At 59.9% G+C, this 115343-nt stretch carries 93 protein-coding genes and 6 tRNA genes (1 of these 99 running past the window's edge); 52 read left to right on the forward strand and 47 right to left on the reverse strand.

Annotated features, from left to right (window positions below):
• Positions 1-136: 136 nt before the first annotated feature.
• Entirely contained in the window at positions 137-1822 is a 1686-nt protein-coding gene (locus LNV06_RS18445; protein ID WP_263539773.1) for an electron transfer flavoprotein-ubiquinone oxidoreductase, read from the reverse strand.
• Between the two features lie 263 nt (positions 1823-2085).
• Between LNV06_RS18445 and LNV06_RS18450 the strand changes: the two genes are divergently transcribed.
• Entirely contained in the window at positions 2086-2868 is a 783-nt protein-coding gene (locus LNV06_RS18450) for an SDR family oxidoreductase (RefSeq protein WP_263539774.1), read from the forward strand.
• Positions 2869-2880: 12 nt separating this feature from the next.
• A complete protein-coding gene (locus LNV06_RS18455) occupies positions 2881-3522 on the forward strand; it encodes a YceH family protein (protein ID WP_263540241.1) in 642 nt (213 codons plus the stop codon).
• 13 nt (positions 3523-3535) lie between these two features.
• On the opposite strand, the gene LNV06_RS18460 is transcribed toward LNV06_RS18455, so the two are convergent.
• Positions 3536-4714, reverse strand: coding sequence for a serine hydrolase domain-containing protein (locus LNV06_RS18460; protein ID WP_263539775.1), 1179 nt, complete (start codon positions 4712-4714; stop codon positions 3536-3538).
• Positions 4647-7418, reverse strand: coding sequence for a TonB-dependent receptor (locus LNV06_RS18465; protein WP_263539776.1), 2772 nt, complete (start codon positions 7416-7418; stop codon positions 4647-4649). Before LNV06_RS18465 ends, LNV06_RS18460 begins: the two co-directional genes overlap by 68 nt.
• 313 nt (positions 7419-7731) lie before the next feature.
• On the opposite strand from LNV06_RS18465, the gene LNV06_RS18470 reads away from it, so the two are divergent.
• Positions 7732-9177: a cyanophycinase gene (locus tag LNV06_RS18470; protein WP_263539777.1), complete on the forward strand. Its 1446-nt coding sequence runs from the start codon at positions 7732-7734 to the stop codon at positions 9175-9177.
• A 99-nt stretch (positions 9178-9276) separates the two neighbouring features.
• Here the strand turns inward: LNV06_RS18470 and LNV06_RS18475 are convergent, their stop codons facing one another.
• Positions 9277-12039 carry a TonB-dependent receptor gene (locus LNV06_RS18475; protein ID WP_263539778.1) on the reverse strand — a complete coding sequence of 921 codons (2763 nt, stop codon included), beginning with the start codon at positions 12037-12039 and terminating at the stop codon, positions 9277-9279.
• Positions 12040-12548: 509 nt separating this feature from the next.
• On the opposite strand from LNV06_RS18475, the gene LNV06_RS18480 reads away from it, so the two are divergent.
• The 6 genes from LNV06_RS18480 to LNV06_RS18505 all read left to right on the forward strand — a co-directional run bounded on the left by LNV06_RS18480 (position 12549) and on the right by LNV06_RS18505 (position 19564).
• On the forward strand, positions 12549-13862 hold the full coding sequence (locus LNV06_RS18480) for a cyanophycinase (protein ID WP_263539779.1): 1314 nt from the start codon (positions 12549-12551) through the stop codon (positions 13860-13862).
• A 118-nt stretch (positions 13863-13980) separates the two neighbouring features.
• The gene (locus tag LNV06_RS18485; RefSeq protein ID WP_263539780.1) at positions 13981-15120 is read left to right on the forward strand and encodes a succinylglutamate desuccinylase/aspartoacylase family protein; all 1140 of its coding nucleotides are present in this window, start codon (positions 13981-13983) and stop codon (positions 15118-15120) included.
• Positions 15121-15169: 49 nt separating this feature from the next.
• Complete coding sequence (locus LNV06_RS18490) at positions 15170-16561, forward strand: YfcC family protein (protein ID WP_263539781.1); 1392 nt, start codon at positions 15170-15172, stop codon at positions 16559-16561.
• Between the two features lie 2 nt (positions 16562-16563).
• The gene (locus LNV06_RS18495) at positions 16564-17673 is read left to right on the forward strand and encodes a GlxA family transcriptional regulator (RefSeq protein ID WP_263539782.1); all 1110 of its coding nucleotides are present in this window, start codon (positions 16564-16566) and stop codon (positions 17671-17673) included.
• Positions 17670-18770 carry an arginine N-succinyltransferase gene (gene astA, locus LNV06_RS18500; RefSeq protein ID WP_263539783.1) on the forward strand — a complete coding sequence of 367 codons (1101 nt, stop codon included), beginning with the start codon at positions 17670-17672 and terminating at the stop codon, positions 18768-18770. Before LNV06_RS18495 ends, astA begins: the two co-directional genes overlap by 4 nt.
• Positions 18767-19564 carry an arginine N-succinyltransferase gene (locus LNV06_RS18505; protein WP_263539784.1) on the forward strand — a complete coding sequence of 266 codons (798 nt, stop codon included), beginning with the start codon at positions 18767-18769 and terminating at the stop codon, positions 19562-19564. The genes astA and LNV06_RS18505 overlap by 4 nt, the downstream gene beginning before the upstream one ends.
• A 54-nt stretch (positions 19565-19618) precedes the next feature.
• On the opposite strand, the gene LNV06_RS18510 is transcribed toward LNV06_RS18505, so the two are convergent.
• Positions 19619-21664, reverse strand: coding sequence for a M13 family metallopeptidase (locus tag LNV06_RS18510; RefSeq protein WP_263539785.1), 2046 nt, complete (start codon positions 21662-21664; stop codon positions 19619-19621).
• 117 nt (positions 21665-21781) lie between these two features.
• Positions 21782-23845, reverse strand: coding sequence for a M13 family metallopeptidase (locus tag LNV06_RS18515; protein WP_263539786.1), 2064 nt, complete (start codon positions 23843-23845; stop codon positions 21782-21784).
• A gap of 213 nt (positions 23846-24058) precedes the next feature.
• On the opposite strand from LNV06_RS18515, the gene LNV06_RS18520 reads away from it, so the two are divergent.
• From LNV06_RS18520 to LNV06_RS18535, 4 genes are read left to right on the forward strand one after another with little or no spacing between them, the layout of a single operon-like run.
• Positions 24059-25213, forward strand: coding sequence for an MlaE family ABC transporter permease (locus tag LNV06_RS18520; RefSeq protein ID WP_411970142.1), 1155 nt, complete (start codon positions 24059-24061; stop codon positions 25211-25213).
• Between the two features lie 12 nt (positions 25214-25225).
• Positions 25226-26086, forward strand: coding sequence for an ABC transporter ATP-binding protein (locus LNV06_RS18525; protein ID WP_411970143.1), 861 nt, complete (start codon positions 25226-25228; stop codon positions 26084-26086).
• 5 nt (positions 26087-26091) lie between these two features.
• Positions 26092-27072 carry an MlaD family protein gene (locus tag LNV06_RS18530; protein WP_263539789.1) on the forward strand — a complete coding sequence of 327 codons (981 nt, stop codon included), beginning with the start codon at positions 26092-26094 and terminating at the stop codon, positions 27070-27072.
• Positions 27069-27686: an ABC-type transport auxiliary lipoprotein family protein gene (locus LNV06_RS18535; protein WP_263539790.1), complete on the forward strand. Its 618-nt coding sequence runs from the start codon at positions 27069-27071 to the stop codon at positions 27684-27686. Before LNV06_RS18530 ends, LNV06_RS18535 begins: the two co-directional genes overlap by 4 nt.
• Here LNV06_RS18535 and LNV06_RS18540 read toward each other — a convergent pair.
• The gene (locus LNV06_RS18540; RefSeq protein ID WP_263539791.1) at positions 27683-28537 is read right to left on the reverse strand and encodes a J domain-containing protein; all 855 of its coding nucleotides are present in this window, start codon (positions 28535-28537) and stop codon (positions 27683-27685) included. The genes LNV06_RS18535 and LNV06_RS18540 overlap by 4 nt on opposite strands.
• 135 nt (positions 28538-28672) lie before the next feature.
• A complete protein-coding gene (locus tag LNV06_RS18545) occupies positions 28673-30823 on the reverse strand; it encodes a sodium-translocating pyrophosphatase (RefSeq protein WP_263539792.1) in 2151 nt (716 codons plus the stop codon).
• Positions 30824-31112: 289 nt separating this feature from the next.
• Here LNV06_RS18545 and ppa point away from each other — a divergent pair, with 289 nt between their 5' ends.
• Positions 31113-31652, forward strand: a complete 540-nt coding sequence (gene ppa, locus LNV06_RS18550) for an inorganic diphosphatase (protein ID WP_263539793.1) — start codon at positions 31113-31115, stop codon at positions 31650-31652.
• Between the two features lie 60 nt (positions 31653-31712).
• Here ppa and LNV06_RS18555 read toward each other — a convergent pair whose 3' ends face one another.
• Positions 31713-32894 carry a GNAT family N-acetyltransferase gene (locus LNV06_RS18555; protein WP_263539794.1) on the reverse strand — a complete coding sequence of 394 codons (1182 nt, stop codon included), beginning with the start codon at positions 32892-32894 and terminating at the stop codon, positions 31713-31715.
• Positions 32895-32917: 23 nt separating this feature from the next.
• On the opposite strand from LNV06_RS18555, the gene LNV06_RS18560 reads away from it, so the two are divergent.
• Both LNV06_RS18560 and LNV06_RS18565 read left to right on the forward strand, forming a co-directional pair.
• Positions 32918-34615, forward strand: a complete 1698-nt coding sequence (locus LNV06_RS18560) for an NAD+ synthase (protein WP_263539795.1) — start codon at positions 32918-32920, stop codon at positions 34613-34615.
• 38 nt (positions 34616-34653) lie between these two features.
• Complete coding sequence (locus tag LNV06_RS18565) at positions 34654-34992, forward strand: P-II family nitrogen regulator (protein ID WP_263539796.1); 339 nt, start codon at positions 34654-34656, stop codon at positions 34990-34992.
• A 19-nt stretch (positions 34993-35011) separates the two neighbouring features.
• Here the strand turns inward: LNV06_RS18565 and LNV06_RS18570 are convergent, their stop codons facing one another.
• The 5 genes from LNV06_RS18570 to LNV06_RS18590 are packed head-to-tail and all read right to left on the reverse strand — an operon-like array spanning position 35012 to position 37865.
• Positions 35012-35395: a diacylglycerol kinase gene (locus LNV06_RS18570; protein ID WP_263539797.1), complete on the reverse strand. Its 384-nt coding sequence runs from the start codon at positions 35393-35395 to the stop codon at positions 35012-35014.
• The gene (locus LNV06_RS18575) at positions 35392-35937 is read right to left on the reverse strand and encodes an RDD family protein (protein ID WP_263539798.1); all 546 of its coding nucleotides are present in this window, start codon (positions 35935-35937) and stop codon (positions 35392-35394) included. The genes LNV06_RS18570 and LNV06_RS18575 overlap by 4 nt, the downstream gene beginning before the upstream one ends.
• A complete protein-coding gene (locus LNV06_RS18580) occupies positions 35937-36854 on the reverse strand; it encodes a DUF3106 domain-containing protein (protein WP_263539799.1) in 918 nt (305 codons plus the stop codon). The genes LNV06_RS18575 and LNV06_RS18580 overlap by 1 nt, the downstream gene beginning before the upstream one ends.
• The gene (locus tag LNV06_RS18585) at positions 36841-37302 is read right to left on the reverse strand and encodes a DUF3619 family protein (RefSeq protein ID WP_263539800.1); all 462 of its coding nucleotides are present in this window, start codon (positions 37300-37302) and stop codon (positions 36841-36843) included. The genes LNV06_RS18580 and LNV06_RS18585 overlap by 14 nt, the downstream gene beginning before the upstream one ends.
• Positions 37299-37865 (reverse strand): RNA polymerase sigma factor, encoded by a 567-nt coding sequence (locus LNV06_RS18590; RefSeq protein WP_263539801.1) that lies wholly within the window; start codon positions 37863-37865, stop codon positions 37299-37301. Before LNV06_RS18590 ends, LNV06_RS18585 begins: the two co-directional genes overlap by 4 nt.
• 255 nt (positions 37866-38120) lie before the next feature.
• Between LNV06_RS18590 and LNV06_RS18595 the strand changes: the two genes are divergently transcribed.
• The 6 genes from LNV06_RS18595 (at position 38121) to pbpG (ending at position 45643) form a co-directional block, all read left to right on the forward strand.
• Positions 38121-39911 carry an acetolactate synthase 3 catalytic subunit gene (locus tag LNV06_RS18595; protein WP_263539802.1) on the forward strand — a complete coding sequence of 597 codons (1791 nt, stop codon included), beginning with the start codon at positions 38121-38123 and terminating at the stop codon, positions 39909-39911.
• Positions 39912-40081: 170 nt separating this feature from the next.
• A complete protein-coding gene (ilvN, locus tag LNV06_RS18600; RefSeq protein WP_263539803.1) occupies positions 40082-40573 on the forward strand; it encodes an acetolactate synthase small subunit in 492 nt (163 codons plus the stop codon).
• Positions 40574-40728: 155 nt separating this feature from the next.
• Positions 40729-41745 carry a ketol-acid reductoisomerase gene (gene ilvC, locus LNV06_RS18605; RefSeq protein WP_263539804.1) on the forward strand — a complete coding sequence of 339 codons (1017 nt, stop codon included), beginning with the start codon at positions 40729-40731 and terminating at the stop codon, positions 41743-41745.
• An 81-nt stretch (positions 41746-41826) separates the two neighbouring features.
• Positions 41827-42675 (forward strand): CDP-diacylglycerol--serine O-phosphatidyltransferase, encoded by an 849-nt coding sequence (pssA, locus tag LNV06_RS18610; RefSeq protein ID WP_263539805.1) that lies wholly within the window; start codon positions 41827-41829, stop codon positions 42673-42675.
• A gap of 185 nt (positions 42676-42860) precedes the next feature.
• A complete protein-coding gene (locus LNV06_RS18615; protein WP_263539806.1) occupies positions 42861-44402 on the forward strand; it encodes a 2-isopropylmalate synthase in 1542 nt (513 codons plus the stop codon).
• Positions 44403-44605: 203 nt separating this feature from the next.
• The gene (gene pbpG / locus LNV06_RS18620) at positions 44606-45643 is read left to right on the forward strand and encodes a D-alanyl-D-alanine endopeptidase (protein ID WP_411970135.1); all 1038 of its coding nucleotides are present in this window, start codon (positions 44606-44608) and stop codon (positions 45641-45643) included.
• An 86-nt stretch (positions 45644-45729) separates the two neighbouring features.
• On the opposite strand, the gene LNV06_RS18625 is transcribed toward pbpG, so the two are convergent.
• Positions 45730-46497, reverse strand: a complete 768-nt coding sequence (locus LNV06_RS18625) for an IclR family transcriptional regulator (RefSeq protein ID WP_263539807.1) — start codon at positions 46495-46497, stop codon at positions 45730-45732.
• Positions 46498-46794: 297 nt separating this feature from the next.
• On the opposite strand from LNV06_RS18625, the gene LNV06_RS18630 reads away from it, so the two are divergent.
• A complete protein-coding gene (locus LNV06_RS18630; protein ID WP_263539808.1) occupies positions 46795-47805 on the forward strand; it encodes a TIGR03790 family protein in 1011 nt (336 codons plus the stop codon).
• On the opposite strand, the gene hpnE is transcribed toward LNV06_RS18630, so the two are convergent.
• From hpnE to hpnC, 3 genes are read right to left on the reverse strand one after another with little or no spacing between them, the layout of a single operon-like run.
• Positions 47802-49112, reverse strand: a complete 1311-nt coding sequence (gene hpnE / locus LNV06_RS18635; RefSeq protein ID WP_263539809.1) for a hydroxysqualene dehydroxylase HpnE — start codon at positions 49110-49112, stop codon at positions 47802-47804. The two genes, LNV06_RS18630 and hpnE, sit on opposite strands and share 4 nt — an antisense overlap.
• Entirely contained in the window at positions 49109-49957 is an 849-nt protein-coding gene (hpnD, locus tag LNV06_RS18640; protein WP_263539810.1) for a presqualene diphosphate synthase HpnD, read from the reverse strand. The genes hpnE and hpnD overlap by 4 nt, the downstream gene beginning before the upstream one ends.
• Positions 49954-50823 carry a squalene synthase HpnC gene (hpnC, locus tag LNV06_RS18645; protein ID WP_263539811.1) on the reverse strand — a complete coding sequence of 290 codons (870 nt, stop codon included), beginning with the start codon at positions 50821-50823 and terminating at the stop codon, positions 49954-49956. Before hpnC ends, hpnD begins: the two co-directional genes overlap by 4 nt.
• A 276-nt stretch (positions 50824-51099) precedes the next feature.
• Between hpnC and LNV06_RS18650 the strand changes: the two genes are divergently transcribed.
• The 16 genes from LNV06_RS18650 (at position 51100) to LNV06_RS18725 (ending at position 68396) form a co-directional block, all read left to right on the forward strand.
• Complete coding sequence (locus LNV06_RS18650; protein ID WP_263539812.1) at positions 51100-52227, forward strand: efflux RND transporter periplasmic adaptor subunit; 1128 nt, start codon at positions 51100-51102, stop codon at positions 52225-52227.
• A 13-nt stretch (positions 52228-52240) separates the two neighbouring features.
• Positions 52241-55381: an efflux RND transporter permease subunit gene (locus LNV06_RS18655; protein ID WP_263539813.1), complete on the forward strand. Its 3141-nt coding sequence runs from the start codon at positions 52241-52243 to the stop codon at positions 55379-55381.
• Between the two features lie 192 nt (positions 55382-55573).
• Positions 55574-55660, forward strand: a tRNA-Leu gene (locus tag LNV06_RS18660).
• A 23-nt stretch (positions 55661-55683) separates the two neighbouring features.
• The gene (gene tig / locus LNV06_RS18665) at positions 55684-56997 is read left to right on the forward strand and encodes a trigger factor (protein ID WP_263539814.1); all 1314 of its coding nucleotides are present in this window, start codon (positions 55684-55686) and stop codon (positions 56995-56997) included.
• Positions 56998-57203: 206 nt separating this feature from the next.
• Positions 57204-57812 (forward strand): ATP-dependent Clp endopeptidase proteolytic subunit ClpP, encoded by a 609-nt coding sequence (clpP, locus tag LNV06_RS18670; protein ID WP_318013534.1) that lies wholly within the window; start codon positions 57204-57206, stop codon positions 57810-57812.
• A 141-nt stretch (positions 57813-57953) separates the two neighbouring features.
• Entirely contained in the window at positions 57954-59222 is a 1269-nt protein-coding gene (gene clpX / locus LNV06_RS18675; protein WP_263539815.1) for an ATP-dependent Clp protease ATP-binding subunit ClpX, read from the forward strand.
• A gap of 100 nt (positions 59223-59322) precedes the next feature.
• Positions 59323-61731 carry an endopeptidase La gene (gene lon / locus LNV06_RS18680; RefSeq protein WP_263539816.1) on the forward strand — a complete coding sequence of 803 codons (2409 nt, stop codon included), beginning with the start codon at positions 59323-59325 and terminating at the stop codon, positions 61729-61731.
• A gap of 134 nt (positions 61732-61865) precedes the next feature.
• Positions 61866-61941: transfer RNA gene (locus LNV06_RS18685), tRNA-Gly, on the forward strand.
• Positions 61942-62021: 80 nt separating this feature from the next.
• Positions 62022-62095 (forward strand) — tRNA-Cys (locus LNV06_RS18690).
• A 10-nt stretch (positions 62096-62105) separates the two neighbouring features.
• A tRNA-Gly gene (locus LNV06_RS18695) sits at positions 62106-62181 on the forward strand.
• Positions 62182-62240: 59 nt separating this feature from the next.
• Positions 62241-62316: transfer RNA gene (locus LNV06_RS18700), tRNA-Gly, on the forward strand.
• A gap of 233 nt (positions 62317-62549) precedes the next feature.
• Positions 62550-62636, forward strand: a tRNA-Leu gene (locus tag LNV06_RS18705).
• 16 nt (positions 62637-62652) lie between these two features.
• A complete protein-coding gene (locus LNV06_RS18710; protein WP_263539817.1) occupies positions 62653-64080 on the forward strand; it encodes a site-specific integrase in 1428 nt (475 codons plus the stop codon).
• 147 nt (positions 64081-64227) lie between these two features.
• Complete coding sequence (locus LNV06_RS18715) at positions 64228-66066, forward strand: hypothetical protein (protein WP_263539818.1); 1839 nt, start codon at positions 64228-64230, stop codon at positions 66064-66066.
• A 447-nt stretch (positions 66067-66513) separates the two neighbouring features.
• Positions 66514-68022 carry a hypothetical protein gene (locus tag LNV06_RS18720; RefSeq protein WP_263539819.1) on the forward strand — a complete coding sequence of 503 codons (1509 nt, stop codon included), beginning with the start codon at positions 66514-66516 and terminating at the stop codon, positions 68020-68022.
• Complete coding sequence (locus tag LNV06_RS18725; RefSeq protein WP_263539820.1) at positions 68019-68396, forward strand: hypothetical protein; 378 nt, start codon at positions 68019-68021, stop codon at positions 68394-68396. Before LNV06_RS18720 ends, LNV06_RS18725 begins: the two co-directional genes overlap by 4 nt.
• Positions 68397-68636: 240 nt before the next feature.
• On the opposite strand, the gene LNV06_RS18730 is transcribed toward LNV06_RS18725, so the two are convergent.
• Positions 68637-69524, reverse strand: coding sequence for a hypothetical protein (locus LNV06_RS18730; protein WP_263539821.1), 888 nt, complete (start codon positions 69522-69524; stop codon positions 68637-68639).
• 20 nt (positions 69525-69544) lie between these two features.
• Between LNV06_RS18730 and LNV06_RS18735 the strand changes: the two genes are divergently transcribed.
• The gene (locus tag LNV06_RS18735; RefSeq protein ID WP_263539822.1) at positions 69545-69778 is read left to right on the forward strand and encodes a helix-turn-helix domain-containing protein; all 234 of its coding nucleotides are present in this window, start codon (positions 69545-69547) and stop codon (positions 69776-69778) included.
• A 604-nt stretch (positions 69779-70382) separates the two neighbouring features.
• A complete protein-coding gene (locus LNV06_RS18740; protein ID WP_263539823.1) occupies positions 70383-72131 on the forward strand; it encodes a bifunctional diguanylate cyclase/phosphodiesterase in 1749 nt (582 codons plus the stop codon).
• Between the two features lie 313 nt (positions 72132-72444).
• Here LNV06_RS18740 and LNV06_RS18745 read toward each other — a convergent pair whose 3' ends face one another.
• Positions 72445-73116: a laminin B domain-containing protein gene (locus LNV06_RS18745; RefSeq protein WP_263539824.1), complete on the reverse strand. Its 672-nt coding sequence runs from the start codon at positions 73114-73116 to the stop codon at positions 72445-72447.
• Between the two features lie 350 nt (positions 73117-73466).
• Between LNV06_RS18745 and LNV06_RS18750 the strand changes: the two genes are divergently transcribed.
• Positions 73467-74090, forward strand: a complete 624-nt coding sequence (locus LNV06_RS18750) for a tyrosine-type recombinase/integrase (RefSeq protein WP_263539825.1) — start codon at positions 73467-73469, stop codon at positions 74088-74090.
• A 293-nt stretch (positions 74091-74383) separates the two neighbouring features.
• Here LNV06_RS18750 and LNV06_RS18755 read toward each other — a convergent pair whose 3' ends face one another.
• From LNV06_RS18755 to LNV06_RS18765, 3 genes are all read right to left on the reverse strand, one after another.
• Positions 74384-75316: a sensor domain-containing diguanylate cyclase gene (locus tag LNV06_RS18755; RefSeq protein WP_263539826.1), complete on the reverse strand. Its 933-nt coding sequence runs from the start codon at positions 75314-75316 to the stop codon at positions 74384-74386.
• A 552-nt stretch (positions 75317-75868) separates the two neighbouring features.
• Entirely contained in the window at positions 75869-76558 is a 690-nt protein-coding gene (locus tag LNV06_RS18760; protein ID WP_263539827.1) for a DUF642 domain-containing protein, read from the reverse strand.
• Between the two features lie 271 nt (positions 76559-76829).
• Positions 76830-77498, reverse strand: a complete 669-nt coding sequence (locus tag LNV06_RS18765) for a hypothetical protein (protein ID WP_263539828.1) — start codon at positions 77496-77498, stop codon at positions 76830-76832.
• Positions 77499-78223: 725 nt separating this feature from the next.
• On the opposite strand from LNV06_RS18765, the gene LNV06_RS18770 reads away from it, so the two are divergent.
• Both LNV06_RS18770 and LNV06_RS18775 read left to right on the forward strand, forming a co-directional pair.
• Positions 78224-80011 (forward strand): LuxR family transcriptional regulator, encoded by a 1788-nt coding sequence (locus LNV06_RS18770; RefSeq protein WP_263539829.1) that lies wholly within the window; start codon positions 78224-78226, stop codon positions 80009-80011.
• Between the two features lie 711 nt (positions 80012-80722).
• A complete protein-coding gene (locus LNV06_RS18775; protein ID WP_318013535.1) occupies positions 80723-82267 on the forward strand; it encodes a methyl-accepting chemotaxis protein in 1545 nt (514 codons plus the stop codon).
• Between the two features lie 684 nt (positions 82268-82951).
• On the opposite strand, the gene LNV06_RS18780 is transcribed toward LNV06_RS18775, so the two are convergent.
• Together LNV06_RS18780 and LNV06_RS18785 are read right to left on the reverse strand one after the other, a co-directional pair.
• A complete protein-coding gene (locus LNV06_RS18780; RefSeq protein WP_263539830.1) occupies positions 82952-83275 on the reverse strand; it encodes a DMT family transporter in 324 nt (107 codons plus the stop codon).
• 2 nt (positions 83276-83277) lie between these two features.
• On the reverse strand, positions 83278-83604 hold the full coding sequence (locus LNV06_RS18785; protein ID WP_263539831.1) for an SMR family transporter: 327 nt from the start codon (positions 83602-83604) through the stop codon (positions 83278-83280).
• A 530-nt stretch (positions 83605-84134) separates the two neighbouring features.
• Here LNV06_RS18785 and LNV06_RS18790 point away from each other — a divergent pair.
• Both LNV06_RS18790 and LNV06_RS18795 read left to right on the forward strand, forming a co-directional pair.
• Positions 84135-85943, forward strand: a complete 1809-nt coding sequence (locus LNV06_RS18790; RefSeq protein ID WP_263539832.1) for an amidohydrolase — start codon at positions 84135-84137, stop codon at positions 85941-85943.
• Between the two features lie 137 nt (positions 85944-86080).
• Positions 86081-86332: a hypothetical protein gene (locus LNV06_RS18795; RefSeq protein ID WP_263539833.1), complete on the forward strand. Its 252-nt coding sequence runs from the start codon at positions 86081-86083 to the stop codon at positions 86330-86332.
• 206 nt (positions 86333-86538) lie between these two features.
• On the opposite strand, the gene LNV06_RS18800 is transcribed toward LNV06_RS18795, so the two are convergent.
• Entirely contained in the window at positions 86539-86961 is a 423-nt protein-coding gene (locus LNV06_RS18800) for a hypothetical protein (RefSeq protein ID WP_263539834.1), read from the reverse strand.
• Between the two features lie 284 nt (positions 86962-87245).
• Between LNV06_RS18800 and LNV06_RS18805 the strand changes: the two genes are divergently transcribed.
• Positions 87246-88154: a GGDEF domain-containing protein gene (locus LNV06_RS18805; protein ID WP_263539835.1), complete on the forward strand. Its 909-nt coding sequence runs from the start codon at positions 87246-87248 to the stop codon at positions 88152-88154.
• A gap of 3 nt (positions 88155-88157) precedes the next feature.
• On the opposite strand, the gene LNV06_RS18810 is transcribed toward LNV06_RS18805, so the two are convergent.
• Complete coding sequence (locus LNV06_RS18810; protein ID WP_263539836.1) at positions 88158-89288, reverse strand: sensor histidine kinase; 1131 nt, start codon at positions 89286-89288, stop codon at positions 88158-88160.
• Between the two features lie 409 nt (positions 89289-89697).
• Positions 89698-90873: an extracellular catalytic domain type 1 short-chain-length polyhydroxyalkanoate depolymerase gene (locus LNV06_RS18815; RefSeq protein WP_263539837.1), complete on the reverse strand. Its 1176-nt coding sequence runs from the start codon at positions 90871-90873 to the stop codon at positions 89698-89700.
• Between the two features lie 372 nt (positions 90874-91245).
• Here LNV06_RS18815 and LNV06_RS18820 point away from each other — a divergent pair, with 372 nt between their 5' ends.
• From LNV06_RS18820 to LNV06_RS18835, 4 genes are all read left to right on the forward strand, one after another.
• The gene (locus tag LNV06_RS18820; RefSeq protein WP_318013536.1) at positions 91246-91626 is read left to right on the forward strand and encodes a YhjD/YihY/BrkB family envelope integrity protein; all 381 of its coding nucleotides are present in this window, start codon (positions 91246-91248) and stop codon (positions 91624-91626) included.
• Between the two features lie 110 nt (positions 91627-91736).
• Complete coding sequence (locus tag LNV06_RS18825) at positions 91737-94157, forward strand: catalase (RefSeq protein ID WP_263539838.1); 2421 nt, start codon at positions 91737-91739, stop codon at positions 94155-94157.
• 419 nt (positions 94158-94576) lie between these two features.
• Positions 94577-95356 (forward strand): hypothetical protein, encoded by a 780-nt coding sequence (locus LNV06_RS18830; RefSeq protein ID WP_263539839.1) that lies wholly within the window; start codon positions 94577-94579, stop codon positions 95354-95356.
• Positions 95357-95507: 151 nt separating this feature from the next.
• The gene (locus tag LNV06_RS18835; RefSeq protein ID WP_263539840.1) at positions 95508-96023 is read left to right on the forward strand and encodes a hemerythrin domain-containing protein; all 516 of its coding nucleotides are present in this window, start codon (positions 95508-95510) and stop codon (positions 96021-96023) included.
• A 71-nt stretch (positions 96024-96094) separates the two neighbouring features.
• Here LNV06_RS18835 and LNV06_RS18840 read toward each other — a convergent pair whose 3' ends face one another.
• From LNV06_RS18840 to fliF, 15 genes are all read right to left on the reverse strand, one after another.
• The gene (locus tag LNV06_RS18840) at positions 96095-98521 is read right to left on the reverse strand and encodes a two-component system response regulator (RefSeq protein WP_263539841.1); all 2427 of its coding nucleotides are present in this window, start codon (positions 98519-98521) and stop codon (positions 96095-96097) included.
• Positions 98518-99957 (reverse strand): sensor histidine kinase, encoded by a 1440-nt coding sequence (locus LNV06_RS18845; protein WP_263539842.1) that lies wholly within the window; start codon positions 99955-99957, stop codon positions 98518-98520. The genes LNV06_RS18840 and LNV06_RS18845 overlap by 4 nt, the downstream gene beginning before the upstream one ends.
• 1102 nt (positions 99958-101059) lie before the next feature.
• A complete protein-coding gene (fliR, locus tag LNV06_RS18850; RefSeq protein ID WP_263539843.1) occupies positions 101060-101824 on the reverse strand; it encodes a flagellar biosynthetic protein FliR in 765 nt (254 codons plus the stop codon).
• Complete coding sequence (gene fliQ, locus LNV06_RS18855) at positions 101824-102093, reverse strand: flagellar biosynthesis protein FliQ (protein ID WP_263539844.1); 270 nt, start codon at positions 102091-102093, stop codon at positions 101824-101826. The genes fliR and fliQ overlap by 1 nt, the downstream gene beginning before the upstream one ends.
• Before the next feature lie 28 nt (positions 102094-102121).
• Complete coding sequence (gene fliP / locus LNV06_RS18860; protein ID WP_263539845.1) at positions 102122-102907, reverse strand: flagellar type III secretion system pore protein FliP; 786 nt, start codon at positions 102905-102907, stop codon at positions 102122-102124.
• Between the two features lie 31 nt (positions 102908-102938).
• Positions 102939-103319, reverse strand: a complete 381-nt coding sequence (locus tag LNV06_RS18865) for a FliO/MopB family protein (protein ID WP_263539846.1) — start codon at positions 103317-103319, stop codon at positions 102939-102941.
• Positions 103320-103380: 61 nt separating this feature from the next.
• On the reverse strand, positions 103381-103818 hold the full coding sequence (gene fliN / locus LNV06_RS18870; RefSeq protein ID WP_263539847.1) for a flagellar motor switch protein FliN: 438 nt from the start codon (positions 103816-103818) through the stop codon (positions 103381-103383).
• Complete coding sequence (fliM, locus tag LNV06_RS18875) at positions 103808-104812, reverse strand: flagellar motor switch protein FliM (RefSeq protein ID WP_263539848.1); 1005 nt, start codon at positions 104810-104812, stop codon at positions 103808-103810. The genes fliN and fliM overlap by 11 nt, the downstream gene beginning before the upstream one ends.
• A gap of 31 nt (positions 104813-104843) precedes the next feature.
• Positions 104844-105449, reverse strand: coding sequence for a flagellar basal body-associated FliL family protein (locus LNV06_RS18880; protein WP_263539849.1), 606 nt, complete (start codon positions 105447-105449; stop codon positions 104844-104846).
• A gap of 221 nt (positions 105450-105670) precedes the next feature.
• Positions 105671-107137: a flagellar hook-length control protein FliK gene (locus LNV06_RS18885; RefSeq protein WP_263539850.1), complete on the reverse strand. Its 1467-nt coding sequence runs from the start codon at positions 107135-107137 to the stop codon at positions 105671-105673.
• 60 nt (positions 107138-107197) lie between these two features.
• Positions 107198-107668: a flagellar export protein FliJ gene (gene fliJ, locus LNV06_RS18890; protein ID WP_263539851.1), complete on the reverse strand. Its 471-nt coding sequence runs from the start codon at positions 107666-107668 to the stop codon at positions 107198-107200.
• A 65-nt stretch (positions 107669-107733) separates the two neighbouring features.
• Positions 107734-109182 carry a flagellar protein export ATPase FliI gene (fliI, locus tag LNV06_RS18895; RefSeq protein WP_263540244.1) on the reverse strand — a complete coding sequence of 483 codons (1449 nt, stop codon included), beginning with the start codon at positions 109180-109182 and terminating at the stop codon, positions 107734-107736.
• Positions 109183-109214: 32 nt separating this feature from the next.
• Complete coding sequence (locus LNV06_RS18900; RefSeq protein ID WP_263539852.1) at positions 109215-110021, reverse strand: FliH/SctL family protein; 807 nt, start codon at positions 110019-110021, stop codon at positions 109215-109217.
• 18 nt (positions 110022-110039) lie between these two features.
• Positions 110040-111035, reverse strand: a complete 996-nt coding sequence (gene fliG, locus LNV06_RS18905; RefSeq protein WP_263539853.1) for a flagellar motor switch protein FliG — start codon at positions 111033-111035, stop codon at positions 110040-110042.
• A gap of 36 nt (positions 111036-111071) precedes the next feature.
• Positions 111072-112757 (reverse strand): flagellar basal-body MS-ring/collar protein FliF, encoded by a 1686-nt coding sequence (gene fliF, locus LNV06_RS18910; RefSeq protein WP_263539854.1) that lies wholly within the window; start codon positions 112755-112757, stop codon positions 111072-111074.
• 241 nt (positions 112758-112998) lie between these two features.
• Here fliF and fliE point away from each other — a divergent pair, with 241 nt between their 5' ends.
• Positions 112999-113322 carry a flagellar hook-basal body complex protein FliE gene (gene fliE / locus LNV06_RS18915; RefSeq protein WP_263539855.1) on the forward strand — a complete coding sequence of 108 codons (324 nt, stop codon included), beginning with the start codon at positions 112999-113001 and terminating at the stop codon, positions 113320-113322.
• Between the two features lie 73 nt (positions 113323-113395).
• Here the strand turns inward: fliE and LNV06_RS18920 are convergent, their stop codons facing one another.
• The 4 genes from LNV06_RS18920 to fliD form a co-directional block, all read right to left on the reverse strand.
• On the reverse strand, positions 113396-114199 hold the full coding sequence (locus LNV06_RS18920; protein ID WP_263539856.1) for a flagellar brake protein: 804 nt from the start codon (positions 114197-114199) through the stop codon (positions 113396-113398).
• Positions 114200-114248: 49 nt separating this feature from the next.
• Positions 114249-114548: a flagellar protein FliT gene (locus tag LNV06_RS18925; protein ID WP_263539857.1), complete on the reverse strand. Its 300-nt coding sequence runs from the start codon at positions 114546-114548 to the stop codon at positions 114249-114251.
• A gap of 62 nt (positions 114549-114610) precedes the next feature.
• The gene (gene fliS / locus LNV06_RS18930) at positions 114611-115042 is read right to left on the reverse strand and encodes a flagellar export chaperone FliS (protein WP_263539858.1); all 432 of its coding nucleotides are present in this window, start codon (positions 115040-115042) and stop codon (positions 114611-114613) included.
• A 298-nt stretch (positions 115043-115340) separates the two neighbouring features.
• Positions 115341-115343: the end of a flagellar filament capping protein FliD gene (fliD, locus tag LNV06_RS18935; protein WP_263539859.1), read on the reverse strand. 1455 nt of this gene lie beyond the right edge of the window; 3 of the gene's 1458 nt are visible here — the last part of the coding sequence; its start codon lies beyond the right edge, outside the window — the gene reads right to left on this strand; it ends in the stop codon at positions 115341-115343.

The following is a 115343-nucleotide window of genomic DNA, read 5'->3' on the forward strand; positions in this document are numbered from 1 at the left end:
AGAATCAGGGGCGTTTTTGTTTGTCTTGATGACTTTGGGGTTTGGCTGCCTTTTAAGTTGGAAGATTTAGCGTGCTTCGGTTCAGCTTGAAAACTCCAAAAAAAGGCGGCCCAAAGGGCCGCCTTTTCGTGGCAATTTACATCCCCGCGTAATTCGGGCCACCACCGCCTTCCGGCGTCACCCACACAATGTTTTGCGTGGGATCTTTGATGTCGCAAGTTTTGCAATGGACGCAGTTCTGAGCGTTGATTTGCAATTTGTCTGCACCGCTGTCGGTCTTGATGAATTCATAGACGCCGGCAGGGCAGTAGCGGCTCTCTGGTCCGGCGAACTTTGCCAAATTGATGCTCACAGGCACATCTGCATTTTTCAACGTCAGGTGAGCCGGTTGATTCTCTTCGTGGTTGGTGTTGGAGACAAACACGGAGGACAAGCGGTCAAAGGTGAGTTTGCCGTCGGGCTTGGGATAGTCAATCTTGGCGCACTCTGCTGCAGGCTTCAGATAAAGATGGTCCGGCAGAGGGCGATGGACGGTCCAAGGCGGGCTCTTGATTCCCAACTTGGGCAGCAGCCACTGTTCGATGCCGGTCATCAGGGTCCCGACGGTATTGCCTTTCTTGAACCACTGCTTGAAGTTGCGGGATTGATTCAATTCGGCGTGCAGCCAACTTTGTTCAAACGCTGCAGGGTAGGCGAGCAGTTCGTCATGTTGACGTCCTTCACTGACGGCCTGGAAGGCTGCTTCTGCTGCCAACATGCCAGTCTTGATCGCCGCATGGCTACCTTTGATGCGCGCAGCGTTCAAGTAGCCTGCATCACATCCCACCAAGGCTCCGCCTGGGAATACGGTCTTGGGCAGTGACAAGAGTCCGCCAGCCGTGATGGCCCGAGCGCCATAACTCAATCGCTTGCCGCCCTCGAGATGCTGGCGAATGCTGGGGTGAGTTTTCCAGCGCTGCATCTCTTCAAAAGGGCTTAGCCATGGGTTCTTGTAGTCCAGACCGACGACGTAGCCCAGCGTGACCTTGTTGCCTTCAAGGTGGTAGAGGAAGCCGCCGCCGTAGGTGTCTGCGTCCATGGGCCAACCGGCTGTGTGGACCACGAGTCCAGGCTTTGCTTTGTCGGCTGGGATTTCCCAGAGTTCCTTGATGCCGATGGCATAGCTTTGAGGGTCGCGGCCCTCGTCAAGTTGGAACTTGCTGATCAATTGCTTACCCAGGTGACCGCGTGCGCCTTCTGCGAACACGGTGTACTTGCCGAGCAACTCCATACCCAACTGGAAGCCATCGTGAGGCTGGCCATCTTTGCCGACGCCGAGGTTGCCGGTCGCGACGCCGCGCACCGAACCGTCTTCGCCATAAACAATTTCTGCCGCAGTGAAGCCAGGGAAGATCTCAACACCCAGAGCTTCGGCTTGTTCGCCCAACCATTTCGTGACGGCGCCAAGCGAGATCACATAGTTGCCGTGGTTGTGAAAGCAATCGGGGATCAGCCACTGCGGTGTGCTGTGGGCGCCGCTTTCATTCAGGAACAGAACTTCGTCGGCGGTCACCGCCTGGTTCAGCGGAGCGCCAAGTTCGCGCCAATTCGGCAACAGCTCGGTCAAGGCGCGTGGGTCCATGACAGCGCCCGAGAGGATGTGTGCGCCGGGCTCTGAGCCTTTTTCCAGTACGACGACTGAAAGCTCTTGGCCCTTCTCATTGGCCAACTGTTTGAGGCGGATCGCCGTGGCCAAGCCGCCAGGGCCAGCGCCCACCACGACCACGTCGTATTCCATGCTTTCGCGTGGGCCGTATTGAGCAATCAGTTCAGCGCTGGTCATGGGCATCCTTTGGTTTGTTTTTGGTGGGCGCAGTTGTGCCCGTAGATGATGAGTTGGGGCGCATTCTACTGGCCTGTTTTAAAAATCGAACGATCGTGCTTTTCTGCTTGGGGAGCTCAGTCTAGGACCATGCCTCCCCGCATGGCCGATGAGCGCGGACGCCGACCATTGGCCGGGCCAAAGCCATGGAAGTTTGCTCTGCTGTGTACGGTCACCCTGAGTCCGCGTGCTAATCTTCCGCCGACTTTCAGAAGGACGAGATCATGAGTTACAGCATTGATTTGTCGGGGCGTGTGGCCTTGGTGACCGGGGCCTCCAGTGGCCTGGGGGCTCAATTTGCCCGCACTCTGGCGAAAGCAGGCGCTTGCGTTGTTTTGGCAGGGCGCCGTATCGAGCGACTCAAGACGCTGCGTAGCGAGATCGAAGGCAATGGGGGCGATGCGCATGTGGTTGCCCTGGATGTCACCGATCTCGACAGCATCAAGTCGGCCGTAGCCCACGCTGAGACCGAGGTCGGCACGATTGACATCCTGATCAATAACTCCGGAGTCAGCCGGACTCAAAAGCTCACCGAAGTCGGAGCCGATGACTACGACTTCGTCATGGACACGAATGTGCGCGGTGCATTTTTCGTGGCGCAAGAGGTGGGCAAGCGCATGTTGGGCCGTGCCAGCGGGTCAGCGCCCGGCACCTTTATTGGCGGGCGCATCGTCAATATCGCGTCGATGGCGGGCTTGCGCGTTCTGGGCCAGATTGGCGTTTACTCGATGAGCAAGGCGGCCGTCATTCATATGACGCGCGCTATGGCGCTTGAATGGGGCAAGCATGGCATCAACGTCAATGCGATTTGCCCCGGCTATATCGATACCGAGATCAATCACCACCACTGGTCCACCGAGCAGGGCCGCAAGTTGGTGGATTTGCTGCCGCGCAAGCGCATTGGTCAACCACAGGACCTGGACACCGCGCTGCTGATGCTGTGCGCAAATGAAAGCCATTTCATCAATGGTGCGGTCATTCAGGCCGACGACGGCTTTGGGGTTTAACGGGCAATGAGTATGCGAACCTTGACGGCGCTTGAAGCCCGTGTGTTGGCGGTGTTGGTGGAGAAAGAGTCCACGGTGCCAGACAGTTATCCCCTTTCTCTCAATGCCTTGACTTTGGGTTGCAATCAAAAGACCGCGCGTGACCCGGTCATGAATGCGAGTGAGTCTGATGTTCTCTTGGCTTTGGATGAGCTCAAGCTGTTGAACTTGGTCAATACCGTCAGCGGCAGCCGTGTGGTTCGTTTTGAGCACAATGCGGCGCGAGGTTTGGGCGTGCCAGGTGCGGCCTTGGCGATATTGACCCTGCTGATGCTGCGCGGCCCGCAGACCACGGCCGAGTTGCGGATGAATACCGAACGCTTGCATCGATTCGCGGATGCGTCTTCCGTCGAGGGCTTTTTGGATGAATTGGCGCAGGCCAATGACAGGCGACCCGCATTCGTCACCAAGCTAGCGCGAGCACCGGGCGCGCGCGAGCCCCGTTGGGCGCATCTTCTTTGCGGAGAGGTGAGCCAGGAGGCTGGGCCCAATGCGGTGCCACGCGACGATGAGTTAGTTTTTTTGCGCGCTGAGCAACAACGCATGAATGCGGAACTCGAGGCGCTGAAGGCCTTGGTTCAACGCATGGCTCATGAGTTGGGCATCAGTAGCTGAGTCTTATCGGCCTTTACAAGTCGCCCAACAAGTCCATCAGGCGACGCCAGAGCAGGTGGCCGTTCAGGCCATTGCTCATCAACACGAAGCCGCTGCGCCGGCTCGGCGAAAACTGGCTGTAGCAGCGAAAGCCAGTGCTGTTGGTGCCGGTGTGATACGCGATATCTCCCTGGACCGTGGTGTTGATCGCCCAGCCCAAACCCCAGTACACCCCAAGGCCCTGTGCGGCGCCGGGGCGAGCAATGGGTTCGCGATCGGTGGCGGGTGTAGCGTGGGCCAACATGGCTTTCAGAGCAGGGCTTTTCAAGCCGTGTGGCGTGCTTGGCTCAAGGCTCATCATCGCAGCCAGAAACTTGGCGTAGTCTCCGGCCGTGGTGTAAAACGTGTAGGCGGCGTTGGCCGAGGTGTAGGCCTGCAACGGCAAGACTTGGCCCTGATCATCGTGGCCTCGCGCCCGCAAGGCATCCAATTCGGGCGTTAGCACGAAGCTGCTGTGTCGCATGCCCAGTGGCTTGAAAAGCTGAGACTCGGCCAGGGTCTGTAAAGGCTGTGCGCAGATCTGCTCCAACACCCGTTGCAGATAGAAGTAGCCCTCGCCGGAATAATTGAAGTGCTGGCCCGGTTCGCTGCCAATGCGCAGGGACTGACTGGTCTCATCCGCCGCACTGCGCCAATTGGGCAGGCCCGAGCGGTGCGTCAGCAAATGACGCGCGGTGATCAGGCTTTGCCATGCTTGCGGCGGTTTGAAGGCCTCTTGGGGCAGGTACTGCTGCACCGGCCGATCCAGGTCGAGCAAGCCGGCTTGAACGGTCTGCATGACCAAATAGGCGAACAGCGGCTTGCTCATCGACGCCGCCTCGAACACCGTGTTGGCTTGGACGGTCTCTGGCGCCCCCGCTTCACACACGCCGAATTCGCCAGACCATGCGATTTGGCCTTGCTGCAGCAAAGCCAAAGACATGCCCGGCACTTTCAACTCATTCAGCAGCGCCGGGCTGATGGCCTTGATTTGCTCGATTCTCCGCGAGAGTCCATCGAGGATCGCGACCTGAGCCTGGGCAGTGAGGCTCGGGCCAAATAGCGAGCCACAAAGCCAGGCCAGGCTGCGCCGGCGTGCTGGCTCATTAGCGGAACTGGTACTGCGCGCTGAGGTAGACAAAGCGTCCGCGCGGGTCGGTGTAGCTGGGGTCATAGCCGGAGAGGAAGAACCACGCCTGTTGAGAGAAGGGTGGGGCTGTATTGAAGAGATTCTTCACACCGGCTCGGAGAGTCAATGAAGAGATCGGCGTCCAAGCACCCGTCAAATCCCACAAGGAGTAAGCCGCGACTTTGCGATCGGGCTTGCCGACGATGCTTTGGTCGGTGTAGCTCGAAAGATAGCTATTGCTCAAGCTCATGGCGAAGGCGCCAAGCTCCCAGTCGGTGCTGACTGTGTGGCGCCAGCGTTGCACCACGCCATCATTCACAAAGTGGCCTAGATTGCTATAGAACGGATCATCGTTCCCGGTTTGCTGTTCTGAGTTCAGGGTCAGCGTGCCGTTCATGCGCAGACCGAAAGTGCCGAAGCCGCTCTTCAAGCCTGAAAGGTTCAAGCCCAGATCAAGCCCTGAGATTTTTTGCTTGCCGCGGTTTTCTTTGACCAGATCGATGAAGTCGATGGTGTTTTTGGAAGTGCGGTGCACCAGACTGCCGTACTTGTCCAAATTAGCCAAGATCGAGTCCACGCCCAGCGTGCTGATCAGGTCGCGTTTCTCGATGTTCCAGTAGTCCAAACTGACCGTCATGCCTGGGCGAGCTTCCAAGACAGCGCCCAATGAGAACTGGGTGGAGCGCTCCGGCTTGAGCTTGGCATTGCTGTAATTCATGGTGACCCAGATGTCCGAGCAATCGGTGACCGTGTTGCTCGGGTCTTCCGCCATACACACGGGGTCCACCAAGGTGGCCGAGCTGCCCTGGGTGAGTGGGCGGTACAAATCTGACAAGCTTGGGGCCCGGAAGCCCGAGCCTGCGGAGGCGCGCAGCAGCAATTCTTTCATCGGCACATATTTGAGGCCGAGTTTCGGGCTGGTGGCCCCGCCGGTGTTTTGGTAGTGCTCATAGCGCAACGCGGCTTGCAACTCCAGCTCTTTGGTGACTGGTGCGCTGACCTCTGTAAAGGTCGCCGCGACTTTGCGTGAGCGCCCAAAGTCGGCATCGGGTCCTTGAGATGTTTCACCCAAGATCAGATCCTTGGCCAATGCTTCTGATTGATGGTAATTCTGCTTTTCGCGTCGGTACTCGCCCCCAAAGGCCAGGGCCATATCACCTCCGGGCAAGGCCCACAAGGCTCTTGTTGCCTTGAAGTCCAGGCTGTCCATGGTGCCTTCGGCACGCCGGACCTCACCGCGTATCTGTGATTTGTCATACAGGGCTTGGCCGGCGGCGGAAGAGCTGCCGAACGGATTCAAGGTGCCGCTGGCAAACCCGGCACGAATCATATTTTCATTCAGGTAGCCCTGATGATCGCGATCAGAGACCGAGCTCAAACTGTGGTTGTAAGCCAGCTCATAGTCCCATTGCGCCCAGGTTCCGCTGACACCCGCGACATAGCGCTGGCTGTCCGAAATCAACTCGCTGGTGCGCAGGCCGGCTTCGCCCAGGCGAGTCCGTACCGTGATGATGCGGTCTTCGGCGTCAGAGTCGAGTTTGGCCAGACTGGTGCCAGCCAGGCTTGGGACCTTGGACACATCAATGTCTGCATCGATGCGATTCGGGGTGCCCGAGAACAGCGAGCGTGAGCGGCTCAGTGATGCCTCGGCAAATAGCTGGTGCCCTCCGCCCAGGTTGAGCACGCCGCGTCCAAAGAAACTGGTTTTGTCTGACTTGGGGTAGAGCTCAATGTCGCGCATGTAGTCGTAAGTGCAACCATCGGCGCCGCCGATACCGTCAGGCAAATAGAGTGATGCGGGTGGGTTGCAGCCCTTGGCTGCAGCCGGATTGACGGTCTTGCTGTCGATCACGGTCTTGCCGTTGCTGGAGAAACCATCGGCAATCAAGGCATCTCTTTGGCTGCTGCTGAGCCTCATATTGCCGGGGAAGGCTGCACTGGAGAGCAGATCTGGCAAGCGGCCAGGGATATCCAAATCGGTAATGAACTTGCGTTGGCTGGCGTTCAGGCTATCGGTTTTTTGAATGTCCAAGACCCCAAAGATATTGAAACCGTGCCGGTCAAAGTCGCCAAAACCGCCGGCAATTGAGGCGGTGCGTTTGCCGCCGCCGCCCTCGCTGGTGTTTCCGTAGCTGGCATTGAGCTCAATGCCGGTGTAGTCCTTGCGGGTGATGAAGTTGATCACGCCGCCGATGGCATCGCTGCCGTAAATGGCGGAGGCGCCGTCCAGCAGCACTTCAACGCGTTGAATTGCGGCCGCCGGTATACCGTTCAGGTCAACCCCGGAGGAGTCACCCGGCGAAGCAAAATTGGCCATGCGTCGGCCATTCAGCAGGACCAGCGTGGAAGAGACACCGATGCCGCGCAGATTGGCGCCATTCATGCCCATCTGGTCGCGAAAGCCGCCGTAGGCAATACTGCCGCCGTCCGTCATATTGTTGGTGGCAGCGCTGATGCGGGCAACGATTTCGGCCGCCGTCGTCAGACCTTGTTTGACGATTTCGGCCCGCGTGATCACTTGCACGGGGAGGGCCGTCTCATTCTCCAGTCGCTTGATCGCCGACCCCGTGATCTCCACGCGCTCCAGCTTCTTCGCCGGCGCATCCGCCTCCTGCGCCAGCGCTGGCAGTCCGGCCAGGGCCAGCACCAAGATTTGTGCGGCTTGTGCTGATTGGCGCAAGACCTGGCCCCGGTTGTTTGCGACCTTGGCGGCGCGGTTCTGAAGTGATCGTGGCGGCATTGATTTCATGGGGTTCTCCAAGGTGTGGCGTGGGCGCCGATCAAGCCAGATGACAGTTCATGCGGCGCTGACGCAGGGCTTTGCGTCCAATCGGATCAGTCTAGGAAGTCAACGCGGCTCGTCCAGCGGGGGTTTACGCGCAAAGTCGCATCCGCGCAACTTGGCGTTAGGTGGTTTGACGGGCTTGTCATAGAGGGCGAGGCGGCAGGGCCGCCAACTCACACTTGCGGGGGAGGTATTGCTGCGCAGCCCTGGGCTACCATCAATTCAGCCGGGCTGCAGCAGCAAGCAGTCGAACCGAGATGAATTGACGCCTGAAATCATGCCCTCATTGCCCCACATCATTGAAAAGACCCGGTCACAGATCACAAGCATGCTGGCCTTTGCCGCCATGCTGACCTTGTCGAGCACCTGCTTTGCCGAGGCCCTGGCCTTGTCTACTCGGGTGCCGACGCCGCAGCCAGCCGCTCAAGCACCCGTCCAGTCGCCTCCGCAACAGGCGACGAAGGCCAGCCCAGCACCCGCGCAAGTCGCGCTCAAGCAAGACGCCGTGGTGCGTGGTTATGCCGTCCCCATCGGCGGGGCCTTGAAAGCCGATAACGAGGAGGTCTGGGGGCGAATCGTCGCGCTGGCAGGCGGCAAGGGCGCGCGCTTTGTGGTGTTCGGCACGGCCTCCGAGGACCCGGAGGCCAGCGCCAAGCAAGCCATTGAGATGCTGCATCGGCGCGGCGCAGTCGCCGAAGCCTTGCCGGTAGCACCCAAATTCGGCTGGGTTGATTTGAACAAGGTGGTGCGTGATCCGGCCCTGATCAACAAAGTGAAGAACGCACGCGGCGTGTTCTTCACGGGCGGCTCGCAAGAGCGCATCGTCGACGTCTTGATGCCGGGAGGCCATGCCACGCCGATGCTCGAGGCCATTTGGGAGGTTTACCGCAAGGGCGGCGTGGTGGCAGGTACTTCTGCCGGTGCCGCCATCATGAGTACGGTGATGTTTCGCGATGCCCCCAGCGTCATCAACATCATGAAAGGCAAGTGGGTCGAAGGCAAGCAAATCGACCGAGGCCTGGGCTTTGTCGGGCCGGACTTGTTTGTGGACCAGCATTTTCTGAAGCGGGGCCGCTTTGGCCGCATGATCCCCTTGATGATGGCCAAGGGCTACAAGTTAGGTTTGGGGGTCGATGAAAATTCGGCTGCCATCATTCATGGCGATGAAGTGGAAATCATCGGTGGCAAGGGCGCCATGTTGGTGGACTTGAACGATGTGAAGACCGACCCAACGCTGGGCGCTTTTAACCTGACCCAGGCGCGCCTCAATTACCTCGACCACGGGGATCGCTATAACTTGAAGACTCGGCTGACCATGCCCTCGGCCGTCAAACTGCGCGGTGACAAGTTGGACCCCAGCTCACCGGACTACAAGCCTTACTACACCGAGCCCTTGTTCCATCTGGACATGCTGGGGGATTCCACCATCTCCAACTCGATGAACTACCTGATCGACAGCCCGCTTTCGGAAGTGCGCGGCTTGAGCTTCGATGTCGCGCCCAAGCCGGGCGATCCCGTCGCTGAGCTGGGCTTCTTGTTCCGTATCTACAAAGGCCGCGGTACTTTTGGTTGGAGCACCGATGAGAATGGGCCTGAGGACTACACCGTCATCAATGTCTACCTGGACATCACGCCGGTACGCATGCCCAATCCGATTTACAGCGCTTGGCCGGGTCCTGGGCGTATCAGCCCGCCGGCCGCCGAGCGAGACGGCGCGCAGTAAAGCTTCACGCAAAAAACAAAAGCCAAGCCGGTCAAGGCTTGGCTTTTTTCATGGCCGCACTGAGTTCGAGTGCGCCCTTGGCTCAGCGCCTGCCTTCGCTCACCGGAAGGAGTAGCTCAGGCTGGCATAGAAGGTCCGGCCCCGTGGGTCGGTATAGGTGGGGTCATAGGTGGCCAAGAAGTAGTAACCCTGGTTGGAGAACGGCGGCTGCGTGTTCAAGAGGTTTTGCACGCCTGCGCGCAGCTTCATGGCCGAGCTGACTTTCCACGAGCCCGACAAGTCCCACAGCGAATAGGCGCTGACGTTGCGGGCTGGCAGCAGCTGATCGGTGTTCGGATTGAAGGCGGTGTTGTGATCGCGGTAGCCCGAGTAGTAGGTGTTGCCCAGGGTCAGGCCGATCGGGCCCAGGTCCCAATCCACCGACAGACGATGACGCCACTTCTGGATCACTTGGTCGCTGAGGAACTGACTGGCGTTGTTCAAGAAGGGCTCACCGGCGCCGAACTGCCGTTCGTACTTCAGCACATAGGTGCCGTTCATATTGGCAGTAATGCGTCCGAGATCGCCTGCGCTCACGCGGTAGCTGAAGTCCACATCCAGGCCCGACGTGCGCAGCTCACCCTGGTTCTCCTTTTTCAGCAAGATGGTGTCGATGAGCTCGCCGAACTCATCGCGCTTGACGTAGTCCTTTTCATACTTGGCCAGGTTGCCCAGGATCACTTGTTCCGACAGATCGCTGATCACATCGGTCTTGTTGATCATCCAGTAGTCAACGCTTGCAGTCAGCTCGCGGGTCGGCTCCAGCACCAGGCCGAAGGAGAACTGCTTGGACTTCTCAGGCTTCAGGTTCGGATTGCTGCGGCGTTCCACGCGCCATTGGTCGGTGCAATCCGCCACGGCAAAGCCTTGTGCCACGCAGCCAGGGTCGGTCAGGAAGGCCGAACTGGAGCCGAACGAAGTGGGGCGGGTCAACTCATTGATGGACGGTGCGCGGAAGCCCGTGCCGGCCGAGCCGCGCAACATCACCGTTTTGCTCGGCTGCCAACGCACGCCCAGCTTGGGGTTGAAGGTGCTGCCCACGCCGCTGTAGTTGTCATAGCGGGCGGCTAACTGCACTTCGAGTTCTTTGCTGAAGGGAGCGTTCAATTCGCCGTACACGGCCGCGACATTGCGGCTGTTTTTGCTGGCCGGAGGCGAGTCGCCACGCGAGCTGCGGTCGCCTTGGATATTGTTGGTCAGCAGCAGGGCCGAGGGCGTGAACTGGGTTTCTTCGCGGCGGAACTCAGCGCCGAAGGCCGCGCCCAGCGCGCCGCCGTCCAGTTGCATCAGCTCGCCGCTGAACTTTGCATCCACCGATGTGGTGGTGCCTTTGGAGCTGCGCGCATCGTCTTGCACGCCGATGCTGGCGAGCAGGTCTTTGCCCGCTTGCGGCGAGCTGCCAAAGGGGTTGATCTTGCCGCTGCGCACACCCTCCACGAACTTGTCATAAAGGAAGTAGCCGTCCTTCAGGGAGTCGGTGCTGCGGTTGACGGCGCGATTCACGGCCAAGTCGTAGTCCCAGCTGCCGAGTGCGCCGCTGATGCCGGCCACGATGCGTTCGGCGTCGCTGCTGACCTCGTTGGTGCGGTTGCCGCCTTCGGTGACGCGCTGGCGCACATCCACTGTGCCGCCAAAAGGCAGAGGCTTGGGCAAGAAGGGATTGATCGCGGCCGTGGGCACCGCGGTCACTTCAATCGGGTTGGGGCTGGCTACATAGCGGGTCTGCGTTTTGCTCTTCAGCACTTCGGCAAACAGCTGGGTGGTGTTGTTGAGTTGGAAGACACCGCGGCCCAAGAAGGCCAGCTTGTCGGACTCGGGGTAGAGCTCGGTGTCCTGCATATAGTCAAAGCTGCAGGCCTGGCTCAAATTGTCGGGCGCGTAGACCGTGGCCGGCGGATTGCAGGCGGGCGCATACAGATTGATGGTGCGCTGGTTGAAGGGCTTGCCGTCGATGCTGAAGCCGGCGGCGTTCAGTGCATCCAGCTGCACCTTGCGGGCGGCTGATTTACTGGCCAAGCGGATATTGCCGGGGAAGGTCCGGCTGGACATATAAAAAGGCAGGTTGGTCGCCAGGGGGCGGTCCTGCAAAAACTCTCGTTCGGTGGAACGCAGTCCGCCAAGCTTTTGCGCGTCCAGCACGCCGAAGACATTGAAACGGTCTTGGCTCAAATCGCCAAATCCACCGCCCACCGATGCGGCGGTCTTTTCTGCGCCACCTTCTTGGGTGCGGGCGGCATAAACATTGATGTCTGCGCCGCGGTAGTCTTTGCGGGTGATGAAGTTGACCACGCCGCCGATGGCGTCGGTGCCGTAGATGGCCGAGGCGCCGTCCTTGAGAATTTCCACCCGCTCAATCGCCCCGGCGGGGATGTTGTTCAGGTCGACGCCAGCGTTGTCGCCGGGCGATGCGAAATTGGCCATGCGTCGGCCATTCAGCAGCACCAAGGTGCTGGAGACCCCAATCCCGCGCAAATTGACCGCATTCATGCCGCGTTGGCCGCCGCTGCTGTCGGTGATGCTGGCGCCGTCGGTCAAGGCCGCGGCATTGCCACTGATGGTCTTCATGATTTCGGCGGCCGTGGTGGCACCGGTCTTGTCGATGTCGCCGCGCTTGATCGTTTGCACTGGCAGGGCGGCTTCGCCTTCCAGACGCTTGATGCTGGTGCCGGTCACTTCAATCCGCTCAAGCTTGGCCTCTTGCGCTTGCGCTTGCAGCGCCTGAACGCTGATGAGCACAAGCGCGGCTTGGGCCAGGCCTTGCAGTTTGAAGCTTGCTGCCGGGCGAGGGGCGCGCTGCGTGAATCGCTTGTTGTTGAAAGTCATCGATGGGCCTCGGTGGACAAAAGGGGTAAGAGGAGAAGAGCGAAGGGCGTGTTGTTTGTTTGCCTTGGCAATCCAGCACTTGCAATTGCTTGGGGACTTGAAACTTGAACCAGGGTCAAAGGAAAGAGGTCGGGCTGGCTTGCGAGTCCTGGTGTGGGCTGCGTGTCCTGCATCTCAACCGTGTGGCAACTCTAGGAGTGGCTTGCAAGACTTGCCTATGGGGTTTTGGTGGCTCGGTCCGTTTTGCGTAATTCCGTGTCGCTTGATCGCAAACCCCCGATGAACAGGCGCAACAGCGCTTGCATGCTTGCGACATGCACTTGCGCTCAGCGGTCAAAACCGGGTGCTTTGGGGCCTAACCCGCTGGTCAGAGGCGGGCGGCTTTGCCAGACTCGCCGCATTGCCCTTTTCCCCTTTCCGTCTTCCAATGCCGAGATGTCCTTTGTCAGCGGCCTTGCCCATTCAACGTGATCAGAGAAGCGAAGTCCATGCAGTGGCTAATTAAAAATATGAGCGGATACAGCGTGTTTGCTCGTTCCATTTATTCAAACCTGGCCGGTGGTCTGTCTGCCAAGCGGAGCGCTGTTGGCCTGAGTCTGTTGGTGGGTCTTGCATTCAGCTGCGCCCCTGCTGTGGCTGCAACGCCGGGCCAAGGCGCGGTGTTCGTCATTGGTGGCGCCTTGAAGTACGACAACCAAGAGGTCTGGAAACGTATCGTCGATGAGGCGGGTGGCCCCGGTGCGCGCTTTGCTGTCTTCGCGACAGCGGCAGCCAACCCTGATCGCAGCGCGGTTCAGATCATTGCCGCCTTGAATGCGCAAGGCGCCAAGGCCGAGGCCATCCCGGTGGCACCACGCTTGAAGGGCGTGGACTTGCAAGCCAATCTGAAAGACCCGGACTTGCTCGCCAAGGTGGCATCGGCGCAAGGGGTCTTCTTCTCTGGCGGCGCGCAGGAGTTGATTGTCGACACCCTGCAGCCAGGCGGAGAGAAGACCGAGATGCTCAAAGCCATTTGGGCGGTCTATCAACGCGGCGGCGTGCTGGCCGGCACCAGCGCCGGTGCGGCCATCATGAGCAGCACCATGTTTCGTGACGCCCAAGACACGCTGCAGGTGATGAAGGGTCAGATGCGACGCGGCAAAGAGGTGGACCGCGGCCTGGGCTTCGTCGGCACGCGTTTGTTTGTCGACCAACACTTTCTGAAGCGCGGCCGCATTGGGCGCCTGCTGCCGTTGATGCAGGCCGAGGGCTATCAGCTGGGTCTGGGCGTAGAAGAGAACAGCGCCGCTTTGCTGCGTGGCGATGACTTGCAGGTGCTGGGGGCGAAGGGTGTTCTCTTGGTGGATCTGAGTCAAGCCAGCAGCGATGCCAGGCTGGGTGCCTTCAATATCCGCAATGCTCAGCTCAGCTATTTGGATCGCGGCGATAGTCATAACTTGAAAACCGCGGTGACTCTGCCTTCGGAGAGCAAACGTGCGGGGCATGTGATCGACCCTGCCGCCAAGGATTTCAAACCCTACCACCACAAGCAAGCGTTCTATCTGGACATGCTCGGCGACACCACCATCGTCAATGCCATGGGCCAGTTGCTTGACAGCCCTTATCCCGAGGCTCTGGGTGTGGCCTTCAATGGCCTGCATGCGGCCGATGATGCGCAGCCCGATCTGGGCTTTGAGTTCCGGCTCTACAAGGGCGAAGGAAGCCGGGGTTGGTACAGCGGCGCGATGGGCGGCGAGGACTACACCGTCTTGCGCCTGCGTCTGGATGTGCAGCCGATTCTGATCAATCGCCCTTTCTACAAGCCGCTAGCGGCAAAGCCCTGAATCTGCGGGCCTGTGCGGCAAGCGTCGCCGGCCTTCGCTAACTTGCTGACCTGACGGTCTCTTGAGTGCCTGCCTGGCATCAAGCCGAGCAGGTGGCCACCTCTTGACTGGAACTCCCATGCGTACTGTGCTTCATGCACTCCAGCCTGCCAGCGCTGGCACTCAGCGGCAACTGCGCAGCCTTCATTTTGGCGCGGCGCAAAACGGTCGCAAGGCCTATGTCCAAGCTTCTTTGCATGCCGACGAGGTGCCGCCGATGTTGGTGGCCCAGCATCTGCGGGTGGCCTTGGCAGAAATTGAGCAGGCTGGCCTGATTGATGGGGAGATCGTGCTGGTGCCCATGGCCAACCCGATCGGCTTGTCGCAAGAGCTGCAGGGCGCTCCCTGCGGGCGCTTTGATTTGCGCACCGGCATCAACTTCAATCGCAACTACCAGCATTTGACGGCGACCTTGATTCCTCAGTTGGAGCCCTTGCTGGGCAGCGATGCGGTGCAGAACACCTTGCACATTCGCCGCGCGGCGCTGGCGCTGTTGGCTGCCCAGGCTGCTTTGACTGAAACCGATCAGCTCAAGCTGCGGCTGCAGACGCTCGCCACAGATGCTGATCTGGTCTTGGATCTGCATTGCGACACCCAAGCGGTGATGCATGTCTACACCGGCACGCCGCTGGCCGAGGCGGCCCGGCCCTTGGGCGCTTTGCTGGGTGCACAAGCTTTGTTGGTGTCAGAGGAGTCCGGCGACGACCCCTTTGATGAGACCGTCTCACGCATTTGGTGGGAGCTGGCCGCCCATTTCGGCCCGGACCGGCCGGTGCCCCTGGCCTGCTTTGCGGCCACGGTGGAACTGCGGGGCGAGCTGCAAGTGGATGAGCGCCTGGCCCATCAAGACGCCACGGCTTTGCTGCAGTTTTTGCGCTTGCGCGGCCATATTGCCGAAGGCCCCGCGCTGAACTTGCCGGCCTTGACGCTGCCCTCGGCAGGCATGTGCGAAGCCACACCCTTGGAAGGGGTGGAGCCCATCGTGGCGCCGCACAACGGGGTGCTGATCTTCTTCAAGGCGCCGGGTGACGAGGTGGCTGAGGGAGAAAAGGTGGCCGAGGTGCTGGACCCTTTGAGCGACTTGCGAACCCCGCTGATCGCCAGCCGAGGCGGCCGCATGTTTGCCCGCGTCAGCCGCCGCTATGCCACCGCCGGCATGCGGGTCTGCAAGGTGGCGGGCGCCCAAGCCTTCCGCAGCGGCAAGTTGTTGTCTTTGTGATGGCGCCAAGGTCTCTCGTCCTCTCTCGAATGCAAGCGAATTGACACCCATGTCGAAATTGAAATTCCCCAATACCTTTGTGCTGCTGTTTGCGCTCTTGGCCTTGATCGCCTTGGCGACCTGGCTGGTGCCCGGCGGCCAATATGAGACGCAGATGGTCGATGGCAAGAAGGTCATCGTCGCGGGTTCATTCCATCAGGTCGCCAGCCAGCCGCAGGGCATTGCGGCGCTCTTGATGGCGCCCATCAAGGGCTTTGTCGAAGCGGCCTTGATCATTGGTTTTGTGCTGATCGTCGGCGGTGCTTTCTCGGTGCTGCAGCGCACCGAGGCGATTGACTCGATGATCAAGTCGGTGGCGCGGGCGCACACCCGCTCGGCCTTGGTGCGTGTGGCCCTGATTCCGGTCTTCATCACCTTGTTCTCGCTGGGTGGCGCCACCTTCGGCATGGCGGAAGAGGCGATTCCTTTTGTGCTGATCTTCATTCCGCTGGCCCTGGCACTCAAGTACGACACCATCGTCGGCGTGTCGATTCCCTTTGTGGGCTCGCAGATCGGTTTCGCCACCGCCTTCTTGAACCCCTTCAATGTGGGTGTGGCCCAGAGCATTGCCGGCGTGCCGATGTTCTCGGGCATTGGCTACCGCCTGCTGTGCTGGGCCATTGCCACCACGCTGACGATCGCGTTCTTGATGTGGTACGCCGCACGTATCAAACGCCAGCCCGAGTTGAGCCCTTGTTTTGAAATGGACCAGCTCAAACGCCAGCAACTTGATTTGAGCGCATTCGAGCGCTTCACCGGCATGACCCTGCGTCACAAGCTGGTCTTGTCGGTCTTCGTATTGACCTTGGCCGTGATGATCGCTGGCGTGGTCAAGTTCGGCTGGTACATCGAAGAGATCGCCGCACTGTTCCTGCTGATGGCCATCGTCGTCGGGGTGATTGGGCGTTTGGATGCCGAAGATTGGGTCGCCAGCTTCATGGCAGGCGCCAAAGACTTGGTGAGCACCGCCTTGGTGATCGCCTTGGCCAAAGGCACGGTGGTGCTGATGCGTGACGGCCACATCATCGACACCCTGCTGAACGCGCTGGTGCCTTTTGTGGAGTCCAGCAGCCCGATCTTCTCGGCGCAGAAGATGTTCTTGATCCAGACGGTGATCAACTTCTTCATCCACTCAGGCACCGGTCAGGCAGCGCTCACCATGCCCATCATGGCGCCGCTGGCCGATTTGGTCGGCGTGAGCCGGCAGACCGCCATCCTGGCCTTCCAGTTCGGCGAGCTCACCACGCCGGTGATCCCGACCTCGGGCATCACCGTGGGTGTGCTGGCCCTGGCGGGAATTCCGTGGACGAAATGGGTGCGTTGGATGCTGCCGCTGCAAATGATTTATTTGGTGATGGCTTTGGTCTTGCTGGCCGTTCCCTCTCTCATCCATTGGCAGTGAGCGTGCATGCACGCGTTTGCATGGAGGCCGAAGCGGCGGGCCTGAATTACAGTGCAGCGGTGAATCGCAGCCCCAAGCTCCCCAGCCTGAACGAGTCCCTGATCGCGGCGTCACAGCCGGACCCGGCTTCCGCCGTGCTTGCGCGCCGCTGCGGCTTCTTGCTGCTGGACGGTGCGCGCTTGCTGCCCCTGGCCGGGGTCTTGGAGGCCTTGCAACTCGCCAATACCTTGCAAGCCGAGGCTTGCTATGAGGCCACGCTGCTCAGCGCGGATGGAGCGGGCGTGCACTGCGGCTCGCTCCGCTTGGCGACCGAGGCGGCGCTGGCCTCCAGCGGCTGGCAAATGATCTTTGTCGTGGCCGGTGAGGGCAGCGAAGCCCCGGCTGACTTGCTGCATTGGTTGGGCGCTCAGGCCAATGCCGGTGTTGCTTTGGCGGGTATTGATGGCGGCAGCGCTGTTCTGGCCGAGGCGGGCTTGCTGGACGGCGAACGCGCCACGGTTGATGGCCATTTGCTGGAGGCCTTGCAAGAAGACTTCCCCGCCGTGGTTTGGAGCGGCAATGTCTGGGAGATGAATGCCAAGGCCAGCCGTCTCAGCTGTGCGGGCGGCAGCGCTAGCCTGGATTTGACCCTGGCCTGGTTGGGGGGCTTGCATGGCGAGCGCTTGGCGCAAGACCTGACCCTCGGCCTTGGTCTGGAGCGCCTGCGCGGCCGCGATGAGCGCCAGCGCCGGCCCTCGGCCGAGCAGGGCGGCGGCAGCCCCAAGCTGGCCGAGGCCCTGAGCCTGATGGAAGCCAACTTGGCCGAGCCCTTGCCCACCGAAGAGGTGGCGCGTTTGGTGGGCGTGTCGCGGCGCCAGCTGGAACGCTTGTTCAAACAGCATCTCGACGCTTTGCCTTCGCGCTACTACCTGGAGCTGCGTCTGAACCGGGCACGCCGGCTCTTGCAGCAGAGCAGCCAGTCGATTTTGCAGATCGGTCTGTCCTGCGGTTTCTCTTCAGGCCCGCATTTTTCCAACGCCTACAAGGCGCATTTTGAGAAGACACCGCGCGATGAGCGCAGCCAGCGCGCCGCCGCATGGCGCCGTCCCGCAGGAGAGCACAGCGCATCATGACTCGAGACCAAGCCCTTGTTTTACGCCCGGTGGCGCTTGCTGATTTACCGGCGCTGGAGCGCATTGCCGCCGCCACCGCTGATGGCATCAGCTCCTTGCCCAGTGACAGCCAAAAGCTGCGGGTGCGCATCGAGCGCTCGCTGCAGGCCTTTGGCAGCCTGGACGATGCCAGCGGCGAAGAAACCTATCTTTTTGTGCTGGAGGATAGGGCTCGCGGTGAGGTGGTGGGCTGCAGCGGCATTGCGGCCAGCGCGGGATTTCACGACCGCTTCTACAGCTACCGCAATGAGTTCGTGGTGCATGCCAGCGCGGCTTTGGGCGTCAGCCAGCGCATGCACACCTTGCATCTGTGCCACGACCTGACCGGCTACACCTTGCTCACTTCGTTTTTCATCTCACCCGACTATGCGCAAAGCCTGGCGCCGCAGCTCCTGTCGCGCGCCCGCTTGCTCTTCATCATGCAGTACGCCGAGCGCTTCAATGAGCGCATCGCCGCTGAGAACCCTGGCCTGGCCGACGAGGCGGGCCAGAGTCCGTTCTGGGATGCGGTGGGTCGGCGCTTTTTTGATATGGACTACCCGCAGGCCGAGCAAGTGACCGGTGGTCGAAGCAAGGCCTTTATTGCCGACCTGATGCCGCATTCGCCGATCTATGTGCCCTTGCTGCCGGAGGCGGCGCAGTTTGCGATTGGCCAGCTGCACCCGGTCGGCGAGCTGCCGTTTTCGATGCTGCAAGACGAGGGTTTTGATGCCGACACCTATATCGACATCTTTGACGGCGGCCCCACGGTGGAGGCCAGCTTGGGCCTGCTGCGCAGCGTGCGCCAAGCTCGCCGGCTGAGTCTGCACGATGAACCGCTGGACCATGCGCAGGCGCGTGCTCAAGCGCTGGCCCAGGGCCCGCTGGCCTGGCATATCGCCGTCAACGCAGATCGAGCGGGCTTTCGTGCCGTCTTGGCTGAGTTGCCGGTGAATGCCATGAGTCTGTCGCGCGGCCATGAGGTGTTGGCGCGGCTGGGCCTCAACTCAACAACAGGTTCAGCGAACCTACTGGTGAGTGTGCTCGGCGATGAATTGAACGAGGGAGCCCAGGCATGAGCACGCTGCGACCCCAGTCCGGCCAAGACCTGCTTGTGCGCGGCTGGCTTGAAGAGGACCGCGCCCAGCTGCAAGGCTGGCGCAATCAAAGCGGCACGCCGCTGAGCTTGCCGCCGGCCAAGCCGGAGGAGGGCTCGTTCCAAGCGGAGGGCGAATGGCTGGTGCTGGCCGATGCGGCCAGTGCTTTGCCGCAGGCCTGCTTGCGCTTGGTGCCGAGGCTGGGCCTGCAGATGCCGCGCTACAGCTTCCACCTCGGACGCGTGGTCCATGCAGCCGCGGAGTTAGGCCTGTTCCGCGCCCAGTCCACCCTGATGCTGGGCAATGACCACACAGGTGAGAGCGAGTTGGCCGATCTGGCCTGCGCACCGGGGCTGGATGCCGCAGCGCAAGAGGCCTTGTTGAGCAAACTGATCCAGGCGGCTTTGCTCAGAATCGCTGAGTCCAATGAAACGTGGGGCGAACGCCTGATCGTGGAGCTGGCGGGGCCGCGCGATCCGCTCAGCGGGGTCTCGCCCTTCTGGCAGGGCCTGGGCGCGCATTTCTATGTGGGTGATCCGCTGACGGCCCAGAGCCGCCTCGGGGCCGCCTGGCGCAGCCATTTGGCCGCGCTCTTGCCGCGCCAGACGGTTTACTTGTCCTTTTTGAGCGAGGCCGCTCAAGCGGCGGCCGGCCAGGTGGGCTTGGCCGGATTGTCAGCTGCTCGCGCCCTGGCTGCGCAGGGCTTCGGGCCCTCGCAACACATCGCCATCGATGATGGCGGGCCGGTCTGGGAATTGCGTTTGACCAAGCCCTGAGCTGAAGCAGGTTCAGGCCCAGGGCTTGGTTCAATGGCTTGGCTCAGGTGGTGATTACCAGATCTTGATGCGCTCGGCGGCCGGCTTGTGCATCTTGTCGCCGGGCTTGGTCTCGAAGGCTTGGTGGAAGCCGTCGTGATTGATGGCCGTGCCATTGGCGCGGAACTCGCCGGGTGAGTGGGGATCGGTGGTCAGCATTTGCAAAGCGCGCTCTTCGCGGGCCTTCTCGCGCCAGACTTGCGAGAAGCCCAGGAAGAAGCGTTGCTCGCCGCTGTGGCCACCAATCACGGCCGAGGGCTTGCCGCCCAGCGAGCGCTGATAGGCCTTGTAGGCGATCTGCAGGCCCGACAAATCGGCGATGTTCTCGCCCAGGGTCAGCTTGCCATTGAGCGTCTTGCCGGGAATGGGCTCGTAGGCGCCGAACTGCGCCACCAAGCGGTCGGCAATGCCCTCGAAAGCCTTGCGGTCGGCCGGCGTCCACCAGTTGCGCAGCACGCCATTGCCGTCGTACTGGCTGCCCTTGTCGTCAAAGCCGTGGCTGATTTCATGGCCGATCACCGCGCCGATGGCGCCGTAATTGACTGCATCATCGGCATTCATGTCGAAGAAGGGCGGTTGCAGAATCGCCGCCGGGAACACGATCTCGTTGTTGAAGGGGCTGTAATAGGCGTTCACGGTCTGCGGGGTCAGCCACCATTCGGCGCGGTCCACCGGCTTGCCGGCCTTGGCGACCATGCGGGCCCATTGGAAGGTGCCCGAGCGCTCGGCATTGCCGAAGGCATCGCCGGCGCGCACGTCCAGCTTGCTGTAGTCGCGCCACTTTTCGGGGTAGCCGATCTTGGTGACGTATTTGGACAGCTTGTCCTGCGCTTCGGCCTTGGTTTGGGCGCTCATCCAGTCCAGGCTGTTGATCGAGTCTTTGTAGGCCGCCATCAGGTTGTTCACCAGGGTCTGCATGCGGGCCTTGTAGGCAGGCGGGAAGTGGCGGGCCACGTAGAGTTCGCCCAGCGCTTCGCCCAGCGCCGCATTGGTCTCGGTGGTGGCTTTTTGCCAGCGCGGCAGCTCGGACTTGGCGCCCGTCAAGGCTTGGCCTTGGAAGGCGAACTTGGCATCGCGCAAAGGCTTGGGCAGCACCTCGGCATAGCTGCTCAAGGCATGCAGGCTCAGATAGAGCTGCCAGTCCGCCAGCGACTGTTCTGCCAGCAGTTGCGAGATGGCGGCAATGGCGCTGGGTTGCGAGACCGAGATGCTGGCCGTGTCGCCCAGGCCGGCGTTCTTCATGAAGCCAGCCCAGTCAAAGCCCGGTGCCAGTGCAGCCAATTCTGCTGGTGTCATCGGGTTGTAGGTTTTGACCGGATCGCGGTTGTCGACCTTGTCCCATTGCACGGTGGCGATGCGCTCTTCCAGCGCCATCACCTGCTTGGCCGCAGCGACTGGATCTCTTTGGCCGATTTGGCCGGCCAAAGTGCTCAGATAGGTCTGATAGGCCTCGCGCGCCTTGATCATGCGCGCGTCGTCTTTCTTCAAGTAGTAGTCGCGGTCGGGCAAGCCCAGGCCGCTCTGGGTCAGGCGAACGCCATTGATCAAGGGCGTTTTGGAGTCGGCCATGACGAAGACGCGCACCGGCGAATTGCTGCGCGTCGGGTTGGCGCCCAGCCAGGCGGCCAATTCGGCCTTGGACTTGATGGCCTGGATGCTGGCCAGCAGCGGCTGAATCGGCGCCAGGCCCAGCTTGTCGATGCGGGCAGTGTCCAGATAGCTGCTGTAGAAGTCGCCAATCTTTTGGGCATTGCTGCCAGCGGCCTGCGGCTTGGCGGTGAGCTCGTCGATCAACTGACGCACATGCGCATCCGACTGGTCGCGCAGCAACTCAAAGCTGCCATAACGCGATTTGTCAGCGGGGATCTCGGTGCTTTTGATCCAGCCGCCGTTGACGGCCTTGAACAGGTCGTCTTGAACGCGCACGCTCTTGTCAAAGCCGGCGAGATCGAGCCCGGCTTGTGGAATAGACGCAGCGGCAGGAGCTGGGGCGGCGGCATGGCTGGCGCAAGCGATGTGGACCAGCAAGGCCAGAGTCGAGAACTTTTGGACAGCGTTCATGAAGAGGGTGCTTTCTTGAATCTTGGATGGAAACAGAGAACAGAAAAAACAGCGCCCGATGCGCTTGTGGCTCAGCGGGCGCGGGGAGGGTAGGAGAGGGGACTCAGGCTTGGGCCATCACCAGATGCGGATGCGTTCGCCGCTGGGCTTGAAGAGTTTGTCGCCGGGCTTGGTGCCAAAGGCCTGATGGAAGGCGTCGTGGTTGACGACGCCACCGTTGGCGCGGAACTCGCCGGGTGAGTGGGGATCGGCCGTCAGCTGTTGCAGCATTTGTTGCTCGCGCACTTTGGTGCGCCAGATTTGACCAAAGCCCAGGAAGAATCGTTGCTCGCCGGTGTAGCCGGCTTGCACGGGCGCAGGCTTGCCGCCCAGCGAGCGTTGGTAGGCTTTGTGGGCAATTTGCAAGCCGGACAAATCGGCGATGTTCTCGCCCAGGGTGAGCTTGCCGTTGACGTTCTTGCCGGGCAGGGCTTGGTAGCCGTCGAACTGAGCGGCCAGGCGTGCGCCCAGTTCGCTGAAGGCCTTGGCGTCGGCCTCGCTCCACCAATTGCGCAACATGCCGTCGCCATCGTATTGAGCGCCCTGGTCATCAAAACCGTGGCTGATTTCGTGGCCGATCACCGCGCCAATGCCGCCGTAATTGACGGCGTCATCGGCATTCAAATCAAAGAAGGGCGGCTGCAGAATGGCGGCGGGGAAGACAATCTCGTTGACGGTTTCGTCGTAGTAGGCGTTGACGGTTTGCGGCGTCATGCCCCATTCGCTGCGGTCCACCGGCTGGCCGGCCTTGGCCACTTCGCGGGCCCAAGCAAACTGCACGGCGCGTTGGCGATTGCCCAGCGCGTCGCCCGACTTGACTTGCAGAGCGCTGTAGTCGCGCCATTTGTCCGGATAGCCGATCTTGACGGTGTACTTGGAGAGTTTTTCTTGCGCCGCTTTTTGAGTGGCGGGGCTCATCCAAGACAAGCCTTGGATCGACTCTCCGAATGCGGCCATCAGATTCGCCACCAGCCCCTGCATGCGGGCTTTGTGGGCGGGGGTGAAGTGCTCGGCCACATAGAGCTTGCCGATGGCCTCGCCCAGGGCCTCGTTGACCTCGGCCGTGCCTTCTTGCCAGCGCGGCAGCGCCGTCTTGGTGCCGCGCATGGCCTTGCCGTGGAAGGCGAAGCTGGCTTCGCGGAAGGCCTTGGGCAGCACCTTGGCATTGGCGTTCAGCGTGTGCAGCTTGGCGTAAAGCTTCCAGTCCTCCAGTGGCGCGTCGGCAAAAAGTTTGGCGATGCCGATGGCGGCGCTGGGCTGGGTGACCGAGAGCTTGTCGATCTTGCTCAACTGGGCGGCGGCGAAGTAGCTGGCCCAGTCAAAGCCCGGCGCCTGCGCAGCCAACTCGGCCGGCGTCATCGGGTTGAAGGTCTTTTGCACATCGCGGTTGGCCACCGCATCCCAGTGCAGTTCGGCAATTTTGTGTTCCAGGGCCAGCACACGCTTGGCGGCCTCGGCGGGCTTGGCTTCACCGCTCAGGCGGGCCAAGGTGCTTAAGTAGTGCAGATAGTCGGCGCGGGCCTTGGCCATGCGCTTGTCGCTGCGGTTGACGAAGTAGTCGCGCTCCGGCAGCCCCAAGCCGCCCTGAATCGCACGCACTCGGTTCACCAGCGGCTCTTTGGCATCGGGCGCCACGTAAAGGTTCACCGGGGTGTCCAGCACGCCTTGTTGGCGGCCCAGCCAGGCGGCGAGCTGTTGGCGGTCTGCAATGGCCGCGATCGCTTGCAGCTGCGGCTGCAAGGCCTTCAGACCGGCTTGGTCGATGGCGGCGGTGTCCATGAAGCTGGCATAGAAGCTGCCGATTTTTTGCTCATTGCTGCCCTCTTGCTGAGGCTTTGCGGCCAGGCGCTCCACGATGGCGCGCACATGGGCGTCCGACTCGTCTCGCAGCATTTCAAAACTGCCGTGCGAGCCCTTGGAGGCGGGAATCTGCGCCCGCTTCAGCCAGCCGCCATTGGTGGCACGGAACAAATCGTCTTGCACCCGAACGCTGGGGTCAAAGTTGCTCAGGTCCAGACCGGGGGCAGCTGCGCTGCCGAGGCTGGCTTGAGCTTGCTTGTCCGTGTTTTGGGGGGCGGCCGCCTGACTCAGGCCCGCGCATTGAAGCAATAGGGCCAGGGTGCAAAGTTTGAAGGAGTTCATGGATCGCTTAGATCTTGGGTTTGGAAGAGCTGCCTTTTGGGCAAGGCCGCAAGCCTATCTGTCTGAGGGCAGGGTGTCTAAAGTCAGGCACCGGGGCTTTCCCGAATTATCAAGCCACTTTTTCGCAACACTGGCCGGCTCGCCATGCGCGGCGCAGCAGCACTTAAACCGCACATCAAGGCTATGCTGCAAGTCATCAAGATGGAGCAGTGGATGGCGTCAGTCGATCCCGCGTCCGAGGGCGGCGCGCAGACCCCCAGCAGTGTTTTGCCCTCACTCCGAGCCGGCCGAGAGCCCGATGGCCGCGGCGTGGTGCGCCTCGCAGGGGACTGGAGTCTGTTGCCGCTGCGCGAGCATTTTGAACCCCTGGCCGAGCAGGCCGCTGGCTTGGCCACGAGTTGCGAGCGCTGGGATTTGAGCGCGCTGGAGCGCCTGGACAATGCCGGCGCTTTGCTGCTGTGGGGCGCTTGGGGCAAGAAGCTGCCGACGGATCTGGTCTGGCGACCTGAGCATCAGGCCATGTTCTCTAAGTTGCAGGTGCCGGTGCCGCCGCGGCGGGTCAAGCGGCGACTGCCCCCCAGTGTGGACGCTTTTGGCCGCGACCTGCTCTTGCTGGCCGACCATCTGCTCAGCGCCACTCGCCTGCTGGGTCAATTGGTGCTGGACTGCCAGTACTTGTTGCGGCATCCGGGTCTGATTGCCTGGCGCGATACCTCAGCGCATATCTACCGCACCGGGGCGCAGGCTCTGGGCATCACCGCCTTGGTGGGCTTTCTGGTCGGGGTGACGCTGTCCTACCTGACCTCGCGCCAGTTGCGTGTGTTTGGCGCTGATGTCTACGTCATCAATATTCTGGGCCTGAGCGTTTGGCGCGAGCTGGGGCCCTTGCTGGCGGCGATTTTGGTGGCGGGCCGCAGCGGCTCGTCGATGACGGCGCAGCTCGGCGTGATGCGGGTGACGCAGGAACTCGACGCTTTGTCGGTGATGGGCATCTCGCACACCATCCGTTTGGTGCTGCCCAAGATGGCTGCTTTGTCGCTGGCCATGCCCTTGGTGGCCTTGTGGACCAGCGGCATGATTTTGGCCGGCGGCATGGTGGCGGCGCATGCCACCTTGGGCCTGGAATACCAGCAGTTCCTCGACGGCATTCCGGCCGTGGTGCCCGAGGCCAATTTGTGGCTGGGTCTGGGCAAGGCGCATGTCTTCGGCCTTTTGATCGCTTTTGTGGCCTGCCACTTCGGCCTGCGCATCAAACCCAATAGCGAGAGTCTGGCGATCGGCACCACCAGTGCAGTGGTCAGTTCGATCACGGTGGTGATCATTGCCGACGCCTTGTTCGCCATCATCTTTCAGGAACTGGGCATTTGAATGGGCTCAGGGCTGAACATGGCTGCGGACGCGCCGGTGATCGAGGTGCAGCAAGTCACCACGGTGCTGGGGCGCGCGGTGATCCATTGCGACTTGAGTCTGCACGTGAGATCGGGCGAGGTCTTGGCCATCATCGGCGGCTCCGGCAGCGGCAAGACCACCTTGCTGCGCCTGATGCTGGGTTTGCTGCAACCCTCAGCCGGCACGGTGCGCATCTTCGGCCAGGCCCTGAGCGACAGCGATGTCAATGCCCTGGCCGAGGTGCGCAATCGCTGGGGCGTGCTGTTCCAGCAGGGCGCGCTGTTCTCGGCCCTGAGCGTTTTTGACAATATCGCCTTGCCCTTGCGCGAATTGAAGGCGGTCCCTAAGCGCTTGCTGAATGACTTGGTGATGTTGAAGCTGCATCAGGTGGGCCTGAATGCGGCCGATGCCTTGAAGATGCCGGCCGAGCTGTCGGGCGGCATGATCAAACGCGTGGCGCTGGCGCGCGCCTTGATCATGGACCCAACGCTGCTGTTTCTGGACGAGCCCACCGCCGGTCTGGACCCGGCCAGCAGCAAGCGTTTTGTCAATTTGATCGAAGACTTGCGCAGCGAAATGAAGCTGACCGTGGTGATGGTGACGCATGATGTGGACACCTTGTTCGCCTTGGTGGACCGGGTGGCTGTCTTGGCCGAGCGGCACCTGGTCGCGATTGGCAGCTTGCAAGAAGTGGTGCGGCAGCCGCATCCATTCATTCAGGAGTTTTTCCTGGGTCATTTGGACGAATGCGCCGAAGACCATATTCGAAAGTACCGCGCCAGCCTGCGCAGTTCGCCAAGGGCCACCGTGCCCGAGATGGGTCCGAAACAAGCCCGCATTCTTGAGGAGTGAGCCCTATGGAAAATCGCGCCCATGCCTTGGCCACCGGCCTCTTCATCTTGTTGCTGGGCGCCGCCCTGGCGGTGGTGGCGGCCTGGTTTCAGGGCGACCAGAGTGAGCGGGTCAGCTACATCATCGTGGCGCGCAGCGGTGTGCCGGGCTTGAACGTCAAGGCTCCGGTCAAGCTGCGCGGCGTGATGGTGGGCAAGGTTGAGAAGATTGATTTTGATCCGGCAGACTCGCGCCGCATTCTCATCACCATTCGGGTCGCCAAGTCCGCGCCCTTGACCCAGGCCACACAAGCACGACTGGGTTACCAGGGCATCACCGGCCTGTCTTATGTCGATCTGTCCGAGCCCGAAGGGCAAGACCTGGCCCCCTTGTTGACGGCTAAGTCGCCGCCGCTGGAACTCACGCCCTCGATGTTGGATCGGCTCAGCAATTCGGGGCCGCAATTGATGGAACGCATCAGCGAGGTGACGGTGCGACTGAACACCTTGCTGGGCGATCAGAATCAACAGAACTTTGGCCGCGCTTTGACTGGCATTGCTGAGGCCTCGACGGGCGCCGCACGGCTCAGCCAGGCCTTGCAGCCCACCGCCCAGGCGCTGCCCGCGCTGACCGAGCAGACGCGGGTGTTGCTGCGTGATGCCGGGGTGGCTATGAAGAGCTTTGAGTCTTTGAGTGCCCAGTCGACTCTGTTGGTGCAGGACTTGCGCGAGCGCAGCCAAGAACTTCAGCGCCTGGGACAGGCGGCCACACAAGTGCAGACCACGATGCAGCGGCTAGAGCTGGCGCTGGTGGGGCCGAACCGAGTTCGCACCACGCCCTTGTTTGAGGACTTCAGCCAGGGGGCAAGGGCCGTCGAGCGGGCCGCGAACGATTTGGGTGAGCAGCCACAAAGCCTGATTTTTGGCCGTGCCCTGCCACCAGCGGGGCCGGGTGAGTCGGGCTTTGATGCCCGCAGCAAGAGCAGCCAAGCGGAGGCCTCGAGATGAGTTCAGAAAAGCACTTCATGGCTTCGGGAACTCGCCGCTTGGGTCTGAGCATGCTGCTCTGCTTGAGCGCTTGTTCCCTCAGCAAGCCCGAGCCCTTGCTCCTGTTTGACCTGGGTCCGACGCCCTCGGTGGTGTCGAGGGCCGCAAGCCCCGGCGCTTTGCCGCCAGTGCTTTGGGTGGACGTCAGCGCGCCAAGCTGGCTGGCGAGTACGGGCATTGCCTATCGGCTGGACTACGCCGATCCGCTGCGCCGCGAGGTTTACCGGGACAGCCGCTGGGCCGCGCCGCCCGCCGCCTTGCTGGCGGAGCGCCTTAGGCAGCGACTGGCGGCGGAATCGACGCCGGCTGCAACGCGCGCGGCAACTGTTCCCATGCCTTTGCGTCTGGAGCTGGAAGAGTTCGGCCAGAGCTTTGCCTCACCCAGCCAGTCACAGGTGCGCATTCGCGTGCGGGCCCGCTTCGGCGACGGGCCCACGCAGCGGCAGCAGGTGTTTGATTGGGCGCAGCCGGCGCCATCGGCCGATGCCCGCGGCGCGGTGCAGGGCCTGAGTCAGGCGAGTGATCAGCTGTTGGGGCAGGTGTTGGCTTGGCTGTCCAGCACCGCGGTGAACTAGCCGGCCGTGGCCGCCGCGCCCATGCGGTCAATGCGTTGGCGTACAAAGGCTTCGGCCAGATCGGACTCGGGCTGCAGGCGCTGGCCGATGTAGAGCTCTTTGCGGCGCTCGGCGATCTGCGTACTGAGGCGATTGAGCATCACCGTGAAAGGGTCCAGCCCCTTGGCCTCGGCCTTGCTGATGGCCTGCCAAAGCTGGTGCATCGGGTGTGCGTTCAAAGCCACCGTGTGGGCTTGCACCACCCGCAAGCGGCCTTGTACGACCTGTTCGCAGCGGCCCAGCCAGGTGCGCAAAGCATCGGCATTGCCACCGGTGACCCGCACCGGGTCTTCGCCTGCGGCCAGCAGCAACTGCTCCAGCTGCGCCCGGTTTTCCGCTGCATAAGCTTCATTCACCAGCATCATGCGTTGCTCGCGGGAGCGGCGATCACTGTCGTCGGAGGCAAAGTCCGGATGCAAACGCATGGCGGCGCGTCGGTACAGCGTCTTGAGGCTGGGCGGCGCGATTTCGGTCCAGCCGCCGGGCGGCTCGGGCGGCAGGGGCGTACCGGAGGGCAATTGCGGCAGCACCGGCATGGCGGTGGCTTGCGGGGCTCGCGGCGAGTGAGCGACGATGCCGTTGCGCCGCAGCGCCTCGGCCAAGTAATTGGTGGCGCAGTGCAGCTGCGACTCCAGCGCATCCAGCTCCAGATAAGCGGCTCCCAGGGTCTGCACATAGCGGTCGCAAAAGCGCTGGACCTGTGTACGCAGATCCACAAAGGCCTGCTCCTGCACCTGCAAATAGCGCTGCAACTCGCCCAGTTGCGAGCGGCGGCGTTCCAGCCCAAGCCTCGCAATCACTGTGTTTGTCATGAGCTTTGGCGTCCCCCTAGTCCTGGGCGCTATTGTGGCCTGCCTGCTGCGACGCTGAAAGTAGAAACAGCCCGCATGCGGGCTGTTTTTTCCTGGGGCAGATCCTGATCGCTCAGGGGCCTCGTTTGCTAGGCCTCAAGGTTGCGCGGCGGACGCGCTGCTGGCTGGGGCCTCGGCCATCGCAGGCGAGCTGGCGGTCATTGCTGCTGTGTGCGGCGCCGGATCGGCGGCCTTGTGCGCGCCGGTCTGCATCGGCAACAGCGGCACGATCAGCAAGGCCACGATATTGATGATCTTGATCAGCGGATTGACGGCCGGGCCTGCGGTGTCCTTGTAGGGGTCGCCCACGGTGTCTCCGGTAACAGCCGCCTTGTGCGCTTCAGAACCCTTGCCGCCATGGTGGCCGTCTTCGATGTACTTCTTGGCGTTGTCCCAGGCGCCGCCGCCGGTACACATCGAGATGGCCACGAACAGGCCGGTGACGATGGTGCCCATCAAAAGGCCGCCCAAAGCGGCAGGGCCGAGCAAGAGGCCCACGATCACCGGCACCACCACGGGCAGCAGCGAGGGGATGATCATTTCCTTGATGGCGGCGGTGGTCAGCATGTCGACCGCGGTGCCGTATTCGGGCTTGCCACTGCCGTCCATGATGCCCTTGATGTCGCGGAACTGGCGGCGCACTTCCACCACCACGGCCCCGGCGGCGCGGCCCACGGCTTCCATGGCCATGGCGCCGAACAGATAGGGGATCAGGCCGCCGATGAAAAGGCCCACGATCACCTTGGGGTCGCTCAGGTCAAAGGCCACATGCATGCCGCGCGCTTCCAGCGAGTGGGTGTAGTCGGCGAACAGCACCAGAGCGGCCAAGCCGGCCGAGCCGATGGCATAACCCTTGGTGACGGCCTTGGTGGTGTTGCCCACGGCGTCCAGCGGGTCGGTCACATCACGAACGCTGGCCGGCAACTCCGACATTTCGGCAATGCCGCCGGCGTTGTCGGTGATGGGGCCATAGGCGTCCAGCGCCACCACGATGCCGGCCATGCTCAACATCGAGGTCGCAGCGATGGCAATGCCGTAGAGGCCGCCCAAGTGGTACGCAGTCAAGATCGCCACGCAGACGAACAGCACCGGCCAGGCGGTGGAGCGCATGGATACGCCCAGGCCGGCAATGATGTTGGTGCCATGGCCGGTGGTGGAGGCTTGCGCGATGTGCTTGACCGGCGAGTACTGCGTGCCGGTGTAGAACTCGGTGACCCAAACCAGGGCTGCGGTCAACACTAGACCGACGGCGCATGCGCCGAACAGGCGGATGCGGGTGCCGGCGCCCAGGGCGTCATCGGGCACGACCGCATTGGTGACGAAGTAGAAGGCGATCAGCGAGAGCACGCCGGCGACGGCCAAGCCTTTGTAGAGCGCCGGCATCACGTTCTTCATGCCCGGCGAGGCCTTGACGAAGTAGCAGCCAATGATGGACGCGATGATGGACACGCCGCCCAACATCAGCGGGTAGAGGATGGCGGCCATCGGCGCGGCAGTCACCATCAGCGCGCCCAGGGCCATGGTGGCGATCAAGGTCACGGCGTAGGTCTCGAACAAGTCGGCGGCCATGCCGGCGCAGTCACCGACGTTGTCGCCCACGTTGTCGGCAATCACGGCCGGGTTGCGCGGGTCATCCTCGGGGATGCCGGCTTCCACCTTGCCCACCAGGTCAGCGCCGACGTCCGCGCCCTTGGTGAAGATGCCGCCGCCCAAACGGGCAAAGATCGAGATCAAGGAGGAGCCAAAGGCGAAGCCGAGCAGGGGCTTCAAGGTGGTCGGGTCGATCTTCTCGCCGCCGCTCAGAAACCAGAAGAACAGGCTAACGCCCAAAAGCCCCAGGCCCACCACCAGCATGCCGGTGATGGCGCCGCCCTTGAAGGCAACGTCTAGCGCTGGGCCAATGCCCTTGGTGGCGGCTTGCGCGGTGCGCACATTGGCGCGCACCGACACATTCATGCCGATGAAGCCACAAGCGCCGGAGAGCACCGCGCCCAAGACGAAACCGACGGCGGACATGGTGTCCAAAAAGACCGCAATAAGAATAGCCAGCACCAGGCCGACGGCGGCGATGGTTTTGTACTGCCTTGCCAGATAAGCGGCCGCACCCTGCTGGATGGCCGCGGCGATTTCCTGCATGCGGGCATTGCCCGCATCCTGACTCAAGATCCAACTTCTCTGAATGAAGCCGTACAAGACAGCTGCCAGGCCACAGGCCAGGGCGAAATACAGCGCCAAACTCGTCGACATGTACATGTCTCCTCTTGTTTTATCTGCCGTTGGTGAAGTGCGGATGCGGCCGGCTAACGAGATCAGCCCACGGTGAGTGAGGCTGGACGCAAGACGCGGGACGCTGGAATTGATGCTACGAGAAGGCAAGCCGGCAGCGCAATTGCGATTCGTGGGTGTTTACCCAGTGAATGCGGGTAAACGATGCGCTAGGTCAAGGCAGTTTTCCGCCCTGCGCGCCAGCCGCCCGTCAGTTTTGGGCAAGGCCTGCCCTTAGAATCCGGGTTTCCCCTCGTCGAGCCTATTCACCATGAGCCTGCACAACGTCACTCCCGGCGCCAAAGCGCCCGAACAGTTCAATGTCATCATCGAAATTCCGATGAATGCGGACCCGATCAAGTACGAGGTTGACAAGGAAACCGGCGCGATGTTCGTCGACCGGTTCATGACGACCGCGATGCACTACCCCTGCAACTACGGCTACATCCCCCAGACCCTGTCGGACGACGGAGATCCGGTGGACGTCTTGGTGATCACGCCCTTCGCGCTGACCCCTGGTGTGGTGGTGACCTGCCGCGCCATTGGCGTTCTGAAGATGGACGACGAAGCGGGCGGCGACGCCAAGCTGCTGGCCGTGCCCATCGACAAGATCTTGCCGATGTACCAGCACTGGCAAAAGCCTGAGGATGTGAACCCGATGCGCCTGAACGCCATCAAGCACTTCTTCGAGCACTACAAGGATCTGGAACCCGGCAAGTGGGTCAAGGTTCAAGGCTGGGAAGGCCCTGAAGCCGCCAAGGCCGAGATCTCCTCCGGCATTGCTGCCTACGCCAAGGCCCAGCAAGCCTGATCAGTTGCATCTCGTGTGCAGACAAGAGCGCCCCGCGCGAGCCGGGCGCTCTTTTTCATTTCAGGCCGAGCTTTGCTCGGTGGCTTTGAAGGGCAGATGGGACTCCAGCTCGTTCACATAGCCGCGCATGGCTTGGCCTTCTTGAGCCAAAAAGTCAGCCACCGCCTGGCTGAAGTCCGGATGGGCCAGCCAGTGGCTGGAAGATGTGCTCACCGGCAAAAGCCCGCGCGCCATCTTGTGCTCACCCTGGGCGCCGCCTTCAAAGCGCTCGTAGCCCTTGTCGATACACCAGGCCAAAGGCTGGTAGTAGCAGGCGTCGAAGTGCAGACAGGACACCGGCTCGGTGCAGCCCCAGTAGCGCCCGTAGGCTTGGCGGCGCTGCGGATCCACGGCGATCAATGAGGCGGCGACCCGCTGCTCGCCTCGTTTGGCAATGAAGAGCAGCCAGTGCGGTGCCATGCGCTGCGCCATCTGACCAAAGAATTCGTGGCTCAGATAGGGCGTGCTGTGGTGGGCGCGGTAGGTCAGCTGGTAGCAGTGATAGAAAAAGTCCCAATCGGCCTCGGTGATTTGAGGGCCTTCGCGGACTTCAAAAACAATGCCGGCCTCACGCACCCGACGCTGCTCTTGCTGGATCTTCTTGCGCTTGTCCCGCTGCATTGCGGCGAGGAATTCGTCAAAGCTTGCGAAGGGCAGAGGGCTGCGGTTTTGCCAGTGAAACTGCACGCCACTGCGTTGTAGCCACCGCTGGCTGTTGGCGGCTGCTAGGTCTGCGGCATCACCGAACAGCAGGTGCGCTGATGACAGTCCTTGCTGCTCTGCCAAGGCCTGCAAACCGCGCAAGAGCAATTCGCGGCTGTGGGCGTCTTGGGCCAGCAGCCGGCTGCCCGGCACCGGGGTGAAGGGCACGGCCACCAGCAGCTTGGGGTAGTAGGCCAGCCCATGGCGGCGGTAGGCATCGGCCCAGGCCCAGTCGAACACATACTCACCGTAGGAATGGCTCTTCAGATAGGCCGGGCAGGCGGCAACTAACTCATCACCTCGACTGAGGCTGAGGAACTGGGGCTGCCAGCCGGTCTCGGCCGTGGCGCTGCCAGACTCATGCAGGGCTTGCAAATACTCCAGGCGCATGAAAGGGCTGGGCGATGCCTGCTGCGCCAGCAGCGCATTCCAGGCCTCCAGCGGCAGCTCGCCCGGCTCGGTGTGAACCCGAATGACATAATCAGCCGAGCTGTTTTTCATCTTTGATTCTTCATCTCTACGTCATGCCCTTGATCGCCGCACTTGCCCAAATCAATGTCACTGTCGGTGATCTCGCAGGCAATGCGAAAAAAATTGTCGAGTTCGGTCGCCGTGCGCATGCGGCAGGCGCCCGGCTGCTGTTGACGCCTGAGCTGAGTCTGTGTGGCTATCCGCCGGAAGACCTGTTGCTGCGGCCGGCCTTTATGCAGGCTTGTGATGAGGCATTGCGCGGCATTGCCGAAAGCTTGGCGGATTGCGAGGGCTTGCATGTGGTGGTGGGGCATCCGCATCAAGAGCAGGGTCAGCGCGATCTTAGGTCCAAGAGTTGGGCCGTGCCGGCGCGTTTCAATGCAGCCTCAGTGCTGGCAGGGGGACAGGTCTTGCAGACCTATTGCAAGCGTGAATTGCCCAATTACCAAGTCTTTGACGAGCGCCGCTATTTCATCTCGGGCCGCGACGCGGGTGCTGCGCCAGTGGTGTTCGAAGTCGAGGGCCAGCGCTTTGGCTTGTTGATCTGCGAGGACGCTTGGTTCGACGAACCGGCCCGTGCCGCCAAGGCTGCGGGTGCGCAAGTGCTGTGCGTCTTGAATGCCTCGCCTTTCCATCTGGGTAAGGTGCAAGAGCGCGAGCAACGCATGGCGGAGCGCGCACGTGATGTGGGTTTGCCGCTGCTTTATGCCCATTTGGTGGGCGGGCAAGACGAGGTGGTGTTTGACGGCGCCTCTTTCGCCCTGGATGCGAGGGGCGAGTTGGCGGCGCGCGCGCCGGTCTTTGAGGAGGATTTGACGCTGATCGAACTTACGCCCGCAGGTGGCGTCAGCGGTCACATCGTGCCTTTGCCCAGCCTAGAAGCGCAGGCCTGGGCGGCGCTGGTGACCGGCGTGCGCGATTACATCGGCAAGAACGGCTTCCCCGGCGCCTTGATCGGCTTGTCGGGTGGCATTGATTCGGCCTTAGTATTGGCGGTGGCTGTGGACGCGCTGGGCGCCGACAAGGTGCGCACCGTCATGATGCCTTCGCCTTATACCGCCGATATCTCCTGGATCGATGCGCGCGATATGGCAGCGCGCCTGGGCGTGCGCTACGACGAAAAGTCCATCGTGCCCATGTTCGAGGCCTTCAACGCCAGCTTGGCGGATGAATTCAAAGGGCTGGCGCTGGATGCCACCGAGGAAAACATCCAAGCCCGCATCCGTGGCACTTTGCTGATGGCTTTGTCGAACAAGTTCGGCTCCATCGTGCTGACCACCGGCAACAAGAGCGAAATGGCCACCGGCTACTGCACCTTGTACGGCGATATGGCGGGCGGTTTTGCGGTCATCAAAGACGTGGCCAAGACCTTGGTGTTCCGTCTGGCGCGTTGGCGCAATCAGCAGCCGACGCTGCGCCTGGACGGCTCGGTGTTCACCACCGACCCGGTGATCCCTGAGCGCATCATCACCCGGCCGCCTTCGGCTGAATTGCGTCCTGACCAAAAAGACCAGGACAGCCTGCCGCCTTATGAGGTTTTGGACGCGATCTTGTCGCGCTATATGGAAGAGGATCAGTCCTTGGCGGAGATCGTGGCGGCGGGTTTTGACGAAGCCGATGTCGAGCGGGTCACTCGGCTGATCAAGATCAATGAATACAAACGCCGCCAGGCGCCGATCGGCATTCGCATCACGCACCGCGCTTTTGGGCGCGACTGGCGCTATCCGATTACATCGAAATTCCGTGCTTAAATCGCGGCCAAGTCCAGACCCTTTTCGGAGTTTTCCCCATGAAGCAGATCACCGCCATCATCAAGCCCTTCAAGTTGGATGAGGTTCGCGAATCCTTGGCCGAGGTCGGCGCATCGGGCTTGACCGTGACCGAGGTGAAAGGCTTTGGCCGCCAGAAGGGCCATACCGAGCTCTACCGCGGCGCTGAATATGTGGTGGACTTCTTGCCCAAGGTGAAGGTGGAAGTGGTGGTCAAGGACGACGATGTGGAGCGCTGCATCGACGCCATTCTGAAGGCCGCCAAGACCGGCAAGATTGGTGACGGCAAGATCTTCGTCACGCCGGTGGAGCAAGTGGTGCGTATTCGCACCGGTGAGACCGACGAAGAGGCGGTCTAAAGCCCTGGGGCAGCGCGAGTTATTGCAGGGCCAGGCGCTGCCAAAGCGCCGCGCCCCAAATGCCGGCGCTTAGCAGCAAGCTGAGCAGCACGGCTGCGCTGGCCAAGTCTTTGGCCCGCTTGGAGAGGTCGTGCAGTTCAAACGACACGCGGTCAATCGCCGCTTCGATGCCTGAGTTCAAGAGCTCAACAATCAAGACCAGCATCAAAGAGCCCAGCAGCAGGGCGGTCTGAACCCAGTCTCGGCCCAGCCAAAAGGCCAGCGGCGTGGCGACCACCAGCAGCCAGACTTCTTGCCTGAATGCGCTCTCTCCGGAGTAGGCAGCTCGTAGGCCGGCAAGTGAGTAGCCGGTGGCTCTCAGAATCCTGTCAAAGCCGGTGCGGCCTTTATAGGGATTGCTCATCGCTTCTTGGGGCGCTGCGTCGGTAGCTGCGTGATCAGCCGTGTTGCGCACAAAGCGTCATGCAAGAACTGCCGCTGTGGATGCAACAGGGCCAAGGCGGCATAGATCAGCACCCCGGCGATCATGCTGCCAAAGAGGGCTGCGGCGCCATGCAAGTCCATCAACCAGCCGAACAAGAGTGCCGGCAAGAACCACAGCCAGCTGAGCGCATAGCGCGCCAAGGCGCGGCCCTGAGTCAAGGCTTGACCCTGTGCATCCACGACGCGGATATGCCAGGCCTTCATGGCGACCGTTTGTCCGCCGTGCGTCCAGAACCAGCAAAAGTAGACCGCCAAGACGATGAACAAAAAGCCCTGCAAAGCATGTTGACCCTGCAGCGCATGGCGTTGTTGGGTGAGGGCTGAAAACAAATAGCCCGATATAAAAACGAGCCCGAATAGCAGCACGCCTTCGTAGATGAAGGCGGCCATGCGGCGGGCTAGGCCTGGGTAGTTCGGGGCGGCTGCGAGCGGCTGATCCGCTGAGTCTTGGGCAAGGGGCATCAGCTGGTCGGCTTCGTATCGATGTTGCGCTTCTTGGGCAGCAAGGTCTTGCTGTCCACCATTTCGGGCTGGGCCAAGATCTTGGTCTCGCCGGCTTGCTGATGGGCCGTCAGGAAGCGGCTGCTCGTCATCAAAACCGTGGTGGCGCCGGGCTTGGCTTGCAGCAGCGATGCCGCCACGGGTTTAGGCGCAAGGCCGGGTACCGACGCAGGAACCAGATTCGACTTGGCTTGGGTGGCGCTCACCGTACTCTTGCCGATGGCCGAGCTCAATAACTTGCTGCTTTGTTGTTCCTGCTTTTGCGCCGCTTTTTCGGCCAAATGCTGGCGCTGCTCGGCCGGAAGTGCCTGGTAAGCCTCCCATTTGGCTTGGCGGGCATCTGCATCGATCTTCTTTGCGACTTGGAAGCCAATTCGCGCTTCTTGCCTTTGGGCGGGGCTCAGTCGCGCCCAATCTCGCATGCGCTCTTGCATACGGCCCTGATCTTCCGGTGCCAGAGATGAAAAGCGGGTCGCCACTTCCAACCATTGGCTTTTTCGTGCGGCATCCAAGTCGTTCCAGTCGGCTTCCAGCGGCGCAAGAATTTGCCGTTGCGCCGGGCTCAAGGCGGGCCAATTCGGAGCAGGCAGCAAGCGTGCAGGCCCAGTGACAGCTGCGGCCGGTGTCGGCGCAATGGCTGCAGGTTTGGGTCTTGAAAGCTCGGCCGCCGGGCTCACGGCCGGCGGAGTGCTTGTTGCCGCACTGGCCGTAGCCTCGGCCGTCTGTGCCTCCTGCTGGCACCAAGCTGCAGAAACAAAAGCCAGGCCCAAGGTGGCAAGCAAGCCGTGGCTCCAGCGCTTATGCCTTGAGGCTACTGAATCCTTGAGGTTCAAAGACTTGCGCGCATCTCGCATGAACAAGCCGTCACTCTTGCTCATCGCTGAGGTATTCCTTGAAACCTGGGTCGCTATAGGCCGCAGGCGGCAATTTGTCGGAAAGCAAGCCGGTATCCAGTTCCGCTGCGGCGAGCACTTGCTCGTACCAATGGCTTTGCTGAATCAGCCACATGCCCAGCACCAAAAGGAGCAAGGGAAACAGAGTGCTGAACTTTTGCCAACGTGGCGTTGAGCTTTGGCCCAAGACCAGGGAGGGTCCGGCGCCCATGACCACCGTATTTGGTGCGGCCTGCACTTGTGCGGTGCGGGCGCTGCGCGCCTTGAGCAGCGCTTGCTCGCGCGCGAAGCGAAGGCGCTCCGACACGCCATCCGGCAGGGAATCGCTTTGTTCACTCAAACCAGCGGCCACGCGCAAGCCAAAACGGGTCGCCTGAGTGTTCAGGCGGGTCTGTGCGTCTTGTGCAAACTGCGCTTTGTATGACTCATTCATAGCGTGATCCCCTTGGCCTTCAGTGATTTTGCCAATGTGTGCGTGGCTCGAGAACAGTGGGTTTTTACACTGCCTTCGGAGCATCCCATGACAATTGCCGTCTCTGCGACGTCCATCTCCTCCCAGTAACGCAGCAGGAAGGCTTCGCGTTGACGTGCGGGCAACTCGGCAACTTCTGATTCGATAACCTGCAATATCTGTGCCCGGGAAACCTCGTCGGCAGCACTCAGTGCACCGAGGGCGCCGTCCTGGCTTTCCAGCATCTCCAAGAGGTTGAAATCACCGTCTGGATCGCTGGAGTCAAAGTCCGACATGTTTTGCATGACGGCACTGCGCACCTTTTTTCGCCGGAACCAGTCCATGGTGGCGTTGGAAAGGATGCGCTGAAACAACAGCGGCAATTCAGCTGCCGGGCGATCGAAGTATTTTTCCGCCAGCTTGATCATGGCGTCTTGCACGATGTCCAGGGCCGCATCGTCGTCGCGAACCATATAGGCGGTGCGCTTGAAGGCCCGTCGGTCGACCGTGCGTAGAAAATCGTTGAGTTCTTTGTCGGTGGCCAAGGAGGGTGCGGGACGGGCCCGATGCAGGCAAAACAGCGCGAATTATTGCATTGTGGGAGCGCACTCTAGTCGTCTTGCACGAATGCTTGCAAACTCCAGTGCATAATGCTGCTTCGCACAATGAACATCTGGTCTCAGTTTGGCCGCCCGACCGGGGCACCATCTCTTTGATCGCGCAGGTTCCGAGTCCACCTCACAAGGGTGCGAGTAGGAGCACCAATGGTTTTTCGTTAGAGAAATTCACAAAGGTTCGAAATGGACATGTCTAGCGCGGAAGTCAAGCGTGCCCACGCGGCACAGCCTCATTCCCAAAGTAATTCTTCTTCCTCTGAGCTGAATGGCTCCGAGATCTTGGTTCGTTGCCTGCAAGCCGAAGGTGTTCAATACCTTTGGGGCTATCCAGGCGGCGCAGTGCTCTATATCTACGACGCACTGTACAAACAAGAAACCATCCAACACGTTCTGGTGCGTCACGAGCAGGCGGCTGTGCATGCCGCTGACGGTTATGCCCGCGCCACTGGCGATGTGGGTGTGGCTCTGGTGACCTCGGGTCCGGGTGTGACCAATGCCATCACTGGCATTGCCACCGCCTATATGGATTCCATCCCCATGGTGATCGTGACCGGCCAAGTGCCCACGCCCGCCATCGGTCTGGATGCCTTCCAGGAGTGCGACACCGTTGGCATCACTCGCCCCATCGTCAAGCACAACTTCCTGGTGAAGGATGTGCGCGATCTGGCGATGACGATGAAAAAGGCCTTCCACATTGCCCGCACCGGCCGTCCCGGTCCGGTGGTGGTGGACATCCCCAAGGATGTCTCGATGGCCAAGTTGGGCTCCGCTTTTGAGTACCCGCGCCATGTCGAGATGCGTTCCTACAACCCGGCGCGCAAGGGTCACTCGGGTCAGATTCGCAAGGCGGTGCAACTGCTCTTGCAGGCCAAGCGGCCCTATATCTATTCCGGCGGCGGCGTCATCCTCGGCGAAGCCTCGGCCGAGTTGCGTGAGTTGGCCAATCTGCTCGGTTATCCCTGCACCAATACCTTGATGGGCCTGGGGGCCATCGCCTCCAGCGATCCCAAATTCCTGGGCATGCTGGGCATGCACGGCACTTACGAGGCCAATATGACCATGCAGCACTGCGATGTGTTGCTGGCCGTCGGTGCTCGATTTGATGACCGCGTGATCGGCAACCCCAAGCACTTCGCCCAGGTCGAGCGCAAGATCATCCATGTGGACATCGACCCCTCTTCGATCTCCAAGCGGGTGCGGGTGGACATCCCCATCGTCGGTGACGTGAAGGATGTGCTGCAGGAACTGATCTTCCAAATCAAGGAAGCGCAGGCCAAGCCTGATTCGGACTCCATCAATGCTTGGTGGAGCCAGATCAATGAGTGGCGCCGCCGTGAATGCCTGGCCTACAAGACGTCCAGCGATGTCATCAAGCCGCAGATGGTGGTCGAGACCTTGTGGAACCTGACCAAGGACCGCGACACCTATATCACCTCGGATGTGGGGCAGCACCAGATGTGGGCGGCTCAGTTCTATCGCTTTGAAGAACCGCGTCGTTGGATCAACTCCGGCGGGCTGGGCACCATGGGCGTGGGCTTGCCTTATGCCATGGGCATCAAGCTGGCCAAGCCCGAGTCGGACGTCTTCTGCGTCACCGGCGAAGGCTCTATCCAGATGTGCATTCAGGAACTCTCAACCTGCTTGCAGTACAAGACACCGGTCAAGATCGTCTCCTTGAACAACCGCTACCTGGGCATGGTGCGGCAGTGGCAAGAGCTCGACTATGGCAAGCGCTACTCGCACAGCTATATGGAAGCGCTGCCTGACTTCGTCAAGCTGGCCGAAGCCTATGGCCATGTGGGCCTGCTGGTGGAGAAGCCCGGCGATGTTGAAGGCGCTTTGAAAGAAGCGATTCGCCTGAAGGACCGCACGGTCTTTCTCGACATCCGCACCGATCCGACCGAGAACGTCTGGCCCATGGTCCAGGCGGGCAAGGGTATTTCGGAAATGCGTCTGGGGTCTGAGGACCTGTGAGGAGCTGAAGTCAGGCCTGTTGCCTTGGCGTTACCGCGCCGGGTGATGGGTCTGGCGGATTCGCCTTATTCAGCCTTGACCATAGTCCAGACATCCCTCCCATCGAATAGCGTGGCCAAGAGTCTGCAGTTACCGCTGCCGGCTTGAAGAGCGCGAAGGACGAGACCCCCATGAAGCACATCATTGCATTGCTGATCGAGAACGAGCCGGGCGCGCTGTCGCGCGTGGTGGCGCTGTTCTCGGCCCGTGGCTACAACATTGAGAGCCTGACCGTGGCGCCGACCGAGGACCCCTCGCTGTCGCGCATGACCATCGTCACCACCGGCTCGGATGAGGTGATCGAGCAAATCACCAAACACTTGAACCGTTTGATCGAGGTGGTCAAGGTGGTGGACCTGACCGAAGGCAATTACACCGAGCGTGAGCTGATGCTGATCAAGGTGCGTGCCGTCGGCAAGGAGCGCGAAGAAATGAAGCGCACCGCCGACATATTCCGTGGCCGCATCATCGATGTGACCGAGAAGACCTACACCATCGAGTTGACCGGCGACTCTTCCAAGCTCGACGCCTTCATCGATGCGATTGACCGCGCCTCGATTCTTGAGACCGTACGCACCGGCACCAGCGGCATTGGCCGCGGCGAGCGCATCTTGCGCGCCTGATGAATCACCCCCGAAGCGCTTCGCGCTCCCCCTCGAGGGGGCGAGCCCTGTGGCCCGGCAAAGCCGGTTTCACGGGCTCCGCTTGGATCGACCGTGTCGCGTGACGAAGCCGCATCACATACCAACCCACACCTAGTTTTTTCCTGGAGCACGATATGAACGTTTTTTACGACAAGGACGCTGACCTGAGCCTGATCAAGGGCAAGAACGTCACCATCATCGGCTACGGCTCACAAGGCCATGCCCACGCACAAAACCTGAACGACAGCGGCGTCAAGGTCACCGTCGGTCTGCGCCGTAACGGCGCCTCCTGGGCCAAGGCTGAGAACGCCGGCCTGAAGGTTGCCGAGATCGCCGAAGCCGTGAAGGCCGCCGACGTGGTCATGATCTTGCTGCCCGACGAACAAATCGCTGACGTCTACAAGAACGAAGTCGAGCCCAATATCAAGCAAGGTGCTTCTTTGGCTTTCGCTCACGGCTTCAATGTGCACTACGGTCAAGTCACGCCCCGCGCTGACCTGGACGTTTGGATGGTGGCGCCCAAGGCTCCCGGCCACACCGTGCGCGGCACCTACGCCCAGGGCGGCGGCGTGCCTCACCTGATCGCCGTTTACGCCGACAAGTCGGGCAAGGCGCGTGATCTTGCGCTGAGCTATGCCTCGGCCAACGGCGGCGGCAAGGCTGGCATTATCGAGACCAACTTCCGCGAAGAAACTGAAACCGACTTGTTCGGCGAGCAGGCTGTTCTTTGCGGTGGCGCGGTGGAACTGATCAAGGCAGGTTTCGAAACCCTGACTGAAGCCGGTTATGCGCCTGAAATGGCCTACTTCGAGTGCTTGCACGAGCTGAAGCTGATCGTTGACCTGATTTATGAAGGCGGCATCGCCAACATGAACTACTCGATCTCCAATAACGCCGAGTATGGTGAGTACGTGACTGGCCCGCGCGTCGTCACTGAAGCCACCAAGAACGCGATGCGCCAGTGCCTGAAGGACATCCAGACCGGCGAATACGCCAAGAGCTTCATCCTGGAAAACAAGGCCGGCGCTCCGACCTTGCTGAGCCGCCGTCGCCTGACCGCTGAGCATCCGATCGAGCAAGTGGGTGAGAAGCTCCGTGCCATGATGCCTTGGATCAAGAAGAACCGTCTGGTGGACCAGTCCAAAAACTGATTTTTGAGCTGAGCCTCCAAAGCCGCGCAACGAACAGCTGCGCGGCTTTTTTATTGCCTGCCTGTTGTATCCTCCCGCCCCATGAGTGATTCCAAAAACAAGACCCGTCCAGAGCTATTGGATGACGATGAAGACGGCGTGCCGGAAGCACCTCGTCCACGTCGCAAGGGCATCTATGTGCTGCCCAATGCGATCACCTTGGCGGCGCTGTTCTCGGGCTTTTATGCCATCGTGATGGCCATGAATGGCCGCTTTGAAGTGGCTTGCATCGCAATTTTTTGTGCCGCTGTACTGGATAGTCTGGATGGCCGGGTGGCACGCATGACCAATGCGCAAAGCGCATTTGGCGAGCAAATGGACAGCCTGTCCGACATGGTCAGCTTTGGTGCCGCGCCCGCTTTGATCGTCTACATCTGGGCTTTCAAAGATATGGGCAAGCTGGGTTGGATCCCGTCCTTTGTTTACATCTCCGGCGCGGCACTTCGCTTGGCACGCTTCAATGTCAATATCGGCGTGGTCGATAAGCGCTTTTTCCAAGGGCTGCCCAGTCCGGCGGCAGCGGCGGTGGTGATTGGCATGATCTGGGCCTTTGACGACGCGGGCTTTGCTCATGTCACCCGCACACCTTGGGTGGTCTGGACGGCGTTTGGTCTGACCTTGTTTGCTGGCTTGTCCATGGTGACGAATGCACCGTTCTATAGTTTCAAGGTTGTTGGTGCTCGGCGCACTGTGCCCTTTGTGGTTTTGGTCGCCATCGCCCTGGCCATCGTGCTGATCAGCCAGAACCCTCCGCTGGGCTTGTTTGCAATTTTCTGTGCCTATGCTTTGTCGGGTTATGTGGTCTATTTCTGGCGCAAGGCCAAGGGCCGCCCCGTCAGCATGATCGCCACGTCGACCGATGAGCCCGATGAAAAGGGCTTGCACCAGTGAGCTTGGGCTCGCTGCCGTGCTATATTGAAGTCATGACGTTTTCAATCGCATCTGCGCTGCTGCTACTAGCCATCGAGCCCCGGGCCCGCTGATCGCACACGTCAAAAGATTTCTGCATCAAAGGCCCGCCGAGCAAAGCTCCGCGGGCCTTTTTGTTTTTCAACCTGGCCTTTTTGGAGATTCCCATGGCTGATCAGTTGATCATCTTCGACACCACCTTGCGTGACGGCGAACAATCGCCCGGCGCTTCGATGACGAAGGACGAAAAGCTGCGCATTGCGCGCCAGCTGGAGCGACTGCGTGTGGACGTCATCGAGGCCGGCTTCGCAGCATCCAGCAACGGAGACTTTGAAGCGGTCAAGGCGATTGCCGATGCGGTGCGTGAGAGCACCATCTGCTCGCTAGCGCGTGCCAATGATCGTGACATCGCGCGTGCCGCCGAGGCGCTCAAAGGTGCAGCGCGTTCGCGCATTCACACCTTCATTGCCACCAGCGAACTCCATATGGAGAAGAAGCTGCGTATGACGCGCGAGCAGGTGCTGGAGCAGGCTATTCAGGCCGTGCGTTTTGCGCGTAACTTGACGGATGACATCGAGTTTTCGCCCGAGGACGGCTACCGCTCTGATCCGGACTTCTTGGCCCGCGTGGTCGAGGCGGTGATCAAAGAGGGTGCGCGCACCATCAATATTCCCGACACCGTGGGCTATGCGATCCCCGAGTTGTACGGCAACTTCATCCGCACATTGCGTGAGCGGGTGCCGAACTCTGATCAAGCTATTTGGTCTGTGCATTGCCATAACGATCTGGGCATGGCGGTGGCCAATTCCTTGGCCGGTGTGCAGATCGGCGGTGCACGCCAGATCGAGTGCACCATCAACGGCCTGGGCGAGCGTGCCGGTAACTGTTCGCTGGAAGAAGTGGTGATGGCGGTGAAAACGCGCCGCGACTACTTCGGGCTGGACGTCAAAATCGACGCCACCCAGATCTTGCCGGCCTCGCGCTTGGTTTCGCAGACCACCGGTTTTGTGGTGCAACCAAACAAGGCGGTGGTGGGGGCCAATGCCTTTGCTCACGCGTCCGGCATTCACCAAGACGGCGTTCTGAAGGCGCGTGACACCTACGAAATCATGCGAGCTGAGGACGTGGGCTGGAGCGCCAACAAGATCGTGCTGGGCAAACTCAGTGGCCGCAATGCTTTCAAACAACGTTTGCAGGAGTTGGGCATCGCCTTGGAGTCGGAGGCCGAAGTCAATGCGGCTTTCGTGCGCTTCAAGGATCTGGCCGACCGCAAGAACGAGATCTTCGATGAAGACATCATCGCTTTGGTGATGGATGAGTCGGTGACGGCCGAGCAGGAGCACTACCGCTTGGTGGCCATGTCGCAGCACTCGGAAATGGGTGAGCGGCCGCACGCCAGCGTGGTCTTTGCAGCCGGCGGCGTGGAGCACCGGATGGAGAGCGATGGCAACGGTCCGGTGGATGCGGTTCTAAGAGCCATCGAGTCGGCCGTGCAAAGTGGCGCCGAGATGTTGCTCTATTCGGTCAATGCCATCACCGGCGGCAGCACAGAATCGCAGGGCGAAGTGACAGTTCGTCTGCAGCAGGCGGGGCGGGTGGTCAATGGTGTCGGGGCCGATCCCGATATTGTTGTGGCCTCGGCCAAGGCATATTTGAGCGCCTTGAACAAGCTGCAAAGCAAGATGGAGCGGGTGGCGGCTCAGGGTTGAGAGGGTGATGCGTCCCGATCTGAGTCACTTTTTTGCTTGGATCGTGGGTGCGACCTTGGGTCTCCGGCGATTGGAAACACTTGCCTTAATCGAAGTTCAGCTTGAAGAGCCTCATCTAAGCATTTGATCTTGCTAGTATTTTCCATATCACCTACACTGCAACTCAGTAGCTGGGGCCCGGATTGAAGACTTTTTCATCTTTTTTGACATCGATTGCTTTGGGCTCGGCGCTCGTGCTGGTGGGCTCGCTGGCCTCTTTGCAGGACGCAAGCGCCGCAACGCCCAGTAAACCGGCCAAGCATGCCAAGGCAAGCGCCGCCAAGCAGGCGCCCTCCAAAACCGTCCGGAATGCCAAGCCAGCCGCTCGTTCAACACGCAAGTCGGTGGTGCTCGCAGCGTCTGCCGGCGCCGCCGTGGTGGCCGCCAAGCCGACTTTTGGTCAGCTGTATGGCCTGCATGAAGAGAAAGACCCGCTGGACCTGAAGTCCAGTGTGGCCTTGGTCGTTGACCAAGACACCAATGAAGTCTTGTTCGCCAAAAACTCGCAAGCGGTGCTGCCGATTGCGTCCATCACCAAGCTGATGACGGCTTTGGTGGTGGTGGAAGCGAACCAGTCAATGGATGAGAAGCTGACCATCACCGATGAAGACATCGATTCGGAAAAAGGTACGCGCTCGCGCCTGACGGTTGGCACCACGCTGACTCGCGGCGAGATGATGCATCTGGCTTTGATGTCCTCAGAAAACCGCGCGGCGAATGCCTTGGGGCGTCACTATCCGGGCGGCTTGGAAGCCTTTGTGCCGGCCATGAATCGCAAAGCCCAGGCCTTGGGCATGCACGACACGCACTATGTGGAGCCGACCGGTTTGTCGAGCCGCAATCAGTCCAGTGCCAAGGATTTGGCGGCGCTGGTGAAGGTGGCACATGGCTTTCCTCTGCTGCGGGAGTTGTCCACCTCGCGTGAATATCAAGTGGCTCTGGGTCGCCGCCAAGTCGCGTTTCATAGCACCAATGGTCTTTTGAGCAGCCCGTCTTGGGACATTGGTCTGCAAAAGACGGGCTTCATCAACGAGGCCGGGCGTTGCCTGGTGATGCAGGCTCGTATGGCCGGTCGCAAGCTCATCATGGTCTTCTTGGACTCGACCGGTAAGTACTCGCGGATTGGCGATGCCGAGCGGATTCGCAAATGGATCAGCAGCAACCCTTCGGCATTGGCTCAGCCCTTGAAAGTGGCGAGCTGATTGAGCTTGCTGTGGGGCTACCCAGCCTTTAAAAAGAAAACGCGCTCAAGGAGCGCGTTTCTTGTTTCTGGAACGCTGCTTTCAATTCAGCCGCGGTAACCCAAGGCTGCTGAGATCTGCGCGACGGTTTCCTTCAGCTTTTGCAGCCAGGATTCTTCTAAACGATCGGCCGGCGCTGAGATGGACAGTCCTGCAATCAGTTTGGCCTGGTCGTCATAAATGCCGGCGGCCATGCAGCGCACACCCAGTTCAAGTTCCTCGTCATCACGCGCCACACCGCGTTGCCGCACCAGAGCCATTTCACGCTCCAGAGCCGAGATGTCGGTCAGGCTGTTGCGGGTATGGCCGGCCAAGCCTGTGCGGGTGGCATAAGCACGCACCCTTAGCGGGTCGTCGCTGGCCAGGAAGAGCTTGCCCACTGAGGTCAGGTGAAGCGGCGCGCGGCCGCCCACGGCGCGCACCACCTGCATGCCCGATCGCTCGCTGTAAGTGCGTTCGATATAGACAATTTCATCGCCCTGGCGGACCGACAGATTGACGGGCTGGTGGGTGAATTTGTGCAACTCGCGCATCGGTGCCAGTGCCGCATCGCGAACATCAAGCCGTGCCTTGACCAGATTGCCCAACTCCAACATGCGCATGCCGAGGCGATAGCTGCCCGCTTCAGGTCGATCGACGAATCGACCCAAGGCCAGATCGTTCAGAATGCGGTGGGCGGTGGATGGGTGCAGGCCGGTGCTGGCGCTGATGTCTTTCAGCGAGACGGGATCCTGATGGCTGGCCAGAACGTCCAGCAGTGAAAACATGCGCTCCAGAACCTGGATGGCAGGTGTTTGACCCTCTTTGTTTTTCATAGCTTCATTGTGCTGGAGATTGTTTTGTTTTGCATCGTGAAAAATAGGTTCATCGCTCGATTGGGTCTCGGCCGCGCAACAGGCGTCGAGCTTCGCCCCCAGATGCATGGACCGAAACAGATCGTTAGAGCGGCTTTTGCCGGGGCGCGGCAATGCAACTGGCGCGTTTTGTTGGGCTTCGCTCTATCCCTTCATTGGGCTGTTGCGGTGCAGGCTCAAGAACACTCGACACCTTCAGCGTCCACAGCCGCTGCATCGGCGCCACCGGTGGCGCAAAGCGCTCCCACCTGGTTGCGCATGCCCCGCCTGCAAGGTCGCTTGACGGCGGCTGATCTGGGGCTGCTGATCAATACTGCGGACCCCTATTCGGTGGCGATCGGTGAGTACTACGCCGAGCGGCGTGGCATTCCCGAGCAAAACATTCTGCGCGTCAAGTTGCCTGTCCGTGCCAGCTTGAATGCCGCGGAGTTCGCTTCCCTGCAAGCACAGATTCAAGACCAGCTAGGCGCGCATATTCAAGGTCTGGCCATGGCTTGGCGACAGCCTTATGCGGTTGAATGCAACGCCATCACTGCGGCGGTGGCGATGGGCTTTCAGCCGGAGATCTGTGCACAGTCTTGTGCGCCGACAAAACCCTCTCCGTACTTCTCATACACGGGTTCGCGTCCGTTCAGTGATTTGGGCCTGCGGCCTGCCATGTTGCTGGCGGCGCGCAGTGTTGAGGCGGGCAAAGCCTTGATCGATCGCGGTATCGCCTCGGATCAAAGCCTGCCGTCCTTTTCTGCGGCGCATGCCTACTTCGCCAGCACGCCTGATGTGGCGCGGAACGTCAGGGCAAGCCTTTTCCCTCCGGATACTTCACTTCGGCCCTGGGGCTTGCAGACAAAGCGAGTCTCCAGTCAAGCATTGCCGGTCTTGCAGCGGACCCTGATTTATCAAACTGGCCTGGTGCGCGTCGACGGTTTGGCTGCTGTGGATTGGCTGCCCGGCGCTTTGGCCGATCACCTGACTTCATTTGGCGGCTTGCTGGAGGCCAGCAGCCATGAGGGGCAGATGAGCGCCTTGGATTGGCTGGAAGCCGGTGCAACGGCCAGCTATGGCACTGTCAGTGAACCCTGCAATCACCGCCAAAAGTTTCCGCATCCGCAAGTGCTCTTGCTCAGCTATGTGCAGGGGGTGACGGCCTTGGAGGCTTACTGGCACAGCGTGGCGTGGCCCGGGCAGGGCGTGTTCATCGGCGAGCCTTTGGCCGCGCCTTTTGCTTCTCCGTTTGCGGTGGGTTCGCCCACCAAACTTAGCGCGCCCTAGACCTGAAGACAGGCGAGCGCCGCGTTCTTGCCAGCGCGTACCGCGCCTTCCAAGGTGGCTGGGTAGGGGCCAGCAATATAGTCGCCGGCCGCCCATAGGCCCCGGGCAACTTGAATGCCCGGGCGTTGCAGGCCGGGGGTGCAGGCAAAGGTGGCGCGCTTTTCTGCCAGCACCCGGTAAACCTCGGGGGAACAGCGCCAATTGAATGCTTGCAGGGCTTGCTGAAGCGTCGCAGCGCCTGTTTCCTTCAGGCCCTGTGCCACCCAATCCGACGCGCCGCTGATGACAAAAGCGAAGAGTCCCGGGGCGTGGCCCAAGGCTCCGAGGTCAAAAGCGAATTGCGCCGGTGCGTCCGGGCCTTCGTTCAGCGCCACCATCGCCGCGGGCAAGGCGCTGCCTGGCGCGCGCAAGTACACGGTGACGATGGGCTCAAAATGCAGGGCTTGGGCGGCTTGTGCCCATGCGGGCGCCCAGGGCTCGGCCAGCTTGGCGGCTTGCAAGGACGTGCAGGCCAAGACCACTTGGTCGAAGCACTGAGTTTCTCCCTGCGGCGCGCCCGAGATCTCAAGATGCCAAGCGTCAGCCGCTTGCTTCAAGGTGTGGACTCGGGTGCCGAGAAAGATCTGTGTGCCGCGCACGCGCAGCCATTGCTGTGCCGGCTCCGCCAATAGCTCGCTCAAGTCGCGCCGAGGCAATAAGAGATCCGCGCTTCCTCGGCCGCTGAACAAAGCATCGTGCAAAACGCGCAGGAAAACCTCAGCGCTGGCTTGGCTGGAGGGTGTGTTCAGGGCGGCCACGCACAGAGGATCCATCAGCTCTTGGCGAACGATGCTGGGCAGACCCGCGCACAGCTGGGCCACGCTCAACTCGGGCTTGCAGCGAAAGCCCTGCAACAGCCACACAGTGGCGCGCGCCAGCAGTTGCAAGCGAGCAGACAGATGCCAGGTCTTGTAGCTCAAGATGCCTCGCACAAAACTGAGCAAGGGCGGGCCAGGCGGCAGACTCAAGCCTTCATGGTCGGGATAGCGCAAGCGCAAAGGCTGGCGCAACAAGCTCTGCTCGAGATTGACGCCCAGCTTGCGCATCAGCCCCAGGCTTTCGGTGTAGGCGCCGATCAGGATGTGCTGGCCATTGTCCAGGCGGTATTCGCCTGGCCCTTCTTGAAGGCTGCGGGCCCGTCCGCCCAGCTGCTGGGCCATCTCGAAGACCGTGACCTGATGGCCCGCTTCGCAGAGATTAACTGCCGCAGCCAAGCCGGCCCAACCGCCGCCGATGACCGCAATTCGCTGCTTGCTTGCTGGGCTCAACGCCCGGCCCAGTTGGTGCGCATGGCGATCCAGAGTTTGCGCACAGGCGTCAGGGCAATGCGCTGTTCCAGGACGCGAAAGCCTTCCGCTTCGATTTCTCGCAAGAGGGCACGGTAGATATTGGCCATCATCAGACCGGGCTTCTGGGCTGCGCGGTCAACCTCTGGCAATAGGGCAAAGGCCTCGTCGTACAGACGATGCGCGCGCTCGGCCTGGAACTTCATCAAGGCCGTGAAGCGTTCGCTATAGCCCCAGGGGCTTTGTCTGCGCAGAATTTCATGGGCTTTGACATCGAACTGTTGCAGCTCAGAGATCGGCAGGTAAATGCGACCACGCCGTGCGTCATCGCCCACGTCGCGGATGATATTGGTCAGCTGCATCGCTTGTCCCAGCTTGTGGGCGTAGCTGATGGTGTCGGCTTGACTCCGTCCAAAGATGGACGAGGCCACCTCGCCCACCACGCCCGCCACCAGATGGCAGTAGCGCTGCAGGCCGGGATAGTCGAGGTGGCGGGTCTGCTCTAGGTCCATTTGGCAGCCGTCAATCACGGCATGCAAATGCTCGAGTCGAATGTCGTAGAGGGCCACGTGAGGCATCAAGGCACGCATCACCGGATGTTGCGGCTGGCCCGCAAAAGCCGCGGCGCTCTCTTTGCGCCACCAAGCCAACTTGGTGGAGGCAACGCCCAGGTCGGCAATTTCGTCCACCACATCGTCAACCTCTCGGCAAAAGGCGTAGAAGGCGGTGATGGCGGCGCGACGCGGCGCCGGCAGGAATAGAAAGGCGTAATAAAAGCTCGAGCCACTTTTGGCCGCTTTGTCCTGCACATACTGCTCGGGACTCACAAACTCTCCTCTGAAATCGGGGCGGCCTTCATTGCCTTCATTGCTAGGGCTCGCCAGAGCAGGATGGGCGCATCGGTGCCCTGAAGGCGAGGGCGGTGAGTGAGGCTGGCATATTGCATGGCGCGGATTTTCGCAAGAATTCGCAGGCCCCCTTGAACCACCAGGCGCAATTCCCATCCGGCGCGACCCGGAACTCGGTGCACCAAGGGCGCGCCCTCATGCATCAGGGCCTCGGCCCAGACGCACAACTGCTGGATCATGGCGCGCGCGGCTGCGCTGTCTTTGCAGGCCAGCATGGCTTCGCGGCTGACCCCAAACTGCAAGAGTTCGGTTTGCGGCGCGTAAACGCGGCCGGCTGGCCCGTCGCGGCTGAAGTCTTGCCAGAAGTTGATCAGCTGCAAGCTGCTGCAAATAGCGTCCGACTGCTGCAAGGCGAGCGCATCGTTGACCCCATACAGATGGAGCAGCAAGCGCCCGACGGGGTTGGCTGAGCGTCGGCAGTAGTCCAGCAACTCGTCTCGATTGGCATAGGAGGTTTTGTGCAGGTCTTGCTCAAAAGCGTCCAGCAGATCGTGCAGCAGGCTCAAAGGCAATTGATGCGTTCGCAGGACTGCGGCCAGCGGCTGAAAGACCGATGCTGACCAGCGCGGCGAGGCCGACTTGCCACTCGCAATGGCCGTCAAATCGGCGCGATAGGCTTGTAAATCTTGCAAACGCTGCTCGGCCGTGGCTTCGCCTTCGTCGGCCAAATCATCGGCCGTTCTTGCAAAGTGATAGATGGCCGCCACGGCGGGGCGCAAGTGCCTCGGGCAAAGCACAGAGGCCACAGGAAAGTTTTCGTAATGTTCTATGCTCACGGCCCGCATTGTGGGTGCACTTGTGCTCGCCGTTTGGTGGGAGGGCTTCAGTCGAAGAATTTGAGCTTGTTTGGCTTGGTTTTCCGCCAAGCTGGATTCAGCCGCCGTGCGAAGCTCTGTGAGCCTGCTTGGGCCCTTTGGGCTTGATTTGACACCGTTTGCTGGCTTGCATACATTACTGACCAATCGGTCAGTAACGAGCTGGGCGACGATAGGCCGTGGCCGCTCGGCAAGAGCGAGAAGTGGTTTCGGCTGTCGATGGCATTGATATTTCCAAGGTTTCTCATGCATCAAAACCTATCCCGAGCCCTTGTGCTGGCGCCCGTTTTGGCCCTGCTCGCGGCTTGCGGTCGCCAGGAAGCGGCGCCCGAACCTGAGCGCGCGGTCCGAACCTTGGTCCTGAAGGCCGAATCGGCCGGGATGAGCCATGAGTACGCTGCCGAAGTTCGTGCGCGGACCGAGTCGCGCCTGTCCTTCCGGGTCGGCGGCAAGATCTTGACTCGCAAAGTGAATGTGGGCGACTCGGTCAAGCCCGGCCAAGTGCTCGCTCAGTTGGACCCCCAGGACTTGATGCTGTCACAAGAAGCAGCCCGTGCGGGTGTATTGGCCGCACGCACCACACGTGATCAGTTGGGCGCTGAGTTCAAGCGTTTCATTGAGTTGCGAGAGCAGGGCTTCATCAGCGCTGCGGAATTGGAGCGTCGCGAGAGTGCATTCAAGACCGCCCAAGCGCAACTGGAACAAATGAAAGCGCAGGCCAGTGCGCAAACCAATCAAGCCGGCTACGCCCAATTGGTGGCTGATGCAGCTGGCGTGGTCACCGGCGTGGAAGCCGAGCCTGGCATGGTCGTGGCCGCCGGTACGCCAGTTGTGCGCGTCGCCCAAGACGGCCCGCGCGATGTGGTGTTCTCTGTGCCGGAAGATCAGTTATCTGCAGTTCAAAGCTATGCAGCCAAGCCGGGTGCGCTGACGGCACGACTTTGGGGTGCCGACAAGAGTGCAGCGCAGCCGGTGAGTCTGCGTGAAGTGCCGGCGGCGGCGGACCCAATCACCCGCACTTTCTTGCTCAAGGCCGATGCCGGCCACTTGCAAGCCAAGCTGGGGCAGACGGCCACGGTCACGATTGAAGCGCCTCGCCAGAAGCAAGCGATCAAACTGCCCCTGGCGGCTATTCTGCAGCAGCAGGGCCAAAGCACGGTGTGGGTCTTGGATCCCGCGCAAATGATGCTGAAGTCGCAAGTGGTGCAAGTCGGTGGTGCCGATGGCAATGAAGTCCTGATTGCCGGTGGCTTGAACCCCGGCCAGGAAGTGGTGGTTGCGGGTGTTCATGTGCTCAAGGTGGGGCAACGTGTGAAGCGTTACCAAGAGGGCTCAGCGGCAGCCGCCCCCTCGGCTTCTGCGGCGAAGCACTGAGCGCGGGACGAGCATGAGCATCAATCAAGACAAGGCCCATGGCGGCAGTCGATTCAATGTATCGCGCTGGGCCCTGGAGCATCCAGCGCTGACGCGCTACTTGATGGTCGTCCTGATGTTGATGGGCTTCGCCGCCTATTTTCAGCTGGGGCAGGATGAAGACCCGCCGTTCACATTTCGGGTCATGGTGGTGCAGGCATTTTGGCCTGGCGCCACGGCTCAGCAGATGGCCGAGCAGGTGACCGACAAGATCGAGAAGACCCTGCAAGAAGTGCCGCTGGGCGACAAGATCCTGAGCAGTACCAAGCCAGGAGAGTCACTGACGGTGTTTCAACTGAAGGACAACTCTGCGGCCAAGGATGTGCCCGAGGTTTGGTATCAAGTCCGCAAGCGCCTGGGCGATATGCGGGGCACGCTGCCGCAAGGTGTGTACGGCCCAGTCTTCAATGACGAGTTCGGCGATGTGTACGGCTCGATCTTTGCTTTGTCTGCAGATGGTTTCTCACCTGAGGAGTTGCGAGAGTATTCCGTTCGCGTGCGCTCGCAGCTGCTGAAAGTGCCTGACGTCAGCAAGGTCGAAACCTTCGGCGCACAGCCCGAGAAAGTGTTCATCGAGATCTCGCAAAAGCGCCTTGCCTCCCTCGGTCTGGATTTCAATCAGGTGATCAATCAATTGGGTGCGCAGAATGCGGTGGAGGGCGGCGGTGTGCTCAACGCCGGTTCTGGCAATCTGCAAATCCGAATTGGCGGTCAGTTCAATTCGGTGCAGGCTTTGCAGGACTTTGCGATCCGCGCCATCAATCCCACAACCGGGCAAGCCAGCAATTTGCGCCTGTCCGATATTGCTGAGATTCGTCGCGGCTATGTGGATCCGCCGGCGGTGATGGTCCGCCACCAGGGCAAGGATGTCATCGCTCTAGGGGTCGCGATGGGCAAGGGCGGCGACATTGTCGCTATGGGCAAGGCCTTGCAAGTCGCGGCAGCGAATATTCGCAAGACATTGCCCGCTGGCATTGAATTGACTCAAGTCCAAGACCAGCCAAAGGCGGTGACTCGTTCGGTCAATGAGTTTGTGCAGGTGCTGATTGAAGCGGTGGTGATCGTGCTGCTGGTTAGCTTTATTTCTCTGGGGCTGCACACCCGACCCTTGCGTATCGATATCTGGCCCGGTCTGGTCGTGGGCATCACGATTCCCTTGGTCTTGGCCATTACCTTCACCACCATGTTCTATTGGGGTGTCGGTCTCCATAAGATTTCATTGGGTTCTTTGATCATCGCCTTAGGCTTGCTGGTCGACGACGCCATCATTGCTGTGGAGATGATGGTTCGAAAGCTGGAGGAGGGCAGCGACAAAATGCATGCGGCCACCTATGCCTATGAGGCGACGGCCATGCCCATGCTGACTGGGACCTTGATTACGGCAGTAGGTTTCTTGCCTATTGGTTTGGCCAAGTCCGTGACGGGTGAATACACCTTTGCCATCTTCGCGGTGACTGCTGCTGCCTTGATGATTTCTTGGGTGGCGTCGGTTTACTTCGTCCCTTATTTGGGTTCCTTGCTGTTGCGGACAAGGTCGAGCGCCGATGGACATGCTCATGAGTTGTTTGACACCCCGTTCTACAACCGCTTCAGGGCGCTTGTTCGCTGGTGCGTCACTTATCGCTGGCTGACGATCGGTTTGACCGTGTTGGTGTTCGGCATAGGTTTGTTTGGCATGACGCGGGTGCAGCAACAGTTTTTCCCAGACTCCAGTCGTCCAGAGATCCTGGTAGATATGACGCTTCCTGAAGGCTCCACCATCCAGCAGAGCCGAGTCATTGCGGAGCGCTTTGAGGCCAGCATGCTGAAAGAGGCCGGCGTATCAACGGTCAGCACTTGGATTGGCTCAGGCGTGCCGCGCTTCTACCTGCCGATGGACGTGGTTTTCCCAGACCCCGCAGTCAGCCAAGCCATTGTTTTGCCCAAGGGGCTGGAGGAGCGTGAGGCCTTGCGTAAGCGATTGCCGGCTCTGTTGGCCGAACAGTTCCCCGAAGTGCGGGCGCGTGTCAAGTTGCTGCCGAATGGCCCGCCGGTGGCCTATCCGGTGCAGTTCCGTGTCTCGGGCGAAAAGGTCGAGGAGGTACGTCGCTGGGCCGATCAAGCCTTGGAGATTTTGCGTGCCAATCCAAATATGCGTGGGGTCAATGACAACTGGAGGGAGCCCATCAAGGTCCTCAAGCTTGATATCGATCAAGACAAAGCGCGGGCCTTGGGAGTGACCAGTCAAAGCTTGGCGCAGGCCTCGCGGACCATGTTGTCGGGTGTGACGATCGGCCAGTATCGCGAGGGTGACAAGTTGGTGGATATCGTGTTGCGCCCGCCACTTGAAGAACGCAATGCCATCACAGATATCGGCAATGCCTATGTGACGACGGCGACCGGGCGATCGGTGCCTCTGACCCAGGTCGCGAAGGTCGGCTTTGAATGGGAGCCCGGGGTACTGGCCCGGCATGGTCGCAGCTATGCCGTCACCGTGCAGGGTGATGTGACCGAGGGCATGCAAGGGGCGACGGTCAGTGCTCAGCTATGGCCGCAATTGCAGGCCTTGAAAGCCAAAATGCCGCCGGGCTATGACATTTCGGTGGCCGGCGCTGTTGAAGAAAGCAGCAAGGGGCAGGGCTCAATCGCTGCAGGCGTGCCGGTCATGCTGTTCATCACCTTTACCCTGTTGATGCTTCAACTGCAGAGCTTCTCTCGCTCGATGTTGGTCTTTTTGACGGGGCCTTTGGGCATTGCTGGAGTTTCGGCAGCGCTGCTTTTATTCAACAAGCCCTTTGGTTTTGTTGCCCTGCTCGGTGTGATCGCCCTGATGGGCATGATCATGCGCAACTCGGTGATCTTGATTGACCAGATCGAGCAGGACCGCGCGCTGGGCGTGCCGGCATGGTCTGCCATCGTGGAGTCGGCAGTTCGGCGCTTCCGGCCGATTGTGTTGACTGCAGCAGCTGCGGTGCTGGCGATGGTGCCCCTGTCGCGCAGCGTCTTTTGGGGGCCAATGGCGGTGGCCATCATGGGTGGCTTGATCGTGGCCACTGCCTTGACCTTGCTGGCCTTGCCGGCCATGTATGCGGCTTGGTTTCGGGTGCAGCGCCCGCAGGCTGCATCGCGGTTTTGATCGATGGATACTGGCGATACCCGGCATCGCCAGTGCCATTGAAACGCTGAAAAGTTGGCGATCCGACTCGGGGTTTTCCCCTTGCCGGATTTTCGCTCCGCCAATTGGCTACAATCGACGGTTCTCCGAATTACCACTGGTTTGTTGGAGCGGGTTTTTCGAAATCCGGTCCTGCAAACTTGATTCCACTCAGCGCGGGTGGCGAAATTGGTAGACGCACCAGGTTTAGGTCCTGACGCCTTCACCGGCGTGCCGGTTCGAGTCCGGCCCCGCGCACCAGATAACTTTGTACTGAGTCAAAAATGGCTGTCACCGTCGAAACCCTCGAAAAGCTCGAACGCCGCATCACGCTCACGCTGGCGGCCGCTGACATCAACAGCGAAGTCGAAACCCGTCTCAAGAAGTTGGCCCGTACGGTCAAGGCCGACGGCTTCCGCCCCGGCAAGGTGCCGATGAGCGTGGTCACCCAGCGTTATGGCTACTCCGTCCAGTACGAAGTCATGAACGACAAGCTGGGTGAGGCCTTCTCTGTCGCCGCCAACGAAGCGCAATTGCGTGTGGCTGGCGCTCCGAAGATCGCTCAAAAGGACGAGTCGCCCGAAGGCCAAATGGCTTTTGACGCGACCTTCGAGGTCTATCCTGAAGTCAAGATTGGCGACCTGTCGGCCGCTGATGTTGAGAAGGTGGGCAGCGACGTCACCGAAGAAGCCATCGACAAGACTGTCGACATCCTGCGCAAGCAGCGTCGCAGCTTCGCTCAGCGCGCAGCGACTGAAGTGGCTGCCGATGGCGACCGCGTCACCATCGACTTCGAAGGCAAGTTGGACGGCGAGCCCTTCCAAGGCGGCAAGGCCGACGGCTTCCAATTCATCATTGGCGAAGGCCAGATGCTGGAAGCTTTCGAAAAGGCTGTGCGCGGCATGAAGGCCGGCGACTCCAAGACTTTCCCCTTGGCATTCCCTGAGGACTACCACGGCAAAGATGTGGCCGGCAAGGAAGCCGACTTCCTGGTGACCTTGAAGAAGATCGAAGCTCAGCATCTGCCTGAAGTGAATGAGGCTTTTGCCAAGTCGCTGGGCATCGCCGATGCCAGCATCGAAGCTTTGCGCGCCGACATCAAGAAGAACCTCGAGCGCGAAGTGAAGTTCCGCGTGCTGGCTCGCAACAAGGGCGCCGTGATGGACGCGCTGGTGGCTGCTGCTGAACTGGACGTGCCGAACGCGCTGGTTGAAGGCGAGTCCGAGCGCATGATCGCTGCCGCTCGTGAAGACCTGAAGAAGCGTGGCGTGAAGGATGCTGACAAGGCTCCGATCCCCGCAGAAATCTTCAAGCCGCAAGCCGAGCGCCGCGTGCGCCTGGGTCTGGTGGTGGCTGAGTTGGTTCGCTCCAACAATCTGCAAGCCAAGCCTGAGCAATTGCAAGCGCATATCGAAGAGTTGGCCCAGAGCTACGAAAAGCCCGCTGAAGTGGTGCGTTGGTACCTGAGCGACCGTGCCCGTTTGGCTGAAGTGGAAGCCGTTGTGGTTGAAAACAACGTCACCGACTTCGTCCTGGCCAAGGCTAAGGTCAGCGAAAAGCAATTGCCGTTTGATGAGTTGATGGCACAAGCCAACTGATCCGGCGTTTCGCCGTGAGCCAAGGGCGCCGTGCCGCGAGGCCGGCGCCTTTTTCATTTGCGGGCCCTTTTCTTGAGGGCCTCACTTGAGACGACATAATCAGTCCCCATACCTAGATCTGGGTCGAGCGATCGGAGTCCGTCAAAGGATGCCGTTTGTTCGCCGATGGATTCGCGGGTTAGCGAACAACTTTCAGAGGATTCTTCATGAGCGCGCTGGAAATCAACAATCTGGGCATGGTGCCCATCGTTATCGAACAGTCGGGCCGCGGCGAGCGGGCCTATGACATTTACAGCCGCTTGCTGCGCGAGCGCATCATCTTCTTGGTCGGGCCGGTCAACGACGCGGTGGCGAACTTGGTGGTCGCGCAAATGCTGTTCTTGGAGAGCGAGAACCCTGAGAAGGACATCTACCTCTACATCAACTCGCCTGGCGGAAGCGTGTCTGCGGGCATGTCGATTTACGACACCATGCAGTTCATCAAGCCCCAGGTCTCCACCTTGTGCATGGGCATGGCGGCCAGCATGGGCGCATTCCTCTTGGCCGCAGGTGAGAAGGGCAAGCGCATCGCACTGCCAAACGCCAAGATCATGATCCATCAACCGCTCGGCGGCACGCAGGGCCAGGCAACGGATATCGAGATCCATGCCCGCGAGATTTTGAAGACGCGCGAGCAACTGAATCGCATCTTGGCCGATCGCACCGGTCAGAGTCTGGAGAAGATCCAGAACGATACCGAGCGTGACTACTACATGTCCTCCCCAGAGGCGCAAGCCTATGGCCTGATTGACCAGGTCATCGAGACGCGTCCTTAAGTCAGTTTGATGGGTTTAGCCCTTGGGGCAACCCAGGGCGCCCAACTGAAGGCGGAAGCAGGGGCTTTTTGTGCGAAAGCCCCTGCTCGCGTTTGAACTATCATCCAAGCAGGCATTAACGCCTGAAAGACAAGCAGATCCATGGCCGAGAAAAAAGGCAATTCCAGCGAAAAAGTTTTGTACTGCTCCTTCTGCGGCAAGAGCCAGCATGAGGTGAAGAAGCTGATCGCCGGCCCGTCGGTGTTCATTTGCGACGAGTGCATTGAACTCTGCAATGACATTGTTCGCGACGAAGTGCCGGCAGAGACGCCACAGGCTCGTGCCAGCAAGTCTGATTTGCCTGTGCCCAGTGAGATCAAGGCCAGCCTGGACCAGTATGTGATCGGTCAAGACGTGGCCAAGCGCACGCTGTCTGTGGCCGTGTACAACCACTACAAGCGGCTGCGCCATATGTCGGGGACCAAGGACACGGTTGAGTTGTCCAAGAGCAATATCTTGCTGATCGGCCCCACGGGTTCGGGCAAGACCTTGCTGGCCCAGACCTTGGCTCGCTTGTTGAACGTGCCTTTTGTGATCGCCGACGCCACCACGCTGACCGAAGCTGGCTATGTGGGTGAGGACGTCGAAAACATCATCCAAAAGCTGCTGCAGAACTGCAATTACGACGTCGAGCGCGCGCAGCGCGGCATCGTCTACATCGACGAGATCGACAAGATTTCTCGCAAGGCAGACAACCCTTCCATCACCCGCGATGTTTCGGGTGAGGGCGTGCAGCAGGCCTTGCTGAAGCTGGTCGAAGGCACGATGGCGTCGGTCCCCCCGCAAGGCGGCCGCAAGCACCCCAATCAAGACTTCCTGCAGATCGACACGACCAATATCTTGTTCATCTGCGGCGGCGCTTTTGACGGACTTGAAAAAGTCATTCAAAACCGCTCAGAAAAGTCTGGCATCGGCTTCGGTGCCAGCGTCAAGACCAAGTCTGAAAAACGCGTGTCTGAGGTCTTCCGTGAGGTGGAGCCCGATGACTTGATCAAGTTCGGCATCATTCCCGAGCTGGTGGGTCGTTTGCCGGTGGTTGCCACTCTGGGTGAGCTGACCGAGGATGCCTTGGTGCAGATCCTGACCGAGCCCAAAAACGCCTTGCTGAAACAGTATCAACAACTGTTCTCCATGGACGGTGTTGAGCTGGAAGTTCGACCATCGGCGCTGACTGCCATTGCCCGCAAGGCATTGGCGCGCAAGATCGGTGCGCGTGGCTTGCGCTCCATCATGGAGTTGGCGCTGATCGACACGATGTTTGAGTTGCCCGCCCTGGACGGCGTGGCCAAGGTGGTGCTGGACGAGCACACCATCGATGAAAACGCCAAGCCCCTGCTGGTTTATCGCGAACAAGCGAAAGCCAGTGCCTGAACTGTTTTGATTGGCCGGTTTTTGCCGGCTGATTCGGTCGCTGCGGCGTCTTGCAATTCACCTCTCAGGCCGCAACTGGGTCTGAGAAAGAGAGGTTTTCATGTCCGGTCATCCTGTTTTGCCCGCAGAGCTCATCACTTTGCCGCTGCTGCCGCTGCGTGATGTGGTTGTCTTTCCGCATATGGTGATCCCCTTGTTCGTGGGGCGTCCCAAGTCGATCAAGGCTTTGGAAGCCGCCATGGAAGCCGGGCGCCAGATCATGCTGGTCGCGCAAAAAGCGGCAGGCAAGGACGAGCCCAAATCGGACGATATGTTCGAGGTGGGCTGCGTCTCCAGCATCTTGCAGATGCTCAAGCTGCCCGATGGCACCGTCAAGGTCCTGGTTGAAGGCCTGCAGCGCGCTACCACCCAGACCATCACCGATGGCGAAGAGCACTTTGTTGCCGAGGTGATGCCGATCCCGCCCGAGGCTGATTTGAAGCCCGAGGTGGAGGCCTTGCGTCGTGCGGTGACTCAGCAGTTTGACCAGTACGTCAAGCTGAACAAGAAGATCCCTCCCGAGATCCTGACTTCCATCGCAGGTATTGATGATGCCGGCCGTCTGGCGGACACGATCGCCGCGCACCTGCCGCTCAAGCTCGACGCCAAGCAGTCGGTCTTGAATCTGTCCGAAGTGGGCAAGCGTTTGGAGACTCTGCTGGATCTCTTGGAGCATGAGGTCGACATTCTTCAGGTCGAGAAGCGTATCCGTGGCCGCGTCAAGCGCCAGATGGAGAAGAGCCAGCGCGAGTACTACCTGAACGAGCAAGTCAAGGCCATCCAGAAGGAATTGGGTGATGGCGAAGAGGGCGCAGACCTCGAAGAGCTGGACAAGAAGATCCAGGCCGCTCGCATGCCCAAGGAAGCCAAGAAAAAGGCCGATGGCGAGCTGAAGAAGCTCAAGCTGATGTCGCCGATGTCGGCCGAAGCCACCGTGGTGCGCAACTACATCGAGACCTTGGTTAATCTGCCTTGGAGCAAGAAGACCAAGATCAAGCACGACCTGGTCAATGCCGAGGTGGTGCTGAACGAAGACCATTACGGCCTCGACAAGGTCAAGGATCGCATCCTTGAGTACCTCGCGGTGCAACAGCGCGTGGACAAGGTCAAGGCGCCGATTCTGTGCTTGGTCGGCCCTCCTGGTGTGGGTAAGACCTCGCTGGGGCAGTCCGTGGCTCGTGCGACCGGACGCAAGTTCGTGCGTATGGCCTTGGGCGGCGTGCGTGACGAAGCCGAGATTCGCGGTCATCGCCGCACCTATATCGGCTCGATGCCGGGCAAGGTGCTGCAAAGCCTGTCCAAGGTCGGTACCCGCAACCCGCTGTTCCTGCTCGATGAGATCGACAAGCTGGGCATGGACTTCCGTGGCGACCCGTCATCGGCGCTGCTGGAAGTGCTGGACCCAGAACAGAACCACACCTTCGGCGACCACTATGTCGAGGTCGATTTCGACCTGTCCGATGTGATGTTCATCGCCACCTCGAATTCGATGAATATTCCGCCGGCCTTGTTGGACCGGATGGAAGTGATTCGCTTGTCCGGCTACACCGAGGACGAGAAGGTCAATATCGCCCAGCGATATCTCTTGCCCAAGCAGAGCAAGAACAATGGCGTCAAGGACGAGGAGATGGAAGTCACCGAGTCGGGCATTCGCGGCATCATCCGCTACTACACACGCGAAGCGGGCGTGCGTTCGCTGGAACGCGAAGTTTCCAAGATCTGCCGCAAGGTGGTGAAGGGCTTGGCGCTCAAAACCTTCGAAGGCAAGGCCGTGGTCACCGAGGAAAACCTCAACGACTATCTGGGCGTTCGCAAGTACGACTTTGGCCGCGCCGAAAAGAAGAACCAAGTGGGCCAAGTGGTGGGTCTGGCTTGGACCGAAGTGGGCGGCGATTTGCTGACCATTGAGGCGACTTCGATGCCGGGCAAGGGCAATATCATCCGTACCGGTTCGCTGGGCGATGTGATGAAGGAGTCCGTCGAAGCTGCACGTACGGTGGTTCGCTCTAGGGCGCGCCGTCTGGGCATCAAGGACGAACTGTTCGAGAAGCGTGACGTTCACGTCCACGTCCCGGATGGCGCCACGCCCAAGGATGGCCCCAGCGCCGGTGCGGCAATGACGACGGCTTTCGTGTCCGCATTGACTGGCATTCCTGTTCGTGCTGACGTCGCCATGACCGGCGAAATCACGCTTCGCGGTGAGGTGACGGCGATTGGCGGCCTGAAGGAGAAATTGCTGGCGGCCCATCGGGGTGGCATCAAGACCGTGATGATTCCGGAAGAGAACATCAAGGACCTGCAAGACATTCCTGAGAACGTCAAGAACCAGCTGGAGATCGTTCCGGTTCGCTGGATCGACCGAGTTCTTGAAGTGGCGCTGGAGTCCATGCCGCAAGCCTTGCCGGATGAGGAGCCTGCGGTCGCAGCCAAGCCGGAAGAGGCCGCTGCGAAGCCTGCCGCCACTCATTGAAAACGGGATGCTGAAATTTTTGAGAAAAACTTAGCAAACTCTTGCGGAGTCATCAAAATTCAGCATACAATCATGGTCTTGCTTCTGCAGCGAGATCTCTCTAAAAGAGATCAGTTGAATGAAGTTAAGGCAATGCGGGAATAGCTCAGTTGGTAGAGCGCAACCTTGCCAAGGTTGAGGTCGCGAGTTCGAGTCTCGTTTCCCGCTCCAAAATTTGAAAGGAAGCTCAGGCTTCCTTTTTTGTCAGAGTCACACCAAGGGCTCCGGCAAGAAGTTAAGAAGATTCTTAAGGCGCGATAGCAAAGCGGTTATGCCCCGGATTGCAAATCCGGTTAGTCCAGTTCGACTCTGGATCGCGCCTCCAGGAATTCAATGCGGGAATAGCTCAGTTGGTAGAGCGCAACCTTGCCAAGGTTGAGGTCGCGAGTTCGAGTCTCGTTTCCCGCTCCAGAATAATCTGGAAACCATACCAAGTAGGTGCTGGGTCGAAAGACTTGGTGCCTCGCAATGCGGGAATAGCTCAGTTGGTAGAGCGCAACCTTGCCAAGGTTGAGGTCGCGAGTTCGAGTCTCGTTTCCCGCTCCAAATTAGAAGGGAAGCCCAATGGCTTCCCTTTCTTGTTTGTGGCTCATATGTGATGTACGTGTCGTCTTGGGCACGTCAGTGCGGGGTGATAATTCCGCAGCTTCGACCCGCAGCCCGGGTGGTGAAATTGGTAGACGCAGCGGACTTAAAATCCGCTACTGGCAGACTTGCTTAAGTTGTGCTGACTTGACAAATTCTGTTATTGTGGACACATCATCGCTGATGTGCCCGCTGCCGGCGTGGCGAAATCGGTATACGCAAGGGACTTAAAATCCCTCCTCCTCACGGAGATGCGGGTTCAAGTCCCGCCGCCGGCACCACGGACACCGCCTATGCATGTCCGTTCCTAAGCCTACTGTCTACACCCTGCCCATCCTTCGGCGCAGCAAAGTCAGTGCCAAGCCTGGCCCTGGTTTCATCCCTGTTGACCACCACGTCCAGGGTCGGCACGTCAAGTACTGGCGTGAATTGGCGCCCGGTGAAAAAGAGCGCAAGTGGTCCGCCTTCCCCCAATTCCCACTCGTCCTAAGCGGAGACTGCTCCCTCTGGGGCCCAGCCTGCCTCTGGCTGCTTGACCGGGCACGCGCTCGTCCGCTGCATCTCTCTTCGTTGCCCTCTGTGGCTCAGGGACTTCGCGATTACCTGGGTTTCCTCGAAGACATGGGGCTTGCATGGGATGACTTTTCTTCGGTCGACAAGTACCTTCGTCCCACCTACCTCTACAAGACGCACCTTCAGGAATTGATCAATAAAGGTGAAACGAAAGCATCCACTGCAAGCCGAAAGATGAGCGCCGTCATCGGCATGTACCGTTTCTTGATGAGCGAAAGGAAGATGGGGTTCCAGCCAATGAACCCACCCTGGATCGACAAGGAGATCGGTCTTCACTACCGCGACAACAAGGGCTTCGGTCAGGTCCACACGGTCGCTTCCACCGACATCTCCATTCATGTTCCAACGCGTGATGACCCTTGGGACGCGACCATTGATGATGGCGGCAAGCTCCGTCCTCTGCCCTCTGAGGAGCAGCGTGCCTTGGTCGCAGCACTCAAAAAGTTGGGCAATCGGGACTTTGAACTGATGCACTACGTGGCCCTGTTCACCGGCGCCCGCGAGCAGACGGTATTGACACTGCGATGGGGGCACTTCAAAGCTCCACCGTCCAGCATCACGCAGTGGCCCTTCAAGCTTCCTTGTGGACCTGGGACAGGCATCGATACCAAGAGGGACGTGCCCAATGTCTTTCTGGTAATTCCTGAGTTTCTCTACGGGTGGCTTCATCAATATGCCTGCTCAGAACGTGCTCGTTCACGTCGAGACAAGTCCCAGTTGGGTCAACACCCGGTGAACTACCTGTTCTTGAGCAACCAGGGCGGGCCGTACTACGAGTCCAAGGACGATCGGAACGCCATGCGAGGTGCGGATGAGGTCCTGCGCCGTTCCTCGCCCACGGGACAGAACCTTCGCTCCTTCATCACCGACCGAGTCATCCCCGAGGTTCGCAAGACCATCCCTGGCTTCAAGTACCGGTTCCATGACCTCCGCGCCACGTTCGGTGTGAACTGGGTCCTTCACTGCGTCGGTAAAGAAGACGCCAAACAAAAGTACATGTTGGCCCGCGAGCAGTTGAGGCGACTCATGTGGCACAAGCATCCGACCACCACGGATCGCTACTTGGAGTACCACGAGCACATGCACCATCTGGAAAAGGCGAAAGCGGATTGGGACCGTGTGTTGCTGGCCTTGGTCCAGTCGGCGACTTAGTTGCCAACCTCGATTTGCTAACTTCTCGTAGTCGATCAAAAACGTAACCAGCGCATGAAACCTACTGACCCCTCTACGAGACCTGATGAATCCGGACTGACGGCAAAACTCGTGAAGTTCGACCCTTCGCGCCATGGTGGAGAGGTGATGCAAGACAAGCCGGTAGGAAACGAGTTCCCGCGGGGGGAGGCTGCGAGTTCGTGGATCTCAGCAAACCGAAACTACACCAAGCGCCTGCCAGAGCTGGTCTACCCCTTCGAGCGCCTGCCTGATGTCTATGTGCCTGAGTCCACGGTTCTTAAGATCGATACTGACAAGCGATGCCATGCCTTCCTATGGTGCTACTTGGACAGAAGGCTGAAAGGAAACTCAGCGGCCTTCAACCCCGCCTCGCTCTCACAGGCCAGAGTCGATGCGCTGCCCAAGGTCATTGATCGCCTCGCCAAACACTTCCGCTTCGAGGGCACACGAATTTGGACGATCCATAACAACCTCCGGCGCTTGGCGGCCTTACTGACCTGGGCCGACCGAGTCGAGCATCAGGGCCGGTATGAGACGGTTCTGAGCGATGACAAGCTCGCCCTTGAAGCGCTCAAGGGCTACCACCGGCACCTCAGGCACCGGCTTCAAGCCCACCAGATTGGTCACATAACAGCGGCGACACTTGACCAAGCGGCCATCAAACTGATGTCGGAGATCCACGACCGCGTTTACTTGAATGAGATTGAGCCTCTGCAAGAGGTCAAAGGCAACGGCACAAAACCTCCCCCAGATGCCCTGGTAGGGGCCTTCATGTCGACCCTTCAGGCGGTGTTCGACTCGGTGGTGGCCATGGATTTGGGCGCTGAACCTCAGGAGGCGACAGTGCTGAACCAGGGATTGAGGTTCTTGCGCACATCCGCCACTGACGACAGCTGCAAAGTTGCTGTCCCTGCAGCCTATGGTTCGACCCAACTCATGGAACTGGCCTGCTTGGGCTTCGCCGCGCTTTGCATTGGCGACTCTGGTGCGAACTTGGCCCAGATTCAAGCCTTCGAGGAGCCCGAGGATCTTGACGGTCAGCTCGATGATCCTGACCGAGTCAGCTTGACGAAGCGCGAGTTCAAGTTCCGCGCGGGCGGCAAGCCCGTGTCAGTTTATTTGAGCAGCACGACATTCACTCGGCTGCGCAGCTACCTGGGCCTGCGCCAGGCCCTGCTGGCACGCCTAGGCTGCCCTGACCTCGCCAACCTGTTTGTTCAAGGGCAGTTCGAGGGTGGCCGGGCGCTCGCCGTCGTCAGTCTGCGCGGCTTGCATGGTCAATTCCCGTCCATGTTGAGGAGTCGCTTTGCTGCTTACGGCATTGAGCTTCCAAAGCTTACGCTGCGTCAACTGCGTGCCTTCAAGCAGCAGTACTTGGTCCGTCACCATGACCTCAAGGTGGCCGCGGACATGATGGGGCACTCCGTCCAGACTGCCGTCCGAGCCTATTCGAACGCTCAGGAGGATGTTCGCCTTTCTGACTTAAGTGGTTTCTTGTCATCCTTGACCGACCGGGTCTTGTCCGCCTCCAACCCCCGTCCGAACCTTCAGATCGTTCAGATCCCAGCCGGCGAATGCAGCGGGCACCTCCATCCCGAACCCATGCAAGCCAACCCCTTGGTGGAGCCCGACTGCAAGAAGACCGAGGGTTGCTTCTTCTGCAACAAGTTCCTCGTCCACGCTCATGAAGCTGACGCCCTCAAGCTGATGTCTTGCCGGCATGTCCTCTCTCGCCTGCTGCACCTGCAAGGTGACTCCCTCACTGCAGACCGTATTTACGGCGCGGTGACCGACCGCATCGATGCCTTGCTGGCCGAGATCCAGCGCATGGCTCCGAAGGCGCATGCCGCTGCGTTGGAACAAGTGCAGCGGGGCGAACTGTCTAGGTATTGGTCCACCAAGCTCCAGCAACTCCATCTCTTGGGCGTTCTGGCTCCCACCCCCTCGTCCCAGAACCTGTCCTGAAAGCGCCCTATGGAACTCCCAATGAATCGATCTGACAAGCTGCTATCGGTGCCCGGCCTGGCGGAAGACGATCCTGGGCCTCATGTGTACTTCCCTGCGGATCTGGTCGTCACCCGCGACGCCGAAGGCAACCCGTGCTCGCGCTACGGTGACTCCCGTTGGGACCTCAGTGCGCAGAGCACCGACGGCGTGTCGGGTCGCTCACTAGGCTTCTTCGAACTCGATCCGACGGTGGCCGTGTCCCAGGCATCCGGCGACCTTGCTCTTGTGATCCGGGAGCAGCACAAAGCCCTGATCTGGCTCTATATGGACGCGGGACGCCTCCGGGCGCCTTCAACTTGCGTGCGAGCCTGCTTGGCCTTGGGCCAATGGTGCACCAAAGCCCATGCGCTGGGCCTCACGCTCTTCGATCTGCTAACAGACCCTCGCTTGGTGGCTGAGCATGTGGTGGACTTGAACCAAACCTATGCCAATTCAAGCAGTGCCTTGATCCAAACCTTGTGGCGCAACAAAGCCACCTTGGGGGTCGAGGCGCACATTCGCTTGGCCGAACTCAAGGCCGCGATTGCGCTCGATCGGTCGGATCGAGACCGCGACGAACGGCAAACGCCCCTCATCCCCTCGCGCATCTATTGCGCCATGCTCGGCCAGTGGCTTGCCAGGCTCGACCTCATCGAAGGCGAGTTGGACGTCTTGCTCGATGCCTACCGACAAAGCATGGCCGCGTCCCGCGCGGCGCCTGAGGACGGGAGTCCCGGGCAGCGAAAGTACTTCCGCGCACAAGTTCTGCAAGTTGTCGTTGAGCGCATGAAAACCCTCGGCTACGATCCAGACTCAATGGGCCCCCTTGATAATTTCATTGCCGGCCGACTTAACACCCACCAGTCCCAACTCATGCACGTGGTCATCGGCTTCACCGGAATGCGGGTGGGCGAGGCCAAAATCTTGCCCTTGCGCAATGCCATCGAACCAATCGAGGACGGTGCTAGACAAGGCCACTGGGTGAATGGCTACACCCACAAGCTGAATGGTGGGGTTAAGAAGCCCACCTCTTGGGTCACAAGCCCCGATGGGGCTCGGGCTATCCGCTTGGCCCAGCGCATTGCTGGCGTCATCCTGGAAGAAGTGTCCGCAGGCGATCCGGCCACCGATACCAAGGCGCTCCTGTTCCCCTCGACCGAGAACCCCTATCGAGCCAAAAACAGCTTAACCCTCTATGAGCACCAATCCCGCCTCGTTGAGCGCGACCAGATCTTGGTCACGCAAGAGGACATCGAAGAGTTGGATCGTCTGGAACTCCAGCGCGGTTGGGATCGTGAGGGCATCGTCGTAGGCCAACCCTGGCCCTTGGCCTTCCACCAATTGCGGCGCAGCCTGTCAGTCTATGCCCACCGCAGCGGCATGGTGAGCCTGCCTGCCTTGAAGGCCCAACTGCAGCACATCACCGATGAGATGCGCCGGTACTATTCGGACGGCTACTCAAAGGCTGTGAACCTGGTGTTCGATCCCGATCACTTCAGCCACGAGTGGAATGCCGCCAAAGAAGAAAGCAGCTACTTTGGTTATGTCATGGGTATGCTGTTCTCCGACGAGTCCTTGCTAGGACGAGGAGCCGAGCTCATGGTTCAGACCGTGACCAGCCGCACCCCACAGGAGACGCTGAAGCACTTCCGTGATGGCACCTTGGCCTACAAAGAAACGGTGCTGGGAGGTTGCGTCGCCACCGGAGAGTGCAAGACACCACCGCTGGAGCCCATCCCCTTCGACTGCCTAGAGAGCAACTGCATCAACATCGTTGTCCACGCCAGGCGGCTGGACCGAATCATTGACTCTCAGGAATCGGTGGTCTCCAGCCTGCAGTCAATGCAAGAGGGCAGTGTCGAACACCGACTGGAAGTCAATCACCTCAAGATCTTGCTTCAAGCCCGCCAAAAGCTGAAGGAGAAAGCAGCATGAGCGCCAAAGTCCAGGTGGACAAGTACTACGCCGCCCTTGAGCGGTTGGTGGCTCGTGGGGACCCAATCAACAACGACACCGTTGCGATTGAGGCGGGCAGCGGGCGGGGCAGCATCAAAAAGTCACGGCCAGCCTACGCAGAGTTGATCGCTGCCATCGACGCCGCTGCAAAGTCGCAGTCAGAGGCCAAGCTTGCCGCTGACCCGGTGCCTGGGCTAAGGCAGGACATTGAGTCCCTGACCCGTCGGCTCGACCAAGCCCTGGAGCGCGAGTTGTGCCTTCTTGAGGAGGTGTATGACCTGCGCGAGAAGAATCGCCAGCTTGAGGAAAACATCCGGTTGTTGAAGATGGGCAGGTTGGTGGAAGTCCGCTGATCCAGGACGGCACTCGATCTCGGGCTGGCTGTTGCCGGTACGCAGGAGCGTCCGGATCGTGGTTTGCCGATGTTGCTTCAAGACGTTCACCTCGTGAATCTCCCCCTCATGATCAAGGGTGAGGGAAGTTACGTCCTGCTCGTCAGAGCAGAGGCGCCTGACTTATCGAATTCACTGGTTCAATTTGCCCTGGACAAATGGAGCAGTTACCTGACCATGGGTGGGGCGGGCTGCTATCCACTATTGGAATAGATCCTTCTCCACATGCGCCACATATCGGTTTGTATAAAAAAGATCGGGCTCATGCCGGACGGGGCGAATGATCAGGCGAAAATCTGGTGATGCTGGCATTTTTGCATTAAAGGTAACCAGCCCGATCCCGAACATTTGACACAAAGACTCAAGGCGAGCCAGTTCATCAGGCGAGACGCCCTGTGGAATGACCAAATAACTCTTGTGGCTAAAAAGCTTATACGCGCAAGCTTGGCCGAAGCCGATCACCAAGCCGGTGGCATCCACTTTTATTTCGGCAGAAACAATGCTCGTCGGGCCTTTGATCACGTCACTCCTGCGGCTTTCAGATTTCCCGATGACGTCTGGCGTCCCCCATCTGTCCCGGAAGGCGTTACCACCCAGACTGATGGCGTGCGTAACCTCCTCCAGCTCATTTTTGAGCCAATGCGCAAAGAGCGGATAGAAAACATCCTCCCTGATTCTTTGTTGAGATTGGGTTGATGATTCAAAATGAGGCGTCACAGCTTCGAGGTCTCTGAACGCAAGGTGTCTGAAAACACCCTTGATGGGCTTGTAAACTTTTTCTGGATGGACAACATCCAAGTTCCAGATTGAAGAGTTCACCGTGCTGTGCTTCAAGTCCGGCGCAATCTGGCAGATGTTCCGATGCAACTCTGAGTAGCGCAGTCCTTGGGGATTGGTGAGCAAAATTTCGAAAGCCAAGCCACGAATACGAGTACCAATGGGCTGCCTGGATTTGATTCGTTCGGTTGGATTTCTTGCTGTAGATGTTGTTATTGAACTTTCGACCATAGAGGCTTCATGGCAGCCATCAAAATGGCCAGAAGTGTAAACGTAAATGCTACTCAAAGTCTGTAGACTCAAAGTATTCATACCAAGCAAGCTCCTCGCCCATGGATCGGCGAGGACACCCACATCAATCGGCACGGGAACGCTTGGCACTTCGCCTGCGCGCTGAGCGTGCTCAACGGGGGCTCTCCCAAGAAGAACTGGCCGACCTGGCCGGGGTCCACCGCACCTACCTGGGTTCAGTTGAGCGGCAAGAGCGCAACATCAGCATAGACAACATCGAACAACTGGCCGCCGCTTTGGACTTGGACATCGCTGAGCTGCTGAAGCCGCTTTGACGGCCGGTGGTTTTCCAGATCAAGACCAAATCAGTATCGCGGCCTGGCTCGCCTGGTGAGCCCGGAGCAGATGACACCCGCGAATCTGTATGTCGCGATGACGCGCGGCGCCCGCCGTCTTGTCATTTGCTCTGCGAGCCAAACGCTCACGCCTGCTAGGAGCTGATCCAGCGGCAGGCAATCAGGTCGACGCGAGTGGCCGGCAGCTTTGCAGCGTTTGCTGACGGTCGCGGTCGGAGCTTGTACGGCGGCAATGTGCCCAAAGCGGGTATTCGCGCGGGCTCGGAGAATTCACACAATCGACCCTCAGCGATCGTTCGCGCATTCGAGCTTGCCTGCTCAAGACCTGTCGTTCAGTCTGGGAACGTCGAGATTTGGTTGCACCAGCGGCCCCTTAAGGCTGAGCATCACAACCAGTCTAGTGGCGGGCCCGTCGCGCGCTTAATTGCCAGCGCGATATAGCCGCGTGCCAAATCGCCGCCAGGTAATCAGAACTGCGTGTGCAAAGACGGGCGCACAATGCGGTTCGACGCCTTCGCAGATTCTTGAGTTAGCGCCGCCACACTCCTGGCCGCGGTACAGCAACCGTTCAAAGGAATTCCAAATGCAGGTCGCTCCAGTCCGCGTGGATGAAGCCCAAAGCCTGTCGGCGCTGTCTGGATTGGAGGTTCTGGATACAGGGCCAGAAGCGCAGTTCGATGCCCTCGTTCGGGTAGCCTCGTTGGCCTGTGGCACGCCCATAGCCCTACTCAGCCTTGTCGACCGCAACCGCCAATGGTTCAAAGCCAACATAGGTCTGCCAGGTTTCACCCAGACGCCGCGTGACATCGCGTTCTGCGCGCATGGCGTGCTCGGCGATGACCTGCTCGAAGTACCGGATGCCCAGCTTGACTCACGCTTTGCCGACAACCCGCTCGTCACCGGGGAGCCGCATGTACGCTTTTACGCTGGCGCACCCATCCGCCTGAACGACGGGTACTGCATCGGCACGCTGTGCGTCGTCGACCACAAACCACGCCAACTGGACGAAGCGCAACGTGACATCCTCCGGTCGCTTGCGCTGATGGCTTCCAGCGCGCTCGAAGCGCGACGCGCGCTGGTGGCTGCTGTCGATCTAGTCGAAGACTTGTACGACAACGCCCCGTGCGCCTACCACTCGCTCGACGCGCAAGGTACCTTTCTGCACATCAACGCCACGGAACTGGCATGGCTGGGTTGCACCCGGGAGGATGTCATTGGCAAGAGGCAGATGGCGGACTTTCTCACTGCAGAGGGGAGAGCCCTGTTGGAGGCCGCTTTCCCCAAACTGATGACTGTTGGGCGGTGTGAAGGTCTGGAGTTTGACCTGGTGCCGGCCAGCGGCGCAGGTCGCCGCGTGGGTGTGACCGCAACGGCCACTACCGACGCGGACGGAAACTTCCGGACCCGCTCCGTGATGTTCGATGTCACAGAACGCAGAGCAGCTGAACTGTTGGCTGCACGGCAGACAGCGACGCTGGTTTCGGTGACTGAGGCGATTCCCGGGACTGTCGCCATCATCGGAAGCGACGGCCTGTACCGCTACGTGAACGGTGCGTTCGAACGGTGGTCGGGGTTGCCACGAGAGCGAATCGTCGGATGCACTGCGAGGCAGGTGCTGGGCGCGGCGGAATTTGAGCGCCATTGGCCCTGGGTACAGCGCGCCCTAGCGGGTGAGCCAGTGAACTTCGTCCTCGACTACCTGTCTCGCGACGGACCCACGTATGTGGAGCACAGTTGTATACCGCTCCGTCCAAACGATAGTGCGGTCGATGGCTTCGTGGTGGTTACGCACGATGTGACGCAGCAAAAACTGGAAGAGTCTCGTCTCCTCGGGCTGGCTGAGCACGACCCGTTAACCGGGCTCTTGAACCGTACCGGCTTCGAGCGTTACTTGGATCGCGCGCTCGCAGAGGGAAACAGCGCATCCCTGGCCTTACTGTATGTCGATCTGGACCATTTCAAGCCAGTCAACGACCAGCACGGACACCCAGTAGGTGACCATGTCCTTCAAGCCTTCGCCAAGCGCCTGATGAACCTGGTCCGCCCGACCGACGCCGTGTCGCGCCTGGGCGGAGACGAATTTGCGATTGCGCTGCTGGGCATTGAACAGCGCACGGACGCCGAGTTGGTGGCCGACAAGGTGCTGTCTGCGGCCAAGGCACCATTCCGCATCGACGGGTTGGAAATCACCATCGGCGCCAGCGTCGGAGTGGCGTTTGAGGACTGCCCCGTTAACGGATGGCAAGACTTGGTGAAACGGGCGGACGCAAAGTTACTGGTGGCCAAGGCCGGCGGCCGTGGGCGCCAGGTCGGGGCGCATGAAGTCGCCTGACGCGACCATGGGCCGCCCTCATACTGACGCTAGCGAACGTCAGCAAGTGGCCGACTTAGTGAATTCATCGGGCCGGGTCGAATACCCGCTATGGGCACCGAGTTGCCGCACAGACCTTGCCCCCGAATTGTCTCGGCCCGCGATAGGCCGACAGTTCGAAGCAGCAACGAAAAGCTGATGTTCGCCTCGCCGACCATTTTGGTCAGTTCAATTCCGGCGGCGCCCGACACCCCGAATGTCAAGCCCGCCGAGATGCGCACTGACATCCAAGGCGCACTGAAGGCTCAGACCCAGGCGCAACGCCTGGCTGGGCTCAGCCTTTGGACGGGCGCTGGGTTCGGGTCTTGCTGACGCGGGTGATAACCACCCCCAGACCCAGGGCCAAGAGTACCAGTGACGCAGGCTCGGGCACGGGGCCTAGGAGGACGTTGTCCAGTCGGCTGTCATCTGGGCCGGTCTTGAATTCGGCATTGATTTGCAGCCGGGTAACATTGCCCAAGATAGTTTGGAACTGCGCTTCAGTGGGCGCCGCACCCGATGCCGGATTGAAGCCCGTGCCGCCCAGACGCCAGCGGGTGTCGGCCGCGGAGAGCGAAGCGACAAAGGTGCTGAAGGTGGGTAGAGGCGCGCCGCCGTACCAGTACAGCACCTGGTCGCCCGAGCCGATCAAGGCGGTGTAGTAGTCCGCGCCATTGCTGTCGATGGACACTTCGGTCAGGTCGAAGGACAGAGTGCTGCCGTACAAGGACGACCAGTTGCCCAGGAACTTGGCCGGTGCGCGGAAAGAGGTTTCGGCGAACTGGTCATCGGTCCGGATGACACCAGCCTCCCAACTGGCCGAGACACTACTGGTGCCTGGCAGGTCACTGACGGACCAACCATCAGCATTCACATCAAAGGTGCTGCCCGCACCAGCCGCCTGTGCGCCAACGCCACTCAACAAGGCAAGTGCCAGAGCCCCAAGGGTGTGTTTTTTGGTGTTCATGCGCGCCTTCAAAATTTGAGGACTGTAATGAGTGCACCTTACGACAAATCGCCACTGACCGAAAGCCCTTGTTCATGGGCGCACTGCGCCAACGCCCTCAGACAATGACAGAGATCGACTGCAGCCCCCCCGACGAAGGCGCACAGTTGCATCACTGATGCAGGTCACGAACATTGCGAAATACAGAGACTAGGGATATCCGCTATTAGCCGTGAGAAGCAGTTCCCTGTTGAGCCACACAGTGGGCGTTCAATGCGTACAGCTTTCGCAGAACTTAATTGACCCAGGGCAAAGACACCGGCTGCGCGCCGGCGCATCTTGTTGGGCCCTCAACTCGATGGGAGACCATCATGGGATCAGCAGCCGACAAAGCTCATCGCGAGCCGTGGAACAAAGGCAAGATCGTGGGCCAGAAAGCGCCATTCAAGCTAAAGGACATCTGGGCGCTCCGGGTTCGACTTCAGATAGAAGGCCGGGTGCGTGAGCTGGCTCTCTTTAACTTGGGGATCGACAGCAAACTGCGCGGCTGCGACCTCGTCAGCCTGAAGGTCCGGGACATTTGCCACGGGGAGCAGGTGGCGTCCCGCGCCATGGTGATGCAGAACAAAACCCAGCGCCCGGTGCAGTTCGAAATCACATCGGGTACCCGCGACGCTGTGCAGAAATGGATCAAGCTAGCGGCATTGAAGTCCGACGACTTCCTGTTCCCAAGCCGAATTCATGACTCGCCACATCTGGGCACGAGGCAGTACGCGCGGATTCTTGAAGGCTGGGTGGAAGAACTGGGTCTGGATCGCGCCGACTACGGTACGCACTCGATGAGACGGACCAAGGCAACGTTGATCTATCGGCGCACAAAGAATCTACGCGCAGTGCAGTTGCTGTTGGGTCACTCTAAGCTGGAGTCAACCGTGCGGTACTTGGGCATCGAAGTCGACGATGCCCTGGAGATATCAGAACAGACCGAGGTTTGATCGAGATAAGGCCGTTTCCGCTCAGCCGGCAGCCACGGCTGGGCGGATTGCATCCCAAGGCGTTGGCCGAACGGCCCCTACCGAGCGCCTGCACGAGCGCCGGCTGTTGGCCATCTCCGAAAGCTCAGATGCCAAAGCTGAGCGCCGGAAACGTGCCCAAAGCGGAAATTCCAACTCAAGCTTTTAAAGCATGTCAGCAGCGGTTGCCGTCATACGCGGACAGTTAGATCATCGCCACCGCAATGCCTACCGCAATTTCCTCTCACGCAGCCGGTATAGCAGGCGAAGAATCGTCACGTCTTTGCCATCAGTACACCGTTGCCGCCGCTGCGTTTTACTTCGTACATAGCGGTGTCGGCCAGACTAAATGGACTGTCTATTGCAGTGTCCTGACTATCAATCAGGACAACGCCGATACTCGCACTGCCACTATGAAGCAGGCCTTTGGTTTTATCTCCCACAGGTGTCAGATCGAAGTCAACGGCGAGGCAGGCCTGCAGGCGCTGAGCGATCTCTATTGCAGCTTGCGCTGCGACTTTGGCTGACACGTCGATTTCGTCGAGCAGCACAACAAATTCGTCACCCCCAGTGCGCGCGACGGTGTCAACAGCTCGAACTGCGCCGACCATACGTCGGGCGGCCTGCACCAGGACATGATCGCCCGCCGCATGGCCGAGCGAGTCATTGAGCGGCTTGAAGTGATCCAAATCCACGACCATCAAGGCCGCAAAGCGCTTGCTGCGATGTAGCTTGACGAGCAAATGCTCAAGGCGCGTGGTCAGCAGCCGACGATTGGGCAATTGGGTCAGCGGATCGTGGAAGGCGAGTTGCTGCGCTCTTTCTTGTGCAGCATTGCGCTCGGTGACATCTATGAAAGTTGCGAGGAAGCTATCTCCAAGCGTGACGCCCGATATCTCCATGATCACAGTCTGACCACTTTTGCAGCGAACTTTGTACTCTGTGGGCGCAATGTCTCGCTTTTCAGCGGCAGCGAGTGCTAGGGCCGCGTTCCAAGTGGTCTGGACCCAGCTGCGATAAATCGCATCGGGGTAGGCCAAATGCCACCAGTGATTCAGGGTCGGCATGTCCTGCCGGGTATAGCCGAAGATTTGCTTGAAGCGCACATTGGTCTTCAAGATCACGCCATTAGATGCCGCCCAGCACAGTGGGATCGGGACCTTCATGAAAAGTTCTTGAAAGTGGGAATTCACGGAGCCTTTGAGCATGACCTGAGCACTCCGTAAGCTGGTTCCTTCTTCCGTCTAGATTGGCACGCCAGAGCCCTCTGGGTGGGAGGAACGAAGGGCTGTGCAGCGTTTATCAATCTCGGTCCTTGCTTTTTTCGACCCATGGGCGGATCGGGTTCAAGGTAGAACTCTTCGACAAACTCGGGGTTGTCCGCCGCCGATTCTTCAAACACGCCAGCCGCCACGGGCGAATGGTTGATTGCACGAATGGCCAGTGCCATGGCTTGAGCCCGTTGCAACAGTAGCTTCGAACTTTCGAGTGCACATCGGGCTCATGCTTGCAAAACCTTCACACTCCCCAGTGCGCCGTGGAGCACTAGACCCCATGCCGGCGCTCCAAGTGCGGCATCGGAGGTAAACGGTGCTGCTCCGCAATTGGGTACGCAAGATCGTTTTCTGCCCATATCTTTGCCGTTTGGCGACAACGGCGACTTGAAAAGTCATCGGGGCACCGGACAGATGTCCCTTAGGTGATGATCGTGAGCCGAGCCATGTGAATGGCTCGGCAGTTCCTCATCGCTATCGAAGCACTCAAGCCGAATTGGTACGGCGGCTGATTGCGCCCGCAAAGATCAGACCGATGCCGAAGAGGGCCAAGGTGTTTGGCTCGGGCACAGCCGAGACGGCCGAGACGGCGATGTTGTCTATCGAGGAGCCACGGCTGTCGCTGATGCCTTCGGCTGACAAGGACAGCAGAGTCTGGCTGCTGTTAGCTTGCCAACGCACGCTGAAGTCATGCCAGACGTTGCCGCCGGTGTTGTTGAATTCCAGTACCGGTGCTGAGCCACTCAGGCCTCCGATGGCCCAGCCGATACCATTGGAATCCACCGCCAAGCCCGTACGGTTGGAGTAGGCGAACGTCAACTCGTACCACTGACCCACCACCGTGTCGAGCGTCTGGGTGATGGCAGCGTTGGCAGCGCCTTCCAATTCCAAATAATTGCTGCCATCAAAAGCCTTGCCAAAGACATTGTTGCGAAGCTCTACGCTGGTGCCCAGGATCTTCCAGTCAGGCAGCCAGTACCAGCTATTGGAATTGTCGGGCATTGCCCAGCCGCCATCAGGCATTGCCCTGGCCTCAAAGCTGCCGTTTTTAACCAAGTTGACCGGACCTGCTTGGCTAAGCAATGGAGTGGCCAGGCAAAGTGCGAGAAGAATTTTTTTCATGTTCAGTATTTCAGAAGTTAGTAAGTTGCCGTGATGATTGCCTGGATTTTCCAAGCAATGCAAAATATTTATGTTTTACTGGAAAGTGATTTTATTATTTTGTATTCTGTTTCTTTGTTTGGCTAAACGTGTTGGCAGCTCATTGGCTGCTCACGAAAAATATCGCGATTTTTTTGGCGTTCAAAATCGTTTCTCTCACGACTATTTATCCCGATTTCTTAATTCGTGCCAAATCACCCTGGGTGTAAGTCACCTTGGTCAACTTGGGCATATATCGAGTACGCGAACTATTTCTTCCGTGAGCGCGCTGATACCGTTTTAGCAATCAAGCTTGAGCCAACTCATCCTCCTTCCTTTCAGGTTTGAAGAAGTGCCGTGCCTGCCTCCACCCTTCGAATGCGATCCCGGCCAACATTGAGTAAGTCATGTCTGGCTCTGACTCTGGCTCTGGCGCTGCGCTAATGGCACCTAGTACCAAGTTATTGGCTGTAGCCCAGGTCATGTCCTCGCCTTGCTGTATGGCGCGGATTTCAAAATACTGAATCTTTTTGTTGGAAACAAAGCCATAAAAACTATCAATCCCGGCGCTTTCTACAACAATCGTCTGCTCCAATCCACTTTCGTCGCGCACACTGAGTTGAATTTTTTGACCCGGTTGAAAATAACCCAGCGCATCGGTTCCAAAGAAATTGCCTCCCACGCCATAGACCTCTTGGGAGCTTCCAAAATAGAAGCTGAGGACATCGTTGGCGTTATCAGTTGACAACCAAGCTTCCTTTTTGCTCCCGGCATTGCAAAGGGTGGAGGTGTCGCTACCGTCAGGCCTTAAGGCTGTGACTGCGTAGGTGAAACCGGCGCACAGAGCGCGGTTAAGTGAACTTAGCCCTTGAGCCCAAACGATGTCATCGAAGTTGTCTGAAACTTGGGTTGAGGTTGCTGCGCTGAATTCAGTTCGCGAGTGGACGAGACGCAATTCGGCCTGTGCGGGCGACATGAATGCCAGCAAAGTTGTTGAGGTAATTCGACTCATAGTGAGAGAAGTTCGAGTTTTCATGTTGATGTTTGTCGCTCCAATTGGGCGTCGAGCGGTGTCTGCTACCTAGGTAGCCCAATTTTGGCTGGAGCCCTAAATAGCCCATGACAGATCGTTGCTAACCAAGGGACTAGGAGCGAACGCTCTTATTCGAGGTAAGTGGCGCCGAGCGATATTGGCGACAGTATTGACGGGTTAGCGCGGCAGATTTAATCCGCTCTCGCGTCAATGTGCCGACCTGTATGCGTCCTTACCCAGATGCCCTACATGACCAGAGCATTCGGTCGTTTCGAAACGGGACTACCAATAACTTCAAACTGGCAATGATCAGTTGACTACGCTCTCGCTGCTCGCCTGTTGGCGTGCAAAGTGACAGTTGAAACTGCAGCATGAGATTCGCATCCAATGAGTTTTGATGGAGCGAACTTTACTTTTGCGGTTTTCTTTTCGCCTCACCCGCGCCGGGTGGGGTGGGGCGACAGTGGGGCACGGCTCGCGTTATCCAGGGCATTGGGACGGCATCTCCGAGTGACTCGTGTTACGCCCCCCCGGCGACGGGGGGGGGCATGCGAATAGGGTGGAGTTTTGAGAAATACTTCACTCTTCCGCTTTTTTGTGCTGCTCGCACTCCGATTTACGAGAAACACGCCTATGCCAGAAAGGGACTTCCACCCTACATTTGCGCCATGAAGTACGAGTGTTCTGATGAAGAGCTCGCAGAACTAGAGCAGTCAATGTTGCTTGTCGACGGCTTGAATCGTCTGCGTGCCTTGGTCGATCTCGCCTGGCATTTACGTCAGCGGGATTCGTGGCGTGCACTCAAGGTGATTGCCGAGTGCGACCGTCGTTTGGCTATAGCGAGGGCCGAAGAGAATCCTCCGGCCCCGCATCTGGTTTCTCTTTACGGCGTGCGTCTTGCCCTCACAGCGGCCGAGATCGCTACGGACTTTTGCCGTCTTGAGGAAGGGGAAACGCTTCTCAAGCGAGCTCATTCCTGCATGGCTGGCCTCAGCGATGACGAGTACGCTTGGGCTATGGTTGACTGCTTGCTGGTTGAACGGTGCCTTGCCAAGGCGAGTGGTCAGCGAGATCGAGAGTTGAAGGTTATGCGAGAGGCCGAGGTCGCCAGCGCCGTCAGTGGTGATGCTCAGCGCACCGGCATCGTTCTTGCTATCTGCCTTTGCGAATCCATCATCTGTCAAGGCTTGGGTTTGGAAGAACGTCAGGCACCCGGATCGCAACGCGCCGCTTGTCCTTCGGTCGAGGCTTGGCAGTTGGCAGCTCAGGCTTATCCGCTCTGTTTGCAGGAACCAGCAACGGCTGCGGCTCTGTTCCTACGCGCGGCCGAACTGGCGCGCGGAATGGGTATGCGGCGTTTTGTCTGCATCAACACCATGAATGCCGGCAATGCTTGGCTGGAACTTGGCGACATGAACAATGCCGCCAGTTGCTTCGAACAAGCCGCCGAGCTCGCCGCACGCACGGGCTGGCCGGTGATGATTGGCGCCAGCCAAACGCAGGTTGGCCGGCTGATGCGTTACTTGGGCCGGGTTGAGGAAAGTCACGCCGTGCTTTACGAAGCTCTGGCTCAGTTGCGGGTGGCACCACTTTGCACTACAAAGGCCCTTGCCTGCGTCGAATTGGCGAAGACTCTGCGGGCCATGGGCCGCCTACCGGATTCGGTAGCGGTAATGGAGGAAGCCATTAGTCACTACCGAAACGAACAGTCCAATGTAAACCTGGCCCTGAGCTTAGTTCATCAGGCTCGGACTCACGCCCAGATGGGCGCCACCGAAACGGCCCTGGCTACAGTCAATGAGGCGCAGGCCTTGATTGATCGCTTTGATTACAAAACCATGAATGTCAAGGTGGCAGAGGTTCTTGCCGAGGTGCACCGTCACGGCCGCGCCAAGTTGCCGCAGCCATCCGACATGAACGTGCCCAGCGCCGCCATTCACTTTGCCCAGACAGCCTTGCACCGCGGTATGAGCATCCCAGGCTGGAAGCCCCCGCCGGCCTTGCTGGCCTATCTGGCAGATGCTTGGGCCGAGGCAGATGAGATGGCGCAGGCCTACTCCTACGCCCGCCTGGCCCGGATAGCCCATGAGAAATTGGATGTACTCAAGCTTAAGGACCCTCGCGCCATGTTGCAACTGCTAGGCTACCGTAACGTGCTGTCCTCGCGCGCTACTGATACGGTTACGGGCATTGCCAGCAGGCCAGCAGTTGTGCCAGCCGTGCCGTTCACGGCCCCACTCAACGCCAGCCCCGATTTACTGACACCCAAGGAGGATGAGGTACTCCAACTGCTGGCGCGCAATTACTCCAACAAGGAAATCGCCCTCGCATTGGGCGTCAGCGCTGAAACGGTGAAGTGGCACCTCAAAGGCCTGTACGGCAAGCTGGCGGCGGGAACGCGCCGCCATGCGGTGACCAAGGCGCGCACCCTTGGCATGTTGCGCAGTGAGGTCTGAGCACCCCTGGGCCGCTGCACCCAGCCCCCATATTCATATCTGTCGAAAATCCGCGACTGTTGGCGATTGCAGGGAATGGACCCATCACGATCACGCAATACAGAGCCACACCTAGAGGCTTATCTAAGGAGTCTGGGTCAGTAGACTGGGTAACAATCTAGTCGCAGGTTGACGCCCCTTTGTTTCGTGGACTTGCAGATTTGTTGTGCTTGGTCGGCGTCGAACGACTGAGCTTGAATCGCCAGGACACGTTGCAACTCTCAACCACGCGGTAATGGTGAGTGCGTCGACAACTAATCCAGCCTGCCACAACACTCAATGACCAGTGCTGAGAACATCGGCGAGGCCTATCTGACGAAGTGGCTCGCATATTGCTTGCTGGCAGTCAAATCGGCGATCTAGGCAGGGCCTTCTTTGGCTCTGGAACTCCGGACAGTACGGGGCAGGCGAATCCGCCAATTGTTTGTGACATGAGCGCTACGCCGATGTTTGAGTTCCACCTGAACTCGGCGATGATCATGATGCATCCAATCTGTTCCCGTATGGAGTCCCCAAGTGTTTACCTAGGGTTTGAGGAATGAATATAGACTGACTTTGCCAAGTTAAGGAGGTTGGATGCCGCGAGCTTTGTCATGAAGTTTTCTAGCGTTCCAACGAGACAGGTCAGCGGGCTCTACTCCCTCACTGCCCAATTCGCCAGGAGAAGCAAGCATGCGTATTTCCGACTACAGCATCCGCACTCGTTTGATTGGTCTCTCCCTTATCAGCATACTTTTCACTTTGGCAGTGGGCTTGTTTGGCATCAATCAAGTGGGAAAGGTCAACCACTTGGTCAACGAGATGTTCGCCAGCGACTTGATCACCGTGGCTGATGTGGCGAATGCGAATATGCAGGCGATTTATCACAACCGCGCGCTGTATGCCTACGTCATCGAGTCAGAACAAAGTGGCATGGATAAAGTCGGTCAGACCATGCAGGGCTATGAAGCGGGCATGCACAAGGTTCTCGAAAAATACAGAAAGACCAATCTGACGACCAAAGAAATCGACTTGCTGCGAAAGTTTGATTCGGCCTGGGCACTTTACATGCCCCTTGCAACCAAAGTCCAAAAGCACTCCTACGCTGATCAAAACAAAGAAGCCATGGAGTTAATGAATACTGAGGTCAGCAAGACATTTCAAGTTGCGGACGATCTGTTGTCCGATATCGTCAACTTGAACATCGAACTGGGGCGCCAATCCAATACAGACGCTGATGAAACTGCTCGACTGGTTCGAATCATCAGTCTGGCTGTCATCTTTGCTGCGGTTGCAGTCTCGATTGGGCTAAGCATGTGGATCATTCGTACCGTGACGGCACCGTTGAGCTACGCTCGGGAGCGGCTTGCGGATCTCAGCCATGGCGATCTCTCAATGGCTATTCGTACCGAGTCCAAGGACGAGACGGGGCAGTTGTTGCAAGACATGGAAGCCGTTCGTCATCATCTGCACAGTGTTGTCTCAACTGTTCGAGACAATTCAGAGAGCGTGGCGACTGGTGCCGGTGAGATCGCACAGGGCAATGCTGATCTAAGCCAGCGCACCGAGGAACAGGCGAGTGCTCTGGAAGAGACCGCAGCGACAATGGACGAGCTTGGGTCCACAGTGCGCAATAACGCTGACAACGCCAGGCAAGCCAATCAGTTGGCGCTAGGCGCCTCTCAAATTGCGACTCGTGGTGGAGATGTGGTTGGCGAGGTGGTCGAAACCATGCAGGGCATCAATGACAGCTCCAAAAAGATTGCCGACATCATTACCGTGATCGATGGAATCGCCTTTCAGACCAACATTCTGGCCTTGAATGCAGCAGTGGAAGCTGCACGCGCTGGCGAGCAGGGTCGAGGTTTTGCTGTCGTGGCTGGTGAGGTGCGAAGCCTCGCCCAGCGAAGTGCGGATGCGGCCAAAGAAATCAAAACACTGATCAATGACAGCGTTGAGCGTGTCGAGCAAGGCACCCTTCTGGTAGACCGCGCTGGAACCACAATGACCGAAATCGTAGGTGCCATTAAACGCGTTAGCGACATCGTCAGCGAAATCAGCTCGGCAACCACCGAACAAAGCTCCGGTATCGCTCAGGTTGGCGAGGCAGTCACGCAGATGGACAAGGTAACCCAACAGAACGCCGCCTTGGTCGAGGAGAGCGCAGCAGCGGCTGAAAGCCTGCGCGTACAGGCGACGCAGTTGGTACAAGCGGTCGCGACGTTCAAGCTGCGTTGATGGTTCTGATAGTTGACGTTCAACTGGCCGTGCCTGACCTTTGAAGTCCAACTGCAAACGCAATACGAGCACACTCATGTTCCTTTTGCGTTTAGTTCTTGGTACTTAGAGACTGCGCCGAAGAACTAGTTTGTGTTCGCCTGGCTTCACGTGTTGCCAAAGGCAGTCGGACGGCAATGCAGCCGCTTGAATTTGGCTTGCGGCTCACATAGAACTCTTCGCCCATCAAGCCTACAAGCAAGTTGTAGCTGATTGCGAGCCCCGAGACACTGCTGCCTTATCGAAGCGTCTCGTGCTTCGTTTCGCGAACCATTGCAACAGTGAGTTGGTCACCAGCTCCTGCATCAATTGGCTGATCGGAGTGGGATACCAATAGAAACAGCTAAACGCCTTTCCAGGCGATTGGCCAAGCGCTAGCCCTTTGACAAAGATTGACGAAATTTCGCTCTATGCACATCGTTGACTTTAGCTCTTCATCGGTGATTTGCCCTCAGCGGGAAGTCATCTTGTCTCACGAATTTCTTGACAACGACCCACGTCAGATGGTGCTTTCGAAATCAAGCAAGAGCGCCTAGATGACGTTGTTCGGTGTCGCTTAAGTCGCCCAACTAGCCCCGAGGACACTTTGCGGAAAGTCTTGTTGCCAAGCTCCGCTCTCGTCAAGGAAGAAGGCGCGGTGCCTGCTTATTCGACCAAGGTCAGGATCAACACCGCTGCAATGACGAGCGCAATGCCCAGCCAAGCAATCGGCTTGAGTCGGTGGCCGAACAGCAGTCGGCCGCAGATGGCCGTACCCAAAATGCCGATAGATCCCCACATCGCATAGGCCACTGCGAGATCAATGCTCTTGATGGCTTGGCCTAGCATCAGGAACGCCAGCCAAAGCATGGCAATGGCACCAAAACCCCAGGCACGGTTTTTGAAGCCGTTGGACTTCTCAAGCATCATATTGGCGGCAATATCGCTACAGGCCGAACCCATAATAAAAATAATTGGCATCGTCTGCATAATCAAGACTCCTCGCCGAGTGCTACGCACACGATGCCCATCATCACCAAAGCAAGTCCAAGCATTTCGGTGCCTGACAAGTCTTCCTCGAACACCAGCACGCTCACCAGCGAAAGCGAGGCGAGTCCGATGCCTTCCCACACGGCATAAGCAATGCCTATAGAGATTTGTCCAATGGCTTGCGAGAGCAAGTAGTAGGACGCCGCCAAGGCCACGGCCATCAACAAATAACCCTGAAAACTATCACCGCGCGAAGCATTAGCCATCAGGGTGGTGCCAGCGACTTCGGCAGCAATGGCTGACAACAAAAACAGCCACGCAATAATCAAATTCCTGTTATTAAAAGTAAGCATAATTTCACCTATATTATATTCCTTTAAATATAAAGTTTAATCATTTTACCATAATCCATTAAATTTGTAAAATCAGTATGTTTATTTGTTAAATATCAATTGTATTTTATAAATTCATTTTGATAATTAATTGCTTGCGCTGGGATGTGCTTTTTTGAGACTTCTTGATCACGTGGCAAAAGACAAAAAAGGCTGAAAGAGGTGTGAGCGAAGTACCGCGCCCCACGACCTTGTTGCGTGGATAACGTCATTTCTTTCCAGATCGGTCGCGAGGCTTCCCTACACATAACTGCAAGTCTGCTGTGTAAGAATTCCTGGGGCTTGACTTCCGCACATCGTTCACCAGTGAGCCTTGTTGGAGCAAACCTCAAGCGGTTCAACCACCCCTGTCAGCAAGGAGCAAAGCAGTGACTGAAGCAAGTTTTCAAAAGGCGCCGTTCGCGGCACGCCGCGACGCCCTAGGTACAGCCGTCGTCCTGGCGGCTCTTGCGATCTCTGGGTCAGCAATGGCGGCCCCGCAAAGCGCCGACTTCATCTGGTCGGGTGGCCCTATCCTCACCATGAACGACAAGGCCATGCGCGCGGAAGCGGTGGCGGTGGCGGCCGGCAAGATCATTGCCGTGGGCAAGAGCCGTGAGGTCATGAAGTTCAAGGGGCCGACCACGCAGTTGGTGGACCTGAAGGGCCAGACGCTGGTGCCAGGTTTTGTTGACGCCCATGGCCATATCTTCGGGGGCGGTTTGCAGGCCCTCTCCGCCAATCTACTGGCACCGCCGGATGGCGAGGTCAAGGACATCGCCTCGCTGCAGCAGACGCTGCGTGACTGGGTGAAGAAGAACGCCGCTGCGGTCGAGAAGACCCAACTCATTCTTGGTTTTGGCTATGACAACGCCCAACTGAAGGAATTGCGCCATCCGACCAAAGAGGAACTGGACGAGATATCCAAAGACATTCCTTTGTTGATCGTGCACCAGTCGGCACACTTGGCCACCGCCAACTCGGCCATGCTGAAGGTGATGGGTTATGACGCCAACACCAAAGATCCAGCCGGCGGCGTGATTCAGCGCAAGCCTGGCACCAATGAGCCCAATGGCACGATTGAAGAAACCGCGTTCTCCAACGGCCTCCCGGTGGTGCTGGGCCGGGTGGGGCCGGAAGGCTTGAAGACCTTTGCGCGTGAAGGAGCCAAGCTCTGGGCGCGCTTTGGCTACACCACGGCCGAAGAGGGGCGCACCACGCCGCCTATCGTTGCCATCATGAAGCAGGTGGCGGCCGAAGGTGGCTTCGCCAATGACGTCAATGCCTACCCCGATGTGCTGGTGGACCGGGCTTTTATCAAAGCCAATCAAAGCAACACTTACACCAACCGCTTCCGCATCGCAGGGGCCAAACTCACCATTGACGGCAGCCCGCAGGGTTTCACCGCCTGGCGTGACCAGCCTTATTACAAACTGGTCGGCAACTACCCCGAGGGCTATTCGGGGTATGCCGCAGCGTCTGCCGAAGACGTGATGGGGGCCGTGCACTGGGCTGCCGAAAACGGCATCCAGATCATCACCCACTCCAATGGCGAACGAGCCTCCGATCTCCTGATCGCTTCACACAAAGCAGCCCAGGCCCGCTTCCCTCAAGCAAAAGCCCTGCGTCCGGTGCTGATCCATGGTCAGTTCTTGCGCGAGGATCAACTCGATAGCTACAAATCCTTGGGTGTCATCCCCTCGCTCTTCCCCATGCACACCTTCTACTGGGGTGACTGGCATTTGGACCACACCGTCGGCCCGAAGGCCGGTATGAATATCTCGCCTACCGGTTGGGCGAGAAAGCGCGGCATGATCTTCTCCAGTCATCACGATGCGCCGGTAGCCTTCCCGGATTCGATGCGGGTGCTGGACGCCACCGTCACGCGCCGTGCGCGCGGTTCGGGTCGGATCGTCGGCCCAGAGCATCGCGTAGACGTCATCACTGCTTTGAAGGCGATGACGATCTGGCCGGCCTACCATCACTTCGAAGAGAAGAGCAAGGGCAGCCTGGAAGTGGGCAAGCTGGCCGACTTTGCGCTCCTGTCCAAAGATCCAACAGCCGTCAAGCCCGAGACGATTGCTGACATCAAAGTGACCGAGACCATCAAGGAAGGCAAGACCATCTTCCGCCTGGAGCCCGGCAGTAAGACGGCCGTCGCGGCTCCCGACATCACGCCCTTGCTGGCAGCATTCGGCGGGCATCGCGCGAATGCCGGAGGCGGCGCCGAGGATGCCTGCGCGCATGACGCCATGTTCCGCATGACGGCGGTGATGGTGGGCGGGGCCGGCCGCTGATGACCTTGTGGATTGCGGCCTGAGTCTTTGGCTGCAGTCCGCCGTTCAGCCGAATGCCTTTCGGCTGTCGCTTGCAGCCCCCTGTTGAGCCTTAGGCACCGAGAGGGGGCTCGCCTTTGTTTGGAAAGATTGAAAACATGAATGCCATGGACCGCCACGCTGTCTGCAAAGGCCGCGCCGGCCTGGGCTCGGCACTCGTCGCGCTGGTTCTCGCCACCAATGCTCAGGCCCAGCAGGCCGCCGAAGCGGCGGTGGACAACGGCACCGACCCGACCAAGTTCTCGAACGCGGTGTTTGCGAACTACGAGTACCTTGATCTTCACAAGGGCATCAATAGTGGCACCTTGCGGCTGAATTACTTCACGCCTTTGGGCGCAAACAAGCTCTAAGCGTTGAGGCTGCGCGCGCCGGTTGTGATGAATGATGCTTTGGGCATCCAAGCATGCGCAGTGCAAGCTCTCGACTCACACCTTCGGTGTACTGACGGCCAACACCTGACCGGGCCAAGTACCAGGAATACTTGGCTAAGACCAATAGGTCGCTGTGATCCAGCCCATGCGTTTGAACGGCAGATCCTCCTATTGGCTTCGCAGTCTCAAACAAAAGCGCATGGCCGCAGACAGCCTATAAGCGAACTTCCGCTATGGGCACTGACCTGTCCATCTAGATTCAAGCCAGCGGGCCTTCGGCAGCTCCGTGCCCAGAGCGGAAGTTCGTTGACCTTCCGCATGAAGTCCGAAATCGACCTGCCGATGGGGAAACTAGCGCGCTTGGGGGCGACGTTGTTCAAACGCCAACTCGGCGTGCGATGAAGTGTGACGGATGAGACCGAAGCAGCCAGCGTGGCGCTCCATGCCAAATCCACAACCGTCAACTGTGCGATGAAGCACATCGAAGCGCGGCGCAGTGACAGCGCCTGCTTGTACTCGGGGATCCACAGGCGGTCGCTGTGTTTCTCCACCTGCAAGATGTTGAAGCGAATGCCGCAGGTTTGCGTTGCAGCTTGGTAGCGGAGCATGGGCGGCTTCGATTGGCGCCTTGTCCGCACGGGAAAACCAGATGTTCCGAGAGCACGTTGACGCCGCCAAGCGTTGCCGACCGTGCCATCGACGCGCTTGCACTCGCCCTGAGCACTCCTCTGGAGGCCCAGGCTGAATGCGTGCCGCAAGCCGAGCGTACTCGGGTTGAGAGTCAGCCTCGCCCCGTTCCGCTGCCGTTGAGGCGCTCAGGAACGTCTTCATGTCCTACAGACGCCCCGGCGAAAGGCGCTCACACTCCCGGCGTACAAATGACGTCTAAAAAATGACATCGCAGCCCACCGCAACCGCGCCGCCAGACACATTGAACGCATTGGAGTCGGCGCTCGATAAGAGCCAAGAGGTCAAGGTCAAGGTGGAGGACTGTGCCGACGACTTAGCTGTAGCCAGTGATCTCGCCAAAGCGCGCATCGCACGGGGGGAGAAGATGCTACCGGCCGATCAAGTTCTGCAGAACACCAAGGCTATCGGTATCAAAGTACAGGATTGCGCCGACGATTTGCAGGAGGTGGCGGACACCTTGGCCTATGGCGTTGCCGAGGTTAAGGATGTCGAGCAAGCATTGATCCGCTCCCGCGAAGCTCTGGCTGAATCCGAAGCTGCACTTGCCGCGTCGCGCCATGCCGAACGTGCAGCAAGTACTCTTGCCATGCATGACCAGAAGACAGCCTTGCCCAACCGCACGCTGTTCGATGACCGCTTGGCTCAGGCCATCGCTGGTGCCGACCGCCACGGCTGGATGCTGGGGGTGATGTTCTTGGACCTCGACCGATTCAAGCTGATCAACGACAGCCATGGGCACGCAGCCGGCGACACCGTGCTGAAGGTAGTAGCGCAACGTCTACTGAGTCAAGCGCGCGACGAGGACACAGTCTGCCGCAACGGCGGTGACGAATTCCTGTACTTGCTGATCAATCCGACAAGTCGCGACGACGTTGCACGTATCGCAGGCCAGGTAAAGGCAGCGATCGCTGCCCCAATCAGCCACGGCGCCCTGCAGTTAGTCATCACACCAAGCATCGGCATTGCGCTATACCCGCTTGATGGCCAGAGCGGCGATATCTTGATCGCCAATGCCGACGCAGCGATGTACCGAGCCAAGTCGTTGCCAGGCCACTGCGTATTCTTCGAGTCAACAGTGCCCACGGTCAACCCGTCAACATCGCCTGGCTGAGTACTAAGCCTTCGGGCCGGCATGCAGGGGTAGAGTGAAGTAGAACTTGGAGCCCTCGCCCAGCGCACTGTGCAAAGTAATGTTGCCGTCGTGCGCTTCAATGAAGGACTTCACGATGGCCAAGCCCAGTCCAAGGCCTGAGCCGGCACCGGCCTCGCCGCCGGATTCACCCTTGTCGAAGACCTTTTCAATCATTTCGGCGGCAATGCCCTGGCCGTTGTCGCTGACCCAGCACTCGACGTTTCCCTGTCCCGCTGCGCCCTGCGCCCCGACAAGTACTTCGCCACCCGGAGAGAATTGAATCGCGTTGCCGATCAGATTTTGAAACACTCTTCTGAGCAATCTGGCGTCTGCAAACACCACCAGATCGACGGGAACCCGATTGATCAGCTTCGTATTTGATTCGGCAGCTATCGTCTCAAGGTCGTCGAGAAGGGACTCCACCAGTGGCCACAGGTCAAATCGGCGTCGCTCGACCTTGACGCCGATGACCTCGAGCAAATTCGTGTTTTCTTCGAGCACTCGGCCAATCAAGTCCTGGAGTTGCTGAACGTTACGGCGCAGCGATTGCAAGATACGTTGGGAATCAGGGCCGAGGACTTGCCCGGACAGACTCTTCTCGAGCGACCGACCCGTCAGCGAGATCGCAAACAGCGGCGTTCGCAGATCGTGCGCCACGAACGAGAGGTACTCCTCCCTGCGCTGCTTTACCTCAAGTGCTTGCTGGGAAGCATACGTCTGCACCGCTTGGCCGATCGCGTTGTCGAAGATGCGATTGATCACATGAAACGGCCTGCCTTGAAGCGTTAAACCGTGCTCGGTCGCCAGATCGTGGATGCATCCGCGCATGATGTTGTACTCCGCCACCACCTCCTCGATATCGAAGTCATCCTTCAACCGCTGCAGCCCGTGGGCCGCGGGACTGGCTTCGGCGAGCGCCTCGGGGATGGTCTGTCGGGGATTGGTTTCAAGCGCTTCCGCCAACTCTTTGAGCAAATCCGGGATGTGGTCATTGAGCGTCGGTGTGTCGAGATGAATCGCCGAAGGGAGATTCCTCACCTGCGTTCGCCAAGAAAGCAAGAGCACCTCGCCGTGCTCTCTGACCAGATTGGCCAGCAGTTGCAAACTACTCACTGTCATTTGGAATTGCTCATCGTTTGTCGGCCACAAGACTGCTTACTTTGCGGAAGGGGACGCCAGGTTGGCGGGTTAGCAGGGGCGGATCGAACATGGCGGTCTGCGGAGCGCTGGACGGTAGCGTGACGGCCCCGCCGTGTTTCAACCATCTGACAAGGCATCATGATGCGCCATTAGTTTGCCGGCTGATCTTGTCGACAAGGTAGGCCGCACCTCTGCCCCTTGGCCTGCAGCCAAGTGCGGTACTTGAAGGTGGAAGCGAGTTGGGCATGCCTGACCGACAGCGCAGGCGGTCATATCTAGAAAGTCCACTGCACAACGCGCTATGGCGCCGGCTGCTTGCGCTGGCCAGTCGACCTATATCGCTTGGGGCCGAAGCGCCGAGTCCTCTCGGCGTAGGTACGCTTCATGCCAATCTGGTCCCGGCTAGATTCAAAAAGAAGCGCACCATTTCCGCCGAAGCGTCGGGGCCGGCGACGTCGGTGTAGGAGCCACTTGCATGGCCACCCGACCACGCATGGCCCGCGCCGTGCAGAGTCCAGTTTTCTATTCGCGCCTGCCCGAGGGCGTCGGTGTGAATCTCCCGGCTGAAGCGACGGCCGCCTTCTGCAACGCCGAAACGGGTGCCGACATGCAAGGCATCCTGACTTGGCTCTGAGCCATAAGCGTCACGGGCCTGCTGGACGATCACATGGCTATTGGACTGCTGCACGGTATGGTCTCTATCTCCGTGGAAAACGATGATAGGCACGGACTGCGTGGCGCTGCGGCTCATATTTACGGGAGCCTGACCCAAACTGTGAAGGCCAGCGATGCCGCCGCGCCCCCCTTTCATGGCTACCATAGCCGACGGGATATCGTGTGCACTGCCGTAAGGCAGGCCCGAATGAGAGCCAATCCCGGCAAACAAATCCGGATAAGTTTCGCCCAGCACGACCGCCATTGCCGCACCGGCCGACAGGCCGGCCACAAAGATGCGCAGTGGGTCGACGCCATTCTCGCTCGCAACCTTGCTGGTGATGCCGGCAATCAGCGAAGGTTCGCCGTCGCCGCGCAATTGGTCTTGAGGCTGGAACCAGTTCCAGCATTTGGACGTATTCGCGTGTGCAGCCTGTTCGGGGTAAAGGACAAGAAAGCCATGGGTATCGGCTAGGCGGTTCATCTGGGTACCAGCTGCGAAATCGTCGGCCGTCTGTGTGCAGCCATGCAGCATGACGACCATTGCGCGCGGTGTCGCTGACGCTGCCTTTGGCATATAAACCTTGTATGCGCGGCTGCCAGCCGCGTTGCTGAATTGATGAGTTTCGAAGCTGCCTGGCTTGAGCGCCTGTTCGCTCGATGCGGGATTGCGCAGCCTCCCTCGTTCAACTTCAACTTCAACGTCAACGGAAGCGGAAGCGGAAGCGGCCGAGTGAGAGTCCGACGTCCTCCCAGAGGCTAGGGCCCGCCTGATGGTTTCGGTGACGTGGCGCATCGGGCCGACGGAAGTGTTCAGCCCAGCGCGGGTCAGCGCCCGCTCAATCGTGGCATTGATGGCGTCGGCGTTGAACGCCTTCGTTCTTGCGGAGAAAAGGGATTTCATGCGGGTTCCTGTTAGAGATGATGCGGCAGGCCCATGTCTAGGGCCGGACAAGCTTGATCTCTGATGGTCGCCGACCTAGTCCAAGAACGCAGCCGGCCGATAGCGCAGCCGTGTGAAGGACATGTCCGACAAAGCAACGGCTTCTTGGCTGCTGCACCCGAAGCTCTTGCGCGGGTAGCCTTTGCTGCTCAAGTAAGCAGAGGTCGAAATGGGCGAGAAAAAGCAAGAAACATCACAGCGCGCGCCTACAACGCGTCGGGCTCGATGGACTAAGCGGTGGGCCGCACTGCGCTCAGCGTACCGGTCTTCGACGAGTCCAAGCAGCGGCGCCGTGCCAGCCCTGTATGGCACGCTGGTCAACGGCACCACGCCATGAAGCCAGCGCAGCTCTGGCAGCTCTGGCAGCTATGCAAACAAGCTAGTACCGCTTGGCTTGATGATTATGCGCCGAGCATGGGCGCGGCTTCGGCCTACTACACGATGTTCTCGATTGCACCGTTTTTGCTGATCGCAATTTCGGTAGCCGGCTTGGTGTTCGGACGCGAAGCAGCTAGCGGTGAAGTGCTGATGCAGCTGCGCAGCTTGATGGGTGAGAGCGGCGCGCTGGCTGTACAAGCGATGCTGGAAAGTGCCGCCCGGCCGGCTGAAAGCTGGACCGCTGCGCTGATCGGTGGTGCCTTGTTGCTGTTGGGGGCCACGACGGTATTCGGCGAACTACAGGACGCGCTGGATCGTATATGGCGGGCGCAGTGATTGGCCCCCTCCCAGCCTGGCCCAAGAGCACATAGATCGCCTTCTTGCCTACTCCTGCGGCTCAGCAAGCGCAGCCTCCTCGTTCTCGAATCACTGATTGAGTGCCCACCATGCCCAAGACGCCCAAACTTGCTGCTGCCCCCCCCGCCTTAGCCTCTTCGGCGGCGCCCGCCACCTTCCCGGTGCGAAAAAAGCGGCCGCTAGCTGCGTTGTCGCCAGACCCGATAGCCCAGCAACTGGCGCAAACCCAGACTCTTGTCGCCGGCATGCCCTTCAACCCGAATAAGGCCGCCGAACACGGCTTCGAGCGAGGTTTGATGCCGCCGGCGGGTGCAACGGCCGAGCCGGCATCTCGCATGCCCGCGGCCAGCACCTTGAGCGAAGCCAATAGGAACGCCAAGTTGGGCGGGATAGCTCCCGAGGGGCGCAACGCGGCAACCGGCTCACTTGACCGTGTGCGGGTGGACTCTGCAGGCCAGCTCTTGACGACCAATCAAGGCGTGGCCGTGGCCAACAACCAGAACTCGCTCAAATCCGGCACCCGCGGCTCGGTGCTGCTGGAGGACTTCATCCTGCGCGAGAAGATCACCCATTTCGACCATGAGCGTATTCCAGAGCGCATCGTCCACGCACGTGGCTCGGCCGCTCATGGCTTTTTCGAATGCTTCGAGCCGCTGTCCGCGCTGACCGAGGCGGCGCCGTTCCAGCAGGCGGGTAAGGTCACGCCGGTGTTTGTGCGTTTCTCGACCGTGGCCGGCGAGCGCGGCTCCAAAGACACTGCCCGCGACGTGCGGGGCTTTGCCGTCAAGTTCTATACCGACGAAGGCAATTGGGATCTGGTTGGCAACAATATGCCGGTGTTCTTCATCCAGGATGCGATGAAGTTCCCCGACCTGGTCCATGCGGTCAAGCCCGAGCCCCATAACCAGATGCCGCAGGCAGCCAGCGCCCATGACACTTTTTGGGATTTCGTCTCGTTGATGCCCGAGTCCACCCATATGCTGATGTGGGTGATGAGCGACCGGGCGCTGCCGCGCAGCTACGCCACCATGCAGGGCTTCGGCGTGCACAGCTACCGGCTGGTCAACGCCGCCGGCGAATCGGTGTTCGTGAAGTTCCACTGGACGCCTAAATACGGGACGCACTCCCTGGTATGGGACGAAGCGGTCAAGATCTCCGGCGCCGACCCCGACTACCACCGTCGCGACTTGTGGGAGCGCATCGAAAGCGGTGCCTACCCCGAGTGGGAGTTGGGCGTGCAGACCTTCACCGAGGCGCAAGCCGAGCAATTCAGCTTCGACATCCTCGACGCGACCAAGCTGGTGCCTGAGGAACTGGTGCCTGTGCGCTCTATCGGCCGCATGGTGCTAAACCGCAACCCGGATAACTTTTTTGCCGAGACCGAGCAGGTCGCTTTTTGCACCGCCAACATCATCCCTGGACTTGACTTCTCCAACGACCCGCTGCTGGCCGGCCGCATCCATTCCTATGTCGACACGCAGATCAGCCGGCTCGGTGGCCCGAACTTTCATGAGCTGCCGATCAACGCGCCGCTGGTGCCGGTGCATAACAACCAGCGCGACGGCATGCACCGCCAGGCCATACCGCGAGGCCGAGTCTCATACGAACCCAATTCTCTGGGCGGCGGCTGCCCCTTTCAGGCCGGTGCGGTACAGGGCTTCAACTCAGTCGCAACCAAGCTGCAGGCCCGCGATGAGCAGGGCAAGGTGCGTGCAAAACCACTGCTGTTTGCCGAGCATTACAACCAGGCCCGCTTGTTCTTCGAGAGTCAGTCTTCTGTTGAGCAGACGCACATTGCAGCGGCGTTTCGCTTCGAGCTAAGCAAAGTGACCGTGCCGGCGATCCGGCAGCGAGTGGTGTCAATGCTGAGGAATGTCTCCGAAGCTTTGGCCGCTGAGGTCGCCGAGGGGCTCAATATGAGGCCGCTGCCCGCAGCGATGCCGCTGGCAATCGAAACACCGATACCGCCCGAAGTCAGCCATTCGCCGGCGCTCTCACTGATGGCTAGGCCAGGAGACGGCTCGATCAAGGGTCGCAAGATCGCCATCTTGCTGGCCGACGGCGTCGTCGGGCAAAGCGCCGCAGGGGTGCACGCCGCCTTGCTGGCAGCCGGCGCGACGCCGAAGTTCCTGGCACCGCGCATCGGGCCGGTGACGACGAAAGACGGCTTGGACTTGGCAGCGCAAGCGTCGCTGGAGAGCGAGCCTGGTTTCTTGTTCGACGCGCTGGTCTTGCCTGATGGCGAGGCAGCGGTGGCCGCCTTAGCCGCCGACGTCCATACCTTCGAGTTCATCAAGGATCAGTACCGCCACGGCAAGACCATGCTGGTGCTGGGCCTGGGCCGTGAACTTCTAGACCTTGCGGGCGTACCGCTTGCCCTTCCGAATGGCGATGTCGACCCCGGGCTGCTGCTGGCGGAAGAGATGAGCGACGACGCCAGCGCCGCCTTTATCAGCGCCATCGCCCTGCACCGCCATCCCGAGCGCGAGACCGCCGCGCATCGGCCTTGAGTTTCAAACGTTCCTCGACATCAGTCCTGGCCAGGCTTGCGACACGAGTTGGATTTGGGGTCTTTGATGCACTCATTTTGGCCGTTGCATCAAGCGAACTGCCACAACTCCTAGACAGAGTTGAACGCACTGACATCCTCGCTTTCAACGTGCGCTAACGCACAGACCCCCGTGCGTTAGCCGCATAAATTGGGGCATTTCTTTCAATCGCCTGGCCTCATTTCTTCTTGGCCACGCAAGCACATTTCACAGGAGTTCTGATGGCCTATTCCGCGTCCACAGTTGATGACATGGTCCGCTCGCGAGGCAATCTCAAACCCGCTTTCGCCGAGCAAGCAAGTACCCCAAAAGCGGAAGCCAGCAGCGCCGTCTCATGGGCAGCAATTGTTGCAGGAGCGGCTGCGGCGGCATCGCTGTCGTTGATTCTGCTGATTTTGGGCGTCGGACTGGGACTCTCGTCGGTGTCGCCCTGGGCCCGCAACGGTGTCAGCGCGGCTACTTTCGGCGCCTCCACCATTGTGTGGCTGACCGTGACACAGCTGCTGGCATCGGCCATGGGTGGCTATCTGGCCGGCCGCTTGCGCACCAAGTGGACCGAGGTGCATACCAATGAGGTGTATTTCCGCGACACCGCGCATGGCTTTCTGTCCTGGGCCCTGGCCTCACTAGCCACGGCAGTGCTCTTGACGTCGGTCATTGGTTCCATCGTCGGCGGCGGCGTGCAGGCGGGTGCCACTATCGCCAGCGGTGCGACTGGAGCCACAAAAATGGTGCTCGGCAACCTTGAGGGCAGCACCGAGGGCGGCACCACAGGCTACTTTGTCGACTCGCTGTTCCGTCGCGATGCGGCCGTGGATGCCAGCCTCAGTTCCTCCGTCGCGGTGACGATGGAAGTCGGTCGAATCTTTGCCTCTGCCGGTCGATCCGAGGCGCTGCCGCCCGAAGATCTGCGCTATGTTGGCCAAGTCGTGGCCCTGCGCACGGGCTTGTCGCAGCCTGAAGCTGAAAAACGGGTTGCTGCGGTCTACGCAAAAGCGCAGGCCAAGGCACGCGAGGCCGAAATTGCTGCACGTGAATCGGCAGACCAGGCGCGCAAGGCGTCCGCCTATAGCGCGCTGTGGTTGTTCATTTCCTTGCTGGTTGGCGCCTTTGTTGCCAGCTTGGCCGCCACTTATGGCGGCCGTCTGCGCGATGCTTGATTCACCCCCTCCCATTCACTATCAAGAAGCCCACCATGCGTTCAATTCTGTTGCTGTTTTTAGGCATTCCCATTCCGATCATTATCTTGATTGCGTTGTTCGTGCACTGAAGGCCCCTGTTTTCTCATTGCCCACTGTTGAAGGAACTCCAATGACCCAGACCAAAGCTGACATCAAGGCCGACACCAAAGTCGGCGCGAAACCCGGCAGCAAAACCTCAGCCGCCAAGCCCGACGCCATTGCCCTGCTGAAGGCCGACCACGAAGCCGTCAGCCAGCTCTTTGCCGAGTATGAAAATACCCGTGCAGTCAAAGCGAAAAAGGCATTGGTAGCCGAAATTTGTATCGCACTCAGCGTGCATGCGCAGATCGAGGAAGAGATCTTCTATCCCGAGTTCAAAGCGGCGCTGAAGGACAATTTTCTGGTGCCCGAGGCGACGGTTGAACATGCCGGTGTGAAAGGCCTGATTGCAGAACTCCGAGGTGCCGAACCCAATGGTGAGATGTACGGCGCCAAGGTGAAGGTGCTGTCTGAGTACGTGAAGCATCACGTCAAGGAAGAGCAGAACGAGATGTTTCCCAAGGCCAAGGCATCGTCGCTCGACATGGCTGAACTCGGCGCACGCATGGCGGCGCGTAAGGTTGACCTGTTGGCGCAGAACGTCTAAATCGGAGTGAGCCTTTTCAGTGTCAGCACTTATTTGTTGGCAGCTATCGAGTAGGCCAGTCGCTCTTGCCTCTAGCGAGAGCCGAGCCAAGCTAAAAAGTCTGGCGCGCTCATGGCCCGTCCATACAACCATCCTTGTGCTTCTTGCACGCCAATTTGCGTAAGGCAATCCTGTTGCGGACGGTCTTCCACACCTTCTGCGATGAGTTCTAGGCCCAACGCATCCGCCATCGCGGCAATGGCGCGCACGATGGCCTGATCCGACGGATTTCCCACCACATCGCGCACGAAGGCACGGTCCACTTTGAGCCGGTGCAAGGGCAGTAGCTTGAGCATGGACAGAGAAGAGTACCCCGTACCGAAGTCATCCAATGCAATCTTCACCCCGAGCTCGGCAATGCGGCCGAGCCGATGCTCCACATGGGGTACACGTTGCAGCGCAGTTTCTGTCACTTCGATTTCGAGGTCTTTGGGATCCATGCCCGTCGCCTTGAGTTCACGCACCAAGTCCTCGGCAAACTGGTCGTCCTGCAATTGCAGGGCCGACACGTTCACCGCAAGTCGCCCCTGCACGAACCCGTCGCGCTGCCACTGTGTCCAGGTGATCAGGGCTTGTCGTAGTACCCAACGACCCAACGGTTGAATCAGCCCACACTCTTCCGCTACGGGAATGAATCGATCTGGGCCAATCGATCCCAACTTCCCTGAGTGCCAACGAAGCAGTGCTTCAGCGCCGACTAAGGAAAGACCGTCAATGCTCACCTGTGGTTGCCAATGAACGGACAGCTCTCCATTCTCCATCGCCAGCAATAGGCCTTGTTCAATCGCCAAGCGCTCATTGGCCACTTCTGCCATTTTGGGATGGTAGCGAGCGTAGCGATTGCGGCCTGCTTCTTTGGCAGCGTACATAGCGATATCGGCCGCCCGAAGCAAAGCGTCAGGTGTGGAGCCGTCGCTCGGGTGAAATGCGATGCCGATGCTGGCTGACACCTGTACTGACGAGCCTGCTGCGAGATCAAATGGCTGCCGCACCACTTCCAACAAGCGCTTCGCCATGACGTTCACATCCGAGTCTCGCCCGGATCGAATCAGCATCAAGAACTCATCGCCGCCCAATCTGATTGCTTGATCGCCAAGCCGCAGCACGCGGCGAAATCGATCGGCTATGGCGATCAGCAGGGCATCACCCTTGTCGTGACCCAAGCTGTCGTTGATAACCTTGAACCCGTCCAAGTCCAGGAACATCAATGCAACAGTGTTGTCGCCTGATTGGGGTGGAGGCAATGCACTCAGGAGGTCGCGCAGTTGGTTGCGATTGCCAAGCCCTGTCAGTGGATCGTGATACGCCAAATGCTGAATCCTATTTTCTGCATCCCTCAATGCAGAAATGTCGGTGAAGGTCAGGACGCGGTTCGTGATTGAGCCCGAATCGTCACGAACTGGTGCCACATGTTCCCACGCTGGAAAAGTGCTTCCGTCGTGACGCAAGCACACCACCTCGGCATGCCCGAGAACATCAACAGGGGTGGTATCCAACAGTTCGCGGTCGCTCCCGCGGCGCGCGTGCAAAAATTCGTTCGGATGACGCCCTCGAATGTCTGCCGTAGGCCAACCCGTCAGCTTGACAAACGCCGGATTGGCCGTCATGACTCGCCCTTGCGTATCCAGTATCAAGATGGCGTCGGCAGCCGACTCGAACACAACAGTGGCCTGCCGTGCAGACTCCTCTTGCTCTATCTGCCGCGTGACGTCGCGACAGATGCCGACCACCGCGAATTCGTTGGCAACATAGCTCGCATGCACCTCTAACCAACGGTCGGGAAGTTCGGTACCTGGTGAGCGCCAACGCGCAACGATGTGAAGGTCACCGCCGTGGTCTAGCAAACGCTGCACTTTGGCTTGGGCGTCTTCGCTGAGATGCAAGAGGAACTCCCCCACGGGAATACGCAGGCCTCGCACTGAGCCGTCGGCAACAGGTGGGAAGTGCCCATCGATCTCAACTAGGTCCACACCGTCATTCAGGGTGAGCACGCCCATCTTCGCTGCATCCAAGGCAAGCCTCAGGCGCCTCTCGGCCTGAATGCGTGCGCGAGAGGCCCGCACGCGGGCCAAGGCCATTTGAACCGTGGCATTGAGCTCACGTTGCCTGACAGGCTTAACCAAATAGCCATAGGGGGCGACTTGTTCAGCCCGGCGCAAGATATCGCTGTCCGCATAGGCGGTAAGGAAGACGATGGGAACGTCAGCGAAGCGGGCGATCTCTTGGGCGGCCAGAATGCCGTCGCCGCCTTTTCCCAGGTTGATGTCCATTAGGATCAGATCGGGCCGGTAAGACATGGTCAGAACCACGGCCTCGTCCTGTGTGGATGCTGTTCCGACCACGTGGAATCCCAGTGATTCCAAGGTCAACTTCATGTCCAGGGCTACGATGCGCTCGTCTTCCACGACAAGTAAGGTGGTTGCCGTGGTGTGGGCAAAGGTAGCGGATGTCGTGTTCATAGTGGCGTGGATTCAGGTGGCAGTTGCAGCGTGAAGACGGCACCTGCCTGACCCGCTACCGGCCAGTGCATCGTCGCCTGTAGCTGCTCGGTAAGCAGAGTAACCAGACGCAGGCCCAAACTAGCGCCGCTATTCAACTCAAAGCCTACAGGCATACCCAAACCGGTGTCGGCCACCGCGATAACAATGCAGTGCCCCTGCCTCCCGGCACGCACCGCCACAGCGCCTAGACCGTCCGTCCCAAACCCATGTTTCAGCGCGTTAATTAGCAGTTCATTAACCACCAGCGCAACCGGCACCGCTTGATTGAGGTCAATACTCAACCCCGAGTCAGGTGCCTCCACGTTGAGACTGACGCGGCGCAGGATTTCCCCGTGTACGTCGCGCAGGCTTGCGACCAGCCGCCGCAAGTAGGGTCCCAGTTGCAGAGAGGAGAAGTCGTTGCGCTCGTACAGCAGTTGGTGGGTGAGCGCCATAGCCATGACGCGGTTCTGGCTGTCCTGCAAAGCCTGCTGGGCCTCTGGCGCAGCGCCGCGAGCCTGCAGGTTCAATAGGCTCGCAATGATTTGCAAGTTGTTCTTGACCCGGTGATGCACCTCCTGCAACAACACCGTGCGCTCCTTGAGCGCTGACTCAGTTCGCACCTGTGCGGCCTGTCGAGCGGAGATGTCGATGGCTGACGGGATTAAATGGGTTATGCGGTCATAGTCGTCCCGCATCGGGACCAGCATGAAGTCGAGTGCCATGCGGGTGTCTCCCGCCATGCGCGCTGTCACATCCTCGCGCACCACCTCACCCTGAGCGGCGCGGACGCAGGCCTGGTGCATCCAGTCTTGACTTTCGACCGAATAGTTCCACCAGTAGGTGTCCCAAAAAGGGCGCCCGATGACGTCTTTCGCATCAACACCAGCCGCTTCCAGCGGTGCCTTGTTGGCTTCTATCAAAGTACCGTCAGGCGTCATCACGCCGACGAAGGCAAACAAGCTGTCCAACACGCGCCGCAGTTGCTTTTCACTGTTGGCCAATGCCTGTTGCGCCCGCAACTCGGCGGTCAGATTTACTGCTTGAACGTATACGCCCCCTATGGTTCCATCCGGGAGCTGTATTGGCAGGTAGCTGGCTTCCCATTCATTGAATTCCCCGGGAGAGTTGGGCATTTCCACGCTGACCCGGAATTGTGCGTGCCGCGCACCAGCATCCAAGACGCTTCGCAGCAGAGGTGCCAGCGTTGAAAAGGCTTCGGGCAGGATGTCTTCTACAGTGCGGCCCAAGTGCTCCTCAATCGAGCGCCCATTGAACGCGGCCAGCGTTTGGTTGATGAAAACGTAGCGAAGTCCGCGGTCCAACACTGCCTTGCCAACAGGTGAATCCGCGCCGAATATGGTTTGCAACGTTGAAAACCAAAGCGGATCCTTCTCATCGACGGAAGAATTCATTACGTCCCCCCCAATCGTTATGTTTTCATCGTCTCACGAACCAAGGTGGCCGTAAAGAGCAGGTGGTCGGAGGTGGACTGCCCCTGGTCAGCTGGATAGCCAACCCTATTCAGAAATGGTGCAGTCAGATCGCTCATGACCGACGCTCGATACACGATCTAGCCGCAGTGTCCCAACGCTTAACCGACCGCGGCGCCAACGCCAGTCAAGCGGACGCCAGCAAGGCCCATGGCTTCGCTATTCTCATGGTCCTTGTTGGTGCCCTGCGCACCTGCGGTGCTCCGGAGTCGCTTACCTTCGCGTTGAACGACTGCAGTCGGGTGATGCACCGCACGCTGGGAACTTCAGCTTTTTGGTCATCAGCACCCTAACGGCGTTATGGCGCAAATGTCCGTTATGGGCACGGAGTTGACCGCCGCCAGAACGTTCGCCATTTAAGCCAACCGGCCCTGATGCCATTTCGCAGCTTGTGAAAGCTGTCGCTGGATCGGCCGGCGCCTCATGCCCTGATGGTCTCGCGTCGCAGATTTTCCGATCGGCAGCTTCTGGGGGTGCAGCAGACATTCGTCCACCGAAAAGCTAAATGGCCGGTTTTGACCGCTGCGGTTGTTGGATCGCCAAAATCGATCGACTGCTGCCAGCCTAGAGTTAGCTATGAAGGCTAGCTAGCGCACTCTGCCGGAGTACCAGTGGTCTGCACCGCATAGCGGACCGGCTGCTTAGAAAGCTCAGGCTTTGTTCAAGACACGCAGACAGCGTGCTCAAGTTGGGTTGTGCATTTGCCTGGGCAGTCATCGGTGACGCCCGACGAAGGCCGGTCCCTGCCCTTGCTGCGCAGGGGGGCGTGGTTGGGATGCACGAGGGTCCTGAAGTACCTCACTTGCGCTACTGCTCGTTCGCTAGATCGATATGTACAGATGAGATCCTGAAATGTCCATAATGACGAAGATCGACGCGACACATTGATCACGCTAAGCTATTGATTTATAGGCAGTATGATGTGTCCATAGCAAGCTAGCCTGCGAATGAAGCGCCGACTTAAACGTCGTACGGGTTCAAGTCCCGTCCTGGGCACCAAATCTTGGTTGAAGAAGCGGCCTAATCAGGTGAAGGCTGCCAGCATCCGCTCCAGCACCACCATAAACGGCGTTTGCATCAGCGGCAATGTGGCCACCATGCCAATCAGCCCAATGCTGACGGTCAGCGGGAAGCCGACCGAGAACACATTGATTTGCGGCGCGACGCGCGAAATCACCCCCAGCACCATATTCACGAAAAGCAGCATGGTGATCAGCGGCAGCGCGATCCACAAGCCCATGCGGAAGATCTCGGCGCCCCATGTTTGCGGCTGCGCCACGCGCAGAAAGCGAAAGGGCTCGTCGCCTATCGGGAACACGTGAAAGCTCTGGATCAAGGCATTGATCAGCAGCAAATGGCCGTTGATGGCGATGAATAGAAAGGCCACCATGCTGCCAAAGAAACGCGCGCTGGCGGTGCCCTGGCTGCCCGTCGCGGGATCGAAGAAGCCGGCATAGTTCAGGCCCATTTGCAGGCCGATCAACTCACCGGCGAATTCCAGCGAAGCAAAGACGAGGCGCACCGCGAAGCCCATGGACAGGCCGATCAGCAACTGCTGCGCCAAAAGCAAGAGCAAGGTCGGCAGGGAGTCCAACGGCGTGAGCGGCATGGGGGGCAGCGAGGGCTGTGCCGCCAGCGAGATGAACATGGCCAAGCCCACCCGCACCCGCATCGGCACATTGCGTTGGCTGAAGACCGGCATGCCACCAAAGAGCGCCAAGGTGCGCACAAAAGGCCACAGCAAGGGGTTCAGCCATGCCAGCAGTTGTGCTTCTGTGAAAGAGATCATCAGCCGACGATTTGCGGAATCGTCATCAAGGTGCGTCGGATGTAGTCCACCAAGGTGCTGACCATCCAGGGACCGGTGAGCGACAACACCAGCACGGCCGCCACCACTTTGGGAACAAAGCTCAGCGTCGATTCATTGATCTGCGTGGCGGCCTGAAACACGCTGACCAGCACGCCGACCAACAAGACCGTGAGCAGAATCGGCGCCGACACCAGCATCAGCACATAGAGGCCTTGTTGGCCGAAGGTAAAAACTTGTTGAGCATCCATGCTTGCGACTCCTTGCGGCGGCCTGATCTCAGGTGACGAAGCTGGCTGCCAGAGAGCCGAGCAATAAATTCCAGCCATCGGCCAGGACGAACAGCATCAGCTTGAAGGGCAGGGCCACCAGCACCGGTGACAACATCATCATGCCCAAGCTCATCAAGATGCTGCTGACAATCATGTCGATGACCAAAAAGGGAATGAAGATCAGAAACGCGATCTGGAAGGCGCTCTTCAACTCGCTGGTCACAAAGGCGGGCACCAAGACCTTGAAGGGCACATCCTCGGCCTTGACGTTGTTGTCGAGTTTCGCCAACTTGGCGAACAGGGCCACATCGGCCTGCCGCGTTTGTTTCAACATAAAGCCGCGCATCGGCGGCTCGGCGCGTTTGATGGCTTCGTCAAAGGCGATCTGACCGGCGCTATACGGCTGCCAGGCCTCGGTGTAGACCTTGTCCAGAGTTGGGCTCATGACAAAGAAAGTCAGGAACAGCGAGAGGCCGACGATCACCTGATTGGGCGGCGCGGCCTGCGTGCCCAGCGCTTGGCGCATCAGGGACAAGACGATGACGATGCGGGTGAAGCCGGTCATCATCAGCAGCACCGCCGGCAGGAAGCCGAGCGCGGTAAAGAACAGCAGGGTTTGAATCGGCACAGAGAAGCTGCCGCCGCTGGCGCCTTGGCCGACCAGCAAGGGCAAGGTAGCCGGCGGTGTGTTTTGCGCCCAAGCTGAGGCCGAAGCGACTGTAAGCAGCAACAGGCCTAAGAGTGCGGTCAATACCTGCGCTAGACCCTGGCGCTTGGGCAAGCGTTTGGACATTGAAGCATGTGCCGATAGCGTCGCAACAAGGTCAAACCGCACCTTGATCTCCCGACGAGTTGGACGTCGCAGCGGGCGTGCCGCGCAAGCGGGCACTTAGCATCTGCGCGAAAGGCATGGCGGCCTGGCCGAACTCGGGGACTTCACCCTGAGGTGGCATGACATGCAGGGTGCTGATCTGTTGGCCACTGACGCCCAGCACCAGCCAGCGCTTGTCTTCTCCTTGGCCCACCTCAACGGTCACGATGCGCTGTGTGGGCGCAATCGACAATTGAGCGATTAAGCGCATGGCGCCGGCGCCGCTGGCGCTCCCCGAGCCGCCCAAGGGCGTGCGTTTGAGCAGCCAAAGCACCAAGGGGATCAGGCACAGAATGGCCAGGAACCAGAGAATGGGCAGAAGAGGGGAGTTCATCGTGGCGATTGTCCGCCATCGCGCAGCTCGGTGTCAGGTCTTGCTGCGTCGATTTTGAACGTCAGGCTTTGGAGAGGCGGCGCATGCGCTCGGATGGGGTGACGATGTCAGTCAAGCGAATACCGAACTTGTCATTCACCACCACCACCTCACCCTGGGCGATCAGGTAGCCGTTCACCAACACATCCATCGGCTCGCCCGCCAGAGCGTCCAGTTCCACCACCGAGCCTTGCGCCAGTTGCAAGATGTTCTTGATGGGAATGCGGGTGCGGCCTAACTCCACCGTCAGCTGGACGGGGATGTCCAGAATCATATTGATATCGCCGCCCGGCATATTGCTGGGCGTGGGCGAGAAATTGGCGAAGCTGGCCGGCGCGACCTGTTCGGCGGGCGCCTGGAATTCTTCGGCGACCTCGGCAGGCTTGCTCTCGGCCAGGGCGGCAGCCCATTCAGCCGCCATTGCGTCTTGTTCTTCGGAGGAGGGGGTATCAGGTGACATTGCGAGCTCCCAGCCAACCCTGGTCGGGGCTGGTCAGCATTTGTTCAACTTTGATGGCGTACTTGCCGTTAGAGGTGCCGTAATGGCAGTCGTAAACAGGTACGCCGTCGATCTTGGCCTTGATCAAGGCCTCCAGGTCCAGCTCAATAAAGTCGCCTGGTTTGAAGGCCAGTAATTGCTCAACGGTCGCCGGCGCGGTGCCGAGCTCGGCCACCAACTCCACCTTGGCGTCTTGGATCTGGTGCTTGAGCAGATTGACCCAGCGGCGGTCCGGCTCGGTAGAGTCACCCACCGTGGTCGAGTACAGAACGTCACGAATCGGCTCCAGCGTTGCATACGGAATGCAGAAGTAAACCGTGCCACTCGTTTCGCCAATTTCCAGAGTGAAGGAGGTCGAGACCACGATTTCGCTGGGCGTCGCGATATTGGCGAACTGCGGCTGCATTTCCGAGCGTTGGAATTCCAGCTCCAGCGGATAAATGCCTTTCCAGGCCTTGTGATACTCGGCGGTGATCACCTCCACCAAGCGCAAGATCACGCGTTGCTCGGTGGCTGAGAAGTCACGACCTTCAATGCGCGCATGGAACTTGCCGATGCCGCCAAACAGTGAGTCGATGACCGCGAACACCAGGGTGGGGTCGCAGACGATCAGGCCCGAGCCGCGCAGCGGTTTGACCGACACGATGTTGAAGTTGGTTGGCACCACGATCTCGCGCAAGAAGGCGCTGTACTTCTGCACCTTGATGCCACCGATGGCGACTTCTGGGCTCTTGCGGATGAAATTGAACAAGCCGACGCGGATATTGCGCGCAAAGCGTTCGTTGATGATTTCCATCGTGGGCATGCGCCCACGAACAATGCGTTCCTGGCTGGCCAGGTTGTAGTCGCGTATGCCGCCAACCTGTTCCTCTTCGGCGTCGAGCTTTTGGCTCTCGCCGGTGATGCCTTGCAGCAGGGCATCAACTTCGTCTTGGGAGAGGATTTGCTGATTCATGGCGAATCACCGATGTGCTTGAACAGCGGGCTCACTGGACGATGAAGGTGGAGAACAAGACGTTGCTGACCGGGCTGACCACCGCAGGCTTCTTTTTCTTCTTCTTTTTCTTTTTCGATGTCTCTTCGGCTGGCGGCTCTTCTTCCTCGTCTTCCAGTTCAATGCCCATGGGCCGGACCGACTCGCGCATGATTTCCCGCGCCAGCTTTTCCTTGCCTTCCTTGGTCAGTAACTCGGTCGAGGTCTTGTAGGACAAGACCATCAGCACATTGCTGCGGATCGCCGGCAAATAGGCCTTGATTTGGTCAGCGGTTTTGGGGTCGCCCACTTCGAGGGTGACGCCGATTTGCGCGAAGCGATCTACTTCTTTATCCGCCAGATTGACAGTGAAGGGGTCCAACGGCACATAGGTCGGCGGTGTGCCAGGTTTGGCCGGCGCATGGGCGGGCGCGGCCTCGTGCGTGGGTGCATCGCCTTCTTCTTCGCCCTCGGCAGGGTGCTTTTTCTTCATCATCATCAGGGCTGCGCCGCCCCCAACCAGGACCAGCAACAAGACGGCCGCAATGATGATGATGAGCTTCTTCTTGCCGCCGCCCTTGGGGGCCTCGGCCGCTGCTGCTGCAGGTGCTGCTGACATTCGGACTCCTGTGATCTTCTACGGCCCGGGCGGCGCCGGCGCCTCACTGTGGAGCGTCGGTCGCTGACCCTGAAAAGCCAAGCTGAGCTCGATTATTCACGTTTGGCCGCTCATTCAAGGCAGGAAAAGCAGGGCGCTCGCTTGGCTATTTGCCTCTGCTTTGATGACTCGCGGCAGGTACCTTGCTCCGATTAGGTCCTCGGCCCTGCCTAAGGCTTGCTTCAGGCGTACATATCCAGTACGCCTCGGCTCACTCGCGTGCTTTGAGCCGGGGTGGCAGCAAGGCTGGGCTGGCGTTCGGATTCCTGCGCACTGCCGCGGGCGATTCGGCCCTCTTGAGTTCGGCCTTGTTGGGCCTGGCCTTGGTCTTGTGGCTGCTGGAAGACGCCGCCGCCGCTCAGCGTTAGGCCTGACTCGCGCAGTGCTGCGGCCAAATCAGGCAGGCTCTGCTCCAAGACTTGCCGGGTATCGGATTGCTCGGCGTGGAATGAGATCTGCGCCTGCTGGCCATCCACGACGATGCTCACGGCCACAGGCCCCATTTCAGCGGGGTTCAGATGCAGCTGCGCCTCTTGCACGCCGTCGGCGGCCAATACGCTCAGGCGAGCGGCCATTTCGGGCGCAAAAGCCGTGTCGTAGAGGCTTGCACTCATCATGACTTGAGGCTTCTCAGTCGTGCCGCTGCCGCTTGGCTTTTCCATCGAGGACGTGCCGGTGGCGGCCACGTTGGCCGCCAGCAGTTTGTCAAACGATGCGCCTTCCGGCCGAGAGGCATTCGCTTCATTGCGACTGAACATTGCGCTGCTCCCGCTCGTGGGAGTGAACTCTGTCGCAGCGCTTTGCGCTTTGCTGTCGGCGCTCACGGGGCCGGCGGTCTTGCTGTCGTTGCGTTGATCGGCTTTGGTCTGCGCGCGCAAGGCCTGGGCGCCGACGCCTGTTGCGTTGGCATTGCCCTTGGCGGGCGTGCCGAGGTCTTCGCTGTCGGCCTCGCTCAGGGCTTGTGCGCTGAGCTTCGCATCGGTCTTGTCTGTGGCTAGCAAGCCAGCGGCGGCCAAGTCGGTGCTGCGCTCACCGACCGACTTGTCGCTCGCCGTCGATGGGTCAAGGCCGGCCGTGGCTTCGCTGGGTAGTTGAGTACCAGGGCCGCCGCCGCGGATGCCGGGTTGATCCGACATATCACTCAAGCGGATGTCGTTCGCCGCTTGTTCGGTCTCGTCCAGCCGGGCGTCGTCGGCTTTCCCTGCTTTATCCGCTCTATCCGCTTTTGGGGCTTGACCATCGGCCTTGTTGCCGGCCAAGGCCAGCTTGGCTGCTGCCTTGTTTTCTAGGCGTTGCGCTTCATTCCGAGGCTGGGGTCGTGCGCCGGTGTAGGGCTTTGCTCCTTCAGCCGGCTTGGGGGCGTTCTCCGCGGCTGTGGGTGGCGCCACAGGCGGTTGCGGGGCCGGCGCGGGCCCTGGATAGGGGCGCTGAGGCAATTGAGCGCTGAGCGTGGGCGGCTGCGAAGAAGCGCTTGAGCTGCGCTGATTCTGCGCGGCGTCATAGCTCTTGAGCATCTGCGAAAAAGTCTCGGCCGGCGCCTCTCCGGGCTTGGGCAAGGGCACCAAGCCGTTGCTGGGGCGGTCGGCGCGGGCGATGGGCTTGAATCGACCGGGTGAAGTTGACAGGGGGCTGCTGGTGTCGGTGCTCATGATCAATTCCTTCCTGCGTCAGGGGATGTCGGCGCTGGGCGGCGAGGCGCGGTTTGGCTTTTAGGCCGACAAACGCATGAAGGGATTGAAGGCCGCCAGCGAAGCACGCGCGGCTTGCTCGTCGGTGGCTTTTTGCTCTTGGCGTTGGCCGGCGCGGCGCAACTCCAGCTGGCGGCGCTCCAGCAGTTTGGAGATAGAAGCGACGCGCATTTCCAGCGCTTTCAGTGCTTCACGGGCGCGTTCCACGCGCTGCTCGGCAAACTCGGTGACTTGAGTTTGGCTGCTGATGGCCTGGTCCAGACGGCCACCAAAGTTTTGGTAGCAAACCACGATGTCCATCGTGCCTTGGCGGGCGAACTGTTGGCTCCAGCGCTGTTGGTAGTCGCTGCGGTACTGCGCCAAGTCACCATGTTGAGCGCGGGCTTGCTCGGCACGGGCTTGCGCCTCTTGCAGTTGCTTCAGCCCTTCGTCGCGTTCACTTTCGGCGCGTTCCAGCAAGATGCTGAGGACTTGCAGATTGCTTGAGTTCATGTGGCGCTCTCCGTCTCTCGTTCAGGTGCGAGGTCGTGGTCCGACCCCTGGTGTATCGGCAGAAATCAGGCGTCCTTGATGACGGCTGACAGTTGTTTGAGGCAATCACCCAAATGCGCCGCCTTGTGCATGTCTTGTTGCAAAAGGCGGGTGATGTCAGGGTGCAGGCGCACGGCCAGGTCCAACTCGGCATCGTGGCCAGGGGCGTAAGCGCCCAGTTGGATCAGATCGCGGGCTTTGTTGTACTTAGCGAGCAGTTGGCGGCAGCGGCGTGCGGCATCGATGTGGCCCTGGTCCGCCACATTGGTCATGACCCGGCTGATCGAACGCTCGATGTCGATGGCGGGGTAGTGGCCGGCTTCGGCCAGTTCGCGGCTCAGCACGATGTGGCCGTCCAAAATGCCGCGGGCCGCGTCGGCGATCGGGTCTTGTTGGTCATCACCTTCGCTGAGCACGGTGTAGAAAGCCGTGATAGAGCCTTCGCCGGGCAAACCGTTGCCGCTGCGCTCCACCAGCTGCGGCAGCTTGGCAAAGCAGCTGGGCGGATAGCCTTTGGTGGCCGGCGGCTCGCCGATCGCCAAAGCGATCTCGCGCTGGGCCATGGCGTAGCGGGTCAGCGAGTCCATCAGCAGCAGCACATGCAGGCCTTGGTCGCGGAAGTTCTCGGCAATCGCCGTGGCGTAGTGGGCGCCTTGCATGCGCACCAGCGGCGGCGCATCGGCCGGGGCGGCCACGACGACCGAGCGCTGCAGGCCGTCTTCGCCCAGGATGTCTTCGATGAATTCCTTCACTTCACGGCCGCGTTCGCCGATCAGGCCGACCACGATCACGTCTGCCTGGGTGTAGCGGGCCATCATGCCCAGCAGCACCGATTTGCCGACGCCCGTGCCGGCGAACAGACCCAGGCGCTGGCCGCGGCCCACGGTCAACATGGCATTGATGGCGCGCACGCCGGTGTCCAGCGGGGTGCGAACTGGGTCGCGGTCCATGGCGTTGATGGGGCGGCGCACCATCGGTTCGTCTTGCGTCATTTGCAGCGGACCACGGCGGTCCAGCGGGTGGCCATGGGAGTCCACCACGCGGCCGAGCAGGCCGGCGCCCATGGGCAGGTGCAGACCGCGGTCTTCGCCACGGCGCCAGGGGTGCAAAGGAACGCCCAGTTGCGGCGCCATCAAGGGCAGGGCGCGCGGCAGCACCATGGCGCCGCTGGACAAGCCTTGAATCTCATCGGTCGGCATCAGGTAGGCGCGGTCGCCCGAGAAGCCCACCACCTCGGCATTGACCGGGCGCTGGCCGCGCTGCGGATTGCTGCTGGAGCTGGGCATATGAATTTCGCAGACCGAACCGACCGGCACCTTGACGCCGGTGGCTTCCAACACCAGGCCGGCTACGCGCACCAACTTGCCTTGCGACTCCAGCGGTACGGCGCTGCCGGCGAAGGACTGCAGGTCTTGCAGGTACTGCTGCCAGCGGCCAGCGCGGCTGCTCAGCTCGGCCGCCTGAGGCTTGGCCATATCGTCCATGGCGTCGAAGTCATGCAGGTCCATCACAGCAGCTCCCCGTCAGCCGCATCGGCGGCGCGCTCGTTCGAGCCGGCGCCGCGACGGTCTTCCCACAGCGAGGCTTGGCCCATGGCGGCAGCGGCTTGTTGCCAACGGGTGGCCAGGCTGGCGTCGACGCTGCTGATGTCGGAGTCGACCTTGCAGCCGCCGCGCGGCACTTCAGGGTCGGGCAGCACTTGCGCCTCACGAGCGCGCATTTCTTCGCCGGCGCCGTCCATCACCAGCGGATAGTCGGCCGGGTTGACGCGCACTCGCACATGGCGGGCCGACAGCTGCAAGGCCTCAACGGCGTCATGCGCCACGCGGGCAATGTGTTCGGGGCGTTGGCTGATTTCGCTGCGCACCACTTGACGGGCTAGCTCCACCGCGCAACGCGCCAGGGCTTGAGCCATTTCGTCTTCCATGGCGCGGAAGTCGGCATCAAAGCTGCGCACCAAGCCGCCGATTTGGGCGCTCATTTGCTGGGCGAAGCTTTGCTTGAAGGCATCCAGCGCGGCCATGCCGTCGCGGTAGCCATCTTGGTAGCCGGACTGGCGCGCGGCGTGCAGCAACTCTTGTTGGCTGGGTTCGGGTTCGGGCGCGGGTGTCGGTGCCACTGGTGCGGCTGCCGGGGGGGCGGGGGCGCTGATAGGTGGGCGCTTGGCATTGCTGGCGCCGGAAAAGGCGTCCGGGCTCCAGGCGGCAAAGCCTTGCAGCTCCTCGCGCGGAATAAAGCGGGCATAGCTGCCGCGGCGTTCTTCGCCATCGCGGCGTTCGGGCGGCGGCACTTGGCGGGGGGCGCGAGGGGTCATGATGCTGTCCACTTAAGCTCAGACGAACTGGTCGTCGCCGCCACCGGCCATGACAATCGTGCCTTCGTCGACCAGACGGCGCACGATCTTGAGCATTTCCTTTTGCTCGCTCTCCACTTCGGAGAGGCGCACCGGGCCGCGCGATTCCAAGTCTTCGCGCAGCGTTTCGGCCGCACGGCTGGACATATTGCGCAGGATCTTTTCGCGCAGATCGGCGCTGGCGCCCTTGAGGGCCACCACCAGCGATTCGCTCTGAACTTCCTTGAGCACGGCCTGGATGCCCTTGTCGTCGATCTTGTCCAGATCGTCGAAGGTGAACATGTTGTCCATGATCTTTTGGGCCAGCTCGGCGTCGGCCTCGCGGATGTAGTCCAGCACCGAAGCCTCGACGCTGGAGCCCAACATATTGATGATTTCGGCCGCGGTCTTGACGCCGCCCAGCGAGGACTTGCGCATGCGCTCGCCGCCGGCCAGCACCTGGCTCATGACTTCGTTCAGGTCCTTCAGCGCCATTGGCTGGATGCCGTCCAGCGTGGCGATACGCACCAGCACTTCATTGCGCTGACGCTCGGTGAAGACGCGCAGCACCGAGCTGGTTTGGTCAAAGTCCAGATGCGCCAGGATGGCGGCAATGATCTGTGGGTGCTCGTTGCGCAGCAGCTCGGCCACCGAGGCGGCGTCCATCCACTTCAGGCTTTCGATCGAGGACACATCGCTGCCTTGCAGGATGCGGTCCAGCAGCAGATTGGCTTTGTCCTCGCCCAGGGCCTTGCGCAGCACTTGACGCACATATTCGTCGGTGTCGGACACCAGGGTGCTCTGGGTCTCGGCCACTTTGTCGAAACGAGTCAGCACTTGCTCGACCTTTTCGCGGCCGACCACCTTCAGCTTGGCAATGGTCTCGCCCAGCTTTTGTACTTCTTTTGGCGCCAAATGCTTGAACACCTCGGAGGCTTCTTCCTCGCCGAGGGACATCAGCAAAATGGCTGCGTCTTCTACACCTTTGTCGTCCATGATCTTGTGCGGTAGGAGTTGGGTGTGGGCGGGGGATCAGTCGGTCTCGCCGGCAATCCAGTTGCGCATGATGTTGGCCACGGCAATCGGGTTGTCCTTGGCCAGTTGGCGGGCGCGCTCCAACTTGTCGTTCACGGCTGGGGCTTCCAGGGCGGGCAGACCGCCTGGGCCCAAGACCACGGGCAACTCGTTCTCGTCGTCGACCACGGCATTGAGTTCGTTCTTCTCTTCGGGCGGCGCGGGCGGCGGGTAGGCGGCGCGGATGGCCGGGCGCACCATGCCAAAGACCGCGATCAAGGCCACTGCCACCAGAGCCAGGGGCACCACCGAAGCGCGCAGCATGTCGAGCACAAAGGGTTGCTTCCACAGCGGCACATCGACCGGTGTTGACTTGTCCACCATGAAAGGCGCGCTGATGAGCTTGAGCGAATCGCCGCGTTCTTGGTTGAAGCCCATGGCCTCTTTCACCAGGGCGGTCAATTTGTCCAACTCTTCTTGCGAAACGGGGGCGGTGTTGGTCTTGCCCTTGGCGTCGGTGGTGCTGCGGTGGTTCAGCACCACGGCGGCGTTGAGGCGGCGCACATTGCCGGTAGCATTGCGGGTCACTCGCACCGTCTTGTCGAGCTCGAAATTGGTCACCGCTTCACGGCGGCTACTGGTGCTGGCGCCGCCGGCACCCGCGGCTTGCAGTGGGGCGGCTTGGCCGGTGATGGGAGCCGTGGCAGGGGCGGGCGGCTGGTTGCCGGCCGCGCCCGGCACGCCGGTGGGCATGGCGGGGTTGCCGTTGGTGGATTCGTTGGTCTGCGAGCTGCGCACCGAGACTTGCGCGTTCTGGCCTTGGTTAGGCTTGAACTCTTCGGCGGTGGACTCGACTTGCGAGAAGTCCACATCGGCCGTCACCGTGGAGCGCAGGTTCTCGCGGCCCACCACCGGCTCCAACAGTTCATAAATGCGCTTGTTGAAGTTCGCTTCGATCTGCTGCTTGTATTGAAGCTGCTGGCTGTCCAGACCGGTGCCGTTGTCGTTCGACTGGCTGGAGAGCAGGGCGCCTGATTGATCCAAGACGCTGACGGCCTTGGGCGCCAGATCCGGCACGCTGGCCGACACCAGGTGAACGATGCCGGCGATCTGTGCGCGGTCCAGGCTGCGGCCGCCGCGCAGGGTCAACATCACCGAAGCGCTGGGCTTTTGCTGCTCACGGAAGAACCCGTTTTGCTGCGGCATGGCCAGGTGCACCCGCGCATCGGCCACGTCGGCCAGGGCGGTTATGGTGCGGGTCAGCTCGCCTTCCAGGCCACGCTGGAAGTTCAGTCGTTCATTGAACTGGGTTTGGCCGATGGAAGTCTTGTCCATCAACTCGAAACCGACGGTGCTGCCTTTGGGCAAGCCGGCCGAAGCCAGCTTCATGCGCACGTCGTAGACCTGATTGGCAGGCACAAGAATGGTGCCGCCGGCCTCGTGGCGATAAGGCACATTCAGCGTGGTCAGCTGGCTGATGACGGCGCCGCCGTCTTTGTCCGACAAGCCGGTGAAAACGGGGCGGAAGTCGCCTTGATTGCTCCACAGCGTGATCGCGAGCACAGCGCCGGCCAACATGGTCAGGCCCAGGCCCATCATCACCTTGCTGCGCGTGGGCATGGCGGCCAGGCGGGCGCCAAAGCCTTCGCCGCTGCTAGGGGCCAGCGGAAGGGGCGTGACGGCGGGGCTGATGGCGTTGTCCATGGGGCGTCGGCTGAGAGGGCGTGAAGGTGTGGGCAGGAAGAACCGGATGAGAGCTAAATCACGGTTGGCCTGCGGAGCTTTCCGATGTGATGAATTATTCGGATTTGCCCCCTCAAGAAAGCGGCGAACAAGCCGAGGAAGGGGTCGCAGTTCGCGCCTTCAAATCGTGAACAAATGCCTAGGATTCATCCCATCGTCCCAGCGGCCTTCTTGCCCTGCTGATGACGCCCACGGAGTTGTGATGGACCTGAAGCTAAAACCGTTTGATTTCGCCCAAGCCGCCGCTCGCGCCGGCCTGGGTGTCAATGGTCAGCCCCTGGCCAAGACTCGAGAGGTGGGCGGGGCGAGCTTTGGTGACGCGATGGCGCAGGCCATGAAAAGCGTCACCGCCTCTCAAAACGAGGCGTCACGCTTGCAGCGCGAGGTGCAGTTGGACAACCCCACCGTCAGCCTGGAAGAAACCATGGTGGCGATGCAAAAAGCCCAGCTGGGCTTTCAAGCCACGCTGCAGGTGCGCAACCGGCTGGTTTCGGCCTATTCCGAAATCATGAATATGCAGGTTTGAGCCTGCAGCCCTAGGGCTAAGCCTCGGTTTGCGGCTCGACTTTCAGGCATTCCTGAGGGGCGGAGAGCCTCGCTCAAGGCTTCTTCTTGCTCAACATGCGCGCCAGTTTTTGAGTCAGGTCGATGAATCGCTGCAGTCGCAGCTGTGAGTCGGTGCTGAGATTCACAAAGAGCAGGCCGAGCTGACTGCCGGCGCCGGCTTCGGCGCTGGGCCGGGCCGATTGCAAGCGCAGGCCGGTGCTGAAGCGGGTTTCCCGGTCCAACTCAATTTGGACGCTGGTCCATTCAAAGCCAGGCGGAAAGGCCGCCACTTCAGGCGGCAGCAGCAGGGCCACGCCCCCCAAGCTCAGGTCCAAGATCCGCAGTCGCAACGCCTGGTCCGGCGCCGCAGGATCGCTCAGCTTGACATGGGGCGTGCGCGTGTTGGGCCGAACTCGGAACGCTTGGCGACGCTGAAAGCGGTACATCTGACTCGGCCAAGGCGCGCGCAGCTCGCTGTCCTTGTCTTTGCCGCTCACCAGCATCAGTCCGTCCAGGTCGAATTGCAGGCGGACTTGGTCCAGATAGGCCACGGCGGTCACTTCTTGGCCGTTCGGCAGGGCCTGCAAAGCGCCGTCGCCGTTCTCCTTGAGCAAGGGGGTAAAGCTCTCAAAAGCCAGGGTCGAGGCTTTTTCATCGACGGCCACCAAACGCGCGCCAAGACCGAGGCCGCTGGGGCTTCGCAGATCGATGCGGCAGGCTTGGGCTTGCAGAATGCGCAAATAGGCCAGGATCTCGGCCTGGGTTTGAATGCGAAATTCGCTCGGTTCGATCGGGCTTTCAGCCGGATCGGACGGAGCGAACTTGGGGGAGGGGGCGGTGGGGCGAGGGCTGCTCATGCGCGCGGCTGGGCTGCCAGCGGCCGAGCCGCCGGCGGCCGGCTGCCTCTCAGTGGAGGGTTTTGCTCTTGCCAGTCAGGACCTGATCCAGATCGTCCAGCCACGGCTCGGCCAGATGACGGATCTCAGCGTCATTGAGCAAGATGCGCTGCATGATGCGCGTCTTCAGTTTGTTCTCATCGGGGGCCAACTTCTCGCTGGCGGCTGCGTGCTTGAGCTGAGAAATCAGCAGCACGCAAGCGCCTTCGAGCTTGACGACCTCGTCCCAATTGCCGGTGCGGGCGGCGCACAGCATATCGGCGCTGGCTTGCTCAATGGCTTCGTAATAGCTCAGGAGTTGGGTATTCATCGCGAGTTCCGCTGGAGACTTGAAAGGTGGGTGATGTGTTTTCTTGGTTCTGAGCCAAGTGTTCAGGCAGCGCGCTGCACTTCGGGGGCTTGGGCAATGGCGGCCCAGGCTTCCCGTACGGGGGTCAGGATGCGCTGGCATTCTTCGATCGCTGCCGCATCGCCATGCAAATTGGCGCGCGTCAGACGCATGCAGAGATAGGCATACAGCTCGTTCAGATCCGTGGCCAGCGAACCGGCCTGCATATTCAGGCTGGCCTTCAGGCCTTCATCAAGAATTCGTACAGCACGGCTCAGCGAACGGTTCTTCAACTCGGTATTGCCTGTTTCGATGGCACTGCGTGCCTGATTCATCGCGTCAAACACGCCGTCAAACAGCATGCTGACCAGGCGGTGAGGGCTGGCGGCTTGGACATCGGTTTCAAGTCCCACCTTGCGGTACATCGAGGCCCGTTGGGTGCGCGATGCAAAAGGGGACGCTGAGTTGCCGTACATAGAGTTCTTTCGATGTGGAGCCTTGTTGTTTTAGTTTTCGACCTCTGCCCGGCAAACTTGAGTGATGCGCGCGAGGGGCGAACAGCTCTTTCACGTCGTATTTGCAAGTGTTTGTGACGGGTGTGATTTCTGCCCGCTGATCTTTGCAGCGAGTTGCGGGCGGACCCATGAAACAGCTCAGTGCGAGGACGGCCAGCCTCGGTTCCCTCCTCAGGCTTAGCTTCGAACATCAATGAAAAACGGCCTCCAAGGAGGCCGTTTTTCGGTATTTCGCGCTTATTGCGCATGCAGAGCTGTGCTA

It is taken from the genome of Paucibacter sp. Y2R2-4 (genome assembly GCF_025717535.1).
GTDB lineage: Bacteria > Pseudomonadota > Gammaproteobacteria > Burkholderiales > Burkholderiaceae_C > Paucibacter_A.

Coding starts and splice junctions, on each gene's coding strand:
- LNV06_RS18730 (WP_263539821.1), bottom strand. CDS start 69,524: ATGAATACTTTGAGTCTACAGACTTTGAGTAGCATTTACGTTTACACT.
- LNV06_RS18920 (WP_263539856.1), bottom strand. CDS start 114,199: ATGAGCAGCCCTCGCCCCACCGCCCCCTCCCCCAAGTTCGCTCCGTCC.
- LNV06_RS18515 (WP_263539786.1), bottom strand. CDS start 23,845: ATGAACTCCTTCAAACTTTGCACCCTGGCCCTATTGCTTCAATGCGCG.
- LNV06_RS18790 (WP_263539832.1), top strand. CDS start 84,135: ATGGCGGCCCCGCAAAGCGCCGACTTCATCTGGTCGGGTGGCCCTATC.
- LNV06_RS18775 (WP_318013535.1), top strand. CDS start 80,723: ATGCGTATTTCCGACTACAGCATCCGCACTCGTTTGATTGGTCTCTCC.
- clpX (WP_263539815.1), top strand. CDS start 57,954: ATGGCCGAGAAAAAAGGCAATTCCAGCGAAAAAGTTTTGTACTGCTCC.
- tig (WP_263539814.1), top strand. CDS start 55,684: ATGGCTGTCACCGTCGAAACCCTCGAAAAGCTCGAACGCCGCATCACG.
- LNV06_RS18800 (WP_263539834.1), bottom strand. CDS start 86,961: ATGCTCCGCTACCAAGCTGCAACGCAAACCTGCGGCATTCGCTTCAAC.
- LNV06_RS18480 (WP_263539779.1), top strand. CDS start 12,549: ATGAGCGGATACAGCGTGTTTGCTCGTTCCATTTATTCAAACCTGGCC.
- LNV06_RS18825 (WP_263539838.1), top strand. CDS start 91,737: ATGCCCAAGACGCCCAAACTTGCTGCTGCCCCCCCCGCCTTAGCCTCT.
- LNV06_RS18840 (WP_263539841.1), bottom strand. CDS start 98,521: ATGAACACGACATCCGCTACCTTTGCCCACACCACGGCAACCACCTTA.
- LNV06_RS18815 (WP_263539837.1), bottom strand. CDS start 90,873: ATGAAATCCCTTTTCTCCGCAAGAACGAAGGCGTTCAACGCCGACGCC.
- LNV06_RS18710 (WP_263539817.1), top strand. CDS start 62,653: ATGTCCGTTCCTAAGCCTACTGTCTACACCCTGCCCATCCTTCGGCGC.
- ilvN (WP_263539803.1), top strand. CDS start 40,082: ATGAAGCACATCATTGCATTGCTGATCGAGAACGAGCCGGGCGCGCTG.
- fliI (WP_263540244.1), bottom strand. CDS start 109,182: ATGGCCAAGCCTCAGGCGGCCGAGCTGAGCAGCCGCGCTGGCCGCTGG.
- LNV06_RS18715 (WP_263539818.1), top strand. CDS start 64,228: ATGCAAGACAAGCCGGTAGGAAACGAGTTCCCGCGGGGGGAGGCTGCG.
- fliJ (WP_263539851.1), bottom strand. CDS start 107,668: ATGAACTCAAGCAATCTGCAAGTCCTCAGCATCTTGCTGGAACGCGCC.
- LNV06_RS18755 (WP_263539826.1), bottom strand. CDS start 75,316: ATGCTCAAAGGCTCCGTGAATTCCCACTTTCAAGAACTTTTCATGAAG.
- fliG (WP_263539853.1), bottom strand. CDS start 111,035: ATGGACGACAAAGGTGTAGAAGACGCAGCCATTTTGCTGATGTCCCTC.
- astA (WP_263539783.1), top strand. CDS start 17,670: ATGACTCGAGACCAAGCCCTTGTTTTACGCCCGGTGGCGCTTGCTGAT.
- ilvC (WP_263539804.1), top strand. CDS start 40,729: ATGAACGTTTTTTACGACAAGGACGCTGACCTGAGCCTGATCAAGGGC.
- LNV06_RS18655 (WP_263539813.1), top strand. CDS start 52,241: ATGAGCATCAATCAAGACAAGGCCCATGGCGGCAGTCGATTCAATGTA.
- fliM (WP_263539848.1), bottom strand. CDS start 104,812: ATGAATCAGCAAATCCTCTCCCAAGACGAAGTTGATGCCCTGCTGCAA.
- LNV06_RS18770 (WP_263539829.1), top strand. CDS start 78,224: ATGAAGTACGAGTGTTCTGATGAAGAGCTCGCAGAACTAGAGCAGTCA.
- LNV06_RS18580 (WP_263539799.1), bottom strand. CDS start 36,854: ATGAGCAAGAGTGACGGCTTGTTCATGCGAGATGCGCGCAAGTCTTTG.
- LNV06_RS18450 (WP_263539774.1), top strand. CDS start 2,086: ATGAGTTACAGCATTGATTTGTCGGGGCGTGTGGCCTTGGTGACCGGG.
- fliR (WP_263539843.1), bottom strand. CDS start 101,824: ATGATCTCTTTCACAGAAGCACAACTGCTGGCATGGCTGAACCCCTTG.
- LNV06_RS18520 (WP_411970142.1), top strand. CDS start 24,059: ATGGCGTCAGTCGATCCCGCGTCCGAGGGCGGCGCGCAGACCCCCAGC.
- LNV06_RS18455 (WP_263540241.1), top strand. CDS start 2,881: ATGCGAACCTTGACGGCGCTTGAAGCCCGTGTGTTGGCGGTGTTGGTG.
- lon (WP_263539816.1), top strand. CDS start 59,323: ATGTCCGGTCATCCTGTTTTGCCCGCAGAGCTCATCACTTTGCCGCTG.
- LNV06_RS18490 (WP_263539781.1), top strand. CDS start 15,170: ATGTCGAAATTGAAATTCCCCAATACCTTTGTGCTGCTGTTTGCGCTC.
- LNV06_RS18630 (WP_263539808.1), top strand. CDS start 46,795: ATGCCCCGCCTGCAAGGTCGCTTGACGGCGGCTGATCTGGGGCTGCTG.
- LNV06_RS18885 (WP_263539850.1), bottom strand. CDS start 107,137: ATGAGCACCGACACCAGCAGCCCCCTGTCAACTTCACCCGGTCGATTC.
- LNV06_RS18880 (WP_263539849.1), bottom strand. CDS start 105,449: ATGTCAGCAGCACCTGCAGCAGCAGCGGCCGAGGCCCCCAAGGGCGGC.
- fliQ (WP_263539844.1), bottom strand. CDS start 102,093: ATGGATGCTCAACAAGTTTTTACCTTCGGCCAACAAGGCCTCTATGTG.
- LNV06_RS18465 (WP_263539776.1), bottom strand. CDS start 7,418: ATGAAATCAATGCCGCCACGATCACTTCAGAACCGCGCCGCCAAGGTC.
- hpnC (WP_263539811.1), bottom strand. CDS start 50,823: ATGCGGGCCGTGAGCATAGAACATTACGAAAACTTTCCTGTGGCCTCT.
- LNV06_RS18795 (WP_263539833.1), top strand. CDS start 86,081: ATGAATGCCATGGACCGCCACGCTGTCTGCAAAGGCCGCGCCGGCCTG.
- ppa (WP_263539793.1), top strand. CDS start 31,113: ATGAGCCTGCACAACGTCACTCCCGGCGCCAAAGCGCCCGAACAGTTC.
- LNV06_RS18505 (WP_263539784.1), top strand. CDS start 18,767: ATGAGCACGCTGCGACCCCAGTCCGGCCAAGACCTGCTTGTGCGCGGC.
- fliS (WP_263539858.1), bottom strand. CDS start 115,042: ATGTACGGCAACTCAGCGTCCCCTTTTGCATCGCGCACCCAACGGGCC.
- LNV06_RS18750 (WP_263539825.1), top strand. CDS start 73,467: ATGGGATCAGCAGCCGACAAAGCTCATCGCGAGCCGTGGAACAAAGGC.
- LNV06_RS18555 (WP_263539794.1), bottom strand. CDS start 32,894: ATGAAAAACAGCTCGGCTGATTATGTCATTCGGGTTCACACCGAGCCG.
- LNV06_RS18595 (WP_263539802.1), top strand. CDS start 38,121: ATGGACATGTCTAGCGCGGAAGTCAAGCGTGCCCACGCGGCACAGCCT.
- LNV06_RS18510 (WP_263539785.1), bottom strand. CDS start 21,664: ATGAACGCTGTCCAAAAGTTCTCGACTCTGGCCTTGCTGGTCCACATC.
- LNV06_RS18565 (WP_263539796.1), top strand. CDS start 34,654: ATGAAGCAGATCACCGCCATCATCAAGCCCTTCAAGTTGGATGAGGTT.
- LNV06_RS18865 (WP_263539846.1), bottom strand. CDS start 103,319: ATGAACTCCCCTCTTCTGCCCATTCTCTGGTTCCTGGCCATTCTGTGC.
- LNV06_RS18805 (WP_263539835.1), top strand. CDS start 87,246: ATGACATCGCAGCCCACCGCAACCGCGCCGCCAGACACATTGAACGCA.
- LNV06_RS18475 (WP_263539778.1), bottom strand. CDS start 12,039: ATGACTTTCAACAACAAGCGATTCACGCAGCGCGCCCCTCGCCCGGCA.
- LNV06_RS18470 (WP_263539777.1), top strand. CDS start 7,732: ATGCCCTCATTGCCCCACATCATTGAAAAGACCCGGTCACAGATCACA.
- LNV06_RS18780 (WP_263539830.1), bottom strand. CDS start 83,275: ATGCAGACGATGCCAATTATTTTTATTATGGGTTCGGCCTGTAGCGAT.
- LNV06_RS18745 (WP_263539824.1), bottom strand. CDS start 73,116: ATGAACACCAAAAAACACACCCTTGGGGCTCTGGCACTTGCCTTGTTG.
- LNV06_RS18740 (WP_263539823.1), top strand. CDS start 70,383: ATGCAGGTCGCTCCAGTCCGCGTGGATGAAGCCCAAAGCCTGTCGGCG.
- LNV06_RS18765 (WP_263539828.1), bottom strand. CDS start 77,498: ATGTCGCCCGCACAGGCCGAATTGCGTCTCGTCCACTCGCGAACTGAA.
- LNV06_RS18835 (WP_263539840.1), top strand. CDS start 95,508: ATGACCCAGACCAAAGCTGACATCAAGGCCGACACCAAAGTCGGCGCG.
- LNV06_RS18650 (WP_263539812.1), top strand. CDS start 51,100: ATGCATCAAAACCTATCCCGAGCCCTTGTGCTGGCGCCCGTTTTGGCC.
- LNV06_RS18570 (WP_263539797.1), bottom strand. CDS start 35,395: ATGAGCAATCCCTATAAAGGCCGCACCGGCTTTGACAGGATTCTGAGA.
- LNV06_RS18725 (WP_263539820.1), top strand. CDS start 68,019: ATGAGCGCCAAAGTCCAGGTGGACAAGTACTACGCCGCCCTTGAGCGG.
- LNV06_RS18460 (WP_263539775.1), bottom strand. CDS start 4,714: ATGACCCCAGCTACACCGACCCGCGCGGACGCTTTGTCTACCTCAGCG.
- LNV06_RS18615 (WP_263539806.1), top strand. CDS start 42,861: ATGGCTGATCAGTTGATCATCTTCGACACCACCTTGCGTGACGGCGAA.
- LNV06_RS18535 (WP_263539790.1), top strand. CDS start 27,069: ATGAGTTCAGAAAAGCACTTCATGGCTTCGGGAACTCGCCGCTTGGGT.
- pssA (WP_263539805.1), top strand. CDS start 41,827: ATGAGTGATTCCAAAAACAAGACCCGTCCAGAGCTATTGGATGACGAT.
- LNV06_RS18445 (WP_263539773.1), bottom strand. CDS start 1,822: ATGACCAGCGCTGAACTGATTGCTCAATACGGCCCACGCGAAAGCATG.
- LNV06_RS18575 (WP_263539798.1), bottom strand. CDS start 35,937: ATGCCCCTTGCCCAAGACTCAGCGGATCAGCCGCTCGCAGCCGCCCCG.
- fliE (WP_263539855.1), top strand. CDS start 112,999: ATGGACCTGAAGCTAAAACCGTTTGATTTCGCCCAAGCCGCCGCTCGC.
- LNV06_RS18900 (WP_263539852.1), bottom strand. CDS start 110,021: ATGACCCCTCGCGCCCCCCGCCAAGTGCCGCCGCCCGAACGCCGCGAT.
- clpP (WP_318013534.1), top strand. CDS start 57,204: ATGAGCGCGCTGGAAATCAACAATCTGGGCATGGTGCCCATCGTTATC.
- LNV06_RS18845 (WP_263539842.1), bottom strand. CDS start 99,957: ATGAATTCTTCCGTCGATGAGAAGGATCCGCTTTGGTTTTCAACGTTG.
- fliF (WP_263539854.1), bottom strand. CDS start 112,757: ATGGACAACGCCATCAGCCCCGCCGTCACGCCCCTTCCGCTGGCCCCT.
- LNV06_RS18560 (WP_263539795.1), top strand. CDS start 32,918: ATGCCCTTGATCGCCGCACTTGCCCAAATCAATGTCACTGTCGGTGAT.
- LNV06_RS18735 (WP_263539822.1), top strand. CDS start 69,545: ATGGATCGGCGAGGACACCCACATCAATCGGCACGGGAACGCTTGGCA.
- LNV06_RS18485 (WP_263539780.1), top strand. CDS start 13,981: ATGCGTACTGTGCTTCATGCACTCCAGCCTGCCAGCGCTGGCACTCAG.
- fliP (WP_263539845.1), bottom strand. CDS start 102,907: ATGTCCAAACGCTTGCCCAAGCGCCAGGGTCTAGCGCAGGTATTGACC.
- LNV06_RS18545 (WP_263539792.1), bottom strand. CDS start 30,823: ATGTCGACGAGTTTGGCGCTGTATTTCGCCCTGGCCTGTGGCCTGGCA.
- LNV06_RS18820 (WP_318013536.1), top strand. CDS start 91,246: ATGAAGCCAGCGCAGCTCTGGCAGCTCTGGCAGCTATGCAAACAAGCT.
- LNV06_RS18540 (WP_263539791.1), bottom strand. CDS start 28,537: ATGACAAACACAGTGATTGCGAGGCTTGGGCTGGAACGCCGCCGCTCG.
- LNV06_RS18925 (WP_263539857.1), bottom strand. CDS start 114,548: ATGAATACCCAACTCCTGAGCTATTACGAAGCCATTGAGCAAGCCAGC.
- LNV06_RS18625 (WP_263539807.1), bottom strand. CDS start 46,497: ATGAAAAACAAAGAGGGTCAAACACCTGCCATCCAGGTTCTGGAGCGC.
- LNV06_RS18585 (WP_263539800.1), bottom strand. CDS start 37,302: ATGAATGAGTCATACAAAGCGCAGTTTGCACAAGACGCACAGACCCGC.
- LNV06_RS18530 (WP_263539789.1), top strand. CDS start 26,092: ATGGAAAATCGCGCCCATGCCTTGGCCACCGGCCTCTTCATCTTGTTG.
- fliN (WP_263539847.1), bottom strand. CDS start 103,818: ATGTCACCTGATACCCCCTCCTCCGAAGAACAAGACGCAATGGCGGCT.